Below are 115,343 nucleotides of genomic sequence, written 5' to 3' on the forward strand. Positions count from 1 at the left end.
TCGTCGCGACGAGAACACCGCCAATGCGGGCAAAGCTGCGTGCAGTCATGCCCGAAATCCTGACATACGGCCGGCGGCCGCGGCGCGGGCGGATGGTCTGCCGCCGGTCGTGCACACGCGGCGCGGCGGTGGAAGTATCGCAGAGGTGGCCACCAAGAAACCGCAGACGATCTCGTACCCGGCGCCCGGCTCCCGCCCGCACCGCCACGGCGAGCAGCCGCTCGACCCCCATGTCATCGTCCTGTTCGGCGCGACGGGGGACCTGGCCAAGCGCAAGCTGCTGCCCGGCCTGGCCTACCTGGATCAGTCCGAGCTCGCGCCCGACATCCAGATCGTGGCGACGTCGCTGGAGGACTTCACCGACGACGAGTTCCGCGACCTGGCCAAGAACGCGATCGACTCGTTCGGCATGCATAAGCTCACCTCCGAAGAGTGGGCCAGCTTCGCAAAGATCGTCAGGTACGTCCCGCAATCGGCCGGGCCCGAAGCCCTCGCGGCCGCCGTCGCCGAAGCCGAGATGAACTTGGGCCAGAACGTGCGGCGGCTGCATTACCTGTCGGTCCCGCCGAAGGCTGCCCGCGACGTCATCATCATGCTGCGCGACGCCAAGCTCGTCGAGCGGTCCCGCGTTGTCATGGAGAAGCCGTTCGGCACCGACCTGGCCAGCGCGGTGTCGCTCAACGACTTCCTGCACGAAACATTCGAGGAATCCCAGATTTTCCGGATCGACCACTTCCTGGGCAAGGAGGCGGCCCAAAACATCTTGGCGTTCCGCTTCGCCAACGGTCTGTTCGAACCGATCTGGAACCGCAACTTCATCGATCACATCCAGATCGACATTCCCGAGGCCCTCGGTCTGGACCAGCGCGCCAACTTCTACGAGGCCACCGGCGCCTACAAGGACATGGTCGTGACGCACCTTTTCCAGGTGATGGCGTTCGTCGTGATGGAACCGCCGACCGCCCTCGAGCCGTATGCCATCAGCGAGGAGAAGAACAAGGTGTTCCGCTCCATGCTGCCGGTCAAGCCGTCGAACGTGGTGCGCGGCCAGTACAACGGGTACCGCCAAGAGGCCGGGGTGGCAAAGGATTCCGACACCGAGACGTTCATCGCGCTCAAGGTCGGCATCGACAACTGGCGCTGGGCCGGCGTGCCGGTCTATCTGCGCACCGGCAAGAAGATGGCCGAGGGCATCCGCATCATCTCGATCGCGTTCAAGGAGGCGCCCCGCACCATGTTCCCGCCCGGGTCGGGGGTGGGGACCCAGGGCCCGGATCACCTCACCTTCGATCTCGCCGACAACTCGAGGGTTTCGCTGTCGTTCTACGGGAAGCGGCCGGGCCCCGGGATGAAGCTGGACAAGTTGTCCATGCAGTTTTCCTCGCAGGAGATCGAGACCGTCGTCGACGTGCTGGAGGCCTACGAGCGGCTCATCCTCGACGCGATGCGGGGCGACCACACGCTGTTCAACACCGCCGAGGGCATCGAATCGCTGTGGGAGCGTTCGCAGGAACTGCTCGACGACCCGCCGCCGGCCAAGATGTACCAGCCCGGCACCTGGGGTCCCAACGCCATCCACCAACTGATCGCGCCCAACGCGTGGCGGTTGCCGTTCGAGCGGGGATGGCGCGAGTCGAGACGCTAGCCGGCCTCTTGCCGAGCGTCCTCAAAATGCCGGCCTGAACGGCGTGTCGGCGTACAGATGAGCGCGCTCGCGGGTCTTGGGCAAGTCTTAGCGCCCGCCCGGCCTATATCGGCTGACCACGCGGTAGGTTGAACGCGATTCCGCACAACCGCGAAGGGAGACACCTTGCGCCAAACCGCGGCGATGGCCGAGGTCGACCGCGCGTGGATGGTCGACACGCTGCTCGCGCTGCTGCAGACCCCGAGCCCGTCGGGGCGAACGGACGCGGTGATGCAGCTGATCGGCGACATATTCGATGACTTCGGCGTCCCGTTCTCGCTGACCCGCCGGGGGGCGCTGACCGCCGAGCTCGCGGGGGAGTCGCCGACCACCGATCGTGCGCTGGTGGTTCACGCGGACACGATCGGGTGCATGGTGCGCAGGCTCAAGGACAACGGCCGACTCGAGGTGGTGCCGGTCGGCACCTTCTCGGCGCGGTTCGCCGCCGGCGCCCGCGTGCGGATCTTCCCCGACGACCCCGACGAATTCATCACCGGCACGGTCCTGCCACTCAAGTCCAGCGGGCACGCGTTCGGCCATGAGATCGACACCCAGCCCACCGACTGGGACAACGTCGAGGTGCGCGTCGACCGCAGGGTGTCCTCGCGGGAGGACCTGGTCCGGCTCGGCCTGCAGGTCGGCGACTTCGTCGCGTTGATCACCAGCCCCGAGCTCACCGCAGACGGCTTCATCGTTTCCCGACACCTCGACGGGAAGGCCGGCATCGCGATCGCGCTGGCGCTGGCCAAGAACTTCTGCGAGAACAAGGTGGTGCTGCCGCACCGCACCATGATCATGGTCACCATCACCGAGGAGGTCGGCCACGGCGCCAGCCACGGCCTGCCCGCGGACGCCGCCGAGCTCATCTCGGTGGACAACGCGGTGTGCGCGCCCGGCCAGCAGTCCATCGAGGACGGCGTGACGATCCCGATGGCCGACATGCACGGCCCGTTCGACTACCACCTGACCCGAAAGCTCTGCCGGCTCGCGGAGGAGCGGGGCATACCGTACGCGCGGGATGTGTTCCGCTACTACCGTTCCGACGCCGCCGCCGCGATCGAGGCGGGTGCCGGCACCCGGGCCGCCCTGGTCGGCTTCGGCCTCGACGGCAGCCACGGCTGGGAGCGCACCCACATGGACTCGCTGGAGGCGACGTATAACCTGCTGCACGCCTGGCTGCAGACGCCGCTGACGTTCGCCCAATGGGACGCCAAGCCGTCGGGCAAGCTGCGCGACTTCCCCTCGTCGAAGCAGCCGGCGCCGAGCGAGCAGTGGGTGCCCCTGTCCCGCGGGGAGCATGCCGACCCCGGCGAGCCGTCGCCCGGCTCGCCGTGGCCGCCCTCGCAAGGCCCCCAGAGCTGACGGAACACGCGGTCGAGTCGCGACCGATGGGCGCGCGGGTGTTCTGGGCGATGTTCGCGCTGCTGCTGTTGGGCATTGCCGGTGTCGCGGGCGCCGGCCCGTCGCGTGCCGAGCCGGGCGCCACGGGCGGATCCGGCGACAGGCTGGTCGGCTGGGACACCTATCGCCGATTGGACCGGTTGCCGTACCTGAGCGCCGACACGCAGACGCTGCAGGTGTCGAGCTTCGATCGCAGCGGCGGCGACTTCGACATCTCCACCGGCAACCAGAACGGCAGCGGGGGATGCCTGGCCTCGGGCGGCGCCGGCTGCGTCATCGCCGAGGATCGCGGCGCCGGCGAGGTCGACTCGATCTGGTTCACCCGCGACGGCGGCAATGTCACCCGGATGGGAACCATCCGTATCGATCTGGATGGGCAGACGGTGATCGACGCGCCGCTGCAATCGTTGGTCGACGGCGAGCTGGGTGCGCCATTCGTGTGGCCCCTGGTCGCCGACGCCGCGCAGTCACCGGCCGGCGTTTACATCAAGGTGCCGATGCCGTATCGGCAGTCGATGCGGATCAGCGTCGCGCAGAATCTGCAGTACTACCACGTCGACTATCGGCAGTTTTCCAGCGCCGACGGCGTCGCCACCTTTTCGCCCGCCGATCCCGCGCTGGACGTGATCGCCACGCTGCGCGCCGGGGGCACCGCCGATCCTAAACCGGCGCCGCCCACGGCGACGCATAACACTCGGGTGGTCGAGGTCCCCGCGGACGCCGGGTCGACGATCGCGGAATCGGCTGGGCCGGCGACGATTTCGGAGCTGCGGCTGCGGCTGCCGGAACCGGCGGATCAGCTCCTGGCCGGGTTGCGGCTGCAGATCGAGTTCGACGGCCAAACCACGGTCGACTCGCCACTGGGGGAATTCTTCGGCGCCGGGCTGGGCACCAACACCGTGAAATCGCTGATGTTCTCGGCGATTCCGCAACCCTCCGGTTCGCTGTCGTTGTCGGAATGGTGGCCGATGCCTTTCGCGCACACGGCCCGCGTCACCCTGGTCAACACGACGGCCGATCCGGTGGCGGGGATCGACAGCGACGTCGTGACCGCGCCGGATCCGCAGTGGGGGCCCGCGATCGCCGGCGACCGTGTCGGATACTTCACCGCACGCTCGCACGCCGGGCCGACAGCGCTCGGACAGGACTGGGTGTTCGCCGACGAGCCCGGCCACGGCAAGTTCGTCGGCGTCAGCCACACCATCAGGGGCTCCCGGATCAGGACGTCCTTCAGCGACGACGCCCCCTACTTTCTCGAGGGCGCCGAACGCGTGTACACCGACGGTTCCGCGTCGCCCCAGTGGTACGGCACCGGCACCGAGGACTTCTACGAGGGCGGCTGGTACTTCAAGGGCGGCACGCACTTCAGCGACCCGTTGACCGGTCAACCCGATCAGCGCACGCAGGCCGGCGGATGCGCGGACTACTGCGTCGCCACCTATCGCCTCATGCTCGCCGACGCCGTTGGCTACCACTCCGCAATCCGGTTCGGCATCGAGCACGGCAAGCGGAACCTGGTCGAACCCGATTACAGCTCAACGGCATTCCTTTACACGCAACCGAACGAGACCACCGCGCGCGGCGACGAAATCGTCCCTTCCGACCCGATGAGCCGAATCCTGCACATCTATACCGACGCCGACGCCGCCGACCAGATGCTGGTCGGCACGTACGAGGGGAGTGACGACGCCCGGCCCGTGGCCGGGTTGGTCCGTGCCACCCAGAGCGCGATCACCTTCAATGCCCAGATCCGTCCCGACAACCACGGCGTGCTGTTGCGCCGCACGTCCGACCAGGCGATTGGCTACCAATCGGCCGACGTGGCCATCGACGGGGTGCGCGCCGGCACTTGGCTGCAGCCGCGCAGCAACACCTTTCACCGCTGGCTCGACGACACGTTCCTGGTGCCCGAGTCGCTCACCGCGGGCAAGGACCGCATCGCCGTCACCCTCACGCCCTTTCCCAGCGCCCCGCCGTGGACCGCCGGCCGCTACCGCGTGGACGCACTGACGGGGTCGTAGGCGGGTATGGCTACCGTTGACGTACGCCGACGACGGAGGTGAGCACCATGAGCCGCAGCTGGGCTTCTTGGCTCGTGCTCGGTGCGATCGTCTTCGCACTCGTCGGGTCCATGCAGCCGACGGCGGTGGCCGGCGCGCAGCCGCGCCTGGCGTCGGACCCCGCGCAGCTGGCCGACGACCTTGTGGCGGACGAGCACGCATTGCACGACCCGTCGACGGGGGAGGCAGCGCTCGTGGCCGCGGCGCACCGTCAACAGGCGGCCTATCGCGCGATCGGGCGGCACCCCGAATGGAATGCGACGACACGACCGCGGATCCCGCCGGAATTGATCGATGTCTACGACCGCAACGTCGATGCCCGGCGCCAGCTCTCCGCGATGACACCGGTGCGGGACACCCTGCCCGCGTGGCGCGTGGAGCCCCCTGCCCCCGCCGACCAGTTGCTGGGTTACTACCACCAGGCGGAGTCGGAAACCGGCGTCGGCTGGAACTACTTGGCCGCCATCAACTTCATCGAGACCCGGTTCGGCAGCATCGTCGGCACAAGCACCGCCGGCGCGCAAGGACCCATGCAATTCCTGCCGCCGACGTTCGCAACCTATGGGCAGGGCGGCGACATCCAGTCGCCGCACGACAGCATCCTGGCGGCGGGCCGCTACCTCGCCGCCAACGGCTTCGCCAACGATCGCGATCACGCGATCTACCGGTACAACCACGCAAACGAATACGTGCGCGCGGTCAACCAATATGCGACGCTGCTGGCCGCCGATCCCGCCGCGTTTGCCGACTATTACCGGTGGGACCTCTATTGCTACACGACCGCCGGCGACGTGTTGCTGCCCATCGGCTACGCCGCAACGTCACCGATCCCGGTCGGGGAGTACCTGGCGAACCACCCGCAATAAGCCTCCGCTACTTCGGTGCGCCGTTGCGTTCGATCCACTGGGCGAGCGCCGCCTCGAGCGCGCCCGCGACCCCGACGCCGGCGGCGTCGGCCGCCCGTTCGAACCGCTCGACCAGCTCCGTCGGGACCGAGGCGTTCACCTTGGAGCGTGCCGGTTTCGGCTTCGGCGGCGGCGCGACGGGCGCGTGTCGCGCGGCGGTCGCTTCCATGGTTTCACGCAGGGCGGGTATCTGCTTGAGCAAGCGGTCGAGATCGTCGCGCTCGATCCGCAGCACCTCGGCCGGCCCCATCGTCGTCACGGTCGCGGAGCGCAATTTCCCACGGCGAAGCGCGGATTCGCCGATGACCTCGCCGGGCCCCAACACGGCGATGCGGTCGTCGCCGACGTACACGCCCACCTCCCCGCTGAGCAGGATGAAACAGTCGTGCGACGGGGTCTGCTCGCGAATCAGCGGCCATGGCACCGACCGAGAAGTGTGATGCGCTGCTCGGACCAGACGGTCCAGCTCATCATCGGAAAACTTGTCGAAGGCGCTGAATTCACGTAGCCGGCGGGCGTATTTGCCCGATTGCTCCGCGTCCGACTTCGGGTCTGACTTCATAGCGGGCTCCCGATGCGCGATGTGACCGTGACATCGAGGAGCCTAACGCTGGTTTCAGCAGATCAGTTTGCTTTTCGCATTTGCACCGCCCGCGTGACTAGACAGCCCGACCGGGTTCCTCGCGTTGCATCTCCACATTCGAGTCCACGTTCGAGGCGGTAACGCGCTGACCCGGCGGCTCGTGTCGGGTCAATTCGCTGGGCAGGTCACGGGCGCGCTTGTTGGCGTACATGTGCTCGTCCGCGAGGCGCAGCAGGTCCTGCTCACCCACGGCGATCCCCGCGCTGAAGCCGACCGGCGCCCCCATTTCGGACCAGCGCTGGCGGAGTCGTTCCAGGACCCGCTCGGCCTCGGCGCGGTCGGCGCCGACGAGCATGAGGAGGAACTCGTCGCCGCCGATACGGAAGACGACGTCGTCCTCGCGGACCGAGCTGCGCAGCGCATCGGCGAAGGTGACCAGTAGTTGGTCGCCGCCCTCGTGGCCGTGGCGGTCGTTGTATTGCTTGAAGTTGTCAAGGTCGATGAGCACGACGGACGACCCCCTGGCGTGCATCGACAGCCGGGGGCTGAGCGTGCTCCGGTTGAGCAGCTGGGTGAGGGCATCGGTCTGCGCGATCTCGCGGAGCATCGCGCTCTGCTGCTCTAACCGGGCGACCAGCCACGCCGGGACCTCCGCGACGAGCACCCACATGATCGCGGCCAACACCACGGTCACCGTTGCGCCGGGCAGGACCTTGGCGGTACCCAGGACGAAAGCCACCACGCCGAGGGGAAGGACCACGAGCGATCGCCAGCGCGGGCAAGTGAGGCCGATATAGGCGAACGCGATCGTGACCGTGCCGGGGAAGTCCTGGGTGGCGCGCGGTTCGATGGCCCCTGCGATGGCCGTGACGAGCAGCGCCGCGACCGGCCACCAGACGAGCAGGTCGCGCCGCTCTTGCCACCTGCGCAGCCGGCCGACCAGGACCGCGGCCCCCGCCAGCACCGCGGCCGCGCCGAGGAGCCAGTACAGCGCAGCGTCGACCCCGCCACCGCGGGCGTGCACCGCGGCCGCGGCGTACAGCACGAGCAGCACAAGGAATGCGATCACGCCGATTGCGTGCATGCGCCTCGCTGACGGCTCAGGCTCCACGCCCCACAACACGTCAATAGGATAGGGCCCTCGTCGTGCGAATTGGCCACCTTAGCGGGCCGAGTTAGCCCGCGACGGATTGCTCGAGGGTCGCCAGGGAAGCGGCGAGGTAGTCCTCCGGAAAAATGGGCATCCCACCGACTCGGTCGCGGAAATCCTGCGGCGTCGCGGTCCAGTCATAGGTGAGGGTGACGTCGGTGCCGTCGCCGTTCGGAGCGAGGTCGTAGCGCCAGAACCAACCGCCGGGACTGTGGTTGCCGTTGTCGTCGAGCACGCCCGGCATCCACCCGATCGCACGGTCCTTCTCGAAGACGTTGACCAGGTTGTATGTGACGTAGTCGCCGCCCGCCCGGGTGAGATACATGTTCATCGCGAACATCTGTCCGGCCCCGGTGATCGGCGCGGTGTCCACCGCTTCGCGTACCCAGTCGGTGGGTTCGGTGCCCCGATGGCGCGACGGGTCGGCGAGGACGGCGAAGATTGTCGCAGCGGTGGCGGGGATGGTGCGGGTGACGACGTAGCGTTCGGTGGTCGCGGTCATGAGTTGTCCTTGGGTCCGTAGGCCCGGGCGATATCGGGGGAGCCGAGCCAACCCGAGTATGTCGGTCGTGACGGCCAGCCCTCAGGCGAATCGAGCCACTCCTCCTGCCGGCCCCAGGGCAGGATGTCGATCAGGCCGAACGTGTGGCTGAGCTGCTCGGTGCCCCGCCCGTTGGTGTGCCAGGTGCGGTACACGGTGTCGCCGTCGCGCAGGAACACGTTGACCGCGAAGCCCCCATTCGGTGGTGCGTCCATGTCCGCGCCGAAGCTGCTCTCCGACGAGGAGTACCACTCCATGCGGTTGCCGACCTTCGCCTTGTAGGCGAGCGCCTCGTCGATCGGCCCGTTGGTCACGATGACGAAGCGGGCGTCGTAGTTGTCGAGAAACTCCAGCCGGGTGAACTGCGACGTGAAGCCGGTACACCCGCCGCACTGCCACTCCGCGCCGTCCGACCACATGTGGTGGTAGACGATGAGCTGCGAGCGGCCATCGAACACATCCGCCAGCCGGACCGGCCCGTCGGCGCCGATCAGCGTGTAGTCGGGCAGCTCGACCATCGGCAGACGCCGCCGCTGGGCGGCGATCGCATCCAGTTCCCGGGTGGCCGCCTTCTCGCGCTTGCGCAGTTCGTCGAGCGCGGCGCGCCAGGTTTGGTGGTCGACGACGGGTGGCAGAGCTTGTATGTGCTGCGAGGTCATGGGTCCACCTTTCGATTTCTTCCGTCTGGAAGGTCTGACTGCCGGCGCTGCCGAAATTCATCGGCGCGACCACAATGTGCTATCATGTAGCACATGAAAGCTATCGGGGTGCGTGAGCTGCGGCAGAACGCCAGTAAGTACCTCGCAGAAGTGGCGACGGGGGAGTCGATCGAGATCACCGACCGTGGCCGCCCCGTTGCGCGCCTCGTGCCGATCACGGGCGATCCCTGGCAAGACCTCATCACCACCGGTGAGGTGGTTAGAGCGGCTCGTCCCGTGAGCGTCGATGACATCGAACCCCGCGCATACCGGCACAGCGCGTCTAAGTCCCTCGAGGAATTGCGCAGCAACGAACGCTAGCCGCAGATGCGCATCTACCTGGACACCTCTGCCTTGGTCAAACTCGTTGTCGCCGAGGATGAGTCACCAGCGCTGCGGTCCTATCTCAATGAGCGACGTGAGGACGCCCTCTTCTCGGCGGCTTTGGCGCGCACCGAGCTCGTGCGCGCGGTCGCACTGAATGGACCTCGAGCCATCGCCGATGCTCGAAAGCTCTTGGCTGCCCTGGATATGGTGTTGCCGACTCGTCAAGTCCTCGACGACGCGGGCACATTGCAACCGTTTGGCCTGCGCAGCCTCGACGCCATCCATCTTGTTGCCGCGCAACGAGCTGGTGACACATTGCGGGCCGTGGTCACCTATGACGTTCGAATGCTTTCGGCGGCAGCCGACCTCGGGCTGACGACGGCATCGCCGCGCTAGGCGCCGCCGAGCGTTCAGCGTTGACGCTGAACCCCGGATTTCCGAGCGTTGATCGCGGCTATCGCATCGACGACCGCATCCGGACAATCAAGGGCAACAAAGGTTTTCGCGTCGGGCACCTCGATCAGGGTCGCATTGCCGAACAAGCCCGCCAAGCGTCGACCCAAGACCGGGGTGAAGCAGCGATCCCGTTGTCCCCATACCAGCGTGACCCGCTTGGTGAACCGGGGGAGACGGGTGGCCACGTCGGTGAGATCGAACGCGGCCACCTGACGCAGCAACGCCGCCAGGTCGCGGCAGATGCGTGAGTCCGCGAGGCAGGGTTGCAGCCAACTGGCGGTGAGGACCGCATCCGGATCGTTGATCAACAGGCCGAAGCCCAGCGGCGAGTGGCGCAGCATCCGCAGCCGCAATTGGGTGAACAGCACCCTGATCGACGTGGGCCCACGAAGCAGCCCGAACGCGATGTCGAACGGGAAGGGCGGGCACTTGTCGAAGGCGTCGCAGTTGGTGAGCACCAGCCGGCCGATCCTGTCCGGGTGGGCGTCGACCACCAGTTGGCATATTCCACCTCCGGTGTCGCTGCCGACCAGCGTCACATCCGAAAGATCGAGGGCGACCATCGCGTCATTGACCATCTCTGCGACCCCCGGCAGCGAGAGCGCCGTGCGCTCCGCGACCGGGATGGTGTGGGAACCCAGCGGCCAATTCGGGACGATGCAGCGGAAACCGCGGCGCGCCAGGCCGTCGGCGACCTCCCGCCACAGCCGCCCGTCGACCAGGATGCCGTGGACGAACAGTACCGGCGGATGCGGTGAATCCTTTGGTCCGAACTCCTGGTATTCGATGGTGGCCTGCCGGAGTGCGAGTTGTGCCATGTCGGTTATTCCTCCTTGAGCGTTCGATACCCGAATCGAAGCTCAACGGCTGCTGCCAGGGCCACCCCGCGGACTGCCAAACACTGCCAACATTCCGGTCACGGCTCCAGGTTCAGCAGCGCGGCGCCGGTCGCCGGGTCCAGGGGTGCCGACGCGTGGTCGTGCGCAATGAACCAGTCGCCGTTGACCTTCCGAAGGCACATCGTCACCCGGACCCAGAAACCGGTGGTCGTGGTTCCGTTCGTGCGCGTGCCGCTGAGCCGGTTGAGGCTGTACGCAAACGCCACGTCGTCACGCACGGTGATGGCGAGGTCGCGAACCTCGTAACCCAGCGGGTGCTGATACGCCGCGAACACGCGCTCCCAGTTCTTCCGTTTCGCTTCTGCTCCCACGTGTCGCAGGGGTGGCTCGACATCGAACGACACGACATCTGTCGCGTACATCGACATCACCGCCGCGAGATCCCCGGCGCGAATCGCGGCGACTAGCGCTTCAATCCGCTGCCGAACGTCAGCCTCGGCAGCCCCGCAAGCCATGGTCACGGTATTCACGGTAGCCGGGCGCCCCGGTGGGAGCATCGGCTGAATCGCGCATGTCGCTCTTGACCTGTGCGCCTGGGACCGGTTCGATAATGCATACGCCCCGGGGGAGGTTTGCGATGAGCCCGTTCGTCCGCTACCTGATTCCCGTCGCCATGGTGGCGCTGGCCGCCGTGCGACCCCCGGGCACTGCGCTGGCCGAGGAATGCGACCCCGGACAGTGGTGGGACCCGACCGGCAAGGTCTGCCGGCCGCTGGGCGTCGGACCGCAACCCCTGGCATGCGACCCGGGCCAGTGGTGGGACCCCACGGCAAACGTATGCCGGCCCCTCGGCGTCGGCCCGCAACCGCTGGCATGCGACGACGGCTGGTGGTGGGATCCGGGCGCCAACGTCTGCCGTCCGCCCGTCGTACCGCCGGCCGGCTAGGCGGACACGTGCCCTCCGAAAAGCCCGTTAGTAGCCGCTGGCGTTCCCTCACCGACCGGAGTACGCTCTCGGTTAATAGTGAACGGAACCGTCTACAATTGAGTAGGGAACCAAGGCCCATGTACAGCGCACCATCGCCCTTCGACGAGCCCACTACGCCGATCGATGTTCACGCCCTGCGGGCATGGTGGGCGGCACACCAACGTCATCAGAAGCGAGTAATCGAGCAGCGCAACGCCCAGCGCGTCGGGTTCAACCGTCGGCGATAGGGGAGGCCGGGCTCGTCGGTCGCGCCTCACGTCACATATCGATGCCCTGTTCCGTCTAGCGACTAAGGAAGAGACGAACGCTTTACCGGGAGGGCAGCACGATGAAACCTTTGGGCAGGCTGGCGCGGATATATCTGGTCGCGGTGACCGCGGCGGTCGGGGTGGTCACCGCCGGCATTGGAATCTGGTGCCTGATCGATCCGAATTCGTTCGCCGACGCCGTCGGATTCGAGGCGCACCGGCACTTCCTGCATGACGTGGGTGCGTTCCAGCTTGGTTTGGGCGCCACCCTGCTGCTCGCGCTGATCTGGGCTGACGCGCTGGCCACCGCGCTCGCCGGATTCCTTGTGGCGAACACCGTGCACACGGTGAACCACGTTGTGGACCTGGACGTGGGCGGCTCGCCCGCGCAAGCGTGGATTCTCGGTGTGATGTCAGTGGCACTGGCGCTGGCGTTCGCGCTGCGGTTGCGCCAACTCGGCTATGTTCTGGGCACCGTTGGCACGGCGACCAATTCGACGTTGGCGCCATTCGTGCGGCAAAAGACGATCAGCCTCACCACCTTTCGCAAGGACGGCACGCCCGGCTCCAGCCCCGTCAGCATCGCGGTGGACGGAGATCGCGCCTACTTTCGCAGTTTCGAGCGGGCGATCAAGGTGCGCCGGCTTCGACGTAACGCCAGCGTCGAATTCGGCCCGTCGACGGCATCGGGCAAACCGATCGGACCAACGCACCCCGGCACCGTGCGGCTGCTGGACGGGCAGGAGTATCGGAAGGCGGCGCGCCTGCTGCGGCAGAAGTATCCGATCCTGCACGGCGTGTTGGTGCCGTCGCTGCACCGGCTCCTGGGGTTCAAGTTCGGCCGCACGATACACGCCGAGTTGACGCCGGTGCCCGAATCTCGGCCCTGACTCCTAACTCTGCCTATGCGCATTCGCGTCTTTGTCGGGACAGCGGCGTCAGGTTCTTCCCGACTTGTCGTCACCGGCAACGTCAGCGCGCTCGGTGTCGAGGACCAACTCGACCCTAACGGTGTCACCGTGGGTCTTGCCCAAGGACTGCTGGATATCTTTGCGGACGCCGAGCCGATGCTGACCACCGTAAGGGGCCAGCGAGCCGGTGTAGGCCACGCGGTCGTCGAACCGCGCTTTCACCGGCACGCGCGCCCGCACACCGAAGACTTCGACCGTATCGAAGGGGAACGTTACGTAGGCTCCTGGGCCGCCGGGGTTTTCGATCACAGCATCGAAGACGACTGACCCGGGATCGCGATACTGCACCATTCCTTCAGGATGACGGCCAAATGACTTGGCGGCTCAAGGCGGTGCTCAAGCGGATGCGATTCATGCAATGACTATGCCGCGTATGCCATGCACTGATGCGCCATCCATAGCGATGGGCCCACGCAGCTCGTCACCGCTTCGGGTCGCCGATGGCGTCCAGCATTTCCGACACAGCGGTCGCCGCCCGCCACAGGTGGTCCTCCGGAGATTCGTCATAGCCCTTGTGGCGTCGGCGCCAGTCGCGGTCCCAGTAGCCCTCGAGAACCGACCGGAGGTGCTCCCGGGACACTGCGAACTCCTTATGCAGCTGTGTCGTCAGTTCGTCGTCGGACGGCTCGACGACGGTTAGGTGCTCAAGGCGCCGTGATCGGAGCGCCTCAATCGCGGGTTCATCAACGCCGCTTTCGGAGGACCAGAACCTCGCCACCCGTCGATGCTCATAGCTCCACACCGGCCACGCGCGGGGTCGGTAGCACCAGAGCATTGGCCGCTTACCCAGTCGTAGTTGGTGACCGATCGCTTCACCGGTGGGATGCTTGGCCAGCCAGGGGAGTTCCTCAGCGGGGAGATCGAGGACGAGCACGACCGTTCCCGCGTCCAGAGTGGCTGCCAATGAAAGCAGCTCGCCGGTCACCCACATTTCCGTCAGGGGCCATTCACGTCGGTCGACGACTTCCAGCCACTGTGAGGCGACCTCCGCCATCTCGACGAGATGCCCGATGGCCGTCGAACGTTTCATGCCGCTAGCTAAACACGTCGGTCGATCGCCGTGGCGGTCGCGCCTCGAGGCCAACATTTCATGACGGTTTCAGTTGAGCAAAGGTGCTGCAGCGTACCCGCGATGCGAGGGCCGATATCACCTGTTTGGCTTTAGTGTTGCCGCTATGGTCGGACTGGACAATTGCGTGAAGCGCTGGCGCACAGCGCTTCACGTAGCCGTGTCGGCATTGATGATCGCCATCCTCGGACTCGCCGTCAGTCCCGCAGCTCATGCGGCTGCGGCCACGGCCACATTGTCGGTGGAACATACGTGGCAGACCGGCTTCATCGCCCACTTCACCGTCACCAACCTGAGCACCGTGCCGCTGAGCGATTGGAAGATTGAATTCGACTTGCCGGCGGGAGAAGGTATCTCGCACACGTGGAATAGCACGTTCGCCCAATCTGGCACGCACTATGTTCTCGCGCCCGCGAATTGGAATCGCACCATTTCACCCGGAGGTTCAGCCACGGGTGGTTTCAGGGGCGTGCTGAGCGGTTCATACGTGCCACCGTCGAATTGTGTGCTCAACGGGCAATATCCCTGCGCCTAAGAGTCCGACGCGCACCGAGGCTCGCCAGCTCCGAAACCCGCCGACCCCTGGCCGTACGGCGACTGGACCAGGAAATGGGTCTACTCACAAATCCCCTTGCGGGGGAGTACCGGTGGCACTGTTCCATCTTTAGATCATCACGACTTGCGTCCATCGATGGTCTGACGACTCTCGACAGCAGTGCTAGCATTGACTGCAATGACAGCACAGGAGGGCTAATGGCAACGCTGACGATTCGCGATTTTGACGACGACCTCAAAGCGGCACTCCGTGTGCGCGCAGCTGAGCACGGTCGCTCCATGGAATCCGAGGTGCGAGAGATCTTGCGTACTGTTTTGGAGCGTTCGTCGGGTGGTCCGGGGATGGCTACACGGATTCGACGGCGGTTCTCTGACGTCGCCGGGGGCACAAAGCTTGAATTGCCGACCCGAACGGAGCGCCCACGAGCCGCGGAGTTTGGCGGATGATCGTCCTTGACACCAATGTCTTGTCGGAGTTGATGCGGAAGGCACCAGAACGCCGCGTCGCAAGTTGGGTTGACGCATTCCCCGCCTCGGATGTACTGGTCACCGCCGTTACGGCGGCCGAGCTCATGTACGGAGTTGCCCGGTTGCGGGACGGCCGCCGCAAGCGGGAACTGCACATCAAGGTCGAGGGAGTGCTGGCAGAGGATTTTCAGGACCAGATTCTGTCGTTTGATGCGTCGGCGGCCACGCATTACGCGTTAATCGTTGCGTCCCGCGAACGGACCGGACGCCCGATCAGTATGGCGGACGCCCAGATAGCAGCAATCTGCCGCAACTGGAGCGTTCGACTCGCGACTCGCAACGTCGATGACTTCGTCGACACCGGTATCGACACGGTGAATCCGTGGGACGCCGCCGCGAGGTAACCGCCAACATGGCTCAATGACGACGGCCCACATACGTAAATTGTTGGGGCACAGTCCGAAACGGGGTCATCTGCGCTTGTGGAAGAAGCGGCCGAGTCGCGTGCAGGTTGAGCCTTACTCAGGTGCTCTGGCTCGCCGTCGATGCCCGCGGCGTAAGTTCGTTCGGAGCCAATGACCGCGACCGGCCCGCGCCACTCAACTGGTTCGATTACAGTCCCGGCCGGACGGGAGGTCAGCCGAAACTTGATCCACCACCGGAAGACGCGAGGGGAAGTCCATGAGAACCAACGCATACCGACACACGGCAGTCGTCGGCCTGGCCACTGTCGCGCTGATCACCGTGGGCTGCAGCAATGGCAAGAGCGTCGACGCGTCGACACCGCCTCGGGTTGGGGTGAACGCCACCTCCACGCCCAAAGCCCCAGCGCAGCCCACCGAGGTGAAGCTCATCGGGGAGGCCGACGTCGAGGTGACTCTGACCGGCCCGATCGCTGCCAAGTACTCATCGGCAACCGAGGACCAGAAGAAGGCTCTCGGCAAGCCGTTAACGGGTGACCGCAACGCGGGGACACGGGAGAGCGGCCTGGTATTCCAGCAGTTCCAGGGCGGCGTGATCACAGCCCGGAACAACGAGACCGGCACGCCCGCATATATCACGCTGGGCAAAATCCGCGAGGCCTGGAATGTCCCACGCAACCCGGACGGCGTGCCCGCGATCACCGGCACTAACGGTTCGGCAGGTCCGTTGGGCTTCCCTACCAGCGACCAGAACGCCGTCGGCGATCTGCTCGTGTCGAACTTCGAGCACGGCACCATCGGGTACAACCCGAAAACCGGCCAGGTCGAGGTGACGGTAAACGGCAAGGCTGTACCGTCCGGGCTGTAGCCGGAATCAGGCGCTGGCCAACCTAGTTGGTCGTCGGTGGCGGTTGGGATTGAAACGGTTCGCACCACCACCAGTCGGCGGGCGTGGCGCGAGTCTCCTCACTAGTGGGCGAGTCGTTAGCTCTTCCAGACGACCTTGTCCGTCCCTCCGGCGTCCCGGTAGACGACACTGTCGGGGTTCGTACCGTTGCGCACGTCGAAGTAAATGCGTCCCGTAACAGGGCTGCCTAAGGGGAGTGGCCCCTCAGGAAGGCCGTCGATCTGGTTGCCCTTCATCACCGCGTACGTGGAGCTGTTCACGGCCCGAGCGTTGAAGTCGGCAATGTTCGGAATCGCGTTGCCGCTCAGACCTTTGGCGGTGACGTCGGAATACCATATGCCGTCGTTGTGGCCGCTGGGCTGCAGATTGCTCACGGTGTAGTCGATCGTGCCACCATTACTGGAAAGCTCTGCCATCTGGCCGAATCGCAGCACTTGTGGATCTGCGAATGCCGGTGTCGCCGCGAGGATTCCGGCTGCCGCCAGTACAGCTGTCGCTGCCGTCGTTTTCGATGCAATGTGTGAGAACGCCACGTCAGGCTCCCTTCATGAGGCGCTAGCTGTCGGCGAGCGGCAGCTGATTCACCTGTGAGGTGTATCCACAGCCCGGAACTTCAAACCCGAGCGGGCAGTAGCTGGTGCGCCAGCGCGACGCGCGACCCGCCGCCACCTGGACGTGCGGTTGCCCGCTGGGGGCGCTGACCCCGCCATCCACCGGAAACACGACCCCCGTGACGAAGCCGGCAGACCGGACAGATGAGGCTGGCGTGCCGTCTCACCGGTGATACAATGGCGCACATGCGATCAGTTACCGTGCGCGAGCTCCGTAACAAGGGTGGGGAAGTGCTCGACCGCGTGGAGCGCGGTGAGCGCCTTATCGTCACCCGTGACGGCCGCGCCGTCGCAGAGTTGCGCCCGGTGCCGAGCCGCAGCGCTGGACCTGCCGAACTCATCGAACGAAGGAAGCGATTGCCGCCAGTCGATCCAGATGTACTGCGTCGCGATATCGACGTCGCGCTCGATACATCGCTGTGATGACCTCAGTGGCCACGAAAGGAATCCTCGATACGTCGACGGTGATCGTGCTTGGGCGGATTGAGGATCCTGCGACGCTTCCCGACGAATCCTTGATCAGCGCCATCACCCTGGCTGAGTTATCTGTGGGGCCTCACGTCGCCCGGCGTGAAGAGGATCGTGCGGCACGACAGGCACATCTGCAGCAGGCCGAATCGGACTTCGACGTCCTGGCCTTCGATGCCGAGTCGGCGCGCGCATTTGGCGCAGTCGCCGCTGCACTGCGAGCGTCTGGCCGCAAGCCCGCCGCACGGGCCTTCGATGCCCTGATCGCTGCTAGCGCGATCGCATATGGCCTGCCGTTATATAGCTGCAAACCGGCAGACTTCGACGCAATCCCGCAACTAGAGCTACGCGCTGTCCCACATCCGGATCACGTCCAGCCCTAAGCCGGCATCCTTGCAATGCACGGAATGATCTGCAGCACAGGGGATAAGCGTGCTCGCTCGTCTGATGCAATATGCGATAATTACTTGACATAGTGTCGCTTATCGGTACTTGTCGCAGCAGGCGCTTTGAAGTGAAAGTGGCACCCGCACCTTGGCGATCTGAACACGATTCTGCCTACTCATTCCCCGACGGACTCGCGGTTGTTCATACAGCGACTGACGTACACAGTTCAATCACTCAATGAAATCAACTCGTCAGCCGAAAGCGTGGACGCCGCCACAGGCTGGCCTTGCCCCCTCAGTCGGCGAGCGACCATCCGCCCTTCTCCCCTCGTACCGCCATCATAACGTCACAGTGACGAATTGCCTTGTGGTGCAGGGCTATTGAGTCCCTACCGCAACCCGGTCCGAGGTCGGCCCAGCAGACCTCAGCGCGGCTGATCACCACTCATCGTCCACGGCGCGCTAACACGCAACGCCCGGCGGCCACGGCGGCGGCCTCCGCCTCGTCGGTGCCGGGAAGGCAGGCGTCCAACTCCAGTCAGGTCCCTCTCCTGCCCGGGCCCGACCAGACCCGCTACTACCCCACCGAATCGTCACAGTGATGAAATCCCCTGGGGCGCACGGGCGGTCAGTCACGCAGGTGCTGGGCCTCCTCGGGTGTCCAGGCGAGCGGATTGCCCGGCTGGCTGGGAAAGAGGTAGTCGATGAAGGCCGCCGCCGTGGGCTGTGGTTCGTGGTTGGCCAGCCCGGGTCGCTCGTTGGCTTCGATGAAGGCGTACTCGGTGCCGGTGACATCCGGGACGATGAGGTCTATCCCGGTCACCGGTATACCGATCGCCTCGGCCGCCGCCACCGCGACCTGACATAACTCCGGGTTCACCTGCGCGGTGACGTCGTGGATCGTGCCGCCCTGGTGCAGGTTGGCGGTGTGGCGGACGCGGAGCCGAGTTCCCTTGGGCAGCACGTCATCCAGCGCCCAGCCGGCCTCGGCGACCGTCGCCTCGGTGACGTCGTCGAGCGGGATGCGGGACTCGCCGCCGGTGGCCGCGGAACGCCGTCGACTCTCGGCCGCGATCAAGTCCCGCACGCTGTGGTCGCCCGTGCCGATGATCTCGGGCGGCAGCCGAAGCGCTGCGGCGACCACTCGGCCGTCGATGACGACCAGCCGGAGATCGTCACCGGGCACCCGCTCCTCGATCAGCACCTCGGGGTATTCAGCGCGCGCCCTTCTGAGGGCGGCGGTGAGCTCGTCGGGACCGTCGTCGACGGTGATGCCGACGGTGATCCCGTTGCCTTGCTCGCCACGCGTCGGTTTGACGACGACCTCCTCGACCTCGGTGACGAAGTCGAAGTCGGTCTTGTCGAAGGTGGCCAACCGGGCGCGGGGCACATTGATGCCGACCCCCGAGACCAGGCGTCGCGTCAAACGCTTGTCGTCGCAACGGGACATCGCGACCGCCGACGTGAACTCGGACAGCGATTCGCGGGTGATCACCGTGCGGCCACCGTGGGTAAGTCGCATCTCGCCCGTTTCGGCATCGAGGACCTCGACCCAGATGCCGCGGCGCAGCGCCTCGTCCGCGATGACCCGGGCGTAGGGGTTGAGATCCTCGACCGTCTCGGGTGGCGGGGTGAACAACGGCTCGTTGATCGCGTTCTTCCGCTTGATGGCCAGCACCGGGATGCGTTGAAAGCCGAGCTTCTCGTAAAGGGCGATCGCGCCGGCATTGTCGTGCGCCACCGACAGGTCCATGTAGGCACGGCCCCGCCTGCGGAAGTGCTCGGCCAGGGCCCGGGTCAGCGCCTCACCGATTCCGGGAAGAGCCGCCCCGGGGTCGACGGCCAGTGTCCACAGGCTGGATCCTCGCTCGGGATCCTTGAACAGCAACTCATGGTCGACACCGGTGACGGTGCCCACCACGGCACCGTCGTTGTCGCGCACCGCAAGCAGGTAGGTTACCGCCTCCTTGTGCTGGTGGTTGTCCCAAATCGTCTCGACCGGCGCGGGTACCATCCCGCAACGCACGAACACGCGGTTCATCGCATCGGCATCGTCGGGGCCGCTCAGTGTGCGCACGGTGACGCCGAGCGGCGAGGGCGTCAGGTCCTGCTGATCGGTTTCGCCGAAGCGCAGCCGGTAGGTATGGCTGGGGTCGATGAACAGCTCACTCGGGGACCCGGCGACCACCACGTGGGATTCGTGCGCGTAGATGCAGATGTCACGCCGCCCGGGCGCTTCCCGGCGCAACGCCTCGGTCAGCTTGCCGGCATCAACGAAGGTCTGGCCGAAAATAAGTCGCCCCCAACCCAATTCGAGCTCGACGTCCTCGGCCATCGCCTCCGCCAAGTGCGACGGCGACGCGTCGTGCAGGCTGAGTGTGATCGCCTCGGGGTTGTCCTCTGAGGGTTCGATGGCGGTCATGCCGCAGCTCCCGTCACACCGTGGCGTTGCAACCAGAGTTCGAGCAAAGCGATCTGCCAGAGTTCATTGCCGCGCAGCGGCGTCAGCCGGCCGTTGGGATCGGCCAGCAGCGCGTCGACCGCGTCGGTGTCGAACAGCCCGCGTTCCTTGGCCTCGGGCGAATACAGCGCATTGCGAACCAGATCGAGGTACGGGCCCTCCAAGTGAGTCAGCGCGGGCACCGGGAAATAGCCCTTGGGCCGATCGATCACCTCCGACGGGATCACCCGCCGCGCGGCCTCTTTGAGGACTCCCTTGCCGCCCTGCGCGATCTTCAGCTCCGGCGGGCAGGTGGCCGCCAGCTCGACCAGCTCGTGGTCGAGGAATGGGACCCGGCCCTCCAATCCCCAGGCCATCGTCATGTTGTCCACTCGTTTCACCGGGTCATCGACCAACATCACCGTCGTGTCGAGCCGGAGCGCCCGGTCGACACCGGTATCTGCGTTCGCCTGCGCGAAATGTTCTGTGACAAAACGCACACTGGGATCACCAGGGACAGCGTTACCCGGCCCGAGAAGCGCCGCAACCCCGGCCGCGTCGCGATCGAAGAAGGCGCTTCGATACTGCGCGACCGCGCCCTCCAGGGTGGCCGCGGCGGGTGAACACATCGGCGGGTACCAGTGATAGCCGGCGAACACCTCGTCGGCGCCCTGACCCGACTGCACGACCTTGACGTGGCGCGACACTTCCTGGCTGAGCAGGTAGAAGGCGACGCAGTCGTGGCTGACCATCGGCTCGCTCATCGCGCCGATCGCCCCGTCGAGCGCGGGCAGCATGCGGTCGGTTCCGATGCGGATCTGATGATGATCGGTGCCAAAGCGTTCGGCGATGATGTCCGACCAGCGGAACTCGTCACCGGCGACCCCGCCGGTCGATTCGAAGCCGATCGAGAAGGTGGACAGCCCATGCTGCCCGGCCTCGGCGAGCAGACCGACGATCAGGCTGGAGTCGACGCCGCCCGAGAGCAGGCAGCCGACCGGCACGTCGGCAACGAGTCGGCGCTCCACCGCGACACGCAGAGAGGACAGCACCGCGTCCTCCCAGTCGCGTGCGGACCAGTCCGACCGATCGGCTCGCCTGGTGAAGTCGGGCGTCCAGTACGTGGTCGTGGTGCGTGTGCCGTCGGGCTCGAAGGCGATGAGCGAACCGGGCGGGACCTTGCGCACACCACGCAGGATGGTCAGCGGTGCCGGCACGACGGAGTGAAACGACATGTAGTGATGCAGCGCGACGGGGTCGATCCGCGTGTCCACGCCGCCACCGGCAAGCAATGCCGGCAAAGTCGAGGCGAACCGGATCCGCTGAGCGTCTTGAGTCAGGTACAGCGGCTTGATACCGAGCCGGTCCCGACCCAGCAACACTCGACCGCTGTCGGTCTCCACGATTGCGAAGGCGAACATCCCCTTGAGGCGGCTGACGAAGTCGTCGCCCCAGCGGTGATAGGCCTTGATCAGCACCTCGGTGTCGCTGGTCGAAAAGAACCGGTAGCCGTGGTCGACGAGCTCGCGGCGCAACTCCTTGTAGTTGTAGATGCAGCCGTTCCACGCGAGCGCGAGGCGCAACTCGGAATCGACCATCGGCTGGGCGCCGTGCTCGGTCAGGTCGATGATCTTCAGACGACGGTGACCGAGGGCAACCCGGCCCTGTGACCAGGCACCCGCCCCGTCCGGCCCCCTGGCTGCCATCACAACGGCCATCGCCGATACCGCGGCCAAATCGGGCACCCGGCCGTCGAGTCGCACCTCACCGGTGGCTCCACACATCTTGTCCAGCCTACCGAGAGTCGTTCCGCCGCGCGCACGCCACCTCGCGGGCCGCCTTCGATGGGGAGCGAGATCGCCGACGACTACCCGGTGAAGGGCGTTCCGTCGAAGCGCTCACGGGTAGCGAACTCGGGGACGGACCGCCGCCGCAGCTTCGTCACTTGGCGCACCGGTTTGCCCAGCGGCACGATCGCGGCGACGGCGAACGTATCGGGCACGCCGAGAAGGTCCTTGACGCGCGGCTCCTCAGCCACGGCCATCGTCGTCAACACGCCGCCGTAGCCCTCGTTGCGCGCCGCCAGCAACACGTTCCACACGAACGGGTACACCGATGCTCCCGGTACCACGGCGATGCGATCGAGATCCTGATCGGTGGCGGCGACGACGGCGAGATCCAGGCAGACCACCAGCACCACCGGCGCCTCCCGCATCGGAGCCGACATCTGCGGCGGCGGCTCGGTCGCCTCGATCGTCGATCGGTCTAAGGCGCTCGGCTGCAACGGATTCCACGGCAACTCCCCATTGGCGAGCTGCGCGGTGTAGCGGCGGGCGGCGGCAAGCCCCAGGTCCGCCAGGGCCGACCGGGTGTCCCGATCGCGAACCACGACGACGCGCACGCCCTGCCGATTACCGCCGGTCGGTGCGAACCGGGCGCCGTCGAGGATCCGTCCGAGAACCTCGTCGGGGAGCGGGTCGCCGGTGAATTCGCGCACCGCGGGCGTGGATCGCATGACGTCGTAGAGCTCCATGAGGATCATGCTGCCCCAGCCGGGCGGCATTCACGCGGCGTCGTGAAAGATCAGGCCCAGGGTGTAGCGCTCGCCGCAGCGGACGGCGGATACCCCGTGGCGCACCGCGGCGGCCGACCATCCCCGCGTCGAGCGAACCGGGCGTTCCCTGGTCGTGAAGACGTAACCGTGTCCTCGCGGCAGCGTCGTGGCCGTGCCGCGGGACTGCGCCCGGGGTCGTTGCTCGACGAGCAGGAATTCGCCACCGGTGTGCGCCACGCCGGGCTCGTCGAGGTTGATGACGACCTGCAGCGGAAAGACCAAGTCTCCGTAGAGGTCTCGATGCAGCGCATTCCAGTCCCCGGGCCCGTACTTCAGCATCAGGGCGGTGGGTTTGGTTTGTCCGGCGCGGTGGCACATTTCCAGCCACTCGTCGAGAGTGTCGGGCCACGGCGGTTCGCGGCGCAGCTTGGTCCACCAGTCGCGGGCGATCGGCAAAAGCCGGGGGTAGAGGGCCTGTTTCAGTGCGTCGATCGGGTGTGGGTAGGGCCGTTTGAAGTAGCGGTATTCGCCCTGCCCGTAGCGGTGGTGAGCCATGTCGACGGTGGCGCGAAATAGGTTGTCGTTCGGATAGAGGTCGCGGACCGCGCGGCACTCGGTGGTAGTCAGCAGCCGTGGGAGCAGGGCACCGCCGAGATCGTTCATGTCCGCGGCGACGGCGTCCCAGTCGGCGGCATCGACGCGGCGGCACGTCGATGGCATCAAAACAACCTGCCGGCCACCGCGGGCGCCGGCTCCTCGAGGCCCAGCAGGAATCGTTTGCGCTTCAGGCCGCCAGCGTAACCGAGGGTCAGCGGCCGAGTATCGCCGCGATCCGGGCGGCGACCGCGCCGGCCACGTCGTGGGCCGGCCCGCCGTCCCCCGGCTCGTAGCGATCGGCGACCGGGTCGTACACGGCGCCGGCGATCGTCCCATGGTCGGCCGGCAGCTCGGCCAGATCCACGGGCCAGCCGATGCGTTCGAGGCCGGCGGCGAACGCTCTGCTGGTCGCCACCGGCACGACGTCGTCGGCCAGGCCGTGCAGCAGCGTGAACCCGGAGCCGACCCGTTGGCGAAGCAGCCCGTCGGTCACGAATCGACCGGAGATGGGCTCGCGGACCATGAACGCACCGGCCAGGCAAACCGTATGTGCGAGACCCACATTGAGGCGCGTCGCATCCAGCGTCAGGCCCGCGGCGGCGGCACCTCCCAACGACCACCCGACGAGCACGATGCCGCCGGTGTCGGCGGCTCGTTGCCGGACGAAGTCGACCGACCGCAACAGATCCGCCCGACCGCCGTCGCGAGCATGAGAGTTCCAGTCGGGCACGACCACGGCGACGCCGTGGCCGGCGAGCAAACCGGCAAGGGGGCGCACGACGGCGCGCGCATCGGGCTGCATGCCGTGCCACAGCAAGACCGTGAGTTGCGTCGCATCGCCGAAGACATCGGCCAACCGTCCCGGGGCGTACTCGACCGTCCTCACGGACACGAGTGTGCCCGGGCATGGCGGAATCCAATCAGCGATCGCTTCTCACATTCCTTGGAGCGCCAACGTCTTCGTGGGGGAAGTTGTTTAATCCGTACGGAGGACCCCGAATGCATACCCGAGCCTGCCGATGACTGCAGCGTGAGCGCCGATCGGCACGTCAAGCCGCCGTTCGAGGCCGTCGTGGCACGGCACGGCGCGACGGTGCTGCGCGTCGTTCGCGCGGTGGTCGGCCACAGCGACGCCGACGACGCCTGGTCGGACACGTTCCTGGCCGCCTTGAAGGCGTATCCGCGACTGCCGTCCGACGCCAACGTCGAGGCGTGGCTGGTGACGATCGCTCATCGCAAAGCCATCGACATCACCCGCACCGCGTCACGCCGGGCGATCCCGGTTGCCGATCCGCCCGACTCCCCCGCACCCGAGCACGCCGATACCCACGATCTCGACCTCGACGCCGCGGTGGGTGCGCTACCACCCAAACAGCGCCAGGCCGTCGCCTACCACTACTTGGCCGGTCTGCCCTATGCGGAGATCGCGCGGATCCTCGACAGCAGCGTGGCCGCCGCGCGGCGCGCCGCCGCCGACGGGATCGCCACACTGCGACGCACCTATCCCACGACACCCCAAGGAAACAGCGATGACCGCATCTGACCTCATCCGGCACTTCCCCGTCGACCGGGATCATCTCGAGCGGCTGCACGCCCGCCTGGAGCGGGACGCACAAGCCGGCGATCTGCTCGACATCGCCTACCGCACTGTGGATTCCGCCGTCGGCCCACTGCTTTTGGCCGCCACCCCACTCGGGTTGCTGCGGGTCGCATTCGCCAGCGAGGGCCACGACAGCGTGCTGCAGAACCTCTCCGCGCGCATCAGCCCGCGGGTACTCGAGGCACCGGCGCGGCTAGATCCGGTCGCGCGGCAACTCGAGGAATTCTTCACCGGTCACCGGCAGCGCTTCGACGTTGCGCTGGATTGGTCGCTGTCACAGGGGTTTCGGCGCACCGTGCTGGAACGCCTCAACACCGATGTCGGCTACGGCACCACCACCAGCTACGCCGCCCTGGCCCGTCTGTCCGGCTCCCCCAAGGCGGTGCGCGCCGTCGGCACCGCGTGCGCGACCAACCCGATCCCCATCGTGGTGCCGTGCCACCGGGTGGTCCGATCCGACGGAGCCGTCGGCGCTTACCGCGGCGGGCCGGCCGCCAAGCGCGTTCTGCTCGACCTCGAGCGGCCCTGACCATGGCAGGCAGATTGTCCGGCAACGCCTTCACCTCGCGGCAGGCGTTGGACCCCGGCCTGCGCAACGTGGCCCGCTTCCTGCCCCGCGGATACGCCCTGCACCGCGGTTACAAAGTCCAGCGGGCACTCATGCAGCTGATGGGAAACGCCGGCCGAATCCGCCACGTACCGGTTGTCGCGGTGAACGAGCACGTCAAGGTTCGCCTGCACCGTCCGACCGGTCTTCCCGACCGGGCGCCCGCGCTGCTGTGGATTCACGGCGGGGGCACCATCATGGGCGCCGCGGTGCAGGACGACAAGTACTGCCGAAAGCTGTCCCGCCTCACCGGTGTCGCGGTGGCGGCGGTGGAATACCGACTGGCTCCCGAGCACCCGTATCCCGCGCCGCTCGACGATTGTTACGCGGCGCTGCTGTGGCTGGCGCGCCAGCCATGGGTGGACCCCGATCGCGTCGCCGTCGGCGGGGCCAGTGCCGGTGGACATTTCGCGGCGGCGGTCGCGCAGCGGGCGCGCGATCGCGGCGACGTCAAACTCGCATACCAGATGCTGGTGTACCCGATGCTCGACGATCGCACGGGCGCCAACCCCGACGGCCAGAAGCGCATCATGTGGACCGAGACCGACAACCAGCTGGCCTGGCGGTGGTACCTCGACGGAGCCGATCCGAACGAGGCGGTGCCCGCTCGCCGTGAGGATTTGACCGGCCTGCCCCCAGCCTGGATCGGCGTCGGGACGCTCGACCTGTTCTATCCGGAGTGTGTGGAGTACGCGCGGCGCCTGCGTGCGGCGGGCGTGACCGTCCACGAGGAAATCGTTCCCGGCGCGTTTCACGCGTTCGACCAGATCGCCGACAGGGCCCCGATATCGGTCGACTTCTTCGGCAGCCAACGCGATCACCTGTGGGCCGCGCTCGTCGCACCCACCGGGGGCCGTCCGAACCCGGTCGGCGCCGATTGACTGCAAAGTGTGCAGAACGTGCAACTATATGGATATGGCCAATCAGGTGGGTCTGCGTGAGCGTCGTCGCCGCCAGACCAGCGCGGACATCCGCGACGCCGCGGTGCGACTGGCGCTGGAGCGCGGCTTCGACAAGGTGACCATCGAGGAAATCTGTACCGAGGCCGGCATCTCGACGCGCACGTTCTTCAACTACTTCCCGAATAAGGAGTCCGCGATCGCCTATGGCCCCTCGGACATACCCCCCGAGCTGGTAGCGGATTTCGTCGCGGCCGGACCCGCCCCCTACTCCGTGGTGCTGGCGGAGCTGATCACCCTGGCGGCCCATCATCTGCGCGATGTGCCCCCGCCGCGCGAACAGGCGGCCCACATGCTGGAACTGGCCAAGACCTCCCCGGCGGTGCTGGCGGCGTTCCTGGCCGACCTGGAGCGCTTCCAGCATCAGTTGACCGACATCATCGTCCGCCGCCAAGGGATGCGTCCCGACGACGAGATGGCCGCGTTGATCTCCGCGCTGGCCCTGACGGCGGTGCGATCGGGTATCGAAAAGTGGGCCAGCGGGAAACTGAAGGACACCGACGACACGCCCATGCCGTACGTGGAGCGCGCGGCCGCCCTGGTCAACAGCATCTTCACGAAGTGATCTGAAACACCGCGGCCGAATATTGCGTACTGTGCAACAAATGCACATCATGTACTATGGCCTGGTTGCGGTGCTCGGGGAGGCGTCCGCGATGCGGGGCGCGGGGCGGTACCGGGTGCGACGGCCGGTGTGCACAAGCAGTGGCGCTTGACGACCGGGTGCGCCACGCGCGGCAATCGCCGAATTTCGTTGCTGGGCCGTGTAAGTCGGACGCCCATGCTGGGACCGATCACATCACCGTTGCGCGGTAAGGGAGGGAATCACCGCAGTGCAGACGTCGAAGGTTCTGCGAAACGCGTGGTTGCCGCTGCTGATCGTGGCGGTCCTGGTGGTCGGCGGCTTTGCCGTGGTCCGGGTCAAGTCATTCTTCGGGGCGCACGACACCGGCGTGCTGACGAGCCCGCGGCTGGATGATTCCAAGCCGTTCAAGCCCAAGGTCGTCAAGTACGAGGTCTTCGGTTCGGCCAGCCACGCCAATGTGAACTACCTGGATCTCAACGCCGACCCGAAACGGCTCGACGGGACGCCGCTGCCTTGGACGCTGGTCCTCAGCACCACCGCGCCCTCGGTCTTCCCGAACCTCTCGGCGCAAAGCGACGGTGACTACCTCGGTTGCCGCATCACCATCGACGACGAAGTCAAGGACGAGAAAATTACCAACGGCGTGCATGCCCTGACTTTCTGCCTGGTGAAATCCGCATGAGCACAACGTTCGACGATGCCGGCACCGACGAACTGCCCGTCGCCAAAAACCCAGTGCGGCCATCGATCCCGCGCTTCATCCGAACGTTCGCGGTGCCCATCATCCTGGGCTGGCTCGCGATCATCGCGGTGCTCAACGTCGTGGTCCCCCAGCTGGACGAGGTCGGGAAGATGCGGTCGGTGTCGATGGCCCCCGACGATGCCCAGTCGGTGGTCGCGACGAAGCGCATGGGCGCGGTGTTCAACGAGTACAAGTCCAACAGCTCGGTGATGATCGTGTTGGAGGGCCAGAACCCCCTGGGCGCCGACGCCCACGCCTACTACGACCAGATCGTCAGCAAGCTGAACGCGGACACCAAACACGTTGAGCACGTTCAGGATATGTGGAGCGATCCGCTGACCGGGGCGGGCGCGCAGAGCAACGACGGCAAGGCCTCCTACGTCCAGGTCTACCTGGCCGGCAACCAGGGTGAGGCGCTGGCCAACGAGTCGGTGGAAGCGGTCCAGAACGTCGTCAAGAGCGTGCCGGCGCCGAAAGGGGTGAAGGCCTATGTCACGGGGCCGGCGGCGCTGTCGGCGGATCAGCACGAGGCCGGCGACCGCAGCCTGCAGCTCATCACTGCGGCCACCTTCACGGTCATCATCGGGATGCTGCTGCTGGTCTACCGCTCGGTCATCACGGTGTTGCTGACACTGCTGATGGTGGTTCTCGAGCTGTCGGCCGCCCGCGGAATGGTCGCGTTCCTGGGTTACTTCAAGATCATCGGGCTGTCGACGTTCGCCACCAACCTGTTGGTCACGTTGGCGATCGCGGCAGCCACCGACTACGCGATCTTCTTGATCGGCCGTTATCAGGAGGCCCGCTCCATCGGCGAATCCCGGGAAGACGCGTACTACACCATGTACAAGGGCACCGCGCACGTGGTGGCCGGCTCGGGCTTGACGATCGCCGGCGCGACGTTCTGCCTGCACTTCACCAACCTGCCGTATTTCCAGACGCTGGGCGTTCCGTTGGCCATCGGCATGGTGGTCGTGGTGGGAGCGGCGTTGACGCTGGGCCCCGCCGTCATCTCGGTGGCCTCGCGTTTCCGTCAGACACTGGAACCCAAACGCACGCAACGGATTCGGGGGTGGCGCAAGGTCGGCGCCGTCGTGGTGCGCTGGCCCGGGCCGGTTCTGGTCATGACGATCGGCGTGGCACTCGTCGGCTTGCTGACCCTGCCCGGTTACCGCACCAACTACAACGACCGCAACTATCTGCCCGACGATCTGCCCGCCAACGAGGGATACGCCGCCGCGGACCGGCACTTCTCGCAGGCGCGCATGAATCCCGAGGTGCTGATGATCGAGAGCGACCACGATCTGCGGAACTCCGCTGACTTCCTGGTCATCGACAAGATCGCGAAGACGGTCTTCCGCGTGCCGGGGATCGGCCGTGTGCAGGCCATCACCCGGCCGCAGGGCACGCCGATCGAGCACACCTCGATCCCGTTCCAGATCAGCATGCAGGGCGTCACCCAGCAGATGAACCAGAAGTACCAAGAGGACCAGATGGCCGACATGCTCCGCCAGGCCGACATGATGCAGACAACGATCGACAGCATGGTCAAGATGCAGAGCATCACCGTGCAGATGTCCAACGACATGCATGTGATGGTGCAGAAGATGCATGACATGACCATCGACATCAACGACTTGCGGAACAAGATGGCCGATTTCGAGGACTTCTTCCGGCCCATCCGCAGCTACTTCTACTGGGAGAAGCACTGCTACGACATCCCGGTGTGCTGGTCGCTGCGCTCGGTCTTCGACGCCCTCGACGGTATCGACACGATGACCGACGACATCCAGAGCCTGCTGCCCGTCATGGATCACCTCGACACCCTGATGCCGCAGATGGTGGCGCTGATGCCGTCGATGATCGACAACATGAAGGCCATGAAAACGACGATGCTGACCATGTATTCGACCCAGAAGGGTCTGCAGGATCAGCAGAACGAGGCGCAGAAGAACTCCAGCGCCATGGGTAAGGCATTCGACGCGTCCAAGAACGACGATTCGTTCTACCTGCCCCCGGAGACCTTCAACAACGCCGAGTTCAAGCGGGGCATGAAGAATTTCATCTCCCCCGACGGGCATGCCGTGCGCTTCATCATCAGCCATGACGGCGATCCGATGTCGCAGGAAGGCATTTCGCACATCGGCGCGATCAAGAAGGCCGCGTACGAGGCGCTCAAGGGCACGCCGCTGGAGGGCTCGAAGATCTACCTCGCGGGCACCGCGTCCATCTACAAGGACCTCAGTGACGGCAACAACTACGACCTGTTGATCGCCGGAATCGCCTCACTGTGCCTGATTTTCATCATCATGCTGATCATCACCCGGGGTGTGGTGGCGTCGGCGGTCATCGTGGGCACCGTCTTGCTCTCGCTGGGCGCGTCGTTCGGGCTCTCCGTGCTGATCTGGCAGCACCTGATCGGCATCGAGCTGCACTGGATGGTGCTCGCGATGTCGGTCATCATCCTGCTGGCCGTCGGCGCCGACTACAACCTGTTGTTGGTGGCGCGGTTCAAGGAGGAGATCCACGCCGGCCTGAACACCGGCATCATCCGGTCGATGGGCGGCACCGGCTCGGTGGTCACCTCGGCGGGACTGGTGTTCGCCTTCACGATGATGACCATGGCGGTCAGCCAGCTGACGGTCATCGGTCAGGTCGGCACCACCATCGGCCTCGGCCTGCTCTTCGACACGCTGATCGTGCGGTCACTGATGACGCCGTCCATCGCCGCGCTGCTGGGCAAGTGGTTCTGGTGGCCCCAGCGGGTCCGGCAACGCCCGGTCCCGTCGTCCTGGCCGAAACCCGAGCAGCAACAGGTCAACGCACCCGAAACGGCCGGCGCCCGACAATGATTCGCGCGAGACTGTAACTGCCGACGCGTTTCTCGAGTAGCACCGTCGATAGTTACAGTCTCGCGGAAGATGCCTACGTGACCCACTCGGGTTGTTCGGCGACGTCGACGGCGGAGAAGTCCTTGTGGCCCAGGCCGGCCGTGGTGCCGCCGTCGACGACGAACTCCGCGCCGGTCGAATAGCTGGATTCGTCACTGGCCAGGTAGACCACGAGGTTGGAGACCTCCTTGGGGTCCGCGGCGCGGCCCAACGCGGTCTGGAAGATGTCGTCGGGAACCCATTGCGTCATCGGCGTCTTGATCAGCCCCGGGTGAATCGAGTTGACCCGGATGCCGTTGAGCCCCAACTCCATTGCCGCCGACTTCGTCAGCCCACGGACGCCGAACTTGCTCGCCGTGTAGCCGTGGCAGGCCATGGTGCCCGCCATTCCCTCGATCGACGAGATGTTGATGATCGACCCCTGACCCGCGTCCTTCATGGGCTTCACCACCGCGCGGATGCCGAGAAACACCCCGGTCAGATTCACGTCGAGGATCTTTTGCCACTCGGAGATCTCGTAGTCCTCGAAGGTGCCGACGTTGAGGATGCCCGCGTTGTTCACCAGCACGTCGATGCCGCCGAACTCGCCGATGGCGGTGCTCACCGCCGCCTCCCACTGCTCGGGCTGGGTGACGTCGAGATGTACATAGCGGACGGCCTCGCCGAGTTCGGCAGCGACGGCCTTGCCCTCGTCGTCCAGGATGTCGCCGAACACCACCTTGGCCCCCTCGGCCACCATCGCGCGCACGTGCGAGGCGCCCATCCCCCGCGCACCGCCACTGACGAGTGCGACCTTTCCCGCCAACCGTTCTGCCACTCCGATTCTCCTGTCGTGTCGGTACGCGTACTGGCACCATACATATGCGGATCGATGGATGACCAGGTCCGGATGGTTGGGTGGCACGCATGGACCGGCGCGAATTCCTGAAGCGCGGCGCAGCCGCGGCGGTGCTTGCCGCCGGCGGTTCGGCCGCCGCCGCGGCGGGATGCGGCCGCCAGGGCCCGCCCGCCAAGGCCGACTACACGCTGCGCATCGGACACGGCCTGGTGGAGCTGGCGCCCGACCGGGTGGTGTCGACCACGCTCTACAACGGCGAGTTCCCCGGGCCGCTGCTGCGGTTCACGGAGGGCAAACCCGTCGTGGTCGATGTCCACAACGACACCGACACCCCCGAACAACTGCACTGGCACGGCCAGACGCTGCCCGTCGATATCGACGGCTCCGCCGAGGAAGGCACCCCCTACATCCCGGCGCACGGGATGCGCCGGCTGTCGTTCACCCCGGGACCGTCGGGGTTGCGCTTCTACCACACCCACCTCGTCGCTGGAGCCGACCTGAGCCTGGGCCAGTACAACGGCTTGGCCGGCCCGGTCTTCATCGAGCCCAGACAAAATCCCGGCTCCTACGACCAAGAAATATTCCTCACCCTCAAGGAGTTCGAGCCCGCCCTCAGCAGGGGCGGCGACATGGCCACCAATTTCCTGGCCGGCCAACCGATCCCGGAGCTGTACGACAAGGGCGAGGCGGCGATGGCCGCCTCGCTCACCTCCGGAAAACCGCACGGGTTCGAGGTCGGCTACCGGGCGTTCGCGATCAACGGGCGCATGCTGGGTCATGGCGAACCGATCAGGGTGGCGCAGGGCCAGCGGGTGCTCCTGCACGTGCTCAACGCCAGCGCCACCGAAAACCGCAGCCTCGCCCTGCCCGGGCACGCGTTCACCGTTCTCGCCCTCGACGGCAACCCGGTACCCAATCCGGTTGCGGTGCCGGTGCTGTGGCTCGGTGCCGCGGAACGGGTCTCGGCGATCGTGGAGATGAGCCACCCGGGCAAGTGGGTGCTTGGCGACTTGTCCGACGATGACCGCGGCAACGGGATGGGCACCGTCGTCGAATACGCGGGCAGCACCGGCGACCCGCAATGGGCGCCGCCGCCCCCGTTCACGTGGGACTACCGGCTCTTCACCCGACCCGGCGCGACGGTGGCCCCACCGGACAACACGATCGAGCTGCTGATCGGCAAGCGCAACGCGGACCGCGATGGCTTCAACGTGTGGACATTGAACGACACGCCGTTCGACATGCGCACCGGCACACCGCAATTCGAGCTGAAGCTGGGTGCCCGCTACCGGCTGCGGCTACGCAACGGCAGCGACGACGTCCACCCCATTCACCTGCACCGGCACACCTTCGAGGTCACCCACATCGCCGGGATGCCGAGCGCCGGGCTGCGCAAGGACGTCGCACTGGTCGGGGGCTATCAGACGATCGACATCGACTTCACCGCCGACCAGCCCGGCCTGTCGCTGCTGCACTGCCACCAACAGCTGCACATGGACTTCGGGTTCATGGCCCTGCTGAAAGCCGGTTAGCGGCAGTCAGGCCCCGGGCCGTCCGTTGTCGCCCTGCGCGGCTACGCGGTGGGCCCGGAATGACGGATGACGGCGCATCGCCTCGCTGCGCTCGCGTGCCCACCTTTGAGCTGCGATCCAAACCGGGTGTGACTGAAGGACAATCACGTTAGCCCTCCTGGCGGGCGCCATCATCGGCCACTCCTCTCACGGCGATAGCTGACGTAGCTTGCTTGCGTCTGCGCTTACGGCTGGCCGCGACCAACTGCGCCACCCCGTGCTCGATCCCGGCGGCGAGGGCGTCGATGTCGGGCGCGGTGTCGAAGTCGCCGGTGATGCCGAAGATGAACTTGTCGGCGTAGCTCAGCATCGCGATGCCGGTGCGCAGCTGAAGGGCGATGGGGGGAATCGGCAGGATCTCCAGCACCCGACGGCCCAGCAGCGTCTGCTGTTTTCGTGGCCCCGGAACGTTGGTGGCCAAGGCGACCACCGCCCGTTGGGGCAACCGCGCAAGCAATCGAATCGCCCACGCGGAGAACGCGAATGGGACGCTCCCGGCCGCCGACACCAGCGCCGACCCCCCTTCGCGCTGGCCGCTGGCCTTGGCCCGGGCAAGGCGGCTGTGCACCAACCGCAGCTGCTCGACGGGGTCGCCCTCATCGACCGGTAACAACGGCAGCATCGCCGACACCTGGTTGTCGGTCGCGTGGAACTGGTTGGTCGGACGAACCGAAACCGGAACGAGCGTCCGCAGTGAGTTGCGGCTGGGCTGTTCGCCGCGGTCGAGCAGCATCTTGCGGTAGCTGTCGGTGATGGCGGCCAGCGCGACGTCATTGAACGTCACGTCGAACGCGCGAGCCACCTGCTGCAGGTCGGCCAACCGGACCCGGGCCGCACTGAAACGTCGCATCGTCGTGACCGACCCATGCAGCGACGAATCCGGTGCGGCGCTGAACAGGTTGGCCGTCAATTCAGCCGCGCCCACCGCGACGTGTTCGGCCGCCGCCGCTGCGGCGAGCGCGCTGCGCACCCAGTTCAGCGGGTTCTGGCTCGGCCTGGGCAGGTGGAGCCCCTCCGGGGCCGGCTCCCGGGCGGCGCGAAGGTCGGTGGCGAACGTCTCCCCGCCGCCGTCGTCGTCGCCGAACCGCGCCATCATCTGCGTTGTCGCGATGCCGTCGGCGATGCAGTGGTGGATCTTGGTCAGCACGGCCCACCGGTCGTCGCTCAGCCCCTCGATGACATAGCACTCCCACAGCGGGCGCTCGCGGTCGAGGCGCCGCTCCATGATGGCCGCGATCGCCTGGAACAGTTCGGCATCGCCACCGGGTCGCGGCAGCGCCAGCCGGTGCAGGTGCCGCGAGATGTCGAAGTGTGGGTCGTCGACCCATTCGGGCGCCCCCAGGTCCAGCGGATGGGTGCGCAGCACCTGCCTGCATCGCGGGATGGTAGGCACGCGTTCGGCGAAGGCGGAAACGAACTCGTCAAAGCTGGGAGCCGGCCCCTCCATGATCGACACACCGCCGACCGCCAGGCTCACATGCGGATCGGAGTCCTCGACTTCCAGGAACGTGGCATCCAGCGCCGTCAATTGCTCCATGTGGTCCCTGCCCTTCCCGGCGGCCGGTTGTACAAGGCGGCGCCGGCGGTAACGCCCGCGCCGGCGGCCACGATCAGCACCCGCGCACCCTCCGGCAGCCTGTCGGCCTCCCGTTCGTACGCCGCCGCGAGCGCAGCGGTGTGCATGCGCTGATCGTCTGCGACGCAGACCTTTTCAACGGGCACGTCGAGCAGCCTGCTCAGCGCGGCACGAAACTCGGGGCGGGCGGGGGCGGCGACGATCAGGTCGATGTCGGCCAAGCGCACCGACTGGGCGTCCAGGCACGCGCGCACCGCCTGTGCGGCGGCCGCGGCGAACCGCTCGTCCATGGCGGCCGATTGATTGAAGCGCAGCACGTTGCGCGCGTCGGCGAAGCCCACTGTGGCGGAGAATGTCTCGGCGCCGTCCGGGCCATCGTCCGCGTTCACCCAAGACACGCGGCTCAGGCCGTAATCGTCCTCGGTCCAGCCGCACAGCAGCGCCGCCCCGGCGGGCGAAAACGGAAAGTGCTCGCTCATGCCGTGGCCGGGATCGGCGTCGCTGGCCACGATGAGCGCGCGGTGGATGCTGTGTGTCCGCAGGAATCCGTCGACGATCTGCAGCGCGGTCAGCACCCCGCACGCGCCGTTGGCGATGTCGAACGAGAACGTCCCGTGGGCGCCGGCGTGCGGATCCTCGGGGTTGGCCCCGATGTCGTCCTGAATGAGTGCGGCCAGCGCCGGCTCCCCCAGATTGCGGTCGCGGTAGATCCCCGCGTTGACCACGAGATCCAGCTCGTCGGCGTCCAATTCGGCCCGCCGCAGGCAGTCCTTGGCGGCGGTCACCGCGAGGTGCAGCGCGCTGTGCCGGTCGCGCCACCGCGCATGGGCAAGGTCGACCCGGTCAATGACTGTGCCCATAGCGGCTCACCAAATCCTCGTCCAGGGTCAACAAGACCACGCCGATCTCCAGTCCGGAGGCCAGCGCGAGCAGCGCGACCGTCTCTTTGGGCTCGATGTGTCCGGCCTCGAGTTCCTCGATCAGGGCAACCGTGTGAGTCGTCGACGCCGTGTTGCCGTACCGGTCGACGGTGATCACGGCGTCGTGCCGGGGGCTGTCGCCGAACGACTCCGACATGCGCGCCATTCCCTTGCGGATGGCCCGCGCCGACGTCTGGTGGGTGATCACATGATCGATGTCGTGAATCGAAAGGCCAACGGTGTCAAGCACCTCGCTCAACAGCAGCGGGGTGTTGGCGATCGCGGCCTTCTGGATGGCGCGCGAGTTGGTGAACATCCGCGCGCCCGGGTCATGGCCCTGCGGATAGGCCAGGCAGAGCCGGCTGTAGTCCGCGACCGTGGTGAACCCGGCGAGGGTGATCCCCGCGGACCCCGCGGGCGCCCGCTCGAGCAGCAGCGCCGCGCCGGCGTCACCGAGGGTCAGGCAGGCCAGTTCCTTGCTCATGATGTTGCGGATGTGCCGGGCGGCGTTGTGGCTCAGCTGCGAGATGTACTCCCCGCTGACGACCAGGCCCCGCTCGACGACCCCCTGCCTGATCCAGTTGTTCAAAATGGTGACCCCGGTGAGCATCCCGGCGCACGCGTTGGACACGTCGAAGGTCATCGCCTGGGGTGCCCCTATCCCCCGGGCCACGGCGCTGCTCATCGTGGGCTCGACCCACTGGGTGAGGCCGCCGCGGAATTTCGTGATGCTGCAGCTGATCACGACGTCGAGCGACGCGGGGTCCTGTTCCGCGGTGGCCAGACAGTTCAACGCGGCCGAGGTCGCGAGGCTATACGAATCCTCGTCGCCCACCGAGACCCGGCGCTCGTGGATCCCGGTCAACCGTTCCAGGTCGATGTGGGTGCGGTGCCGGGTAGTGGCCATCAATTCGTCTGTGGTGAGGTGTGTCTCGGGCAGGTGCCGACCGGCCCCGGCCAACCGGGCGACGAACGGCGCCGGAGCGCCTTCCCCGTCGGCTTCCATCACCAGCCAATGCCGAGCCATCGGCGACACCTCCGTTCGCGGCTGCTCATCGATTACGAAACTCGAGGACCTCGGTCAGCGGACGCCGAGAGGTGGCGCCGGCTCGGGGGTGCATCTCGGGCGATCCGCCGACCCGGATCAGCAGCTGCGGCCGGCCGACGTTCCCGGTCACCCGCCGCACGATGTCGCGGCTGGCATCGAGCTCGGTCATGTGGGTCAACGTGCAGGTGGCCATGCCGGCCATGGTGCACTCCAGCAGCACCGCCGACAGCGCCTCGCCGCAGCGCAGCACGTCCAGGCGTTCGTCGTCGTGCTGGGTGGACAGCACCAGGATCTTGGACTGGTCGTGGTCGACGGTGGCGTGGCGCCCCCCGCCACCGGCCGGGGGAAACGTGCGCGCGATGTCGACGCGGGCCGCGTCCGAGCTCGACACGAGCTCGTCGGCCGGCAGCCGGGTGTCCGACGCGAACGGCGATGTCCACCAACGAAGCTCGTCCTGGTAGTAGGCGTCGTAGCGCCGCATCGTCTCGGTGACGCGCGACGCCTCGGCCAGCTCCGGACGCGCGTCGTCGGCCACCACATGCAGCATCACCTCGTGCGGGGCGACCGCGCGGCGCAGCGCCGACACCAGTGCCGGCCACCCGGTGGGCGCGCTGAACGGCAGCCGGTCGGTGTGGCGGTGAAGGATGGCATCCGCCCGCCGCCGATCCGCCTCCCTGACCGCCTCGGTGGGCTGGAACTGAAGCGTCGCAAGATGATTCGGTTCGCCCGGGTCGGGAAGGCGCTTCGTGACACTGTCCCAGCCCGCGGCGGCCATGCCGACTCGGACGTGGTCGAGGACCGCGCCGCAACTCAGAATCAGTTCCCGGCGCGCATCGTCGATCGCGTACACCACCCGGTAGGGATCGGCCCACAACTGCAGCGCCACGCCGTCGGCGACAAAGCGCCACGGCTGACTGTTGTGCAGCGAAGGAGCATGACACGCCAGGGCCACCGCGTCGCGGATCACCTGGGTGTCAGGCGCCTTCGTCGTCACATCAACCACCGCTTCGAGTAGTCCGTGATTGAAACACTAGGAATTTCGGCGTGCTCGCTGACAGGGCCGTTGGTCCCCAACGAGAAGCCGTTCGACTCCACTTCGGCTCAGCCGCCCCGGCCAGTGCGATCACCCGAGCCACGCGCGGCTTCCAGCAGCAGGCGGCGCTCGGCCGCGGCAACCGTGTGCCGGGTGGCGTCGACCGCGTCCGGGTTGACCGACACCGACGTGATGCCCATCCGGACCAGGTGTTCCGCGAAGGCCGGGTTGGTCGACGGCGCCTGGCCGCACAGCGATGAGGTGACGCCGTGTTTGCGCGCTATCGCCACGATGCGGCCGATGGCATCGAGCACGGCGCCGTCGGACTCGTCGAACAGCTCGGCGCAGATGTCGGAATCGCGGTCGACGCCCAGGATCAGCTGGGTCAGGTCGTTGCTACCGATGGAAACGCCGTCGACGCCCAGCCCGATATACTCGGGAAGCCAGTACATCACCGACGGCACCTCGGCCATCACCCAGCGATGGAACCCGCGCTGGGAGCCCAGCGGGCTCGCGTCGACCAGGGACAGACACGCTTCCAGTTCCCACCGCGTCCGCACGAACGGAATCATCAGGTGCACGTTGGGATTCCGTTCGCGCACCCGGGCCAACGCCTCGAGCTCCAGACCGAACAGATGCGGGTCTTGGACGTATCGATAGCACCCCCGGTAGCCGATCATCGGGTTGTGCTCGACCGGCTCGTACTCCTCGCCACCGATCAGCCCGCGGAATTCGTTGCTTCGGAAGTCGGTGGCGCGGTAGACGACCGGCCGGCTCCCGAAGGCCGACGCGATCCGGCCGATGGACGCCACCACCGCGTCGACCAGGTCGGCCTGCTCGCCGCGCGCGATGAGGTCGCGTGGATGCCGCCCCGAAAGCGCTTGGGTGAGCAGGAATTCGGCGCGTAGCAACCCGACGCCGTCGACATCCTGCGCGGCGACCGATTCGGCCGTGTCGGGGATCGCCAGGTTGACATAGATCTTGGTGCCCGTCGTCTCGCGGCTTGCCGCCATCGCCACCGGCTGCTCGATCGTCGAGGCGTGAACCTCGGGGCGCAGGCTGCCGGCGCTGACGCTGCCCCGCTCACCGTCTACGGTGACCGTCTGGCCGTCGCGCAGAATGCGGGTCGCATCGCGGGCCCCCACCACGCACGGAACCCTGAGCTCGCGGGCCACGATGGCCGCGTGGCACGTCATGCCGCCGGTCTCGGTCACCAGCGCCGCCGCGCGCCGGATGGCCGGAAGCCAATCCGGATTGGTCATCGGGGCGACCAGGATTTCGCCGTCGACCAGCCGGTTGCCCTCGTCCGGAGTGCGCAGGACCCGCACCCGCCCGGAGGCCGACCCCGGCGCCGCGGGCAGGCCGCGGACCAGGACACCGGTTGCATCGGAGCCATCGGGTGTGCCGGTGTCCAACGTGGTGATGGGCCTGGCTTGCACCAGCCAGGTCTTGCCGTCGGCAATCGCCCATTCCACGTCCTGCGGGCAACCGTGGTGCGCCTCGACCGCGATCGCCAGTTCGGCGATGCGGCGCAACGACGTGTCGTCGAGGACGCGCGCTTCGGCCTCTGCGGGGCTCAGATCAACGACGGCGTCGTGGCCGTCGGGACCGCGCACGATCTTGAATGCCTGGTAGCCGACCTTGACGTCGAGCACTTCCAGCGTCTTCTTGTCGACGACGTAGGTGTCGGGCTGGACCTTCCCGGACACCACGACCTCACCCAGGCCTTGGGCGGCCTCGATGACGATGTGGCTCGCTTCCTTCGTGCTGGGATCGGTGGTGAACGCGACCCCCGACTGCTCGGAGGCGATCATCTGCTGCACGACCACGGCCATCGCGGGGTCGGCGCCGAATCCCCTGCTGGCCCGATAGGTGATCACGCGGGGGCTGAACAACGAAGCCCAGCACGTCTTCACCGCATCGATGAGCGCGTCCTCACCCACCACGTTCGTCACCGTCTGATTCATGCCGGCAAACGACGCGTCGCGGCCGTCCTCCCCGGTAGCCGAAGACCGCACGGCCACAACACAATCCGGCCCGAGCGCACCGTAGGAGTCGAGGAGCTGATCGCGCACGTCCTCGCTCAGACCGGCCTCCTTCACCAGCTTCCGCATCCGTTGGCAGAGCTCGGCCAGGCGAGCACTGTTGTCAACCTGGGCCAGGGCCTCGCGATGCAGCGCCGCGAGCTCCGCGTCGACGCCGCCCGCCTGCATGGAAGCCAGGTAGCTGCTGCGCATCAGGACGAATCCCGGCGGCACCGGAAGCCCCGCCGCCACCAGCTCGCCCATGTTGGCACCCTTGCCGCCGGCCTCCTCGGAATCCGCTAGGCGCAACGCCGCGATATCCGAGACGTACTGGCCGGCGAGTGTTTTGGTTGCCATTTCTACTCCTTCTGAAATCACGATCGACCGTCCCGGGCGACGTACGCTCGGTCACCGAACATTTCGTGGCGCCTCACGACGCCCGGGCCACGATCACGGGCATGCGCACCGAATGCACGACGGCGTTGCTGACCGAACCCAGCAGCACGCCGGTCAGGCCGCCGCGGCCGTGGCTGCCCACGACGACCAACTGGGCCGATTCCGACTGCTCGACCAGCTGACGCGCCGGGCGGTCGCAAACGACGGTCCGGTGCACGGTGACATCGGGGTAGCGCTCCTGCCACCCGGCCAGACGCTCGGCCAGGCTGCGCTCGGCCTCTCCGCGCACCGCCGACCAGTCCGACCCGGGGAGTTCGAAAATCTCGACGTCGCTCCACGCGTGCAGTGCGACGAGGTCGACGCCGCGGCGCGACGCTTCGTCGAAGGCGATGGCCGTCGCCTGCTCCGAGGCCGGCGACCCATCGATTCCCACCAGCACGGGCGCATGAAGCGGATAAGGCATCAACGGGTCTTCGTCGCGAACGACCGCGACGGGGCAGCTCGCGCGGCGGACCACACCGGAGCTGACCGAACCGAGCAGCACCCGGGCGACCGCTCCGCGCCCGGTGCTGCCGACGACGACCATCTCCGCCTCTTCGGACATCTCGGCCAACGTCGGTACGGGCGGTGATTGCCTTAGCTCGCGGGAGATCTCGATCCTCCGGGACGTCTTGGTGGCGTCCTCGGCGATCTTGACCGCCTCCTCCAGGACACGGCGGCCGTCGTCCTCCTGCCACGCCAGGGCCTCGGCAGACATCGGCACCTGCGGCCACATCGTCGTGGCGTTCACCATGTGAACCAAGGTCAGCGGGACATGACGCAGCGCCGCGTCGCGCGCGGCCCAGCAGACGGCGAAGTTCGACGCGGGTGATCCGTCGACCCCGACGACGATGCCGTATCGCTTCTCGGATCCAGGCATTTTCGTTCTCCCTCGGTCACAGCAAACGCTATTGCCCGGACGCCCGCCGGTCAGGAGACTTTCGTCCTCAACCGCATGGACGAGAGGCCTTCATCGGTCGCCAGCCCTTGATCGGGGCCGGCGCTGTGGCATCGTCACAGAGGTGACCGAATGGCCCGTCACCATCGACAGGCGCTACCACGACGCGGTGATCCTCGACCTGGACTGCGTGGTCATCGAGCCTGAGAAGGGCCAACTTCAGGCATTCGATTCGGCGGTCCCATTCCTGCGCCGGTTGCGCGACGGCGGTATCGCCACAGCGGTCTACTCGTCGACCCGGGATTGCGCTGAGACTCTGCGCGCCGCGGGTTTCGACGGTCTTGCCAGCATCACCGTCGACAACGGCGTGGCCATCGGGGAGCCCTCGGTGCTGACCCGGGCGACAAGCCAGCTTGGGATCAGTCCCGGCCGTTGCGTGCTCATCGCCTGCGAGCCGGCTGCCGTGCGAGCCGGTGGCGACGCGGGTTTCAGCCTGGTCATCGGTCTCGCCCGAAACGGACGCGCCGACGACCTGCTGTCCAGCGGTGCCGACACCGTCATCGCGGGCCTCGCCGAGATCTCGGTGCGCAGCGGTGACGCCGCCATGTCGACCATCGCCGACGCCTTGCAGGTCTACACCCAGCTCAAGGAACTGGTGGCGGGCCGGCGGCCGGCGGTGTTCCTCGACTTCGACGGCACGCTGTCCGACATCGTCGAGCAGCCGGAGTCGGCCACACCGGTCGAGGGCGCCGACGAGGCGCTGCGCGCGCTGGCCGCGCAGTGCCCCGTCGCGGTGATCAGTGGCCGCGACCTGTCCGATATTCGTCAGCGGGTCAAGGTGGACGGACTGTGGTACGCCGGCAGCCACGGCTTCGAACTGGTCGCGCCGGACGGCAGTCACCACGAGAACGCCGCTGCCGACGTCGTCGACACCCTGGAGCGCGCCGCCACCCGATTGGCCGAGACGCTGAGTGATGTCTCGGGAATACTCGTGGAGCACAAGCGCTTTGCGGTCGCCGTCCATTACCGCAACACCGATCCGGCGGACGTCGACCACGTCGTCGCGACCGTCCGAAACATCGGGCGCGCCCTGGGTTTGCGGGTCACCACCGGCCGGAAGGTCATCGAACTGCGCCCCGACGTGGATTGGGACAAGGGCTCAACGCTCAACTGGCTCCTCGACCAGGTCGGTGGAACCGAGCCCGCGAACTCCGGCGCGGTGTTGCCGATTTACCTCGGCGACGACATCTCCGACGAGGACGCCTTCGACGCGATCCAATTCGACGGCGTGGGAATCGTGGTGCGACATCGGGAACACGGCGATCGCCCGTCCGCTGCGCAATTCAGCCTCGAAAGCCCCGCAACGGCGTGTGTGTTCATTCGACAGCTGGCGGACGACCTGGAGAGGGCGGCGACCGCGCCGAGCGATCCCTGGGAACTCGTCTACGAGGGCTACGACCCCAACAGTGAGCGGCTACGCGAGGCGCTGTGCACCGTCGGCAACGGCTATGTCGCCACCCGCGGCTGCGCACCGGAGGCGGCGGCGTCCGAGGCGCATTACCCCGGCACCTACGCCAGTGGCGTGTACAACACGTTGTCCGATCGGGTCGCCGGCCGGACGATCGAAAACGAAAGCCTGGTCAACCTGCCCAACTGGCTGTCGCTGACGTTCCGGATAAATGGCGGGCCGTGGTTTCACGTCGACGACGTCGAATTGTTGTTCTACCGACAGACATTCGACCTGCGGCACGCGACGCTGACCCGGACACTGCGATTTCGGGACGGCGCCGGCCAAGTCACGGCGCTGACCCAGCAACGGTTCGCCTCGATGCACGAGCCGCACGTGCTCGCCCTGCAGACCACCATCGTCGCCGAAAACTGGTCCGGCACGGTCGAATTCAGGTCCCTGCTCGACGGCGGTGTGCAAAACACCATGGTCGAACGCTATCGTTCGCTGTCGAGCACGCACCTCGCGCCAGCGGCCATCGACGAGGTAACTCCCGACGCGGTGATACTGCGCACCGAAACGTCGCAGTCACGCATCGCGATCGCGGTCGGCGCGCGCAGCACCGTCTGGTGCGACGGCGCCCTGGCCGATGCCCGGTACACCATCGTGCAGGAAGACAACCGGGGCGGGCACGACATCCAGGTCGCGCTGTCCGACGGGCAGTCCGTCACGTGCGAGAAGGTGGCGATGATCTTCACCGGTCGCGACCCCGCGATATCGGAACCGGCGAGCGCCGCGCAGCGCTACCTCGACGGGGCGGGCCGATACGAGGAACTGCACGCCGAGCACGCCCGGGCGTGGGCACGGCTGTGGGAGCAGTGCCACGTCGGCCTGGCCGACAACACCGACGCGTTACGGGTTCTGCGGCTGCATTTGGTGCATGTGCTGCAGACCCTTTCGCCGCACACCGCCGAGCTCGACGCCGGGGTTCCCGCCCGCGGGCTGCATGGTGAGGCCTACCGCGGGCACGTCTTCTGGGACTCGCTCTTCGTCTCCCCCGTGCTGAGCATCCGGATGCCGAACGTTGCCCGATCGCTGCTGCTCTACCGGTATCGGCGGCTTCCCGAGGCGAGGCGCGCGGCGCGCGCGGCGGGCTACCTCGGGGCGATGTATCCGTGGCAATCGGGCAGCGACGGCTGCGAGGTCAGCCAGGAACTGCACCTCAATCCCGAGTCCGGCCGGTGGAACCCCGATGCCAGCGCGCGCGCACATCACGTCGGTCTCGCGATCGCCTACAACGCATGGCAGCACTACCAGGTGACCGGCGACCGGCAGTTCCTCGTCGACTACGGGGCCGAGATGCTGGTCGAGATCGCGCGGTTCTGGGTGGGCCTGGCCAGTTTCGACGACAGCCGCGGACGCTACATGATCCGGGGAATCATCGGGCCCGACGAGTTCCATTCGGGCTACCCGGGCAAGGAATACGACGGGATAGACAACAACGCCTACACCAATGTGATGGCGGTCTGGGTGATCCTGCGGGCGATGGACACACTGCGCCTACTGCCGCTGCGCGACCGGCTCGACCTTGTCGGGAAGGTCGATTTGACCGCGGAGGAACTCCAGCGGTGGGACCGCGTGACGCGGCGAATGTTCGTCCCCTTCCACGACGACGTGATCAGTCAGTTCGAGGGCTATTCCGAGCTGGCGGAACTGGATTGGGATCAGTATCGGCAGCGGTACGGGAACATTCAGCGGCTCGATCGCATCCTGGAAGCCGAAAACGACAGCGTGAACAACTACAAGGCGTCCAAGCAGGCCGACGTGCTGATGCTGTTCTACCTGCTGTCGTCCGAGGAATTGCTGGGGTTGTTCGGCCGGCTTGGTTACCGGTTCGCGCCCGAGCAGATCCCGAAGACCATCGATTACTACCTCGCGCGCACCTCGGACGGGTCGACCCTGAGCTCGCTGGTCCACTCCTGGGTCATCGCCCGCGCCCACCGCCACCACGCCATGAAGTACTTCGTGCAGGTGCTCGCCTCCGACATCGTCGACATCCAGGGCGGTACCACTTCGGAGGGAATACACCTGGCCGCCATGGCCGGCAGCGTGGATGTGCTGCAGCGGTGCTTCACCGGGCTCGAAACACGCGACGACCGGCTGATTCTCAACCCGCAATGGCCTAAGTCACTGGGCCCCATCGGATTCGCGTTCGTGTACCGCGGCCAGCGTGTTCACCTTCGGATCAGCGGACGAGCCGGGAGGCTGACCTCCGAGGCCGGGAACACCGGACCGGTCCTGGTCGAGTGCCGCGGTCGCGTGCAGCAGCTGCAGCCCGGGCGCACGATCGAGGTCGCGTGACCGAAGCCCGCCGGTGACCATCGCCCGAAAAAGGAAGGCCGAACGGCCCTGCCGGCGCGCGGCGACGCCCAATAGCGTGTCCGAGTGACCGCGGGTATCCCCTAGCCGCTACCGGGAGGATGCAATGAACCATCCGCAATCAGCGATCGTCGTGGGCATCGACGGCTCCGACGCCGCGATCAACGCGGCGAAGTGGGCAGTCGCCGAGGCGACGAGCCGTGACGTCCCGCTTCATCTGGTCCACGTGATCCCGGAGCGACGAGCGGAGGCGCCCGCCGACGATGACAGTCTCGATGTCGAGTACGGCGAAACGGCCCTGCGTGCCGCCGCCGCCGCACTCCACGCCATGGACGAGTCGGTCAAGATCGAAACCGACCTCGTGCACGGATCGCCGGCCGGCGGTTTGATCGGCGAATCCCGTGACGCGGCCATGGCTTGCCTGGGTTCGGTGGGGATCGGACAGGTCGCCCGCAAGGTCATCGGCTCGACCGCCGATGCCGTCGCCCGGAACGCACACTGCCCGGTTGCCGTCATTCGGACGGACCGTGAGGCCGGCGAGCCGCCCGCCGGATCGATCGCCGTCGTCGTCGACGATTCACGGGGCAACGACGCGGTTCTCGAGCAAGGCTTCCGGGAAGCGGTCCTTCGAAAGGCGCCGATCCTGGCGATGGGGGTCTGGCGATGGAGCTTGGGTGAGATTCCCTACCACAAGCTGAACCGCCGGCTGGGCCGTTGGGTCACTGCGCATCCCGAGGTACACGTGCGCCCGGTCGCCGCCAGACGTGGGGCCGCTGAATTCCTGGCCGGCACGCAGGAACCCGTGCAACTCGCGGTGGTGGCAAGCGGGGACGCCGACAAGGTCGCGCGGATGGTCGGCCCGGTCACCCCGCACTTCGGGCGGTCCGGCTGCTCGGTACTCGTGGTGCGCTAGTCGCCGCGCACGACAATCACCGGCACCCGTGCCGATTGGGCAACATGGGAGCCGACCGAACCCAACAGCATGCCGGCAAAGCCGCCGCGGCCGTGGCTACCGACCACGACCAGCTGAGCCCGCTCGGACTCCTGGATGAGCCACCGGGCGGGCTTGTCGCAGAAGATCAATCGCTGCACGCGCACATCCGGATACTGTTCTTGCCAGCCGGCGAGGCGTTCGGCGAGGATCTCCTCCCCCTTGGCCTCGCTGTCGCGCCAGTCCATCCCCAGCATCGGAAACACGCCCACATCGCTCCACGCGTGCAGCGCCATCAGCTCGACACCTCGGCGGGACGCCTCATCGAACGCCAGGGTCAACGCCTTCTCCGAGGCGGGTGACCCATCGACCCCCACCAGCACCGGCGCGTCGGGATCGGGGGCCGCATCGTGAATCACCGCGACCGGGCAGTGCGCGTGGTGAAGCAACGCGCTGGTGACCGAGCCCACCAACAGGTGGCCCAACGCCCCGAGGCCCTGGCTGCCGACCACGACCATCCAAGCGTCCTTGGAGGCCTCGATCAGTGCCGGCACAACGTTGGAATACACCATCTCCGTGTGTATTTCGGGTGGCTCGGCATCACCCAGGCTGGCGCCGAGCGCTTTGCGCGCCTGGTCGACAACCTGCTGCGCGGTTTCCTGCTGCCAACCGGGCATGCTGACATACACCTGCCCCGCCGGCCAGCCGACGACGACCGGGGCAACGGCGTGCATCAGCGTGATGGGCAGGTGGCGCATGGTGGCCTCGCGGGCCGCCCAGGCCACCGCCGCGTCAGATGCCGAGGACCCGTCGACGCAGACCAGTATTCCGTGTTTTCCTGTGCTGCTTGACATTTCGCACTCCTTTTGGTGAAACCTCACGGCCGGGCGTCGGTGCGTCGGTAAGACAATCGGGCAGATCCTCGCAGCGCCGCTACCCGCTGCATCGACTAGGTATGACGTTATGCGCGGCCCAAGCGATTCGGCAGGGCCGTTGGGCCCTGCCCCTGAGCCAATGGTCCCGCACCGCCGCGGCTTAGTGAACTGTCAGCGGAGCGGTCCAGCGAACCCGGGTACCGCCCGCCGGTTGATTGGAGATCTCGCAACGGCCGCCGACCTGTTCGGCGCGGTACAACATGTTGGCAAGGCCGCTGCGGCGCGGATTGTCGACGGGAATGCCGCATCCGTCGTCGGCGATGTCGAGCGTCAACATGTCGGCGACATCGACCTCGACGGTCACCCGTGAGGCCCCGGAGTGCCGGACGGCGTTGCTGACGGCCTCGGCGGCAACCGCTTCGGCGTGCTCGGCAAGCTCGCCGCCCACGGCGGTCGTCGGCCCGTGCATGCGCAAGGTGGTGACGATGTCACGGTTTTCGGTGAGATCGGTGAGAACCCGTTGAATCCGATTCCGGAAGCTGCCCTCGTTCTCCGCCGGGGATTTCAGCTGGAAGATGGTCGTGCGGATTTCCTCGATTATGGTTTGGAGGTCGTCCAGCGTGCGGTTGAGCCGGTCGATCACCTCCGGCGAGCGCGCCCGTGCGACCGTTCCCTGCAGATCCATGCCAGCCGCGAACAGTCTTTGGATGACGTGATCGTGCAAGTCGTGCGCGATGCGCTCACGCTCGGCCACGAGCGCCAGCTGGCGCGCGTGCTCGCGCCCGGACGCCAGCATGAGGGCTATCGCCGCGTGGGTGGCGAAATCGCTCACCAGGTCGAGGTAGCTGTCGTCGAACGGTGGCTGCGCCGCGCCGCGGGCGATGGCGATCACTCCGGCGACCTCGTCGTGGGCCCGCAGCGGCATCAGAATCGCGGAGCGTTGCCCGACATCGGTGAACGCCTGAATCGGGTGACTCAGCGCTTCGGTGATCAACGGCTTCCCGGAGCGGAAGACATCACCGCTCGTGGAGCCGTCCACCGGAATCCGTTGGCCGATGACCTCGGAAGCGTTCCGTCCCACCGCCGCGGATACGAAGAGCGTGTCGATTTCATCGATGGACAGGTCGGGATCGACCGGGACGAGCACGATGGCCTGTTCGGCTTCGGTGAGAGCGCACGCGCATTCGGCGATCAACTGCAAGGGGGGTACATCGGACTCGACGCCGGACAGCAGCGCGGTCGTGATCTCCCGACTGGCGTCCATCCACTTCACCGACGTGCGTTCGCGCTCGAATAGTTGGGCGTTGTCGATCGCGACCGCCGCCGCGAACGCCAACGCGCGGGCGGCGACCTCATCGGGTTCGGAGAACCGCCTGCCCGGCTCGTCGTGGGTCAGATACAGGTTGCCGAAGATCGTCCCGCGGATGGTGATGGGCACACCGAGGAACGCTTGCATCGCCGGATGATGCGGTGGAAATCCGACCGCGGCCGGGTGTTTGGTCAGATCGTCCAGGCGCAGCGCCGGCGTGTCGAGCAGCGACAGGCTGAGGAGCCCCTTGCCGACCGGTAGCGGCCCGATTCGTTGCGCCGTCTCCGCGTCCACTCCGTCGTGCACAAACGACATCAACATGCCGTCGGGGTCACGGATGGCCAGGGCCGCATAGGGGGCCGACGTCAATTTTCTGGCCGCGCGGACGATCCGGCGCAGCGTTGCGTTCACATCGAGATCCGAGCCGATCTCGATGATCACCTGCAGCAGCTGCTCCATTTGGTCGCGCGCCGCCAGCAACTCATCGAGTTGCTCATGCATCCTGCTGACCAACCCGCGCTGGCCTAGCCCAGCAAAAGCTGAGCCGCTTTCCTCGCTGGCCACCCGACCCGATACCTCCACGACAGTTCGGCTTACCGGCAACTCGAGTACGCGCGAAATTGCGAGTACAAAACGCAATACCAGGGTGCCTTCCGCCAGCTTAGGCGTTCAACGTGAAGCGCATAAGCGCGTTTCGTCAATACATCGAAAATACCCATTTTGCGAATGGCGGCTTCGCTGCGCATTGCCGCTAGTACACCGAAAACACCGTTGAAACCACCACGGGCGAACTTCCGCGGGCGCAGTCTCGCATCTTCACGGACTAAGCCGGACCTAAGAAAGCCCGCGCCGCGCAGCGGCGTCGCGATCAGCGCGGCGCGTGCGGGGCCGAGCGCTGGCCCAACTTCGAAGCAAACACCGCGGCTTGGGTCCGCCGCTCCATGCCGAGCTTGGCCAGCAAACGCGATACATAATTCTTGACGGTTTTCTCGGCCAGGAACATCCGGGCGGCGATCTGCCTGTTGGTCAGGCCCTCGCTGAGCAGCGCGAGCAGGGTTCGCTCCCGCTCGGTCAGGCCGGAGAGCGGGTCGTTGTGCTCGGCGGCGCCGCGGAGTTTGGCCATCAGCGCGGCGGCCGCCCGGTTATCCAGCAGCGACTTGCCCGCGCCGACGTCCTTGATCGCTTGGGCCAGCTCCATCCCCCTGATGTCCTTGACGACGTAGCCGCTGGCGCCGGCCAGGATCGCTTCGAGCATCGCCTCATCGGAGGTGAACGACGTCAGCATCAGACACCGCAGCCCCGGGATTTCCGACAGCAGGTCGCGGCACAGCTCGATCCCGTTGCCGTCCGGGAGCCGCACGTCGAGGACGGCGACGTCGGGCTTCGCCGCCGGGATCCGCACCATCGCCTCGGACACCGAGCCCGCGTCCCCGATAACTTCCAGGTCGGGGTCCGACGCGAGCAGATCGGCAAGGCCGCGCCGAACCACCTCATGGTCGTCGACCAGGAAAACCTTCACCATTGCCAGTCCTTCCTGCCGGTCGCTCGGGGCAAGGATCATCGAGGCCCGTCTCGATATCCCCGATTCTCCCAAATGCACTTTCACAAATGCTGGCGATTGACGACAAGCAGCGAGCAGTCGGCCTCCTGCAGGATTGCGCTGCCGACCGGTCCGACGAGTTCCCGCACGTGCTGACGGTTGTGTGCGCCGATCATCACGACGCCCACGGATCGGTGATTGCGGGCCAGATACTCCAGCAGGGTGCCGTGTACCACCGCCGACTCGACCCGCAGATCCGGGTAGCGACGCTTCCACCGGGCCAGCCGCCGATCCAGGTCGGCGCGCGCCGCGCGGTCGTCGTCGCCTTCTGTCGTCGCGTCGCCCCGCGCGGTCCGGCGGCAGGTGATTGCCCGAACGGTGGCGTTGCGTAGCCGGCCCTCTTCCATTGCGGCGCCCAGCAATACGCCGTTGTCCGGCGACCCGTCCACCTCGACGACGAGCGGGTGCTCCGCCCGTCCGCCTCGACCGTCGTGGCCGCGGATGATGGCGACCGGGCAGTGCGCCGAAATCGCCAGGGCTTCGGCGGTCGATCCCACCCGGCCTGGCCGGAAATGCCGGAGCCCGAATGCGCCGACACACACCAGGGCGGCCGCCGCGGACGCCCGGACCAACGACGCGATCGGCGGACCCTGGGCGATCTCCGTTTCGATCTTCACGGGCTTGCCGGTGGCTTCGATCGCCGCGACCGCGCGGCCCACCGCGGTTTCGGCGACCGAGAGCTGGTGCGCCAGGTCCCCCGGCCCCGCCTCCCGGGCATTCGGCTGCTCTATCGCGTAGAGCAGGCGCAGCGGAACGTCACGGCTCAGCGCTTCGTCGACCGCCCAGAGCGCCGCGCGTATCGCCGCCGGTGAGCCGTCGACGCCGACGACGACTGGCCGCGGCACGGGCGGCTCGGTCATCAGGCTTTCGGATTCAGTCACGGACGATCAGCACCGAGCAGTCGGGATAGCCCACGATCGGGTGGCTGTTGGGGGTGGCAAGCTCGGCGATCTGCTCGGCGTCGGCCCTGCCGACGACGGCCAGTTCGATTGCGTTGCTGTGGTTTTCGGTGGATTTCGTGCCGGTTCCCGCGGCGACGACCTGGACGGGGACGTCCGGATAGCGTCGGACCCAGCTGTTCACTCGCCGATCGATCTGCCGCACCGTGGCGTTGCGCCGCCGTCCTTCCTCCATGGCCTGGTGCACCACCTCGTCGTTGTCGGGCTCGTCGTTGAGCACGACCGTGATCACACCGGGCCTCGCCGTCGTTCCGTCGGGGTTGGTCCGGATGATCGCCACCGGGCAACGTGCGCGCGTGGCCAATGCGGCCTCGGTGGCGCCCAGCAACTTGCCGGCCGCCCACCCGCGTTGGTCGGTGCCGACACAGACCAGCGCCGCATCCCGCGATTCGTCGATCAACACCTGCTCGGGGTCGCCGGAGAGCAGAACCGTTTCGACCTCCACCGGCCTTCCCACGCCCTGCACGGCGACTTCCGCCTGGCCGAGCGCCGTTTCACCACACTCGACCTGCCAGTCCGAAATCCCCTTGCGCCCCACGACATGGACGAGGCGAACGGGGATTTGCCGGTTGACCGCCTCTTCGACCGCCCACTTGGCGGCGTTGACCGCGGCTTGCGATCCGTCGATGCCCACGACCACCGACTTCGCGTGCAGCCGATTCATGGACACTCCCTGACTCGCTGGTTGACGGTCGATCACAGCTCGCCCTGATGCCACGCTATTTCGGCCGGGCCTGTTCGCGCAGGAGTCCTTAGGCCTCAGATCGGCGTCCATTCGTCCCCGGCGGCGGGGCTGAACCAGAAAACCGCAGACTCAGCAGGATCGCGCCATGTCGGAGGGCTCCGCGGACAGGGCGAACAGCTTCTCCACGTCGGCTCGGTTGCACACCGCGGTGCCGGGTGTCATCAGCATGGCCGCGCCCGCCGCGATCCCCCACCGCACGGACTTGACCAGTGGCCAGCCGAGGCTCAGTCCCGTCGCGATGGCGCCGACCATCGCGTCACCCGCCCCGACGCCGCTGCCGAAACCCATCGGGATCGCGGGGAATCGCTGGCTCGCCTCCGGCGTCGCAAGCAGCGCGCCATGAGATCCCAGCGACACCAGCACCACCTGCGCGCGGCCGCTTTCGATGAGTCCATGTGCGGCGTCGAACTGTTCCGGCTCGGTGGTCAGCGGACGCCCGACACATTCCCGCAGTTCGCGCACGCTCGCCTTGAGCAGGTACACGCCCGAGGAAACGCATCGCAGGCCGCGACCGGAGGTGTCCAGGATCAACCGGGCGCCCAGGCCGGCGCAGACGTCGGCGACGCGCTGATAGAAGTCGGGCGGCACGCCCGGCGGCAGACTCCCGCTCGCCACGACGAATTGGGCCGACTCCGCCGAGATTCGCAGCAGGTCGAGACATCGGGTCTGTTCCGTGAACGTCAGCCGCGGCCCGGGAAGGACGAAGCGGTACTGCTGGCCGGTGCTGGTCTCGTTGACGGTGAAACTCTCGCGCGTCGGCGGATTGATAGGGACGTGTTGAAAGGGCACCTCCGCATCATTGAGAAGTGACATGACGACATCGCCGGTCGCCCCGCCGGCGGGAAACACGGCCGTCACCGATGCACCAAGGACATGCGCGACGCGTGCGACGTTGATCCCGCCACCGCCGGGGTCGTAACGCGTTGTCTCGCAACGTAATTTGTCCGTCGGCCGCACCGCGTCGACGCTTGTGGTGACGTCCAGCGCCGGGTTCATGGTCAACGTGACGATCTGCGCCGGGCGGGAAACCGGCTCGGCTGGCGTCTCCATGTGAACTCCGCTCGTCGTCGGTTACAGCCCCGTCGGATACGTTTCCGGCGTTTCGCCGGCGATCCACAGGCTCGTGGGCTCGAGCGGTTCGAGCGCCCGCGTTCTGTCGATGTGGATCATCGCGTCGAATTGGTCGGCGGGCCGGACATGGAAGTAGTGGCTTTGCCGTTCCGTGGCGGGCAGGTAGATCACGCCGATGGCGCGTCCCAATCGCACGACGCCGAGCGGCTCCGCGGCTTCCGGACTGATGCGCGGCGATACCAGGAACGCGTCCCTGCCCGTCTCGTGCAGCAGCTCCTCGATGCTGCCGTTGAGCGCCGGCCGAACGGCCTTTCGTTCAGCAACGCCGCCCCATTCGCTGGCGGCCGTGACGGTTCCGTCGTAGGTGCTCAATCCGATCAGTCGCGACTCGTCGCCGTATCGCTGACGGACGAGTTGACCGAGCGTGAGCTGCCCGTCGGCCCACACTTCGGTCGCCCGCGCGTCCCCGATGTGAGAGTTGTGGGCCCACACCACTATTCGCGCCGATCCGGCGTCACGGTGGCGATCGAGGTGTTTCAGCAGCGCCTCGAGAGTCTGCGCCATGTGTTGGTCACGCAGATTCCACGAGGTGACGCGACCGCCGAACATCGCGCGGTAGTACACCTCCGCATTGCGGACGGTTTGCGCGTTCTGCTCGGCGTAGAACAGCTCGTCCTCGGCGAGCAGCCCGTCCCGGCGCGCGTAGGCCAACGCGTTGCGCTGGATGTCGACCAGCTGCTCGATGGCCTGCCTTTCGCACGACGGGCCGGCGCCGAAGGCCGCCGCGAACCCGTACGCCTGGCCGTCATCGGCCGACGTGTGGTCGAAGCACGCGTAACGCTCCCGGGCCCGCTCCGCCGCCCTCGGGTCGATCTTGTCGAGGTAGGCGATCACCTCTTGCATCGACCGGTGCAGGCTGTACAGGTCCAGGCCGTAGAAGCCCGCCGGTTGCCGACCGTTCGACGCCCGGTTGCGCGTCCGCAGCCACTCGACGAAGTCGCGGACGACGGTGTTGCGCCACATCCAGGCCGGAAACCGTTCGAACCCGCTCAACGCCTCGTCGGCGGTCTCGTCCTCGCCCAGGCCGCGAACGTACCGATTCACCCGGTAGGCGTCCGGCCAGTCCGCCTCCGCTGCGACGGCGCAGAAGCCCTTCTCCTCGATCAGCCATTTCGTGATCTCGGCCCGGGCCGCGTAGAACTCGTGAGTGCCGTGCGAACTCTCGCCGATCAGCACGACGCGGGCGTCGCCTATCAGCTCCTCCAATGCCGCGCGCGGCGGGACACCCGCGGGGGCGTCGATCGCGACCCTGCTGACCGCCTCGGCGGGGGTCCGGGCCTCGGGCTTGGCCGCGGACGCTGTGGCGGGGCCCGTCGTCGGGGTGGCGAGCAGCTGGCGAACCTCCTCGTCGGTCACCTGGCGGAAATCCCAGAACGACTCCCCGACCGCGAGAAACGGCGTGGGCATGCTCGCGCACACGACCTCGTCGACGAGGCCGCCGAACTCCCGGCAGGTCGACTCGGGCGCCGCGGGCACCGCGATCACGATGTGGGCGGGCTGGGCCTCGGCCAGCGCCTGGACCGCGGCGAACATGCTCGCGCCGGTGGCCAGACCGTCGTCGACCAGGATCACCGTCTTGCCCGCCACATCGACGGGCGGACGTCCGTCGCGATAGGCGGCCTCCCGCCGGCCCAGCTCCCGGCCCTCGCTCTCGGCGATGTCGCGCAACTGCTGCGGCGTGATCCGCAAACCCCGCACGACGTCGTCGTTGATCACGACGCGTCCCCCGCTCGCCAACGCCCCGACGGCGAATTCCTCCTGGCCGGGGGCGCCGAGTTTGCGAACGATGAAGGCGTCCAACGGGGCATGCAGCGCGGCCGCCACCTCCCACGCGACGGGTATGCCACCGCGCGCCAGGCCCAGGACGATCACATCCGGTCGGTCGCGGTAGCCGGTGAGAAGGTCCGCCAGCACCCGGCCGGCCTCGCGGCGGTCCCGGAAGACGCGCCGCGGAGACCGGCGGGCGATATCAGCTGCTCGGGTCATCGAAGGGTCAGTTGCCGTTGGCGGACTGGACCTCGATGCGCCGCTCGACTGGCTTCGGCTCCGAAACCCCCACCGACACAGTGAGGATGCCCTTGTCGTAGGTGGCTTCGATGCTGTCTTCGTCAGCGCCGGCCGGCAGGGACACGGTGCGGGCAAACGAGCCGTAGGTGAATTCCGACCTCCCGTCGAAGTCCTTCTTCTCGCTACGCTCGGCCTTGATGGTCAGTTGACCATCGCGCACCGTAATGTCGACGTCCTTCGCGGGGTCGATGCCCGGCATCTCCGCACGTACGACGTAACGGCCATCCTTCATCTCGTCCTCGAGCCGCATCACGCGGGTGTCGAAGGCAGGGCGCAGCCCGGCCAGGGAAGGGAAGCTGCCGAACAACTCCGAAAACTCGGGGAAGAGCGACATCGGCTGGCGCCGAACCGAAACGGTGCCCATGAGTGCCTCCTGACTTCGAGACTTGAGATGCTTGCGATTCCATCGCACCAATCAGGAGCGATCGCCGAAAGGGACCGAAGTCACCCGAGCGTAGGTCGTTCGTCAGCACTCACGAGACGGCGCCGACTAAGACGGCTTATCGGCGCCGCACCCGTCGGGACGTGGCACCGATGTAGGCCATGACACGGTTGAGGACGAGACCGTATGCATCGCCGTCCTCGGCGATGCGGGAGAGTCCGCGGTCACGGAGAAAGCCGTCGAGACGCCGATCCAGCGGCCAATCCGCATAGATGTCGTCGGCATAGGCCGAATTCGTGAATTGCCACACGAGCGCGTCGATGTCCGAATCCGTCGGCAACGGTGGATCGAAAGGCGGAGAGGTCATTTCGCTCCGCATCATTTCGGGCGATGAGCGCGCGGCGATAGGGACGAAAGTCACATCTGTCATCGGCCCGGCCGTTGCAACCCGACGACCAGCAAGGAGAAATCGCTGTCCCGCAGGCGCAAAGCGCCGGCGCCGCCCAGCAACTCCCCCACGTCGGCGGTGCGGGCGGCGCCGATCATGACCAGTTGGACGGCGGAGGCATGCTCGGCGAGATGGTCGACGAAAGAACCCTCCAAGGCGACCATGTCGATCTCGGCCTCGGGGTAGTCGGCGATGCAGCGCCTCACGTGGGACTCGCCGGTTGGTGCCGCCGTCAACACCCGCAGCGGGGCGCGTCGGTGCCGCGCCTCGTGGATCGACATCTGCAGAACGTCGATGCCATCCGGCGACTCGTCCACGAGCGCGACGATCCAATCGCCGCCCGTCGCGCCCACGCCCCGACCCCCACCCCGGACGATCGCGACCGAGCAATGGCCCAGCCGCGCCAATTCCCTTGCGGTGGAACCCAACCAGGCGTCCGGGTGCTGCGCGGCTCCGGTGTCCCCGACGCAGAGCAATGACGTCGAACGTGAAGCCGCGATCAGCGCCGGCACCGGGAGCCCGTGCAGAACTTCGGTCTCGACCTTCAGCGGCTTGCCCATCGCGTCGACCGCGCTGTACGCCTCGTGGACGACCTCCTCGGCCGCCGCCAGCGCCGCTCGTGCCTCGAGCGGGCCGGCACCCCGGTCCGCCTCGGTCACGTAGAGCAGGCGCAGCGGAATGTCCGTGCCGGCCACCTCGTCTACCGCCCACCGCGCGGCGCGAATCGCCGCGTGGGATCCGTCGACACCGACCACGACCGACTTCGGTGGATACCTGTCGAACACGGTCACCTCCCGTACCGAAGGCTACGACTTACCCATGCCGCCCGGATACCGTTCCCCCGCGCAGCCGTTAACGTGCGACTTTGGTGAGGCTTTGCTAGCTGGCGAGACGGGCGGCAATGCTATTGGCTTTACACCGTGGTTGACGATCAGCGAGACGACATCCATCCGGCCGAACCGCACGCTCACGGCACATCGACACGCTTGAATTGGCTGCGCGCCGCGGTGCTGGGCGCCAACGACGGCATCGTCTCGGTGGCCGGCATCGTGCTCGGCGTCGCGGGGGCCACGACGCAGCGCGGCCCGATCTTCACCGCCGGGCTGGCCGGCCTGGTCGCCGGCGCGGTGTCGATGGCGTTGGGCGAATACATCTCCGTGTCCAGCCAACGCGACAGCGAGCAGGCCCTGCTGGCCCAGGAGCGCCACGAACTGCGCCACATGCCCGACACCGAACTGGCCGAACTCACCGCCATCTTCGAGGCCAAGGGCCTGTCGCCGGAGACCGCGGCGCAGGTGGCCGACGAGTTGACCGCGCACGATGCGTTCACCGCGCACGCCCACGCCGAGCTCAACATCAACCCCGAGGAACTGGCCAATCCGTGGCAGGCGTCGGCGGCGTCCGCGACCTCGTTCGTCGCCGGCGCGGTGCTGCCGCTGCTGGCGATTCTGCTGCCGCCGGTGGCATGGCGGGTTCCGGTGGCGTTCGTCGCCGTGCTGGTCGCCCTGGGGCTCGCGGGCGCGCTGAGCGCCCGCATCGGCGGCGGCAACGTTCACCGCGCGGTGCTGCGCATCGTCATCGGTGGTGCCGCGGGCCTGGCGTTCACCTACGGCGTCGGGCACCTGTTCGGCACCGCAATCGGCTGACGCACGGGTCTTTAGCGGCGGATCTGCAGAACTTCGTCGAGGGGTCTCCGCGGCGTCGGCTCGGGGGCCAACTCCTCCTCGGGCGCGATGCCGACCCGGATCAGGACCTGGGGTACGGCCGCGGGGCCGCTGGTGAGATCCCGAACCAATTCGCGGCTGGATTCCAGCTCGGTGACGTGCGTGACCGGGCAGGTCGCCAGCCCCGCCATCGTGCACTCGAGCAGGACCGCCGACAGCGCCTCGCCGCAATTCAGGGCATCGGCGCGAGTGTTCCTGGGTGTGGACAGCACCAGGATTTTGGCCTCGTCGTAGGCGCCGGCGGAGCTGCGCTCGTCGAGGGGATCGACGGGGAACCGGCGGTTCACGTCGACCCGGCGGTCGTCCGGCTCCGACAGGAGCGCGCTCTCGGGTATCCCCTCCGCGTGTCGCAACGGCGATGTCCACCAATCCAATTCGCGGTGGTATCGGTCGTCGTAGCGGCGCAGCGCCTCGGTGAGGCGAGAGGCTTCCGCCAACCGCGGTCGCGCATCGTCGGCCAGCACGTCGAGGGCGACGAGATCGGTGTCGAAGGAGCTGCGCAGCACCGGTTCGAACGACGACCAGTGCTTGGGCGCACGGAACGGCAGCCGGTTGGTCCGGCGACGCAATATCGCGTCGGCGCGCTCGCGCCGGGCCGGCGCCACGTAGTCGACCGAGGCGAAGTCCATCGAGGCGAGGTGGTCGAGATCGTTCGGGTTGGGAAACTGCTCGACGCTGGTCTCCCAGCCGACCGCGCCCATCGCCACCCGGAAGTGATCCAGCGCGGCGCCACAGCTCATGATCGCCTCGCGCCCCGACCTGTCCGTCGCCGTCACCTTCCTCTCCGGGTCGACGAACAGGTCCACGCCGCCCGGGCCGGCAACCCACCGCCACGGCTGACTGTTGTGCAGCGAGGGAGCGCGACATGCCAACTCGATCGCCGTCGTGATCACCTTGGGGTCCGCCACCGTTTGGGTCATCGTCTTCACCTCCCGTATGCCTACGACCCTCGCGCATGCGAGCGAGCGGCGCCAGAGTCCTAGGTCCCGAACAAGCCTCGGGGACGAAACGCGCGCGCAGTGATGACTTTCTTCTCTATTGCGGCGCGAAGCGCCCGGCAAACGATGAAGACGCCCAAGCAAAACGGCTGCACGCGATCTAGGACCCGTCATGGACATCATCCGCAAAACGCCCCACGACTGCCGCGTGCAGCCCAACCTCTCGGACTACGAGCGGGCGCGCGCACAGTTCCGCTGGTCCGATGTCCCTGCGTTGTGCGAGGGCATGGGGGCCGGTGGGTGCAACATCGCCTACGCCGCGGTCGACCGCCACGCGACGGGCCCGAACGCAAGACGCACGGCGTTGCGGTTCGTCACCGACAAGGGTTGGGACGGTGCGACCGCCACCCGGGATCTCAGCTACGCGGAGCTCGGCCGGCTCGCCAACCGATTCTCCGGGGTGCTGCGCTCGCTCGGGATCAACAAGGGCAACCGCGTGTTCACGATCATGGGCCGCATCCCCGAGCTCTACATCACCATGCTCGGTGCGTTGCGGAACGGCAGCATCGTTTCGCCGTTGTTTTCGGCGTTCGGCCCCGAACCCATCGCCACCAGGGTCAACATCGGGCAGGCCGACGTGCTGGTCACCACCCTGGCGATCCACCAGCGCAAGATCGCCAAGATTCGTGACCGGATGCCGTCGGTCCGGCACGTCTTGGTCGTCGACGAGGGCAAGGCCGACGTCCAGCTGCCCGGAACGCTGAACTTCTGGAACTGGATGAACGCGGCCAACGAGAACGCACCGATCGAGCCGACGACCGCGGATGACCCGGCGCTGCTGCACTTCACCAGCGGCACCACCGGCACCCCGAAGGGCGCCATCCACGTGCACGGCGCCGTCGCGATGCACTACGTCACCGGCCTGTACGCGCTCGACCTGCATCCCGACGACACCTATTGGTGCACGGCCGATCCCGGCTGGGTCACCGGAACCTCCTACGGCATCATCAGCCCGCTGCTGCACGGCGTCACCTCTATCGTCGACGAGGCCGAGTTCGACGCCGAGCGGTGGTACGGGATCCTGCAGGACCAGGGGGTGTCGGTGTGGTACACCGCGCCGACCGCGATCAGGATGCTGATCAAGGCGGGCGCCGAACTGCCGGCGCACTACCGCTTTCCGCGGCTTCGTTTCATCGCCAGCGTGGGTGAGCCGCTCAACCCGGAGGCGGTGTGGTGGGGAAAGCGCGTGCTGGGCTTGCCGATTCACGACAATTGGTGGCAGACCGAGACGGGCGGCATCATGATCGCGAACACCCCCGCGTTCGATATCAAGCCCGGCTCGATGGGCCGGCCGCTGCCCGGCGTGGACGCGTACATCGTGCGCCACAACGACGACGGCACGACGACGGTCGTCGACGAGCCCGGGGTGGAGGGTGAGCTCGCCCTCAAGCCGGGCTGGCCGTCGATGTTCCACGGCTACCTGGACAATGCGGAGCGATACCGGAGCTGCTTCGCCGACGGGCTCTATCTGACAGGGGATCTCGCCGAGAAGGACGCGGACGGCTACTTCTGGTTCGTCGGACGCAAGGACGACGTGATCAAGTCCGCCGGACACCTGATCGGCCCCTTCGAGGTGGAGAGCGCGCTCACCGATCATCCGGCCGTCGCCGAGGCGGCGGTCATCGGCAAGCCCGACCCGACGATGGGCGAGATGATCAAAGCCTTTGTCACACTGAAGAACGGCGTCGTCGGCGACGAGGACCTGCGCCTGGAACTGATAGGCCACGCGCGCAAGCGGCTCGGGGCCGCCGTGGCGCCCAAGGAACTCGAGTTCGTCGACACGTTGCCGCACACCAGCAGCGGCAAGATCATGCGGCGGCTGCTGAAGGCTCGCGAGCTCGGGTTGCCCGAGGGCGACACGTCCACCGTCGAGCGACAACCCGACCACCATGCCGAAGGGGTGCCGTCATGACCCGCGCCAGCGACGATGCAAAGCGAAGCGATGAGGAGGGGCGGCGCCCGGCGGCCGGCGTGAAGCTGGCGCACGAACTGTTGTCCGACATGGTTCGCGTGCGCCGCATGGAGGAGAAGTGCGCGGAACTGTACAGCGCGGCGAAGATTCGCGGATTCCTGCACCTTTACGTCGGGCAGGAGGCCGTCGCCGCGGGCTCGCTGCGCGCGCTGGCCGACGATGACGCGGTGGTGGCGACCTACCGCGAGCACGCGCACGCGCTGCTGCGCGGGATACCGATGACCTCGATCATGGCCGAGATGTTCGGCAAGCAGGAGGGCTGCTCGCGCGGGCGCGGCGGGTCGATGCACCTGTTCGACGCGGCCAAGCGCTTCTACGGCGGTAACGCGATCGTCGCCGGCGGCCTGCCGCTGGCGGTGGGCATCGCGCTGGCGGACGCCATGCTGCAGCAGAAGCGGGTGACCGCCTGCTACTTCGGCGACGGCGCGGTGGCCGAGGGCGCGTTTCACGAGTCGTTGAACATGGCCGCCCTGTGGAACCTGCCGGTGTTGTTCTGTTGCGAGAACAACCTTTACGCGATGGGCACCGCGCTGGAGCGGGCGCAGTCGCAGACCGACCTCACCGTCAAAGCGGCCGCATACCGCGTCCCGACGCTGGCCGTCGACGGGATGGACGTCGAGGCCTGCCACACCGCCGCGCAACAGGGTGTCGATCACGTCCGCGACACCGGCGGCCCGTTCTTCATCGAGTTCCGCACCTACCGGTTCCGCGCGCATTCGATGTTCGACCCGGAACTGTATCGGGACAAGGCCGAAGTGGCCCGGTGGCGCGAGCGCGACCCGATCCAGACATTCACCGCAAAATGCCTGGAGGACGGCACGCTGTCGGCGGCCGACGTGCGCGAGATCGAGGATGCGGCCGCCACCGAGATCGACGAGGCGGTGGCGTTCGCCGAGGCCGGAACATGGGAGGACGTGGCCGATCTCGAGCGCGACGTGATGACCCCGGAGGCGGCGAAATGAAGATCACCTACCGCACCGCCGTGCACGACGCGATTCGCGACGCGCTGCGCGACGACCCGCGCGTCGTGCTGATGGGTGAGGACGTCGGACGCTACGGCGGAACCTACGCCGCCTCCAAGGGCCTGCTGGACGAGTTCGGCCCGGAGCGGGTGCGCGACACCCCGCTGTCCGAACTCGGCTTCGTCGGGATCGGAATCGGCGCCGCGCTCAACGGGCTTCGACCGATCGTGGAAGTCATGACGGTGAACTTCAGCCTGCTGGCGCTCGACCAGGTCGTCAATACCGCTGCCGCGCTTCGCCATATGTCGGGTGGTCAATTCTCGGTGCCGCTCGTCGTCCGCATGGCCACCGGGGCTGGGCGGCAGTTGGCCGCCCAGCATTCGCACAGCCTCGAGCCCTGGTATGCGCACATCCCGGGCATCAAGGTGGTGGCGCCGGCCACCGTCGAAGACGCCTACGGGATGCTCGGCCCGGCGCTGGCCGACCCGGATCCGGTGGTGATCTTCGAGCACGTCCAGCTGTACAACACGTCGACCGACGCCGAGGCTCTCACCCCGACGGACATCTCGCGGGCGGCCGTGCGCCGCGGCGGCGCCGACGTCACCGTCATCGCCTACGGCGGCTCCCTCCCGAAGGCGCTGGACGCCGCCAACGAGTTGTCGCTGTCCGGAATCGACTGCGAGGTAGTCGATTTGCGGGTCTTGCGCCCACTCGACGACGACACCATCCTGGAATCCGTGCGCAAGACACATCGCGCCGTCGTCGTCGACGAGGCCTGGCACACGGGCAGTCTGGCGGCCGAGGTCATGGCGCGAGTGATGGAGGGTGCGTTCTACGACCTGGACGCGCCCGTCGCCCGGGTGTGCAGCACCGAGGTTCCCATGCCGTACGCGAAGCACCTGGAGCAGGCGGCCCTGCCCCAGACCGCCAAGATCGTCGCCGCCGTGCAAAGCCTCTTCGGTGAACCGCGATGATCGAGTTCAAGATGCCCGCCCTGGGCTCCGACATGGACGAAGGCACCCTGGACGAATGGTTGGTCAAACCCGGCGACAAGGTGACCCGCGGTCAGATCGTGGCGGTGGTCGAAACCACCAAGGCCGCAGTCGAAATCGAGTGCTGGCAGGAGGGCACGGTCAGCGAGCTCATCATCGGTGTCGGTGAAACCGTCCAGGTGGGAACGGTATTGGCGACGCTGCTGGAACCGGGCGAGCGCGCGGAAAAACCGGCCCGCAAACGGTCCCGGCCGGCGGTCGCGCCCGCGGCAAAGCCGGCGGTGGCACCCTCGACGCCCCGGGGGGCGCCCACCGCTCCCCCGAGTGTCCCGCAACATCGTCGGTGGGTGTCGCCGGCGGCGCGTCGGCTGGCCCAATCGCTGCACGTCGACATCGACGCGGTGAGCGGAACCGGCCCGCAGGGCGCGGTCACCATCAGCGACGTCGAACACGCCGCCGCCACGATCGAGCACGCGGCCGCCGCCGAAAAGCCGGCCCCGAGAGCGCAGGCCAAGGCTTCGCCGGCCGAACGCGCCACGCAGATGCGCAAGTCGATCGCCGCGGCGATGAGCCGGAGCAAGCGGGAGATTCCGCATTACTACCTCGCCGACGAGATCATCCTGGAAACCGCGCTGAGCTGGCTGACCGCGCGAAATGCGCAGCGTTCCATCGACGAACGGGTGCTGCCGGCCGTCTTGCTGCTGAAGGCCGTGGGCATGGCCGCGCAACGATTCGGCGACTTCAACGGATTCTGGCGAGACGAAGGGTTCCAGCCCGCGACCGGTGTTCACGTCGGCGTCGGGATCTCGCTGCGCGGCGGCGGTCTCGTCGCACCGGCCATCCACGACGTCCCGGACAAGAAGCTGGACGAGTTGATGGAAGACCTGACCGATCTGGTGGCGCGGGCCCGCTCCTTCTCGCTGCGCAGTTCGGAGATGTCGGACCCGACCATCACGGTGACCAACCTGGGCGACCAGGGCGTCGACCAGGTGTTCGGCGTGATCTACCCGCCGCAGGTGGCCATCGTCGGGTTCGGCAGGCCCGCCCAACGGGTGTGCGTGATCGACGGGGGGATCCGGGTCGTCACCGCCGTGCAATCGACCCTCGCCGCCGACCACCGGGCCAGCGACGGCCACCGCGGCGCGCTGTTCCTCACCGCAGTCAACGAGTTGCTCCAGCAGCCCGATCTCCTAGAGAAGTGATGCGCCATGACCACTGAAGACACCCGCGGCGCGGTCCTGTCCGTGCTGACGACCATTGCCCCCGAGGTCGAACCCGACGACATCCGCGACGACGTCCTGCTGCGGGATCAGGTCGACCTCGATTCCATGGACTGGCTGAACTTCCTGCGCGGCATCCATCGGCGGTTGCACGTCGACATTCCGGAAGCCGACTACGCCTCGCTGCGAACGCTGGCCGACGTGGTGGGCTATGTGGAAAAGAACGCGTCCAGCCCTCCAGGCTGATCGCCGACGATCCGCGACGGTAACTTTTGTCCCCGCGCGGTAGGACCTTTGGCAGGCGCGGTGCCCGGCTTTCTGCAATAGCGTGGTGCCTATGAGTTATCCGTTGCCACACGCCGAAGGGGTATCCATCCTGCCCGTGCACGAATGCTGGGATTTGCTGTCCAGCATGACGCTGGGGCGGCTGGTCACCAGCGTCGACGGCCAGCCCGAGATCTTCCCGGTGAACTACGTCGTGCAGCGCCGGACGATCCTGTTTCGCACCGCGGAGGGCACCAAGTTGATCAGCACCGCGATCAACAATCACGTGGTGTTCGAGGTCGACGACCACAACGTCGCCGAGGGCTGGAGCGTGGTCGTCAAGGGCATTGCACGCACCCTGCGCACCAACGAACAGATCGAGGACGCCGAAAGCGCCCAGGTCTTGTCCTGGACGCCGTACGAGAAGTCGCACTATGTGCGGATCCTCCCCGAGGCGGTCACCGGCCGCCGGTTCCAATTCGGCCCGCCGCCGGACAAGGACGGCCGAAGCTAGGCGGCGCCGCTGACCCGGCTCATCGCGCCCGCTTCCTGAGCAGGTACCGCATGAATTCGTCGGCGCCCCACACGATCACCGGATACGCCAACAGCAGCGCGAGGTCCGAGACGGGCAGCGGCGCGGTGCCCAGCAACGCCTGCATCGGCGGGGCGTACACGAACACGGCGGCGAGCAGTATCTCGGCCGCGATGCCGGCCAACAGGTAGCGATTGCTGAAGACGCCCACCGACCGCAACGAGGCCCGCTGGGTGCGCACCGCGAAGGCGGTGCCGATCTGCCCGGCCATCATGCCCAGGAACGTCATGGTGGTCGCCTGCCGGTAGGCGTGGTGCAGCGGGGCGCCCGCACCGACGGGGGCACCCGGATGCCAGCCCGCCTTGAGCAGCACGTAGAAGAACCCGGCCATCTGCAGCGCGGCGACGATGGCGCCGAGAAACAGCCACGCCCGCAACAGCATTGGCGCCCGGATCACGCCCTCGTTGCGCGGGCGCGGCGGGCGGACCATGATGCCCGGTTCGGCGGGTTCGCGGCTCAGCGACAGCGCCGGCAGCGTTTCGCTGCCCACGTCGAAGGCCAAGATCTGCATGATGGTCAGCGGCAGCGGCACCAATCCCCCGCCGATCGCGAACACCAGGAACGGTACCGTCTCCGGTGTGGCGTGCGCGAAGATGTAGAGGATGAACTTGCGAACGTTGTCGTAGACGCGTCGCCCCGCGTGTATCGCGGTGACGATGGTGCTGAAGTTGTCGTCGGTGAGCACCATCGTCGCGGCTTCCCGGGCGACGTCGGTGCCGGACTTCCCCATCGCCACACCGATGTCCGCGCACCGCAGCGCGGGCGCGTCGTTGACGCCGTCGCCGGTCATCGCGACCACATGCCCGTCGTCGCGCAACGCCTGCGCGATGTGCAGTTTGGCCTCCGGCGAGGCGCGGGCGAATATCACCTCGGGGTTGTCCTTGATGAGCGTGGCGAGTTGTTGCTCGGTGAGGCGCTCGAACTGGTCACCGGTCACGACGGCGGGGGTGTCCCCGGTGATTCCGACGCGCTGGGCGATGGCCCGCGCGGTGAGCGGGTGGTCGCCGGTGATCACGATGATGCGGATGCCGGCCGTGCGGCATTGCGCGACCGCGTCGGCGACGCCCTCGCGCGGCGGGTCCAGCATGGCGATCAGGCCGGCGAAGCACAGATCCCGTTCCGCGTCGGCGCGCCGCTGCGGTGCCGCGTCGTCGGGCAGGTCGCGGTAGGCGAAGCCGAGCACCCGCAGGCCTTCGGCGGCGAACCCGTTGACGGCCTCCTCGACCCCGCGACGCGCCTGGTCATCGAGGGCGACGGGCCGACCGTCGGTGCCGAGTGTGTGGCTGCACAGCGACAACACCGCTTCGGGGCCGCCCTTGGTGTGCACGACGGTGGACGCGCCGGGCGGCTGATCGATCGTGGACATCAGCTTGCGCTCGGGGTCGAAGTGAAACTGCCAGCGGCGCTGGGTCTCTCGACGCGTGTTTTCGATGTCCGCGCCCAATTTGCTTGCGGCCCTTAGGATCGCGATCTCGGTGGGGTCTCCGACCGCCTCACCCGACTCGTCCAGCTGCGCGTTGTTGCAGCGCACGGCGATGCGGCGCAGGGCCTCGACCGATGAGGGCGGGACCCCGTCCAGGGCCGCAGAGGTGCCGTCCTCGAGGTCGATTCGTCGTGCGGGCACCCACGCGGCGACGGGGATCATCCGGTTCTCGGTCAGCGTGCCCGTCTTGTCGGTGCAGATCACGTCGGTGGAGCCCAGCGTCTCCACCGCGGACAGCCGCTTGACCAGGGCGCCGCGCCCGGCCAGTTGCCGCACCGCGACCGCCAGCGCGAGCGTGATGACCGGCAGCAAACCCTCGGGCACCATCCCGGCCAGCAGGCCGGCGGCGAACACCAGCGAGTTGATCAGCGTCAGGTGCGCGGCCAGGGTGGCCGCCGGAATGAACGACAGCGCCAGCATCACCGAGACCGCTGCGATCAGCCAGGCCACCCGGCGGACCTGTCGCTCCAGCGGGCTGGGATCGGGCTTGACCCGCTCCGACAGCGCGGCGATGCGGCCGATCTCGGTGGCCATCCCGGTCGCGAACGCCACGCCGCGCGCCTCGCCGCCGGTGCAGGTGGTTCCGCTGAACACCAGCTCGTGCGCAGACAACAGCGGCACGTTGACGTCCGCGGTTGCCGCCGACCGCGAGGCCGGCACCGATTCCCCGGTCACCGCAGACATGTCGACCTCGACCGCGCCGCTGAGCAGGCGGACGTCGGCGGCGATGCGGTCGCCCTCGCGGATCACCACGATGTCGCCGGGCACCAGTTGGGTCGCGTCGACGTCGGTGATCACGCCGTCGCGTTCCACCCTGGCGCGCTGCGGCAAGTATTTCGCGAGCTCTTCGACCGCCCGCTCGGCCTGCAGCTCCTGGGCGAACGAGAAGCCCGCGTTGAGCAGGATGATCAACACCACCGCGGCGGCAACGACATTCGAGCCGACGATCAGCAACAGTCCCGCCGCCAGCCACAGCAACAAGGCCAGCGGATGGGTGAATTGGCGGGCCAACTCGGTGGGCCAGCGGCGCTTGTGCCGTCGCTGCAGGGTGTTCGGCCCGTACTGCAGCAGGCGCCGCTGCGCCTCGCGTGTCGACAGCCCCTCGGGCGTGCTCCGCAGATCCCGCAACAGCCGGTCGGCCGCCTCCTCCGGGTCCAGGGTCAGGGCCGAAGCGCTTTGGTCGCCAACACCGCTCGTGTGGCTGCGGTGCGTCCTGACCTCCCTCATCCGGGTCGGCATCGCAGCCGGCTGGCGGCGGGCGCCTGGCTCCTGATCGGACACGGGTCAACCTTCTCGCGGTCGCGGGCAACTGATGTCGACCGTATTCGCGCTGCCGACGCGCCGCGAGAGCCCTTCGTCCCTCGGGATATGGGCCTGCCGGTGAGCGGCTGCGATATTCGCGACGAATGTCCCGACAGTGTGGGACTTCAGCCCCTCCCCCTGCACACCGGTCAATGCTCAGATGTGGCTATGGGATGCGAATCTCATCGCCAATTGACGGAGGTGTGACCAATGAGCGCCACAGAACGACAGCAACTCCGGACTCGGATGTTCGCCCGCGTGCTCGGCCCGTTCCTGGTCATCGTGGTCGCCACGACGGTGGCCCGCGCATCGGACATGCGAAGGCTGCTATCGGACTTCGAGGCCAGCGCCGCGTGGCCCTGGGTGACGGGCGCGTTCCTGCTTCTGGCAGCCCTTGTCATCGTCGGGCTGCACCAGTACTGGCGGGGCGCGGCCGCGATCACCGTGTCCGTGCTGGGCTGGGTGTTCGCGCTGCGCGCGGTGTTCCTCATGGCCTTCCCGCATGCCTTCATGCGCGCCGCCGACGCCGCGATCCGGATGAGCGCCCTGTGGGTGAGCGTCGACATCCTCGTCGGATTGGTCGGGCTGTACCTCACGTACGTCGGCTGGCGGCCGGTGCCGAACGAACCTGTGCCGCAGGCGGAGTCATCGGCTCCGGACGTTCGGCGCGCTGCATGACGTCCGCAGAGGAACCGCCATGTCATCGCGCAACGCATCGTTGGGAATCGTCGTCGGCGTCGATGAATCACCGGCCACCAAAGTAGCGGTGCGGTGGGCAGCGCGCGACGCCGAGCTGCGCAAGATTCCGCTGACCCTCGTGCACGCGATCTCTCCGGAGGTTGCGAGGTGGGCGAACGCGCGGTTACCCGCGGGGCTGGAGCGCTGGCAACGTGATCGTGGACACCGGCTGGTCGACGACGCGCTCGGGGTCGTCAAAGAGGCGTCGCAGCGCGGCGGTCCCGCCGGGGTGCACACCGAAATCTTGTCCTCCGCAGCGGTTCCCACGTTGGTCGACCTGTCCAAGAACGCGCGGCTGGTCGTCCTCGGTTGCCGAGGAAGCGGCCGGTGGCCCGGCCGGCTGATCGGTTCGGTGAGTTCCGGGCTGCTCCGATACGCCCATTGTCCGGTGGCCATCGTCCACGATGACGACGCGCCGATCCCGCATTCGAGTCAGGCGCCGGTGCTGGTCGGTGTTGACGGCTCGCCGGCATCCGAGCTCGCCACCGCGCTCGCGTTCGACGAGGCTTCGCGCAGGAATGTGGGGTTGGTCGCGCTGCACGCGTGGAGCGACGCCGACGTCTCGGAGTGGCCCGGAATCGATTGGCCGGCAACGGAGTCGATGGCGGAAGAGGTGTTGGCCGAGCGTTTGGCGGGCTGGCAGGAACGGTATCCGGATGTCCGGGTTGAGCGCACCGTCGTGCGCGACCAGCCGGCGCGCCAGCTTGTCAAACGCTCGGAAGGTGCCCAGCTGATCGTGGTCGGCAGCCGCGGCCGCGGTGGATTCGCCGGGATGCTGGTGGGTTCGGTCGGCGAAACCGTCGCCGAGATGGCACGGGTGCCGGTGATCGTGGCGCGCGAGTCCGTGGGCTAGACGGGCTTTAGCCGCGGACCACGAGCACCGAGCAATTCGGGTGCCGGAACAGCGGATGCCCGGAGGGGCCGACGAGCCGCGCCAGCTGATCGGCCTCGGCGCCGCTGATGACCGCGAGCTGAACCCGCTCGTTGTTGGCCTTCAAAAAGTCGGCGATCGCGAACTTGGTCGCGATCGGGTAGACGCGCACCTCGGGATGACGGTGCCGCCAATCCTCCACCCGCCGTTCGAACCGGCCGTCCGCATATTCGGTGAGTTCCTCCGGTCGGCCGCCGAGGACGAGCATCGGCGCGTTGCGCAACTTCGCCTCCCATTCGGCGTATTCGATGATGGCGTCGTTGTCGGGTGCGTCGGTCATTCGGACCACGACCCAATTGATGGCCGGCGCCGGCAGCTCGGATCCGGTACGCACGACCGCGACGGGACAATGCGCCTTTTCGGCGAGCTCGGTTGCCGTGGAGCCCAGGAGCGCGCGAGCGTAGCGCCCGATCCCGACGGAGCCGACGCACACCATCTCGGCGTCGCGCGAGGCCTCCACCAGAACTGGTCCCGCCGGTCCGCGGGGGATCGCGGTTTCGATGTCGAAGGGCGTTCGGCTGCTCTCAACCGCCAATTGTGCTTCGTGAAGCGCTTTCTCGGCATGGGCGAGGTCGCGGGCGTAGTCGTCCGGCGACGGATGTGTCTGCTTGATCACCGAGACGAGGCGCAGCGGCACGGCGCGACTGATGGCCTCGTCGATGCCCCACAGTGCCGCCGCGATCGCCGCGTCCGAGCCGTCGATACACGCGATGATCGGTTTCATCGTCTGCGCTCCTCCCCGGAGTCGGTACCGGGATCAACCAGCGTTGGAATACTTTTCCGCGTCGTCGCGGTGTGCCCCCGGTTCCGGGTGGGCGAGCCGGTACACGTCGATCAGCCGTGCGAGGTCGCTCGGAGTCACGATGCCGACCACCCTGCCTTGGTCCATGACCAGCGCGCGGCTGCCGTGACCGGCCGTGGCCAGCCGCTCGATGAGCGCGCTGAGCGGCTCGAGCGGCGCCGCGGTCGGCACGCTGTCCAAGGGCAGGGCGATCTCGCGCACGCTGGTCGTGGCCCGTCGGGCGGGCGCGACGTCGCGCAGTTGCCTCAGCGTGACCAGCCCCATGATGGATCCATCCCGCTCGGCCACCGGGTACGCGGAGTGACGGTCGCCGAGCAGATAGCGCTCGATGAACTCCTCCACGGTAAGCCAGCCGGGCGCCGCGTGCGGGTTGGCTGTCATGGCGTCGGCAACGCGCACCCCGATCAGGGCCTGCTTGGTCGTCACTTGCAGTTCTTCCTCCCGCGCAGCGGCGAAGATGAACCAGCCGATGAACGCCAGCCAGACGCCGCTGAAAAGGCCGCCCACCAAGAACTCCGCCAATCCCAACGCGATCAGGACGATTGCGAGCACGCGCCCGGCATGCGCCGCACCGACCGCGGCGCGCACGCTATCCCCGTGCCGGCGCCACAAGTAAGCACGCACCAGCCGACCGCCATCCAACGGGGCGCCCGGCAGGAGGTTGAACAGTCCCAGCAGCAAGTTGATGGCGGCCAACCACCAGGCGACGCTGACCACGATGGCCGCGGCGCGCACGGTGACGAGCGCCAGGGCCAGCGTGGCGAATGCCCCCGACAGGACGAGACTGGTCGCCGGACCCGCGAACGCGATCCGGAACGCCGCCCTCGGTGTCTTCGCCTCCCCGTGCAGCGTCGTCACACCGCCGAACAGCCAGAGCGTCACGCTGCCCACGCTCACCCCCATGCGACGGGCGACGACCGCGTGCGCGAGTTCGTGGGCCAACAACGATGCCAACAGCACCACCGCGCCGCACGCCCCGGCCAGCCAGTAGATCGCCCGCGCATAACCCGCAACGGCACCGGGCAACGTGGTGGCCAGGCTCCAAGTGAACAACCACAGGATGACGATGACGCTCCAGTGCACCTTCACTTCGAACCCGGCAATACGCCCCAGCGGGATCGCGTCGCGCATCTCGTAACCTCCAAAAATGTTGACAGACAGGGCCTTATAGGCCTTTATAGGCCTTCGCTGAGGCTCGCTGCCGTGTTGCGGTTTCGGTTGGGGCTCGGCGTCACCGGCCGCTCGACCCGGTGCTTGATGCCCAGCAGCAAGCCGCGCGTCCCCAGCGCGATCACCGGCCTGACCAGTTCCATGAGAAACACTTCGCCCGGGTGACGCAACGCGATCCTGGCGCGGGTCAGCAGCCGGACGCGGTCCTCCCAGTGCGGCTGGAGGTGGAACGACCACACCGCATTCCAACGCTGGTCGGGGCGCGTCGCATTGAGCACGATGTACTTCTCGGGCACGACCTCGGCGACGGTCAACGTCACCCCATCCGGCAGCCCCATCCAGCCCGCGGGGGCCAGGCGCACGCCGTCTCCCACCTCGAGTCGCTGCCACTCCGGGTGGATGCGATCGGCATCGTGATGGTTCAGTCCGGCGAGGTTTTTCAGCCCCTCACAGCCGTAGAAGCCGCCCCGCTCCTGGCCCATCTGCAGCAGCCATGGCCAGACGGCGGATATCGGCGCGTCGATGTACACGGCTTCGGTTGTCTGAATGGCCGGGTCGGCCACCAAATCATCGCCGGGCAGCGGCATCCGGCATTCGGCCTTGGTCGTGCCCCAATTGCGGTAGTACCGTCGGGCGCCATACAGCATCGCCAGCAGCATCGCCGCCTGAGCTGTCCGTTTCTTCATGTTGCCCATGGCGCCAGTCTGGATGGGGCCGCGCCTCTTCGCCAGGGCCAATGGTCCTCGCGGCCGTTGGCAATGTGCCCCGCGCATACCGTTGCTTCGTTGATGAGTCTGGGCCCGATCCGCAATCCGAACGTGACAAAACAAGGGCCTGGTCTCCCGTAACGTGGCTGCGGCGGTAATGGCAGAACAAAGGAGCCGAACGGTTATGGGTGAATACCCACCATCGTTCACCGATTCTGACGTAGACGCTTTCGCCCGGGAATTCCTGCACTCGCCATACGCCGGCCCGACTTATGCCGACTGGTCGGTAGATCGACGCCTCGACACCTTCCTCAGGCGGCAGGGGTTCTCCCACGTCGCCAACAATGGCGACGCATCCAACGTCGTGCTGCATCGCAGCATGGCCTACGGGGGCATCGCGCCTCGGCGCTCCTCGCTGTAATCCCTTGTGTCACTTTGGTTTCAGTGGTCCCAAGACGGCGATTCTTGTCGGTGGGTGTTCGTAGGGTTTGGGGCATGGGTGCGCGCAGTCGTGAGGAGATCGTCGAGGTCTTCGGCGCGCTCGACACTGCCCTGGACCGCCTGGGCGAGTTGTCCTTTGAGGTGTTGACGACCCCGGAACGACTGCGAACCCTCGAACTGCTCGAATGCGCGGCGCGGCGGCTGCGCGCCCCGCAACACACCCTGATCAACCAAGTCGGCGCCCAAGCCTGCGCCGAAGAGTTGGGCGGCACCCTGCGCACCGCCCTGGCCGACCGGCTGCGCATCACCCGGGCCGAGGCCGGGCGGCGCATCGACGACGCCGACGACCTGGGTGAGCGCCGCGCGCTGACCGGGCAGCCGTTGGCGCCGCGGCTCGCCGCGACCGCCACCGCCCAACGCGCGGGCCTCATCGGCGACGGGCACGTGCGCGTGATCCGCGGTTTCTTTGCCCATCTGCCCGCCGAGGTGGATTTGTCTATCCGGGAGGCCGCCGACGCGGATTTGGCCAAGCACGCCGCCCACTACCGACCCGACGAGCTGGCCCGCTACGCCCAGCGGATCATGGACTGGCTGCACCCCGACGGCGACTTCAGCGATCAGGAAAGGGCGCGCAAGCGCGGGATCATCCTGGGCAAGCAGGAATACGACGGCATGTCGCGCATCAGCGGCATGATCACCCCCGAGCTGCGGGCCGCGATCGAGGCCATGCTGGCCAAGCTGGCCGCCCCCGGCGCCTGCAACCCCGACGACCAAACCCCGATCGTCGACCAAGCCCCGGACGAGGAGGCGGTGCGCCGCGATCACCGCACCGCAGCCCAGCGCAACCACGATGCCTTGCTGGCCGCCCTCCGCGGCCTGTTCGCCTCCGGGGAGTTGGGGCGGCACAACGGGTTGCCGGTGTCGATCATCGCGATGGCCACGCTCAAGGAGTTGGAGGCCGCCGCCGGCAAGGCGCTGACCGCCGGCGGCACCCTGGTGCCCATGTCGGATGTGATCCGCTGGGCCGGCCACGCCCACCATTACCTCGCAGTCTTCGATGGCGCCAAGCCGCTGGCGCTGTATCACCGCAGGCGGCTGGCCTCCCCCGCACAGCGCATCATGCTGTACGCCAAGGATCGCGGATGCACCAAGCCGGGTTGTGATGCCCCGGCCTATCACAGCCAAGTGCATCACGTGCGCGGCTGGACCAGCACGCGGCGCACCGACATCACCGACCTCACCCTGGCCTGCGGCCCGGACAACCGGCTCGTCGAGAAGGGCTGGACCACCCGCACCAACACAAGAGGCGAAACCGAATGGATACCGCCGCCGCATCTCGACCGAGGCCAACCCAGAACAAACAGCTTCCACCACCCCGAACGATTCCTGCGCGGCCAAGACGACGACGAACCCCATTGACGCAATAGCCAGTTATGCCGTGTCTCCCACGCTGGTCACACCCAACGCGGCTTCCAATTCGCTCAGACACTGCTCTGTCAGCGGTATCAGGGACTCGATGTCGGGCACGGCCTCGCGGCCCGCAACGTATCCGAACCCGATGCGGTCGGCGTACGAGCACGTCGTCACGTTCAGTGTCTGGCCGTCGTAGACCGCTGACACCGGGTACATCTCGTCGATATGCGCCCCGTTCCAATACATTTCGCGCTGCGGCCCGGGAACGTGCGAGATCGGCAGGTTGTACCCGGTGCGGATCTTGGGCGTGAACGGCAGCATCGGGAAAATCACCGTCGCGGCGATGCTGCCCGCGGCCGTCAGCAGCGACGCCGCCGAGCCGCGGCCCGCCACCCACTGTTTCCCCTCCGCCATCGACCGGTGGATCAGATCCAGCCGCGCGACGGGGTCGTCCAGGTTGGTGCCCAACGGACACAGCCAGAGGCCGAACCTGTTGCCGTGCTGGTCATTTGCGGTGGCGCGAGTGCGATCGCGCACCGTGATCGGACAGGCGGCCACCAATGACCGCCGGGGCAGTTCCCCACGATCCCGCAACCAACGGCGCACGACGTCGGCAATGACGCCGTTGACGACGTCGTTTCCGGTCACCCCGGCCGCGTCTTGCACGGCCCGGATGCGGTCCTTGGCCCAGCTTCCCGCGCACACGGCCCGCTCCGGCCCCAGACGACGGTTGAATCGGGTAAAAGGCGCCCCGAACGGCAGGACCGTCGTGTGCCCGACCAGGCTGTCCACCATCGTCGACAGCTCGCCCGCAATGACCCGCTCGACCAGTCCGACGCCCGACATGGTCGCGTCGGCGAGCGCGCGTATCGGTGCGAGCAGACGAGGCACGAATCCGGTCGATGTCCGCGCAGGCGTGGATCCTTCACGACGGTCCGCGTAGAAGGGTGGCATCGACCGATGGGTCGGATCGGTGCTCAGCGCGTCGGCGATCATCTGAAAACCGGCGACACCGTCGACGACGGTGTGATGCACCTTGATATAGAAGGCGAATCGGCCGTCGTCGAGGCCGTCGATCAGATACGACATCCACATCGGGCGGGACCGGTCCAGACGCGTCGCGTCCAGCTCGCCGATCAGCCGCCAGAACTCGTCGTTCCCGGATACGGTGCGGCGCTGGCAATGTCGGCCCACATCGACTGTGTCCATGTCGCGCCACACCCACATGCCGCCGGTGTCCATCCCCCGATGCGCGTAACGGCGAAGCCTCGGATCGATCGAGTCGTTGCCGGCGAGCGCTGCTCGATGCAGATTGTCGACGAAGTCGGGACCGGCATCCGCCGGCGGCGACAGGATCAGCACCGCGCCGACATGCATCGGGCTGGCCACCAGCTCCGCGGTCATCATCGCGGCGTCCAGCGGATCCATCGGAATCATGTGAAGCCTAGGCGGGTTGGTCGCGCTCCGTCGGTGGCTGCTCGAGAAGCCCCGACTGCCGCAGCGCATCCCACACGAACCGTTGCACCGGCCGCGAGCGGAAGAATCCGGTATGACCGCCGGGGTACCAAACGATCTCCGGTTTGCCCCAGTGCTCCCACAGCCGGATCACCTGCTCGCGTGGATGCACAAGTCGGTCGGCGACACCGGCGTAGATAAAGCGGCCCTGCATCGGCACCAGCGGGGTCAGCGACAGCGGTGACACCATCCGCCCGATGGGTTCGGCCAACTCCATTGTGTGACGGCGCGGATCGTCGGAACGCAGGCCGGAGTGCCGACCCAGCAGCTCGACGAGGTCGGCGACGGGCACACCGAGAATCGCACAGGCGAGCCCGGTTTCGAGGCTGGCGACCAAAGAGGCGATGTAGCCGCCGAGCGAAAGGCTGTTCAAGCCGATCAGCGACTCGGGCTCCTGCAGCCGTATCCAGGACAGCAGCCGGCGGATGTCCCACACCGCCTGCGCCGTGGCATGCACGTCGTCGAGCACATCCTCTCCCGGAAACACCGCTCCTTTGGGGAGGCCGCGCGCTCGGGGCCCGTGCATCGGGAGGACGGGCATGACGACGTTGAGACCGAGTTCGTCGTGCAGTTTCCAGGCGCGAAATATGGCGGGATCGAGAGTGGCCCGGCCCATTTCGGCTCCGTGCACACACACCAGCCAGGGACGCGGTTCGGGGTGACGCAGCAGCAGCGCGTACTCGCGGTCGTTGGCCGTGTATCCCCGCCAGCGCTCCCCGCCCGGCTCGCCCGGATGCGGGGCGTACCCGCTGTCGAAGACCATGCGATGAAAGGAGGATCTGCGTCCCTTGACCTTCCGGACCGTGGGGTCGGTGAGCGGCGGGGGTTGACCGAAAAACCCTTTCGGGTCCTCCAACCATCCTTTGTCCCCGTAGAAATCGACCGCGGCCGCCACTTCCCGGCCGATCCGTTCGAACAGCTTGGGCTGGCTGACCGGGCGGCGCGCCTTGAGGCCCACCAGCACGACCTCATCGCGAAAGGCATGCGCGGCCAAGGCGACCGTGGGTCGCGCGATCGGAAGTTCATCCGATGCCCGACCGAGGTAATCGCGCCACGACCGGGCGAAGAACAGGCCGGCATTGGTGAACGGTGAGATGGCCCCACCCAAAACACCGACACCCGGCACATTCCGAGAAGCGCCCGGCCGTTGCTCGTCATTGCCGGCTCGAGTTGCCATGGCGGCACGCTAACACCCCGTCGAGCCCGGAGGTTAGGGACTTACGACCCGACGAAAGTCACGAGGGTCATTGACCGCAAAGGCGTCAGTCGAACGCGTCGATCACCTGCCGGGCCACGCGCCGGATTTGTCGGCGCGTGTCGCGGTCGAGGGGCAGGTCGTCGAAGGCCGGGATCTCTCCCGTCGTGGTGATCACGCCGGGTTCCTCCTGCTCCCAATGGGCATTGACCTTGTCGCCCAACACCCGCGCGGGCGGGTTGTCGGAAAGCACCCGCGCATGAAACCGCTCGACGCCGTCGACGCGGGCGGCCACCGCCAGCGCGACCAGCAGCAGCGTCCCGATGCCGCGGCCCTGAAACGGGTCCGCCACGGTGAGGGCGACCTCCGCCGAACCCGGGTCGTCTTCGTCCCGGATGAAGCGGGCATCGGCGACGACCGGCCCGTCCGCGCCGTCGGTGACGACCCAGACGAAATGGTCGACGTAATCGACCTCGAACAGGTAGGCCAACCGTGCCTCGGTCGGGGCACCGCCCTGGTATCTGTGATACAGCGTCTCCCGCGAGAATGACCCGCTGCTCTTGAAGCGCTCGGCGTCGCCGGGCAGGACCGGCCGCAACAACAGCTTGGCGCCGCATTTGACCGGCACCGGGATCGGTGCGATGTATGCGGCCAGTCGCTGCCGCGCGGTCCGCACCATCCGTTCCGCGACGACCGGCACGGCGAGCATCCGCTCGAACGCGCCCTGGTATCCCACATAGCCGCACACATCGTCCTTCGCGACCACGGTCGCCGTTCGGGGTGCGTCTCGCAGCAAGGCGATTTCGCCGACGATCGTCCCCGGCGAGAGCTCGGTCGTCATCACCTCACCGTCCGCGCCGGTGTGCCTGACCTCGACGCGGCCGGACGTGATGATCGAAAAGGACACCGCGCGCTCACCCTGTCGCATCAGGACCTGGCCGGCGGCCGCGCGCAGCGGCTCCAGGGCGCCGGCCAATGCCGCCAGCTCCTGCGCCGGGATGCCGGTAAAGGCATCCAGCGCCGTCAGCTCCTCGGGGCTAACGGCGCTCACACTCGGCCTGACGGTGATCGGTTGACGCAGCTGCCATCTCACCAAGACGGTACCCGGGCAGTTTGCGCAAAGCGCGGTGACAAAGGGCCCCGTCGCGATAGGCTTTCGCCGTGTCTGACGCGGGACCAAAGCACGCTGTCAGCCGTGCTATTGGCCCCTACGGCTAAGTATGCGGCACTGGTCGAATGGGTCGGGTAAGGCTAAGGGGGAGAGATGATGAGCACAGCGACATGGCGGAATCATTGGCCACACCGCAAGCCCGCGACCACGATCTATCAGTTGACCGATCGCCTGCACGACGGCCACACCGCTCGGGTCCCGGCTCATCAGATCACGGCCACGGTCTCCACGTGGCTGGACGAGTTGGGTGCGCACAGTCCGTTGGTAGACGACCTCGAGCGGGCGGTGCGTGGCGGCGATTGGCCCACAGCGTATGCCATAAGCGAGCGCTTGTCCGTCGACATAGCGGTTGCCAACTGAGCGTCTCGAGACGGGCCGTCTGCCGATTGCGCGGATGACTTTTGTCACTATCGTCCAGGGGTGACGCCCCAGCAGTATCGAACTGCTACCGCATACACCGGCGGTATTCGACTCGGCACTAATGGATTAGCGATATGACCACAAAGCTCGCCTCGAGGGAGAGGCCGGACTTAGCCAAGATCGAGAATCGTGCGCCGTCCGTGGCGCACATGTTCCTCGATCGTGTGGCCGCCACCCCGCACGCGGAGGCCTTTCGGTACCCACAGGACCACAGCTGGGAGAGCGTGACCTGGCAGCAGGTTGGCGAGCGCGTCGAGAACATTGCCGCCGGGCTGATCTCGCTGGGAATCGCCCCGGAGGATCGGGTGGCGCTCGCGTCGTCGACCCGCTACGAGTGGGTGCTCGTCGATTTCGCCGTGATGTGCGCGGGTGCCGCCACCACCACCGTGTATCCCACGACGAATGCCGGCGACGTCGCGTACATCGTCGCTAATTCGGGCAGCCGGGTGGTGGTCGCCGAGAACCAGACCCAGCTCGACAAGCTGCTCGAGCACCGCGACGAACTGCCGGACGTGAGCAAGGTCGTGATGATGGACGGCAGCGGGGACGGTGACTGGGCGATCACCCTGAGCGAGCTCGAGCAACTGGGGAAGCAATTGCTCGCCGATTCGCCCGACGCCGTCACGGAACGTGTCGCCGCCGTCGGTCCCGGCCAGCTCGCCAGCCTCATCTATACCTCCGGCACCACCGGGCGACCCAAGGGCGTGCGCCTGACCCACGGGGCGTGGACATACACCGCCGCGGCCATCGACTCGCTCGGCATCCTCGGCCCCGACGATCTGAACTTTCTCTGGCTGCCGCTGGCGCACGCGTTCGGCAAGGTGATGCTCGCGCTGCCGCTACAGATCGGCTTCCCCACCGCGATCGACGGCCGCGTCGAACGGATCGTCGACAACCTCGCGGCCCTGCATCCCACCATCATGGGCGCGGCACCGCGGATCTTCGAGAAGGCGCATGCCCGCATCGAGGGGATGGTGGCCGAGCAGGGCCGGCTGGCCAAGAAGGTATTCGCCTGGGCTATCAGAGTCGGCCTGAAGAGGTCGCGAACCCTGCAGGCCGGCAAGAAGCCGTCTTTGGCGTCATCGCTGGCGTACCGGGTCGCCGACCGGTTGGTGTTCTCCACCATCCGGGAACGCTTCGGTGGCCGGTTGCGCTTCTTCGTGTCCGCGGCCGCCGCGCTGGACCGTGAGGTCGCGCAGTGGTTCGACGCCGTCGGCATCATCGTGCTCGAGGGCTACGGACTGACCGAGACCGCGGCCGCGTCATTCATCAACCGCCCCAACGCTTACCGGTTCGGAACCGTCGGCTGGCCATTCCCGGCCACCGACGTCAAGATCGCCGACGACGGCGAAATCCTGCTCAGGGGGCCCGGATTGATGACCTCCTACCACGACCTGCCGGACGCCACCAACGAGGCACTCGACGCGGACGGTTGGTTCCACACGGGCGACATCGGGGAGATCGACGCCGACGGCTTCCTGCGGATCACCGACCGCAAGAAGGACATGTTCAAGACCTCGCAGGGCAAGTACGTGGCGCCGTCGGCTATCGACGCGAGGTTCAAGGGCCTGTGCCCGTATGTGAGCGAGCTTCTCGTCTACGGCGAGGCCAAGCCGTATTGCGTGGCGCTGGTCAGCCTCGACGGCGAAGCCATTACCGAGTGGGCCGACAAGAACGGCCTGGCGGGCAGGTCCTTCGCCGAGATAGCGCACGACGAGAAAACCGAAAAACTGATCGCCGGGTACATCGACGCGCTGAACCAGGAGCTCAATCGCTGGGAGCAGGTCAAGAGATTCGCGATCCTCGACCGCGAGCTGTCGGTGGAGGCCGGGGACCTGACGCCCAGCCTGAAGCTGCGCCGCAAGGCCGTCATCGAGAAGTTTTCCGACCGCCTGTCGGCGCTCTACGAGTCCGTCAGCTCGCCGGCGTGATGAGCCCGTAATGCCCGTCGTAGCGGTGATATAACACGCACCCACGGTTTCGGGCAGCGTCGACGAAGAACAGGAACGGCAATCCGAGCAGCTCGATCCGCTCGATTGCCTGCTCGACCGTGAGCCGCGGAGCCGGCTGCGGGCTGACGCTCAGCGACAACTCGGACGGCGCCAGCTGGCCGGCGGATTCCGGATTGACCTGTGCCAGGCGGTATTCCGTGGACCGTCCGCGGTACAGCACGCTGTCCTGCTTCGTGTGCTCCTCCGTGAAGAGGTGGAAGTCGTAGTCGAGCAGTTCCATCTCGAGCGCGGCTTCTTCGACCGTGCAGGTGTTCAGGCCGTACGACTTGTGGCGCACGATCCGGCGTTCGCTTTCGGGCCTGGGGAAATACCCCGGCCGATGATTCCGTTCGTGCCGCTTGGCGTCCCGATGTTCGGCGCCGCGTTCCAGCCGACGGCGCAACCGCGCCTGCAGCAGATCGATCGCCTCGCGCGCGGTGGTCGCTTCGACTTGGGCACGCGCCAGCCGGCCGTTGACGTCGAGGTTCGCCTGGGCGATCACCCGCCGTTGCACGGCCGGGTCGCCGTGCTCGCTCAATTTGACGTGCGCGCGCAACACCCGTTGGTGGGTGAAGCGAGCGAGCTCGCCGATCTTGGCCCTCGCGTAGTCCTCGATGCCGGGCAGGCGGCCGTGCGTCGTCACCTCGACTTCGAGGGCGGCTGGGAAATCTTGGGGCTGTTTCATGTCAGTGGTGCAGACCGGTGATCGGCTCGTGGGTGCTGGCATGCCAGCCGCGCCTTCGCCCGGGTGCGCTCCTCGTGCTCATCGATCAGCACGTCGATCCGACACGCCTTCGTGCCGGCGTCGTTGCCCGCCATCTGACTCTCCTTGCCTAGTCGTCGTCGACGATGTGAACCGCTGCCTCTTCGGCGGACGCCGCTCCCCCGCTGACCCCGACATCCTCGGCCACCAGCTCCGCTTCGGTGTCTTCGCCAAAACCCCTGTCGGGAGCGACAAGCCGGCCGGCCCGCGCCCGCCCCACCTCGCGTCGCCGCGGGAACTCGAATTCACGCTCGGCCTCGTCGGACCGTTGCCGTTCGTCCGGGTCGAACGGGTTGCCGATGCGCGACAGCGGGTCCTGCTCCTCTTCCGCGAGGTGCTGGTCGAGGGTTTCCCGCGGCCCGAACGCGCCGCGGCCGTAGAGCCGGTCGGGCGGCGAATATCCCTCGTCGAGAACGTCATCGACGCCGCGATCGATCAGCGTGTCCTGTGGCTGTAGCTGGTTGTCGTCGTCCGCGCTGTACTCGCCTGGCGCGGGCCCCAGACCGAAGTTTCGATTGCTCATGGCTGCCTAATTGCTCCCGTGGGAGATGGCCGCCTGCACGGCACCGAACCGATGCCGCGCACGCTCGTCGGCGTCGGACTGCTCTGCGGCCGTGACGACGACGGCGTCCGGGCCGGGAAAAACGATCGCCTCGTGGTCCGTGGCGAGCCATCGCACCACATACGGTGGTGCGCCCTCGGGTGAGTGAACCTCGGTGATCAGCCCCCGCTGGTCCGGCTGATCGGTCGTGGTGCCCTTGATCACCAGCCAGTCGCCGACCTTTGCCCTCACGTGCCTCTCCTTTCGCCTTTTCCGGTCCCATCGTGCGCGTCGCGGGGTGCCGCCGGCAGGAGTACCACGTCACCGAGTTGAATGGCCAAAGGTCCCTTGCCGTCTCGGCCGACGCCTCGACCGGCGCCCAGGTGAGCCCAATTCTTGGGACTTCCGTCCCTATCGCGGGGCAGCGTTCGAACGGTGGGATGAACCCAAACCGCGCGCATGATGGGGGATCGAAATGAGCATCGCATTGTCGGCACGCCTGGCGACCGGCTTCGAGGATGCCGTCTCGCGCACCCGAGAAGCCCTTCTGGAAGAGGGTTTTGGCGTGCTCACCGAGGTCGACATGACCGCAACGCTGAAAGCCAAGCTCGGCGTCGACATCGAGGACTACCTGATCCTCGGTGCCTGTAACCCGGAGTTGGCCTACCGCGCGATCAACGTGGATCGGGAGATCGGGCTGCTCCTGCCCTGCAACGTCCTGCTGCGCGCCGACCCCGATGACGACGGCACGGTGATTGTCGAGGCGATGGACCCGGGCCTGCTGATCGAGGTGACCGGGGAGCCCGTCCTGAGGGGCATCGCCGAGGAAGTCACCGCGAAGCTGGGCGCGGCGATCGCGTCGCTGGTCCCCAGCTACGGTTGATTTCGGCCGCCGCCATACGCACCACTTCGGGCACCGCGTCCGCGACCTCACGGGTCAAACCGACGCCGTGCCCGGTGGCCGCCACCTCGACGGTGAACACCACCAGCTCGTCGGGCACTCGGCCGAGCACCCGGCCCAGCTCGTGGGTGCGGCCGATGTCGATGCCGTGCGAGCTCAACCCGTCGGGTGGCTCGAAGGCGTCGCCCGCGGCGCTGCGGCGAATGCGGCCCGGCACCGACGGGGTCGCGATCGCGGCGTCGATCACCACGGCGAGCCTGGCGCCCGACCACGCCTCGAGCAGGGCCATCGGCTCCGGGATGCCCGTCACCACGCGAACCCCCGGCAACGCCAGCCCGTCCAGCGCGGTGGCGGCGGCGATGCCCACGCCGTCGTCGCTTCGGTAGCTGTTGCCGAGGCCGACGACGACGATCTCCCCCGTCACCGCCGCTGCACCGTCACGGTCAAGAAGTGCGCCGAGCATGAGATGCACGGGTCGTAGCTGCGAATCACCTTCTCGCACAGCGAGGTCAGCGCGGCGTCGTCCAGCGACAGGTTGTCCGCGACGACGCGGGCCAGGTCCGCCTCGATGGCCGCCTGATTCTGGGAGGTGGGCGGGATGATCGTCGCCGCCGACACCAGCCCGTCGGCGCCGATCTCATATCGGTGATACAGCAGGCCGCGGGGTGCCTCGCTGACACCGTGTCCCACGCCGGCGCGGGGGGCGACGTCGACGAACGGCCGCGACGGACGCTCGTACTCGTCGATGATCCGCAGCGACTCTTCGATCGCGTAGACCACCTCGACGGCCCGGACGACGATGCTGCGGAACGGGTTTCGGCATTCCGAGGACAGCCCCGCGGTGGCCGCGGCCTCGGCGGCGACGGGCGACAGGGCCGACGAGTTCAGCGAGAACCGGGCCAGCGGGCCGGTCAGGTGGCGGCGGCCGTCGAGCGTCGCATGCAGCGCGGTGGAATGCGGCACCTGCGACTCGGAGACGTGGCTGGTGAAATCGGCGACCGGAAACACCGGGCCCGCGCTGCGCGCGATGGTGCCGTTCTCGATCGGGTACCGGCCGGGCGCCGTGAGCGCCAGGAACTCGTGCTCGAGTTCGAGGTCGGGGAAGTCGAACCCGGACACCCATTCGACCGTGGCCACAGCGTCGTCCAGCGCCCGGCGCAATTGCTCGGCTATCGGCTTGAAGTCGGGTCTGGTTGGCACGGAATAGAATCCGCCCAGCCGCACGTTGACGGGATGTATCGCCCGCCCGCCGACGAACTCCATCAACCGGTTGCCGGCCTTCTTGAGCGCCAGCCCGCGCTCCACCACCGCGGCGTGATCGCGCGCCATCGCCACGATGTCGGGGTAGCCGAGGAAGTCCGGCGCGTGCAGCAGATAGATGTGCAGGGCGTGACTGTTGATCCATTCACCGCAATACAGCAGCCGCCGCAGCGCAATAAGACCCTCGTCGACGTCCACGCCGCAGGCCTCTTCGATCGCGTTGCAGGCGCTGACCTGATAGGCGACCGGACAGATTCCACAGACCCGCGCGGTGAGGTCCGGCGGCTCAGTGTAGGCGCGCCCGCGCAGGAAGGCCTCGAAAAACCGTGGCGGCTCGTAGATGTTGAGCCGGACGCTGTCCAGCGCTTGGTCCTTCAGCGTGATGTGCAGCGCGCCTTCGCCTTCCACCCGGGTGAGTGTGCCGACACTCAGGGTGCGGGTCTCCGGGTTCACTGCTTGCTCCGCTCGTCGGTGAAGGGGGCGACGTTGAACGTCGAGAACACCCGGTCCACGTCACCGTCGGACATGCCGTCGCGGCGCAGCAGCGGAATCAGCGTCGCGGTCCTGGGCACCGCGGACGGGCCGAAGCAGCCGTAACAGCCGCGGCGATGCCGCGGACACAACGCGCCGCAGCCGGCGTGGGTGACCGGACCCAGACACGGGGTGCCGTCGGCGACCAGCACGCACGTCACGCCGCGAAGCTTGCATTCGGTGCACACCGTCTTGGCCGGCAGCCGCGGCTTGCGCCCGATGAGCAGCGCGGCGAGGGTGTCCAGCAGCTGCCCCCGGTCGATCGGGCAGCCCTGCAACTGGTAGTCGACCTTGACGTGCGCCGACGCCGGCGTGGAGGTGGCCAGCGTGTCGATGTACTCGGGATTGGCGTAGACGAGGCAGGTGAACTCGGCGATGTCGGCGAAGTTGCGCAGCGCCTGCACTCCGCCGGCCGTCGCGCACGCGCCGATGGTGACGAGTATTTTCGATTGCTCCCGGATCTCGCGGATCCGTTGCTCGTCGTGTCGGGTGGTGACCGAGCCCTCGACCAGCGACACGTCGTAGGGTCCGCCGACCATCGCGCTGGAAGCCTCGGCGAAGGTGGCGATTTCGACCTGGCCGGCGAGGGTGAGCAGCTCGTCCTCGCAGTCCAGCAGCGTCAGCTGGCAACCGTCACAGGAGGCGAACTTCCACACGGCCAGGGTGGGTCGATTCATCTAGAGCTCCCTCACGCGCAGCAGCGGGCCCGCTATGTCGTAGGTGACGACGGGCCCGTCGCGGCACAGCAGTAGCGGCCCCAGCTGGCAGTGACCGCACCAACCGACCCCGCACTGCATGTTGCGTTCCAGCGACACGCGAATGTCCTGCGCGGCAATGCCTTTCGCCAACAGTGCCTCGGCCCCGAAGCGCAGCATCGGCTCCGGCCCGCACAGGAACGCGGTGGTGCGGTCGACATCCAGCTCCAGTCGGCCCAGCGGCGCGGTGACCAACCCGACCTCGCCGCCCCAGCCGGGCGTCGGCGCGTCGACGATCAGATGCAATTCGATCTGCGGCTCTTGGGCCCACTGTTGGAGTTGGGCGGCGAACACGAAGTCGGTCCGTGACCGCGCCCCCACGATGAGCGTCACCTTGCCGTAGCGCTCCCGCCGCGCCAGCGCGCCCAGCACCGCCGGCCGCAACGGGCACAGGCCCACGCCGCCGGCCACCATCACCAGATCCCTGCCGGCCGCCTCGTCCAGTCCCCACGTCGTTCCGAACGGACCTCGCACCCCGACAATGCTTCCCGGGTTGGAGTCGTGCAATGCCCGGCTGACCGCGCCGACCGCGCGAATGGTGTGCGTGATCGACCCGTCGGTGACGGTGGGATCCCCGCTGATCGAGATCGCCGCCTCGCCCACCCCGAACGCGTACAGCATCATGAACTCGCCGGGTTGCGGGGTCCGCAGCGCCTCGCCGACCGGCGCCAGGGTGAGCGTGGCCGAGTCGGGGCTCTCCACCACGCGGGTGCGCACCCGATACGGCACGGGCGCCATGGCCGACGGCGTCGCGGCAGGACCGATCGCCGCCTCAGTCATCGTCGGCCATCTTGTTCATCTCTGCGGTGATGTCAATACCGGTGGGGCACCACGCAATACAGCGCCCGCAGCCGACGCAGCCCGACATGCCGAACTGGTCGTGCCAGGTGCCCAGCTTGTGGGTAATCCAGTGCCGGTAGCGCGACGCGCCGGACTGGCGGACGCTGCCGCCGCCGTGGATGTAGGTGAAGTCGAACTCGAAGCACGACGCCCAGCTCCGCCAGCGCTCGGCGTGCTCACCGGTGAGGTCGCTGACGTCCTCGGTGCTGGTGCAAAAGCAGGTCGGGCACACCATGGTGCAGTTGCCGCAAGTCAGGCAGCGACTGGCCACCTCGTCCCACTGCGGGGACTCGCGGTGGCGAATGAGCAGGTCCCGCAGGTCCGCGTCCGGCATCTGGCGACCCATCCGGTGCGCCGCGGCCTCGACATCGGCTCGCGCGCAACCGATCTCGCTGGCATCGGCGGGCCGATGCGGCACCGCCGCGAGCACGTCGGCGCCCTCCGGAGTGCCGACATCGACAAGGTACGACGGCGCGTCCCCGTCGAGCCGCTCCGTGAGGGCGAGGTCGTAGCCCGGTCCGGCCGCCGGGCCGGTGCCCATCGACGTGCAGAAGCACAGCCCGCCCGGTTCCGTGCAGTTCACCGCAATGATGAACGCGCGCCGCCGGCGCGCGACAAAGGAGCCGTCCGGGTAATCGGGACGGCCGAGCACGCCGTCGAGGGTGGCGATCGCCGCGAGGTCGCACCCGCGCACGCCGAGGAACGCGTACCGGGGGGCCTCCTCCTCGGGCGCGGCGCCGGTCCCGTCGCGGGTGCCGGCCCACAGCCGCTGCCGCGGCGGGTGGAGGAATTGTTTCCACGATCCGGGCCCCGCCGAATGCCCGAAGACCGCGTCGTCGTCGCGGCGGCGCACCCGATAATGCCCCGGTGCCACGTCGACGCCCCAACCACGGGGCAGGTCGTCCGCCGAGTCGAGTTCGGCCAGCACGATTGCGTTGTCCCGCAAGGTCGGACCGACCACGCGGTAGCCTCGCTCGATCAGCACTTCGACAAGTCGGTGCAGCGCTGCCGTATCCAAAAAGACCACATCGGACTCGTCGCCGTATCCGCTCATCGCCACCATCATCCGCCCCACCGAGGCCCGCTGTATAGGGGCGGCGGCCCCCACCAGCCGGGTCTACTCGCTGTCGGCCATCCAATCGACGATGTCGGAGAGCTCGCGCCGCGGTGTCGACGGCAGCGGGTCCGCATTGATCGGCGCCCAGCCCACCCGGAGCAGCATCTGGGGATAGTGGCCGTTGCCGAAGATCTCGGAGCGCACCGCCTCTCGCGTCTCGGCCACCTCGAGCGGTTCGGTGACCGGGCAGCTGGCCAACCCCGTCGACGTCGCGGTCAGCAGCACCAGGCTGGTGGCCTCCCCGGCGCGCAGCCGGGCCAGCCGATCGTCGCTGCGGGTTCCGAGCGCAAGGACCACGGCGTTGTCGTCGGCGGCCGATGATCCCGACGGCATCGAAAGCACCGGGCCGGAAAACAGCCGTCCCGGAATCTTCGCGGTCGGGTCGGCCACCGGGGTGTTGCGGGCCGGAACACCGGCCACCGAGGCGTAGCGCCCGCTCCACGCCGAGAGCTCGGCGAGATAATCCTGGGTCATGTGATCCACGACGGACTGCGCCACGATCTCGTGCAGCTTGTCGGTGTCCTCGACCTGGCACAGCGTCACCCCGTTGCGGGCGGCCCGCGCGGCCATCAGTGCGATGTCACCCACCGGCACCGGCCAGGAACTGTAGTGGCGACGGTCGGTTCGGCGCCGTGGTATCGCCGCGGCGAGCGCGATGTCGACGGGATCGGGTGTGGAGCGGGACAATTCGATCGCGGCGAGGTGTTCGGGGTCTGCCGGATTCGGCAGGCGGGCCACCTTCGCCTGCCACCCGACGGCCGCGGCCGCAACGACGAGGTGGTTCAGCGCGGCACCACAACTCAGGATCAGATCCCGGCCGTCGGGATCGGTGTTGGGCAGTTGCCGGCTCGCGTCGGCGTAAAGATGCAGGCTCTCCTCCCCCACCAGCCACCGCCATGGTTGCGTGTTGTGGACGGAGGGAGCTCGAGACGCCAGCGCCAGCACCGTCTGGATCGTGCCCGCATCGGGAAAGCGCGCATTCATGGCAGTGGTTCCTTCCGTATCGCGTCCTGGTGTCCACGATCGGCCGATCACGGGGACCGCGCGAGGGCATCACGTCCCCACTCCGGAGGGACTTTGTGCCACGGGCGGGGTGCCGGCAAACGGTTCAGGTTGCCGGGTGGTGTGTCTGGGCGGATTCGCTATCGTCCGCCGCTAGAACGAAATAGCTCTCTTCTTCCTGGACGAAGTGCAGCCGCAGGAGCGCGTAGAGACCGTAGAGGCAGGCGAGCAAGTCGTCGACCTGGTCGGGCTGGATCGCCCCGGCGGCCTGCGCGAGGGCCAGATGCGTGCCGATGCGATCGGAAAGACGCTGAATCTCGGCGTGCGTCCGGCTCATCGTCGCGGTGGCCTCGCTGCCGAGCGGGCGGGCCAGCGCCGGGTAGAGCAGGCTCTCCTCGGCCTGTTCATGGGGCAGGATCCGGTCGACCAGCAGGGCATGCGCGGCGGTCAGCGATTCCAATCCCGCGGTGCCCGGGCCGGCGGCGAGCCGATCCGCGCTGTCGCGCAGCAGCCCGAGGGTGTCGCGCAGCTCCTCGTGTTCGGCGGCGAAGCGGTGCAGCATCCGTTCGGTGTCGGCGGCCAACGGCGCCTCGGTCGTCGGGTTGCCCCGCAATGCCCGCAACGCATTGAGGATCACCGCGACGTCGATGCCCTCCTGCAGCAGCGCGCCCGGGGCCGGCGGCAACCACCCCAGCGTGGCGATCACCATGGCCATCAGGGACAGGGCCATGCCGATGACCGCGCTCTGCACGGCGATGCGCCGAGACCAGCGGGCGACGTCCATCGCGTCGGCGAGCCGGTCGATGCGATCGGTGGTCAGCACGACGTCGGCGGCCTCGGACGATGCGGTGGCGCCGCGGGCGCCCATCGCCACACCGACCGTGGCCGCGGCCAACGCCGGAGCGTCGTTGACGCCGTCGCCCACCATCACCGTCACCGCGCGTTCGCTTTCGGCGCGCACCGCGGCGAACTTGTCGGCCGGCGTCTGCTCGGCGTACACCTCGTCCAGCCCCAGGATCGTGGCGATCTCGCGAGTCGGCTCGGGTCGATCCCCGGTGAGCATGATCAACCGATTCAGCCCGGCCTCGCGCAACCGCCGCACGGTGCGGGGTGCCTGGCGGCGCAACGGGTCTCGCAGCAACACCGCGCCCGCGGGTTCGCCGTCGACGCAGACCCAGGCGATGGCCGCGCTGTCGAGGCGGGCGCGATTGAGCACCGTTCGCATCCACGCGTTGCTCTCCGCGTCCGGCGGCAGTTTGCCCACCGTGATCCGGCGGCCGTCGACGGTCGCGGCGACGCCACGGCCCGGCTGTTCTTCGACGTCGGTGGGCAGCGACAGCTCCTGGCCGCGGCGCAGCGCCTCGGTCACGATGGCCTCGGCCAGCACGTGCGGCGAAAGCTGGTCCGCCGAAGCGGCCAGCCGCAGTATCGAACTCGCGTCGCCGCCCGCGGCGGCGATCACGTCGACGACCACCGGCCGTCCCATCGTCATGGTTCCGGTCTTGTCCATCACCAAAGTCGTTGCGTGGCCGAGGTTTTCCAACGCGCCACCACCGCGGATCACCACGCCCGCGCGCGATGCCCTGGACAGGCCCGAGACGATCGCCACCGGCGCGGCCAGCAGCAGCGGGCATGGTGTCGCCACAACCAGTACCGCGACGGCTCGGACCGCCGATCCGCTGGCCAACCACGCGGTGGCGGCGAGCAGCAGCGCCAGCGGCAGAAACCAGGCCGCGTAACGGTCGGCCAACCGCACGATCGGCGCGTTTTCCGCGCCGGCCTGCTGGGCCAATTGCACGATGCCCGCATACGTGCTCTGGTCCGCGGTCGCGGTGGCGCGCAGTTCAAAAGCGCTGCCGGCGTTGACCACACCGCTTCGGATCGGTTCGCCGACGCCGCGTTCGACCTGCAGCGGCTCCCCGGTGAGCGCGGACTCGTCCAGCACCGCCACGACGTCGGTGACCCGCCCGTCCACCGGCACCACCTCACCGGGGCCGACCACCAGCAGGTCGCCGACGGCCACATCGGCCAGCGGAATCACGCTGACCTGCGCACCGACCCGTCGCCGCGCGAACCGTGGCGCGCGCTCGAGCAGGGCCCGCAGGTCGCGGGACGCGCGGCGCTCGGCCGCCGCGTCCAGCGCACGGCCACCCGCCAGCATCACTGCGATCAGCGCGCCGGCCAGGTGCTCACCGACCAGCAGGGTGCCGATCAGCGACAGGACCGCGATGAGGTCGACACCGCCGCGCCGCCTGCGCAACGCCGAAACGACCCACACCGACGCCGGCGCGATCGCGAGGGCCGTGCCGGCGATCCAGCAGCCGTCGGCAACGTCGCGCCGACCGCCCAGCCACGCGATCCCGCCGGCCGCCAGGGCGCCCAGCGTGCCCACCAGCAAGGCCGGTTCGACCAGCGGCCGCGCCCGCGTGATCCAGCGCCCGGCGGTACCGCCCACCATGAAAAGCCCCTTCGGCCACGCCCGTTTCGGTCGATCAGCCGCCACGCTACCCGGGCCGGTCGGTGGCGGCGGGTTTGTCTGCCGTCGCGGCGGTCGCGGCGGTCCGGCCCCGTGCCGCCAGCGCGCCGGCGATCGAGGTGGAGGCGATCGTCAGCAGGGCGCCGAACATCAGCGCCGACGCTTCGCCCGCGGCGAGCAGGTGTTCCTCGGTCCCGATGGTGGCCGCGGCCACCGGCACGCCGAGCTGGGCGGCCGACAGCACCGCGAACGTGAGCGGCTGACCGAGCAGCCTGCCCGCGCAATGCGCCAGGACCGCCCCCACCCCCAGACCCACCCCGAGCAGGATGAGCTTCGGGTGCGAGCCGAGCTCGCGCACCTGCAGCGAAGCGCCCAGCCACACGAAGAACAGCGGGCTGAAGAAGCCCTCGGTCATGCCGAAAAGCTGACGCGCCAGCCGTCGCGGTGCGCCGACCGCCGCGATCACCAGGCCCACCGCGAAGCCGGCCAACATGATCGACACGTGCGAGTTGACGGCCAGCGCCGCCAGCGCGAACAGGACGAGCAGGTTGGTGCGCAATTCCAGCGCGAGCCGGTGTTTCTCGGAATAGCGGTGCAGGCGCTTGCGCCACCCCTTGCGGTCGGCGGCGCGCAGGAGGACAAAGAACAGCATCGCGGCGCCCGCGATCACCAGCGCCGTCAACGCCGCCGTCGGTGTCCGGCGGAAGTCGATCACCAACGGCAGCAACACGATACATGCGGCGTCCGCGATGGCGATCTGCGTGGTCACCGACAGCACGTGCGGCCCGCGCAACTTCAGTGCACCGATCACCGGTAACGCCAGCGCCGCCGACGACGACGCCATCAGAACCGCATACAGTGCCGCGTGCCCCGTGCCGAACTCCGCCGCCAGCGCGATACCGAGGGCTACCGCGACGACACCGGCGAGCAGCGCCCGGGTAAGCGCCAGCGGCACCGCGGAGCGCATCTCGCGGCCCCGCATCGGAACGTGGGTGCCCACCACGAACATCACCAGCGCGAAGCCGATATTCGCGAACAGCTGAAGCGTCGGATTGGCGGGATTGACCACGCCGAAACCGGTCCTGCCCAGGATCAGGCCGGCGACGAGCTCACCGATGACGACCGGAATTCGCAAGCGCGGCAACGACGCCAGCAGCGGGCCGGCAAAACCCACCGCGGTCAGCATCGCCAGCGTGCCGAAGCCGAACCCCTGCATGCCCGGACAGTACCCGGTGTCGGGTCAGCCCACGACGTCGAACACCGCCGCCGCGGAGGTGATGGCCTTGTCGCCGTTTCCCTCGTCGTGCAGCAGCATGCGCACACCGACGCGCCCGGGCGCACCGGCGTGGGCGGTGCCCTGCACCCGGAAGGGGCCCACCTTGCCGCGCGACATGAACATCACGTGCCAGCTGATGACCTGCACCTTCCGCGTTCCGGCGATGTCTGCGGCGAGGTCGGTCGCCGCGGTCTCGAGGACGACGTGCTGGGGCCCGATGTGCAGGGCCGCATCGGGTGACGCGAGTTCGGCGCTCAGCGCCGGCAGCACCCAGTGGCCGTCGTCGCGCTTGGCGGCGCCGAATGCCTGCCACAGCGGCGGGAGGTCGGGCGAGTCCTCGATGACCAGCTCGGTGCCCGAGACGTCCATCTTGTCCAGGCCTTCCGGCGGGGTGCCGATGATCGCGCCCTGCCCCTCGTTGAAGGCGATCACCCGCTCGGGGTTGTCGGCGTCGACGATCTTGCACCGCCCGTAGCCCATGGTGCGGCCCTGGTGCACGATGCCGGACCCGACGATCTCGATCCTGGTGACGTCGTAGCCGGGGTCGACGATCTGGACCGACGCGATGACGGGGTTGGGCACCGCGACCATGTCGGTCTGACAGCCCTCGGGTGACGAAATGGCAAGCGGCGCAACCATGATGCCGCCGGCCTCGTTGCGCATGTCGCGGCGGATCGTGACGGTGTCGTCGGTCTCGCCCAGGTTCATCGACGAGTGGTTGCGGCCGATGTAGCGGTAGCTGAGCAGGCCGGTCCAGCGGCGGTACAGCTCGTCGCGGTACGCGTCGGCGTCGTTCATCAACTCTCGGATGTCGCGAAGATGGTCGTTCAAGGTCGTTCGCCTTCCGCGGCCTTGTTCCGCCGCACCTGTTTGAAGGGCACGCCGCGGTCGGCGGCGTACTCGCGCGGAAAGTTCAGGACCCGCTCGCCGATCACGTTGCGCGCCATTTCGGTGGTGCCGCCGCCGATGCTGGCGATCTGGCGGCCCAGGTAGCGCGTGCCGATGTCGAGCAGCTGCGCGTCATCCTCGACCACGGCCGACGAGCCCGCGATCGCGTAGGCGGTGTCGGTCTCGACATTGTGGGCCTCGGCCATGTACAGCCGGATGATCGATCCCGCGGCGGGGGGCAGGGATCCATTCGCCACGGCGTGGTACACATGCTCGCTGAGTTGCCCCTGCACCGCCCGGTGGACCAGGGCCCGGCCGACCATCTCCCGGACCCGTTCGTTGTCTGCTTGGTTGGTCCTGTCGACCAGGTTCATCAGGTCGATCGAAACGTCTTCGGCCGCAGCGATTCCCGGTCCGCTGGTGTACTCCGAACCGTCGCCCATGGTGCGGCGCTCGTGGTAGAGCTGCCGCGAGGCCACCTCCCAGCCCTTGCCCGGTTCCCCGACGACGGCGTCGTCGCCGACGTCGACGTCGTCGAGAAACTCCTCGCAGAATTCGACCGATCCGTTCACCTGCCGGATGCGGTTGATGGTTATCCCGGGATGCCGAAGCGGGACGAGGAACATCGTCAGCCCGTCGTGTTTGGGCGCCTCCCAGTCGGTCCGGGCCAGGCACAGGCCGTAGTCGGCGGCGAACGCCCAGGTGCTCCACGTCTTGGCGCCGTTGATGACCCATCGCCCGTTCCGGCGCTCGGCGCGGGTGATGACGCTGGCCAGGTCCGAGCCGCCGCTGGGTTCCGACAGCAGCTGCACGAGGACCTCGTCGCCACGCAGCGCCGCTCGGATGTGGGTGCGTTTCTGTTCCTCGCTGCCCATGTCGAGGATCGTCGCGCAGCAGATGGCGAACGACGGCACGTTGAGCAGGATCGGGGTCTCATACGCCGCCGACTCGGCGTCGAACGCCTTCTTGTACTCGTAGCCCAGTCCGAGCCCGCCGTACTCGCGGGGAAAGCAGATTCCGGCGAATCCGCCGTCGTACAAGGTCTTTTGCAGCTCACGGGCGCGCTGCCAGGACGACTCTGCGTCGCGCTCGAGCAGCGCCGCCTTGACCGGGTCGAGTCGCGGCATGTTTTCGGCCAGCCAGGCCCTGGCCCGGCTCCGGAATTCTTTGACGGACTCGGCGATCACCGGCGGCGCCGATTTCGTCCCCGCGTCATCGCCGACGGCCTCCTGCTGGGTGGTTCGCTCGTGCTGAGCGACTGTACAGCACCTCGTGAAGTGCTGTACAGGGCGGCTGTCAGGACTTGTTCAGCTCCACGGCGGCACGAATGAGCGCCGTGAACGCCTTATCGTCGATCTCGTCGCCCTCGCGGAAGTCGATGGCACGTCGGGTGTTGCCGCCGAGGCTGGAGTTGAAGAGGCCGGAGGGATCGTCCAGCGAGGCGCCCTTGGCGAAGGTGACCTTCACGACGTCCTTGTAGGTCTCGCCGGTGCAGATCATCCCGTCGTCATACCAGGTAGGCACGCCCCTCCACTTCCACTCCTCGACCACGTCGGGATCGGCCTGCTTGATCAATTTCCTGATGCGGGCGAGTGTTTCGCCGCGCCAGTCACCCAGCTCCTTGATTCGGGCATCGATCAGTTGCGAGGGCGTTTCCGCCATGTTCTCGTGCCTTTCGGTTGCTTCTGGTTGGCTCCAGGAATTCTCTACCACGTCCGCCCAGCGACCCTCGGCGGCCATCGCCCTCGCCGCCATGTCGATCTCGTGTGAAGTGGGTGGGCCGCGGCGTACCGTAACTTGGTCCGCGCACCGTCAGCTAGGAGCGGTCTTGATATGGGACGAATGTATCGGGTAGCGCATGTCGGCACCGGTTACACCGGATCCATTGCCCTTCGGCATATCCTGCGGTCGCCGAGTTTGGAGTTGGTCGGCCACCTGGTGCACAGCGCCGACAAGGTAGGCCGCGACTCCGGCGAGCTGGCCGACGAGTCTGCCGTCGGGGTGATGGCCACTGACAGCGTCGAGGATTTCCTTGCGGTTGACGCCGACTGCGTCACGTACTTCGCGGCAGTATCCGGACGCGATGCCAACGAAGTCGTTGACCAATTGTGCGCGATCCTGGCGAGCGGAAAGAACGTCGTCACACCGTCATATCACCCGCTGTTTCATCCTCCATCGCTCGATGTCGCATCACGGGAAAAGCTGGACGCCGCATGCCGCCGAGGCAACAGCTCATTGTTCGCCACGGGCATTGCGCCGGGTTTCACCACCGACATCCTTGCCGTGCATGCGGCGAGCATGAGTGAGCTGCCCACACGGGTATCTATCGAAGAACGCATCCCGTGCGGTGCCTATAGAGTGCCGGGCTTCTTCGCGATGCTGGGGTTCGGTCGAACTCCCGAGCAAGACGCCCAGACGTATCCGCCCGGGGCAATGATTGGCACCGTCACTCCGCCGCTTCGACTCCTCGCCCAAGGGCTGGGCTTGACTCTTGACGCAGTCCATGAGCATCGAGACGTTGCGCTCGCCGATCGTCACTACAGCTTTGACGCAGGGGAAATTCCCGCCGGCACGATCGCCAGCGTACGAATGCGATTCGAAGGCGTGGTCGACGGCCAAGCGCGCCTGCACTTTTCATCGATCTGGTCGATGCCTGACGAAGCGTTGGAAGACTGGCCGCCCGCTATTGCTGCGGGCAGCGACACGCGGCGGCTCACCCGGATCACGGTCGACGGCAATCCACCCGTTCAGGTCGACTTCGCCCTCAACGGCGGCGAGCTACCCGGTTCGGCCGCGACAGCCGCCCGCGTGGTTAACGCGATCCCCACAGTCTGTGCCGCCAACCAGGGAATTTTGAGCGCACTCGACCTTGTCGTCGCTGCCCACGCTGCCCCGACCGAGGCTTAGCCGTGGGCCGCCGCTTCCCCGGCGACATACCGGGTCTCGAGTTCCTCGAATGCGGCGTCGATGTCGTCGGGGTCGAAAATCACAGTGCTGCGAACCAAGTCATCGCCGCTGATTTCCGTGAGCGTCAAGTGTTCGGCGGTAACGGGTAGGCTGGCATCCTCGATGTCGCGGTACGTGTCACGGGTCAGCGCGAGGCGAGATCCTCTGACGGCGACGGGCTCTGATTCCAATTTCATTCCCCTTGTCGCCTCGAACAGCGCGCGGACGAATTCCGGGCGGGCAATTCCCTCGTCACGCAGGATTCTTCGGCGATCGTCATAGCCCCCGTCGGCCGTAGCGAGAGCCAGAAGGCCGTCCACATCACGGCGATTCAGCGCGTCGACTACACGCGCACGAGCCCGAGTCGCGGCGTTCTCGAGGTGCGGTGCCGGCCGATCGAGCTCGTCGAATCGTGCCAGTGCCGCAGCGAGGTCTGCCTCGTCGAAGGTCTCAATCCGATCGATCAAATCGCCTTCGACAGTTAGGAGTCCGATTTCCCGCCACTCAGCGACAACACCGTCATTCGACGTCCCCTTGGTCGCGTGCGTGACGACCGCTCCGAGGTCGCTCAGACGATGCACAACCTCGAGGCGATTCTTGACGTCCGGCGCGACGTCCCACGTGGCGCCAATGTATGCGCTCATGTCGCCGGGCGCGAAACCTACCGCGGGCCGGTGATCGATGCTGACCCAGTCCGGCGTCGTCGGGAACATCTCGCGGCGGTTGAATGCCGTGCAAGCGTCCGCGATTACTCGCCACGTATGTGAGTGCGGCGCCGCTTCACCCGCGAGGTATCGGGCATCGAGTTCCTCGAAGGCAGCATCGATGTCATCGAGGTCGAATACAACCACCGCCGCGCACCTGCTGTTGGCGTCGGTCTCGAGGATATGGAGGACTTCGACTTCGAACGCGTCGTCGCGGCCCGAGTAGCGGCCGCGGCTCAACGAAAGGCGTTCGCCGCGGGTCGCAATCACTTCCCACGTCATGTTCGTGAACCCGAGGGCGGCGACCGCCCGCAGGTCTTCCATGTAGGCATCTCCGCCACGTCGGATGCCGACGTTCACCGTTCGTCGACGATCATCGAACATGAAATCGTCGACCAGTGATTCCGCCATGGCTTCCCAATCGCGGGCCAGGAAGCCCGCGGCCAAACGCTCGCCCACCCGGACATTCGCGTTTTCCAACCGTGGCACCTGTGGCTGCAGTTCGTCAAACCTGGCGAGCGCTGCCTCGATATCCGTGTCGTCGAACACCTCACAGCGATTGATCAGGTCGCCGTCGAACGTCATAAGGTGGATCTCCCGCCATTCGGCGTCGAATCCTTCTTGCGAGGTCCCGTATCCCGCGATAATGACGACCGCTCCAAGAGCGCTGAGTCGAGGCGCTGTCTCGATGAAGACCTTGGCATCAGGGGCAACGTCCCACGCCGCGTGGATGTAACTGATCATGTCGCCGGGTGCGAAACCTATCCCCCGGCGGTGGTCGATGCTTATCCAGTCCGGCGTCGTCGCGCTTACCACGTGCCGGTTGAATGCGGTATAGGTTTGCGCCAGGAGTGACCATATGCGCGCGTGGGCTGCCGCTTCTCCGGCGAGATACCGAGATTCGAGCTCCTCGAAAGCAGCGTCGATGTCGTCGAGGTCGAATCCGATCCGCGCGACCATCCGGTCGTCGGCGTCGATCTCGACGACGCAGAGCAGTTCGGCGGCGAACTCAAGGTTGCGATTTGAGGTGCGGATACGGGTGAGGGCCAGGCGGCTCCCGCGGGTCGCGACGACGGCCGACGTCGTGTCCTGCGAAAACTCGGCGATCGTTCGCAGGTCCGCGATATAGGCATTCCGACCGTGCCGGATTCCGGCGTTCACCGTCTTTCGGCGGTCCTCGATGTAAATGTCATTGGCTATAAGCTCCGCGGTTGCGTCCCAGTCACTGGTCGCGATGCAGCCCCAAAATTGTTGGTCCACTTGGCTTGCCGGGTTTTCCAGCCTTGGGGTTTGTGTCTGCAGCTCGTCAAAGCGGGCAAGGGCGGCGTCAAGGTCTGCCTCGTCGAAGAGCTCGCAACGGCTGATCCGATCGCCGTCGACCATCAACATGCAGACCTCACGCGACTCCGCTTGAGCGCCTTCCTGCCACGTCATATACGGCGCCTGGCTGATGACTGCGCCCAAATGGCTCAGCCGATGCACAGCCTCGACGTCGATTCGAGCTTCCGACGTGAGATCCCACCAGGCACGGATGTTCGCGGTAAACGCACCATCTTCAAGCGTGGCAAAACGCCGATGGTCAATGCTCGTCCAGTCGGGTGTCGTCGCGGGTAGTTCGCGTCGGTTGAGCGACGAGTAGGCCCGCACGATGACCGACCAAGTATGCGCGTGGGCGGCAGCTTCGCCGGCGAGGTATCGGGCGTTCAGTTCTGCGAAAGCACCGTCGATGTTGTCAAGGTCGAATGCGATGCGTGCAAGAATCCTTTGCTCCGAGTCGATCTCGATGATATCGAGCATGTGCAAGTGGAAGGCCTCAGGCCGTCGGTCGCTGCCTGTGAAGCGGGTACGGAGGAGAGCGAGCCGCTGACCGCGGGTTGCTACGACGACAGACTTTATGTTTTCGGTTCCTACGTCCGCGATCGCTCGCATGACCGCAATCTCGGCATCCCGGCCATGGCGGGTTCCGGCGTTCACGACCCGTCGGCGATCGTCGATGCAAACCTCGTCAGCCAGCATCTGTGCCATCGCGTCCCAGTCGCGGGAGGCGAAACATGCGTCGAAGCGGTCGTTCACCTGGCTCGCAATATTTCCGAGCCGAGATGCTAGAGTCTGCAATTCCTCAAATGTCGCGAGTGCGGCATCGAGGTCCGCCTCATTGAACAGTTCGCAACGATTGATTAGGTCGCCGTCACTTGCAACGAGGTTGATCATCCGCCACTCGACATCCAAGCCCTCCCGCGACTTGCCATATGCCGTATGCGTGACGACCGCTACAGAGTCGCTCAGCCGATGCACCGCCTCGATGTACATGCGGAGGTCCGGGGTGAGGTCCCACGACGCGCGGAGATATGCCGTGAGATCGGCAACGTCGATCGTCGTACGCAGCCTGTGGTCGACGATGACGTAGTCGTCGGGTGCCGTCACGAGCTGATCGTGACGGTTGAGTGCTTCGTACCCAGCCGTAACGAGTGACCACATATGCGCGTGGGCGGCTGCTTCGCCCGCGAGGTACCGAGCGTCGAGTTCCTCAAAGGCGGCGTCGATGTCGTCGGAGTCGAACACGACGACCGTCGTGATCCGTCCGTCAGCGTCGACCTCGACCATATTGAGCAACTCGGTTTGGAGCGCCGGGGAGTGAACCCGATTGAGGGTGAGGCGATCCCCGCGGGTCGCAACCGCGATCGACGTTACGTTGTCGGCGGTCCCGACCTCGGCGACGACCTTCATGTCGGCGACGATGACATTTCGGCCTTGTCTAGTCCCGGCGGTCACCACCCGGCGGCGATCCTCGGAAACAATGTCCTCGACGCACGTCTCCGCCATGCCCGCCCAATCGCGGCGCGCGAAGCACCTCCAGAAGCGCTCGTATGCCCGACTTGCCGCATTTTCCAATCGCGGTGCCCGCCGATCGAGCTCGTCGAACTTCGCAAGCGCGGCGTCGAGGTCTGCCTCATCGAAGATCTCGCTGCGGTTGAACAGGTTGCCTTCGATTGTCATCAAGTGGATTTCGCTGCCCTCCGCCTCGAAGCCCTCCTGCGAGGTGCCGCGCCACGCATGAGTCACCACCGCCCCGAGGTCACTCAACTGATGCACCGCCTCGATGCGGAAACTAAGGTTCGGAATCTGAGTGAAGGCGGCGCCGGTGTAGGCCTTGATATCGCCGGACGGGAATGTCGTCACTCGGCGGTGGTCGATGCTCACATGGTCGGCGGTCGTGGCTGGGATCTCTTGCCGGTTGAGCGCCACGTAGACGCCCGCGACGAGCAACCACGCGTGCGCGTGGGCGGCTGCTTCGCCTGCGAGGTATCGAGCGTCGAGCTCCTCAAATGCCGCGTCGATGTCGTCGATGTCGAACACGACGCGTCCCACGATCCGTCCGCCAGCGTCGATCTCGACGACGGCGAGCACCTCAGCGAGAAACCTCTCTGACTCTTGATCGCGGCGGTCCGACAAACGGACGCGACTGAGGACTACGCGCCCGCCCCGGGTCGCGATGACGTCTGAGATCACGTTTGTGATCCCGACCCCGGCGAGTGCCGAAAGTTCGGCGATCAGGGCATCTCGGCCTTGTCGGAGGCCGGCATTCACGACCCGACGACGATCGTTCGCGCGGACCTCGTCGGCCACTATCTCCGCTATCGCATCCCAGTTGCGGGCGGCAAAATCCCTCCAGAACTTCTCGTCCGCTCGGCTTGCCGCGTTCTCCAGCCGTCGTTTCTGAGAAGTGAGTTCGTCGAAGCGCGCAAGTGCGGCGTCGAGGTCTGCCTCGTCGAAAAACTCGCAGCGGTTGATCAGATTGCCATCGACTGTCCCCACGGCGATTAACCGCCACTCGGCGTCGAAGCCATCTTGTGACGTCCCGGTTCCCACGTGAGTGAATACCGCCCCGACGTCGGTCAGCCGCTGCACAGACTCGATGTAGGCCCTGCTGTTAGGCGAGTCATCCCATATGGCGTGGACGTATTCGACCAGATCTCCGGGCGCGAACGCGCTCGCTCCTCGCCGATGGTCGATATTCACGAGATCCGCCGTGGTCGGCGGCAGCTCACGCCGGTTAACCGCCGCATATCCCCCAGCGACAGCCGACCACGTCTGCGAGTAAGCAGCGGCTTCGCCGACGAGGTATCGCGCTTCGAGTTCCTCGAACGCGGCGTCGATGTCTTCGATATCGAACGTGACTGCGGCGGCAAGCCGGTTGTCGGCATTGGTCGCGATGACGTGAATGAGATCAAGGCCGAACTCTTCGGGTTCTCCATCGCTGCGCCTAAACCGGGCGCGATTGAGGACAAGGCAATCGCCACGGGTAGCAATAACGTTCGACGTCTGTGTGACGCCGAGATCGGCTGCTGCCCGGTAGTTTCGGATGAAGAGATCGCGGCCGATTTGGAGGTCAGCAGTTATCCCGCGACGACGATCGTCGCTGCTGATGTCGTCGGCTATTAGCTCCGCCATGGCGTCCCAGTCGCGGGCGGCGAATCGCTCGAGAAAGCGATCGGTCGCTTGGCTTGCCGCGTTTTTCAACCGCGGTGCCCGCCGGTCGAGCTCGTCAAATTTCTCAAGCGCGGTGTCAAGGTCTGCCGCGTCGAATAGCTCGCCACGATTAATCGCGTCGCCGTCGACCGTCAACATGTCGATCACGCGCCACTCGGCAACGAAACCCTGTTGTGAAGTGCTATGCGCCGCCATAGTGACGACCGTCCCGAGGTCGCTTAGCCGGTGCACAGCCTCGGCATAGACCCTGATGTCAGGCCCGTCGCCCAACGTGGCGTGAAGGAATGCGGCCCCTTCACCCGGCGCGAACGCTATCGCTCGCCGGTGATCCACGTTCACCCAGTCCGGCGTGAACTTGGGGAATTCATGCTTGTTCACTGCGGCGAAGGCACCCTCGATGACTGACCACGTGTGCGCATGCGGCGCCGCTTCGCCTGCAAGATATCGGGCGTCGAGCTCCGCAAACGCGGCGTCGAGATCTTCGGGATCGAACAGGACGGCCGATGTGATTCGTTCATCGGCGTACTCGACGACCTGCAGGACATCAGCTTGAACAGCGTCGGTTTCGCGGCCCGAGGCGTACCAGCGCGTGAGAACGAGGTGGTGGCCCCGGGTCGCAATGATGGTCACCGCGACATTCGTCGACAACCCGAGGTCGGCGACGACCCGCAGGTCTTCGATCGCGGCTTCTTGACCTTGTCTAACTCCGGCGTTCACTACCCGTCGACGATCGTCGCAGTAATAATCCTCGGCGAATAGGTCTTTCAAGGCGTCCCAGTCGCGTGCCGCGTAGTACGCGGCGATGCGGTCTACGAGTTCGCTTGCCGCGCTTTCCAATTGCCGTGCCCGCAGCCGAAGTTGTTCGAACCTCTCGATCGCGGCGTCGAGGTCTTCCTCGTCGAAAAACTCGCCCCTGCTTGCCATGTCGCCGTCGAACATCAGAAGATGGATCTCGCGCCACTCGGCATCGAATCCCTCCTGCGAGGTGCCATGGACGGCAACGGTGACGACAGCTCCGAAGTTCTTCAGGCGATGCACGGCCTCGACATAGACGCTGAGGTCCGGCGTGAGGTCCCACGCGGCACGGGCATACGGGACCAGATCGCCGGGCGCCATCGACCTACCCCGCCGGTGGTCGACGTTCAGGCAGTCCGGCGTGATCGGCGGTACCTCGTGCCGGTTGATTGCGGCTATACCGTTCGTGACCATCGTCCACGAATGGGAGTGGGCGGCCGCTTCGCCCGCGAGATATCGGGCGTCGAGTTCTGCGAACGCGGCGTCGAGATCTTCGGGATCGAACCAAATTGCCGATGTGACTCGTCCGTCGGCGTGCTCGATGACCTGAAGGGCCTCGACTTGAATCGCCTCGGTTTCGCGGCCTGACGTGGACGAGCGCGTGAGAACGAGGTGGTCGCCTCGGGTCGCGATGACTCTCAATGTCACGTTCGTCGAAAAGCCGACATCGGCAGCAAGCCGCAGGTCTTCGATCGCGGCGTCTCGACCTTCTCGGAGTCCGGCGTTCACTACTCGGCGACGGTCGTCGTGGTAATAGTCCTCGGCGAATAACTGCGCCAAGGCGTCCCAGTCGCGGGCCGAGAAGTATGCGACGAAACGATCTATCAGTTCGCTTGCCGCGCTTTCCAGTTGGGCTGCCGGCCGGTTGAGCTCGTTGAATCTCGCAAGCGCGACCTCGAGGTTCGTCTCGTCGAATACTTCTGTGCGGTTGACCATTTCACCTTCGACGATCAGAACGGCGACGCCCCGCCACTCGGCGTCGAAACCCTCTCGCGAGGTCTCATTCGCCGCGTACGTGATGACCGCTCCGCGGTTGTTCAGTCGATGGACCGACTCGACATATGTATGGGTGACTTGGTCGGCTTCCCGATCGGCGCGAAGGTATGCGATCAGCTCATCGGGCCCGAACGCTGTCTCACCTCGATGATCGATGTTCACCCAGTCCTGTGTGATCGGCGGTGGCTCAAGCCGGTTGACTGCACCGTACGCCCGCGTGATCACCGACCAAGTCTCCGCATAGGCGGCCGCTTCGCCCGCGACGTACCGAGCGTCGAGCTCGGCGACGGCTGCGTCGAAATCGTCGGCGTCGAACGCCACGAACGCCGCGACGCGTTCATCGGCGGTGATCTGCGCGACACCGAATATGTCACTGATGAACGCTTCGGATCCCTGACTATCGGAGAAGCCAAAGCGCATTAGGGCGAGACGCTCGCCGCGGGTCGCAATGACGGTCGAGGACACTGTGGTGCTCCAGAGGTCCGCGATCGCCCGCAGATCATCGATTGTGGCATCGCGGCCGTGTTGCATACTCGCCCCCACTACCCGACGACGGTCGTCATTCGAGAAGTCGTCGGTCAAAAGCTCCGCAATCGCGTCCCAATCGCATGCCGCGAATTGTGCGAGGAACCGGTCGGCCACCTGGCTTGCCGCGTTTTCCAGCCGCGGTGCCGGCTGGCTGAGCTCATCGAACCTCGCGAGCGCGGCGTCGAGGTCTGCCTCATCGAAGATCTCGCAGTGGTTGATCAGATCGCCCTCGATGGTCACGAGGTTGATGTCCTGCCACTCGGCGTCGAAGCCCTCTTGCGCAGTCCCATGCATCATATGAGTGACAACAGCTCCGATGTTGCTGAGCTGATGCACCGCCGCAATGTAGATCTTGGTGTCAGGCGAGTCTTCCCACGCCGCTTGGATATACGCGATCGTGTCGCCGGGCGCGAAAGCTGCTCCGCGACGGCGGTCGATGTTCACCCAATCCGGCGTGGTCGCGGGGGGCTCGCGTCTGTTGAACGCGTCATAGGCACGTCCGACGACCGACCACGTGTGCGCGTGGGCGGCCGCTTCGCCGGCGAGGTATCGGGCGTCGAGCTCCTCGAAGGCTACGTCGATGTCTTCGAGATCGAACGTCACGCTTGCATTGATCCGGTCATCGGCATCGGTCTCGATGATGTTGAGCACCTCGGCATGGAATGCTTCGGGCTCCTGGGCGTGTCCTGCGCGGAGACGCATGAGCGCAAGGTGGTCTCCGCGGGTCGCGATGACGGTGGCTGTGAGATCTCTGACACCGAGGTCGATGTTCACTCGCAGGTCGGCGATTGCAGCATCCCGGCCCTGTCGGAATCCGATATTCACGGTCCGACGGCGGTCCTCACTAACGATGTCGTCGGCCAGTATCTGGGCGATTCTGTCCCAGTCGCGGCTGGTAAAGCATGCTCGCATGAGCTCGTACGCTTGGCTTGCCTTGTTTGCCAGGCGGCGAACGGTTGGTTGCTCTGCCTCGAATCTGGCGTGCGTCGTCTCGAGTTCAGCCATCGCGGGGCCCATGTCATCGGTATCGAAGATGATCTGCCGCGCGATTCGCCCGTCTTCGTCCAGGGCATATAGAGCGAGCATTTCGTCGCGCGGTGCTCCTGGGCTCACATCGGCAGTGCTGATTTCAAGTCGGGCGAGGGCCAGGCGCTCGCCTCGGACGGCGATAACCGGGTTCCGAATTCGCAGTGCGCCATTCTTGGCTAGGCGCCTCGCTTCGCTAGACGAATAGTCGTCCCGGGTGAAGCCGCCGGTGATCTTGCGCCGACTCTCGATGAAACCCTCGGGTGCAAACAACTGCTCGAATTCGTCCCATGTCTGGCGATCGATCGCAGCCTCCCCACGCCGGATCACCCGCGCACATTCGTTTTCCAATTGCGGCTCTGGCGGCTGCTCCTCCTCCAACCGGGCCTGTGATGCGTCGAGTTCGGCAATGGCGCTGTCCATGTCGTCTATGTCGAAGAAGATCTGTAGCGCGACCCGGCCTTCGGTGTCGATGCCATGTAATTGCAGCATCTCCTCGCGCGGCGCCCCAGGGCTGGCATCGTCGGTGCCGAGCTCGATTCGAGTGAGAGCCAGGCGCTCGCCGCGAATCGCAATAACTGCGTTTCGTTGCCACGCCCAACGTTCGCGGAGATGTCTTGCAACCCGTGGCCAGTCGGCCGGTGAAACATCCTCCTGCGCGAATCCGACAATCATGCGGCGACTTTCGACGGAAACATTGGACGCGAACATATCGTTGATCTCGCCCCAGGCCTCGCGGTCGAAGGCAGCCTCCATCTGGCGGAGTACTCGGACGCACGCGTTGTCGAGCTCCTCAGTCGGCGACGCAGCGGGAGTCGGAACGGGCCGGGGTTCGCGCTCGTCGAGCAGCTGGCGCGCCTTTTCCGCAAGTGCCGCGGCGCCTTTTTGCTCGTAGAGGTCGGCCGCCCGCTCCGCGGCGGCTCGCGACCCTGCGGTGTCGCCGGCGGCATCCAACACCGTCGCCAGTGCCAGACACGCGTCACCGTGATGGACCAGCGCGTCGGTGCGCTCGGCCAGGGTCACCGCGGCTTCGGCGATCCGCCGGGCCTCCTTGTGATCGTTGCGGCGCGCCAGCAGCTGGGCCCGAAGCATGCGCCAAGCAATCGAAGGAGCCAGGGCGTGCCCCGCGAGTCGCTCACTCTCCGCACACAATTCGTCAGCCTCAGCATCCCGCCCGAGCGCAAGGCACACGCGTCCCAGCAACGCGGCCGTCTCCGCGGTGTCGGCATCGATACCCATGCGACGAAAACCGTTGTACGCCTTACGCAAATGCGGCTCGGCAGCGCCGGGATCGTCGACAACCAACTCGACTATGCCGGCGAACTGTTCGACCTCGAGCATTGCGTGGCGCAAGCCGAGCTCGGTGACCGTGCGACGTGCCGAGTCGATCATCCGCCGCGCCGCCTCCGCGCGGCCCCGGAAAGCCTCCAACACGGCCTGGCACCGCGTCGACGTGGCCTCCACCGCCGGCGAGTCCGTCGTGATCCGCAGCAGCCGCACCACGTCAAGGCACCGGCCGCCCGCGCGCGGAACAGGATTCGGCCCCCACAGCGCCGCAAGTGGCGCGCTCGCCAAAACCGCGTTCACCCGCCGGTGCTCACGCGCGCGCCGAGCGGCCGTCAAGGCGTCGTCCAGCGCGGTCTCGCAGTCGGCGACTCGTCCGAGGCGCCCCAGGCACTGGGCCCGCACGGTGTGGGCCTTCGCCTCGCCCGCGGCGTCATCTAATTCGGCCAGCTTGCTGGCCGCCGCGCCTACGGCCGCCTCGATCTCGTCCAAGCGCTCTGGGTGCGTCAGCATCGAGAGCTCGCCGTCGAAGCACGTCGCCCATGCCGCGAGACGAGCCGAATCATGCGCCGCCTCTTGCAGTTGCGAAACCGCGCCCGCCGCCGATGCCACGTCGCCCGCGGCCAGCAGCGCTTCGCAACGGGCGACCAGTAGCTCAACGATCTGGTCGTCGCGGTCGGGCAGTTCGTCGTCGAGTTCCTCGAGCGCATGCAGGGCTCGGTCGTAGAGATCGGCAGCACCTTCGTACGCGAGTCGCGCCATCGCCTGGTCCGCGGCGCGCCGGCAGTATTCAACGGCCTTGGCCGCGTTGCCCGCCCACGCACACTCGAAATAGTGGTGCGCCAGCTCCGCCAGCCGCTCGTCGTCGGCGCCAGGCTGGGTCTCCAGCGTGGCGGCAATGCGCTGGTGCAACCGCATGCGGCGCACCGACGGCAGCTCGGTCAGCAGAGACTGCCGGATTAGTGCGTGGTTGAACCGGTAGTACCCGCCGGGCTCCTCGATGATGATGCCGGCCTTGCACGCTTCGTCGAACGCGTCGACCAGGTCTTCCTCCACCACACGCTCGACGAGTTCGATCGAGAACCGGCTGCCGACCACCGCGGCGGCGGCAAGGGCCTTGTTGGTTGCGCTCGGAAGCCGAGAAAGCCTGCGGCTCACGGCTTCTCTCACGCCCTGTGGCAGGGTGCTCGGATTCCATACACCGCCGCTTTCGTCGACATGACGGAGGGCCTCGATGAGGAAGAACGGGTTGCCGCCCGTCACCGAGGCCAGTGCGCGCGCGAGTTCTTCGTCGTCGTAGCCGGCCTCGGCCACGTACGCGGTCACGGCGTCTTCGTCGAGTCCGCTGAGTTGCAGACGAGTGCCGGAGTCGGCACTGCGATGAAGGTCGGCGAGCATCGCCGCCAGTGGATGCGAGCGGTCGAGGTCGGTGCTGCGGTACGTGCCGACGATCTGCACGCGGCCGTTCTCGCCGAAGCGCAACAGATGCCGCAACAACAGCAGTGTGGGCTTGGCCGCCCAGTGCAGGTCGTCGAGTATCAGCACGATGGGCGCGCTCGCCGAGGCGACTTCGAGCAGCGCGACGACGGCGTCGAACAGCGCGTAGCGTTCGGTGTCCGGGTCGGCATGGGGCGGCGCTGCCACATCGGGCACGACATCGGTCAGCCCGGGAATCAGCGGAAGCAACGCTTCGACGCCGCGCAGCCTCCGCAGTCGGTCGGTACCGAGGCAGGGCACGAGCGCACGTAGCGCTTCCGCAAACGGCTGGTACGGCGCACCGAGGTCCTCGTCGCAACGGCCGTACAACACGACGCCACCCTGCTCGTAGGCCTGCCGCGACCATTCCCCGGCCAGGCGCGTCTTGCCGACACCCGGTTCACCTGCGATCAGCACCGCACGCACGCCTCCGTCGAGTGCGCTATTCCATGCGGATAGGAGTCGCCCCAGCTCGTCGCCTCGTCCGACGAACGGGCCAGGGCCGGTGAATACCGACGGAAGGGCAGGACGCTGCAGAGGCATGTCGACCGTTTCGACCTCTGGAACGGCGTCACCGTTTTCCGAACGGAGCTCGAAAACGTGCTCTGGGCGCGCTAGGTTCTTGAGCTGGCGCGTCCCGAGGTCGACGAGGACGACATCATCGGACAGTGAGTCGATGGCGAGCTCAGCGGTCACACCCGAGCACAGGATCTGGCCCCCCGTGGCCAGCGACCGCAGGCGCGCGGCACGGTTGACCGCCCGGCCGAAGTAATCGCCGTCGCGAAGCTCGACCTCGCCGGTGTGCAGCGCGATGCGAATGCGCAAGGGCTCGGCCAGCGCCCACGGCTCCCGAGTGATCGCGTCCTGCAGCTCGATGGCCGCAGCGGCAGCCACCGACGGCCGCTCGAAGACCGAGAACGTCGCATCACCCTCGCCGCGCGTCTTGATCAGTTTTCCTCCACGTGCCGTGACGACCTGCTCGACGAGTTCGTCATGGCGGGCGAGAGCCACAGCCATGGCCTTGTAGTCGGCTTCCCAGGCGGCCGTCGACCCCTCGATGTCGGTGAGCAAGAACGTCACGGAGCGCGTCACCGCCGACATCTGTTGTGCCACAGGGGCGTCCAGCGATGCGTCTTGCGAGACAATCGCTGCCTCCAGCCGCCGAAGGTTAGGCCCGGGGTCGACACCCAGCTCGTTGGCCAGCATCGACCGCGCCCGTTGATAAGCGCTCAGGGCGTCACCCTGCCTGCCGGCGCGATAGAGCGCGAGCATCAACTGACCCCAACGCCTTTCGCGCAGCGGCGCCTCGGCCACAGCGGCCTCCAACTCGCCGATGATCTCCGTGGCGCGACCCGCCGCGAGCAGCGCATCGGCCCGATCCTCCACCAGCGCGGCGTGCCCTTCGATCCAGCGTGTCTTCTCGGATGTCCCCCGCTGGGTGTCGGGCAGTTCCGGTACGCCGCGCCAGAGCGTCAGCGCCTCTTCGAAGTGGGCCACCGCTTGGCTGGTGTCGCCGGCGGCCGCGGCGTCACGCGCCTTCTTGGCGGCCGCTTTGTAGCGCGACGCATCAATCTCGGTCGTGTTAGCGGTCCAGCCAGATCCCTGCGTCAACACGAAACCGTCGCCCAAGGCGCGTCGAAGCGCGGAAATGTGGGTCTGCAGGGCCTTGTCGGCAGTTCGCGGCGGGTCGTTTCCCCAGATCAGCTCCACGAGCGCATCGGCGGACACCACCGCACCACCGTGCAACCCGAGCATCGTGAGGATGGCGCGCGGCTTCGCGCCCGGAATCACGACGGGCGTCCCGTCCTGTCGGACCTGGAGAGGTCCCAATACCCCCAGCTCCACCGACAAAAGCGTAGCCACGTAAATCATCGTCGGTGGGCGGTTTCAACACGCGGTCAAGATCGAGTAAAGGCGCAATCCCGGGCCGACGATTGCCACGGTTGTTGCGACGGTCCTGCCGGCATCCGGATCACGTAACGGCGAGGGGCCCAAACCGCCACGTAATATCCCACCGGTGGCTGGATCGCCCGATGACCGCTACCGCGACATGGATGACGGCCAGCCGGCTCCGCTACGTCCCTGCGACATCGCAGCAATCGACAAGGAAACCCTGGCCTATGCACTCGACGGCGCCGAGGGGGTCGCCGGCGGACACAGGGCTGGCACTGGAATACCTGGTCAGAGTGAATTTCCGGTCGGGTGGGACGAAGACAAAGTTCGCGAGGCGATCGAATCGGTGTTGTGGGGTGATGACCCCAACCGCAACATCACGCCAAGCAAGAACGGTGTCGTCTTCCGCGGTCTGCACGACGGCGTGATCCTGGCAGTTCCCGTCCATAACCTTGGTCGCGAATGGGTAGTCGCGACTGCCTATCCATACAGCGGAAGCGGTGTGAATCGCAATGATCGCCGAGGCAGACCCATTCCTGTTCCGTTGAAGCTCGAAGATCTCACTCGTACACTCGATTCGTGGCGGTGACTTTGCAGGCAGCCGAAGACCTCAGCGGGGTCCTTCGAAAGGCCTTGCCTGTCGCGAATCCGATGGTGGATCACTACATCAGCCAGAATGTGTGGGACCAGGCGATCTTGGAGTCGCTTGCAACTTTCGTAGCTGAAAAGGTCGCACTCCCCACCGATGTCCGTCAGATGGTTGAAGAGTTCATCAACAGAGAAGGCATGAGCCCGAATTTCTACAGGTTTGCCGCGTACAATCTCGAACGCATTCCCGTCTAACCTGTGCTAAGACCAAGGCAAACCCTGCGAGCTGAATACTACCCGCCAGCCCACCCCCGAACAGGCCACGCCAAAACCCTGGACGCCGCGGAACCAGCCGAAAACAACCAGCCGCCAAGCTGATTGGCGCTGCATGACTCAACTACGGGTCAACTCTTAGCGGTCGATCCAGCCCATCTGCGCTGCCGCGTGGTGGCCCCCGACGGCGGGGGTGATCCGGTCCAGCCTGGCCAGTTGATCGGGAGTCAGCTCCAGGGTGTCGGCGCCGACGTTTTCCTCGAGGCGGGCGACGCGTTTGGTTCCGGGGATGGGAACGATGTCGGGGCCTCTGGCCAGCAGCCAGGCCAGCGCGACCTGGGCCGGGGTGGCGCCGACGTCGGCGCTGATGTCCCGCAGCTCGTCGGCGCTCTCGAGGTTGTGCTGGAAGTTCTCGTCGAAGAAACGGGGGTTGGTCTTGCGGTAGTCGCCGTCGGGCAGCTCCTCGGTGGAGCGGATCGCGCCGGTGAGGAAGCCGCGGCCCAGCGGCGAGTAGGCGACGAACCCGATGCCCAGTTCGCGCAGCACGTCGAGCACTGCCTCTTCGGGGTCGCGGGTCCATAGCGAGTATTCGGATTGCACCGCGGTGATGGGATGCACCGCGTGGGCGCGGCGGATGGTGTTCACACCGACTTCGGAAAGCCCGATGTGCCGGACCTTTCCGACGGCCACCAGCTCGGCCAGCGCCCCGACCGTGTCTTCGATCGGCGTGCCGCGATCGAGGCGGTGTTGGTAGTACAGGTCGATGTGGTCGGTCCCCAGCCGCCGCAGGGAACCGTCCACGGCGATGCGGATATTGGCGGGGCTGCTGTCCAGCCCGTCGCGGCCCGTGTGGGAGATCAGGCCGAACTTGGTGGCCAGCACGACCCGGTCCCGCCGGCCGCGTAGCGCGCGTGCGACGAGTTCTTCGTTGACGTACGGGCCGTAGACCTCGGCGGTGTCGATCAGCGTGACCCCGAGGTCGATGGCGCGATGAATCGTGCGGATGGACTCGGCATCGTCGCTGCCCGCGCCGGCGTAGGCCACGGACATGCCCATCGCGCCGAGTCCGAGGCGTCCGACCTGTAGAGCGGCGAGGTGGGCCTGTTTCATGGCGCGTCTCCTATGTTTAGTGTCTGACCGACCCGGGGACCAATGACCCTGGCGCGGTGCGCCGGTGTGTTCCAGGGTTGACTTAGACAGGAACCGGAGGTTGACCATGCCCGACACGTTGGTGGACACCAACGTACTCAAGGCCGCGGTGGAGTTGGCGTGCCGGGCCCCGTCGTTGCACAACAGCCAGCCCTGGCGGTGGGTCGCCGAACGCTCCAGGCTGCACCTGTACCTCGACCACGCCCGGATTCTCTATTCCACCGACAAGTCGGGGCGGGAGGCCCTCATCAGCTGCGGCGCCGCGCTCGATCACCTCCGGGTCGCGATGGCGGCGGCCGGGTGGGCTGCCGGCACGGACAGGTTTCCCGACCCGAATGACCGCGATCATCTCGCCTCACTGGGCTTCAGCCCGATGAGCGTGGTTACCGAGGACGACCGTCGCCGCGCCGACGCGATCCTGCAGCGCCACACGGATCGGCTTCCCTTCCTCGCACCGAGCAATTGGGAGTCGTTGGAGCCTGTGCTGCGCAACGCCGTCGACGCGGTCGACGCAGGGACCGTTCACCTCGACGTGCTAGCCGACGAGCTGCGCCCCGAACTGGCCAGGGCGTCACAGCTTACCGAATCGCTGCGCGAGTACGATTCCTCTTATCATACCGAATTGGACTGGTGGACAAATCATTTCGAATCTGTCGAGGGAATCCCGGGTAGCTCGCTGCCGTCGGCGGCCGAAAGCGGTGAGGTCGACGTCGCACGTCGATTCCCGGCCGGCCCACACGACCTGCGGCGTGCCTACATCGGGCAAGACGAGTCCAAAGTGCTCGTTCTGTCGACCGACGAGGACACCCGCGACGCGGCCCTGCGCTGTGGCGAAGCGTTGTCCGCGGTGTTGTTGGAGTGCACGGTGGCCGGGTTGGCGACATGCCCGCTGACCCATCTCACGGAGCTATGGTCCAGCCGCAACCTGATCGGCTCCCTGACCGGGCGGGAAGCCATGCAGCAAGTGCTGATCCGGGTCGGCGACGCCCCCGCGCTCGGCGAGGCGCCGCACATGACGCCGCGGCGGCCAGTTCACGAGGTTCTGACGTTTTCCGACGCTTGAGCTTCCCCGCGATCTGATGGACCACGCAACCAGCACGCGCCCGGCCCGCAATCTGGCGGTGGATTTCTACCGGGTCTCCGGCGTCGTCCTGATTGTGTTCGGGCACTGGCTGGCCGGGTCGGTGACCTATCACGACGGACAGTTCGGACGGCAGAACCCGCTCGTCGACCTGCCGTGGACGCAGTGGCTGACCTGGCCTTTCCAGGCGGTCCCGACGTTCTTCCTGGCGGCCGGCTACGCCGGTGCGGTGTCGTGGACGCATCGGCACGACACCGACGGCCTGCCCCGCCCGGTCTGGCTGCGGCATCGGCTCGCCCGCGTTCTGGGCCCGACGGCGGTGTACGCCGCGCTCGTGTCGGCGGTGGTGGTCGCGGCGCACGCAAACCACGTCGCCGCTTCCGTCCTGGAATACGCGGGCTGGGCGGTGGCCATGCATTTGTGGTTTCTGGCCGTGTACCTGGTCGTGGTTTCGCTGACGCCGATTGCCATTGCCGCGCAACGTCGTTGGGGACTCATGGCGCCGGCGGCGCTCGCCGTCGCGGTCATGGCGGTGGACGCCATCTCGATCGGCGCTCATGTGCCGTACCTGGGCTGGCTGAACTATCTGCTGGCCTGGGGAACGTTCTACCAGCTCGGGATCACTTGGCGCGCCGGGCAATTGACCGCCCGCAGGGCCGCGCTGCTCGCGGCCGGGTCGGCCGTCGCGCTGGCGCTGCTGATTTCGCTGAAGCTGTACCCGGTGAGCATGATCGGCGTCCCCGGGCAGACCGTCGACAACACGACGCCGCCCACGGTGGCGCTGCTGGCATTCGGCGGTGCACAGACCGGCATAGCGATGGCGCTTGCGCCCGCGCTCAACCGCGCCCTGCGCGCCGGCCCGGTGCGGCGGGTGCTGTCGATCGCCAACAACAACGTGATGGCGCTCTACCTGTGGCACATGATCCCCGTGGTGATCGTGGCGGTCGTGGGCTATCCGGCCGGGCTGCTGCCGCAGCCCACCGAAGGCACGGCGGCCTGGTGGCTGGCGCGGCTGGAATGGGTGGCCATCCTCAGCCTCGTGACGGCGGTCGAGCTGGTGCTGCTGTGGTGGGGCCGCCGCCTGCTCGCCGCCCCGCTTCCGACGTTCGGGACACCGCTTCCCAGTCGGTGGGGCGAGCCCGATCGGTGGGGCGAGCCGCTCATGCTGGCCGGTGCCGCCATGGCCGCCGCTGGCCTGCACTTTTTCTCCTACGCGGGCTTTGCGCCGGACGGGCATCTGCCCTGGCTGACCGCCCTGCTCTTCGCGGCCGGGGTGGGCCTGGTGGCGCTTCGTCCCAGCAACGTCGGCTGACCCTTCGCCGAGTCCTTGCGCAGCGACTTACGACCATTCCATGAGAGGCCGTAATGCCCTGGTCGCGGGCGGTACTTGGGAGGAAGATCGGTCACTAGGTTCGGGGTCACTCAAGCGCCCGGGCCAACACCTCGCTAAGGGAGTACACCGATGTCAAACGCCCTAACGGTCCACAACAACAACCACGCCCCTCAGCAGCTGCGGGATGCCGAGCTGTTGAAGAAGTCGGGTGTGCACAAGCTCGTCGTCGCGGACCACGACGGCAACTGCTTGGCGTTCGTATTGGCCTGGGACAGCTTCGAGTACGACGCTGAGACCGACACATACGTGTGCATCGCCGACAGCGATGGCGGAGAACTCATGACCGTGTACACCGCGGGCGAAATCAAGTCGGCACCCGGTTCCAACATGTACGTCGTAACCGCACCGGACGCTCCCGCGGCCGATCGCCGCCGAACGGCGAGCTGAGCGGAACCAAGCAAGCGCGGGCCGACGGCAGGGCCCGCATTCGCCGCCCCACCAACCGGGGTTGTGGCGCCCGACATGTTCGCGGCTATGATAGACCGTTCGTACGGTTAGTGATGCCGGAGGGTTGCCATGCCCAGATCGCCGGGACGACGCAGTGAGATCCTCGACGCGTTCGTCCGCTATGTCGCCGAACGTGGTTACGAGAGAACAAATCTCGGCGACATCGCCGACGAGCTCGGCATGTCCAAGGGCACCATCGTCCATCACTTCGGAACCAAAGCGCAGATGCTGCAGGAGCTCGAAGAGACCCACCTGACCCGCCAGCTCGACGTGCTGGGGATGGTGTGGGATCGCCTGGAAGCGCCGCACGAACGCATCGCCGCGATCATTTACGCGGCCGCGCTGCTGCAGGTGATCGCCCCCGACGCGGCGGTGGCGAGCCAGCGCGAGGTGGTTCAGCTGTCGGACGACCCGACGATGCAGCAGGTGCGAAAGCTGCGCCACCAGCTGCAAACTCTCGCGGTCGACGAGATCCGCAACGGCATGGAAAGCGGTGTGTTCCGCAGCGTGGACGCCGAACTCGCGGCCCTGCAACTGTGGGGGTCGCTGGAGTGGATGTGGGTGTGGTTCGGCCGCGCCGTTTCCCGGACACCCGAACAGGTGGGGGCCGCGTTCGTCGACGTGTTCCTCGGCGGACTGCTGCTCGACCGCCTGGGGCTCAGCAAGTGGGCCGACCCTTCGACCGACCTCATCGCGGTGGTGCGCGAATGCCTTGCCGCGGCGACGGGAGCGCCGGACTGACCGCTCAGGCCGACCGCGCAGCGACGGAATGCCTTGCGCGCGGTGGTAATTTGGCCACGGTCGATTCGCCGGCGCGGGCGATGTCGTCCGGCCATTCGCCCAAAGCCGCGCGGCGTTCGAGTGCCACCCGCTCATCGTTATTGACTGACCGTACGGTCTGATGCCATAGTTGCTCCGTGGCGCAAGCGAGGGCGACATGGAACCGGGCGGCGGTAACCGACGACGTGCGCAGGGACCGAGCTGATTCGCCGCGCAGCGCGTCATCCCCCGAGGCGATGCGTCGCGACCCGCGGTCGTTCGCGCCGAATTCGAAAGCTCTTCTGGCAAACCACTTTTCGCAGGTGCGCCGATGACTACCTCCAGCGTGATGGGCGGCAAGGTGCTCGAGAGGATCCGGCCGGGCACCGAAGTCGCCGGCGGGTTCTTCCGAATGTGCGTGCTGACCGGCAAAGCGCTGCGGCAGCCATTCGAATGGCGTGAGTTCATCTGGGTCGGCTGGTTCCTCATGCGGGTGTCGCTGCTGCCGACCATCGCGGTGTCCATCCCGGAAACCGTGCTGCTCATCTTCACGCTCAACCTGCTGCTGGCCGAGATCGGCGCGGCCGACGTCTCCGGCGCCGGCGCCGCGATCGGCGCGGTCACCCAGCTCGGCCCGATCGTGACGGTCCTGGTGGTCGCCGGCGCCGGGGGCACCGCCATCTGCGCCGACCTCGGCGCCCGCACCATCCGCGAGGAGATCGATGCGCTCGAGGTGCTCGGCATCGACCCGATCCACCGGCTGGTGGTGCCGCGCGTCGTCGCCTCCACGGTCGTCGCGGTGCTGCTCAACGGGCTGGTGATCGCCGTCGGACTGGGCGGCGGCTACCTGTTCAGCGTGTACCTGCAGAACGTCTCGAGCGGCGCCTACCTCTCGACGTTGACGGCGCTCACCGGCCTGCCCGAGGTGGTGATCGCGTTCATCAAGGCGGCGACGTTCGGGCTGATCGCCGGCCTGGTCGGCTGTTATCGAGGGCTGATCGTCCGCGGCGGGTCCAAGGGCCTGGGCACCGCCGTCAACGAGACGGTGGTGCTGTGCTTCATCGCCCTGTTCGCGGTCAACGCGGCGCTGACCACCATCGGCGTCCGGTTCGGGACGGGGCGCTGACATGACCGCGACCACGGCGGCCGCCGCACCGCACATCCGCTTCCCGCGGGCAAACCTCAGCCGGTACGCGGATGCCCCGGTCAAGCTACTGGTCGAGATCGGGCAGATGGTCTGGTTCGCCCTGACCACCGTCGCGCAGATCCCCTTCGCCCTGCGCCGCTACCGCAAAGAGGTGCTGCGGATGGTTGCCCAGATGGGGATGGGCACCGGCGCGATGGCCGTGGTCGGTGGCACCGCCGCCATCGTCGGATTCATCACCCTGTCCGCGGGCTCTCTGGTCGCCATCCAGGGCTACGCGACGCTGGGCAACATCGGCGTCGAGGCGTTCACCGGATTTCTGGCCGCACTGGTCAACGTACGGTTCGTGGCGCCGGTGGCCGCCGGTCAGGCGCTGGCCGCCACGGTCGGCGCCGGCGCCACCGCCGAACTGGGCGCCATGCGCATCAGCGAGGAGATCGACGCCCTGGAGGTGATGAGCATCCGGTCGGTCGCCTTCCTGGCGTCCACCCGGGTGGTGGCGGGCCTGGTCGTCATCATCCCGCTCTACGGGTTGGCCATCACCCTGGCCTTCCTGTCCCAGCAGGTCACCACGGTGTTGTTCTACGGGCAGTCCATCGGCACGTACAACCACTACTTCCACACGTTCCTGCGCCTCAACGACGTGGGCTGGTCCTTCGCGGAGGTGATCCTGGTTGCGGTGGTCGTGATG

103 protein-coding genes (2 of these 103 cut by a window edge) are annotated in these 115,343 nt (G+C 67.1%); 46 read left to right on the forward strand and 57 right to left on the reverse strand.

The window, feature by feature from the left end:
* Window positions 1-49 carry the start of a cutinase family protein gene (locus tag OQ968_RS09485; RefSeq protein WP_324677012.1) on the reverse strand. Its footprint begins 611 nt before the window's first position, so 49 of the gene's 660 nt are visible here — the first part of the coding sequence; it begins with the start codon at window positions 47-49; its stop codon lies off the left edge, out of view.
* 96 nt (window positions 50-145) lie between these two features.
* Between OQ968_RS09485 and zwf the strand changes: the two genes are divergently transcribed.
* The 4 genes from zwf (at window position 146) to OQ968_RS09505 (ending at window position 6,011) form a co-directional block, all read left to right on the forward strand.
* Window positions 146-1,645 carry a glucose-6-phosphate dehydrogenase gene (gene zwf / locus OQ968_RS09490; RefSeq protein WP_324677014.1) on the forward strand — a complete coding sequence of 500 codons (1,500 nt, stop codon included), beginning with the start codon at window positions 146-148 and terminating at the stop codon, window positions 1,643-1,645.
* Between the two features lie 165 nt (window positions 1,646-1,810).
* Window positions 1,811-3,046 carry an osmoprotectant NAGGN system M42 family peptidase gene (locus OQ968_RS09495; protein ID WP_324677016.1) on the forward strand — a complete coding sequence of 412 codons (1,236 nt, stop codon included), beginning with the start codon at window positions 1,811-1,813 and terminating at the stop codon, window positions 3,044-3,046.
* A 50-nt stretch (window positions 3,047-3,096) separates the two neighbouring features.
* Complete coding sequence (locus OQ968_RS09500; protein ID WP_324677399.1) at window positions 3,097-5,106, forward strand: glycoside hydrolase family 172 protein; 2,010 nt, start codon at window positions 3,097-3,099, stop codon at window positions 5,104-5,106.
* A 110-nt stretch (window positions 5,107-5,216) separates the two neighbouring features.
* Window positions 5,217-6,011 carry a transglycosylase SLT domain-containing protein gene (locus OQ968_RS09505; RefSeq protein WP_420715880.1) on the forward strand — a complete coding sequence of 265 codons (795 nt, stop codon included), beginning with the start codon at window positions 5,217-5,219 and terminating at the stop codon, window positions 6,009-6,011.
* 7 nt (window positions 6,012-6,018) lie between these two features.
* Here OQ968_RS09505 and OQ968_RS09510 read toward each other — a convergent pair whose 3' ends face one another.
* The 4 genes from OQ968_RS09510 to OQ968_RS09525 all read right to left on the reverse strand — a co-directional run bounded on the left by OQ968_RS09510 (window position 6,019) and on the right by OQ968_RS09525 (window position 8,983).
* Entirely contained in the window at window positions 6,019-6,612 is a 594-nt protein-coding gene (locus OQ968_RS09510; protein ID WP_324677019.1) for a cyclic nucleotide-binding domain-containing protein, read from the reverse strand.
* 97 nt (window positions 6,613-6,709) lie between these two features.
* Window positions 6,710-7,702: a GGDEF domain-containing protein gene (locus tag OQ968_RS09515; protein ID WP_324677021.1), complete on the reverse strand. Its 993-nt coding sequence runs from the start codon at window positions 7,700-7,702 to the stop codon at window positions 6,710-6,712.
* A 106-nt stretch (window positions 7,703-7,808) separates the two neighbouring features.
* Window positions 7,809-8,285 carry an SRPBCC family protein gene (locus tag OQ968_RS09520; RefSeq protein ID WP_324677024.1) on the reverse strand — a complete coding sequence of 159 codons (477 nt, stop codon included), beginning with the start codon at window positions 8,283-8,285 and terminating at the stop codon, window positions 7,809-7,811.
* The gene (locus OQ968_RS09525; RefSeq protein ID WP_324677026.1) at window positions 8,282-8,983 is read right to left on the reverse strand and encodes a DUF899 domain-containing protein; all 702 of its coding nucleotides are present in this window, start codon (window positions 8,981-8,983) and stop codon (window positions 8,282-8,284) included. The genes OQ968_RS09520 and OQ968_RS09525 overlap by 4 nt, the downstream gene beginning before the upstream one ends.
* A 93-nt stretch (window positions 8,984-9,076) precedes the next feature.
* Here OQ968_RS09525 and OQ968_RS09530 point away from each other — a divergent pair, with 93 nt between their 5' ends.
* Together OQ968_RS09530 and OQ968_RS09535 are read left to right on the forward strand one after the other, a co-directional pair.
* Complete coding sequence (locus OQ968_RS09530; RefSeq protein ID WP_324677028.1) at window positions 9,077-9,343, forward strand: type II toxin-antitoxin system prevent-host-death family antitoxin; 267 nt, start codon at window positions 9,077-9,079, stop codon at window positions 9,341-9,343.
* 6 nt (window positions 9,344-9,349) lie between these two features.
* A complete protein-coding gene (locus tag OQ968_RS09535; RefSeq protein ID WP_324677030.1) occupies window positions 9,350-9,745 on the forward strand; it encodes a type II toxin-antitoxin system VapC family toxin in 396 nt (131 codons plus the stop codon).
* Between the two features lie 14 nt (window positions 9,746-9,759).
* On the opposite strand, the gene OQ968_RS09540 is transcribed toward OQ968_RS09535, so the two are convergent.
* Both OQ968_RS09540 and OQ968_RS09545 read right to left on the reverse strand, forming a co-directional pair.
* A complete protein-coding gene (locus tag OQ968_RS09540) occupies window positions 9,760-10,623 on the reverse strand; it encodes an alpha/beta hydrolase (protein ID WP_324677032.1) in 864 nt (287 codons plus the stop codon).
* A 98-nt stretch (window positions 10,624-10,721) separates the two neighbouring features.
* A complete protein-coding gene (locus tag OQ968_RS09545; RefSeq protein WP_324677401.1) occupies window positions 10,722-11,159 on the reverse strand; it encodes a YybH family protein in 438 nt (145 codons plus the stop codon).
* A gap of 122 nt (window positions 11,160-11,281) precedes the next feature.
* Here OQ968_RS09545 and OQ968_RS09550 point away from each other — a divergent pair, with 122 nt between their 5' ends.
* Both OQ968_RS09550 and OQ968_RS09555 read left to right on the forward strand, forming a co-directional pair.
* A complete protein-coding gene (locus OQ968_RS09550) occupies window positions 11,282-11,590 on the forward strand; it encodes a hypothetical protein (RefSeq protein WP_324677034.1) in 309 nt (102 codons plus the stop codon).
* 370 nt (window positions 11,591-11,960) lie between these two features.
* On the forward strand, window positions 11,961-12,770 hold the full coding sequence (locus OQ968_RS09555; protein WP_324677036.1) for a PPOX class F420-dependent oxidoreductase: 810 nt from the start codon (window positions 11,961-11,963) through the stop codon (window positions 12,768-12,770).
* A 48-nt stretch (window positions 12,771-12,818) separates the two neighbouring features.
* On the opposite strand, the gene OQ968_RS09560 is transcribed toward OQ968_RS09555, so the two are convergent.
* Window positions 12,819-13,142, reverse strand: a complete 324-nt coding sequence (locus OQ968_RS09560; RefSeq protein ID WP_324677038.1) for a DUF1905 domain-containing protein — start codon at window positions 13,140-13,142, stop codon at window positions 12,819-12,821.
* 130 nt (window positions 13,143-13,272) lie between these two features.
* Window positions 13,273-13,881 (reverse strand): DUF7711 family protein, encoded by a 609-nt coding sequence (locus OQ968_RS09565; protein WP_324677040.1) that lies wholly within the window; start codon window positions 13,879-13,881, stop codon window positions 13,273-13,275.
* A gap of 145 nt (window positions 13,882-14,026) precedes the next feature.
* Here OQ968_RS09565 and OQ968_RS09570 point away from each other — a divergent pair, with 145 nt between their 5' ends.
* The 4 genes from OQ968_RS09570 to OQ968_RS09580 all read left to right on the forward strand — a co-directional run bounded on the left by OQ968_RS09570 (window position 14,027) and on the right by OQ968_RS09580 (window position 16,233).
* Window positions 14,027-14,455 carry a cellulose-binding domain-containing protein gene (locus OQ968_RS09570; protein ID WP_324677042.1) on the forward strand — a complete coding sequence of 143 codons (429 nt, stop codon included), beginning with the start codon at window positions 14,027-14,029 and terminating at the stop codon, window positions 14,453-14,455.
* A gap of 218 nt (window positions 14,456-14,673) precedes the next feature.
* A complete protein-coding gene (locus tag OQ968_RS24890; protein ID WP_420715868.1) occupies window positions 14,674-14,922 on the forward strand; it encodes a FitA-like ribbon-helix-helix domain-containing protein in 249 nt (82 codons plus the stop codon).
* Window positions 14,919-15,347 (forward strand): type II toxin-antitoxin system VapC family toxin, encoded by a 429-nt coding sequence (locus OQ968_RS09575; RefSeq protein WP_324677044.1) that lies wholly within the window; start codon window positions 14,919-14,921, stop codon window positions 15,345-15,347. The genes OQ968_RS24890 and OQ968_RS09575 overlap by 4 nt, the downstream gene beginning before the upstream one ends.
* A gap of 277 nt (window positions 15,348-15,624) precedes the next feature.
* Window positions 15,625-16,233: a hypothetical protein gene (locus OQ968_RS09580; RefSeq protein ID WP_324677046.1), complete on the forward strand. Its 609-nt coding sequence runs from the start codon at window positions 15,625-15,627 to the stop codon at window positions 16,231-16,233.
* 116 nt (window positions 16,234-16,349) lie between these two features.
* On the opposite strand, the gene OQ968_RS09585 is transcribed toward OQ968_RS09580, so the two are convergent.
* Window positions 16,350-16,805 (reverse strand): MPT63 family protein, encoded by a 456-nt coding sequence (locus OQ968_RS09585; protein WP_324677048.1) that lies wholly within the window; start codon window positions 16,803-16,805, stop codon window positions 16,350-16,352.
* A 264-nt stretch (window positions 16,806-17,069) separates the two neighbouring features.
* On the opposite strand from OQ968_RS09585, the gene OQ968_RS09590 reads away from it, so the two are divergent.
* Window positions 17,070-17,306 carry a type II toxin-antitoxin system prevent-host-death family antitoxin gene (locus OQ968_RS09590; RefSeq protein WP_324677050.1) on the forward strand — a complete coding sequence of 79 codons (237 nt, stop codon included), beginning with the start codon at window positions 17,070-17,072 and terminating at the stop codon, window positions 17,304-17,306.
* Window positions 17,306-17,734, forward strand: coding sequence for a type II toxin-antitoxin system VapC family toxin (locus OQ968_RS09595; RefSeq protein ID WP_324677052.1), 429 nt, complete (start codon window positions 17,306-17,308; stop codon window positions 17,732-17,734). Before OQ968_RS09590 ends, OQ968_RS09595 begins: the two co-directional genes overlap by 1 nt.
* 631 nt (window positions 17,735-18,365) lie before the next feature.
* Here the strand turns inward: OQ968_RS09595 and ngg are convergent.
* The 5 genes from ngg to OQ968_RS09620 form a co-directional block, all read right to left on the reverse strand.
* Window positions 18,366-20,159 (reverse strand): N-acetylglutaminylglutamine synthetase, encoded by a 1,794-nt coding sequence (gene ngg, locus OQ968_RS09600; RefSeq protein ID WP_324677054.1) that lies wholly within the window; start codon window positions 20,157-20,159, stop codon window positions 18,366-18,368.
* Window positions 20,156-21,961, reverse strand: coding sequence for an N-acetylglutaminylglutamine amidotransferase (locus OQ968_RS09605; RefSeq protein ID WP_324677056.1), 1,806 nt, complete (start codon window positions 21,959-21,961; stop codon window positions 20,156-20,158). The genes ngg and OQ968_RS09605 overlap by 4 nt, the downstream gene beginning before the upstream one ends.
* Before the next feature lie 83 nt (window positions 21,962-22,044).
* Window positions 22,045-22,710 (reverse strand): nitroreductase family protein, encoded by a 666-nt coding sequence (locus tag OQ968_RS09610; RefSeq protein ID WP_324677058.1) that lies wholly within the window; start codon window positions 22,708-22,710, stop codon window positions 22,045-22,047.
* Between the two features lie 30 nt (window positions 22,711-22,740).
* On the reverse strand, window positions 22,741-23,451 hold the full coding sequence (locus OQ968_RS09615) for a 2OG-Fe(II) oxygenase (protein ID WP_324677060.1): 711 nt from the start codon (window positions 23,449-23,451) through the stop codon (window positions 22,741-22,743).
* 88 nt (window positions 23,452-23,539) lie between these two features.
* The gene (locus OQ968_RS09620; protein ID WP_324677062.1) at window positions 23,540-24,214 is read right to left on the reverse strand and encodes an alpha/beta hydrolase family protein; all 675 of its coding nucleotides are present in this window, start codon (window positions 24,212-24,214) and stop codon (window positions 23,540-23,542) included.
* A gap of 144 nt (window positions 24,215-24,358) precedes the next feature.
* On the opposite strand from OQ968_RS09620, the gene OQ968_RS09625 reads away from it, so the two are divergent.
* The 6 genes from OQ968_RS09625 to OQ968_RS09650 all read left to right on the forward strand — a co-directional run bounded on the left by OQ968_RS09625 (window position 24,359) and on the right by OQ968_RS09650 (window position 30,671).
* The gene (locus OQ968_RS09625) at window positions 24,359-24,871 is read left to right on the forward strand and encodes an RNA polymerase sigma factor (protein ID WP_324677063.1); all 513 of its coding nucleotides are present in this window, start codon (window positions 24,359-24,361) and stop codon (window positions 24,869-24,871) included.
* Window positions 24,858-25,457 carry a methylated-DNA--[protein]-cysteine S-methyltransferase gene (locus tag OQ968_RS09630; protein ID WP_324677065.1) on the forward strand — a complete coding sequence of 200 codons (600 nt, stop codon included), beginning with the start codon at window positions 24,858-24,860 and terminating at the stop codon, window positions 25,455-25,457. The genes OQ968_RS09625 and OQ968_RS09630 overlap by 14 nt, the downstream gene beginning before the upstream one ends.
* 2 nt (window positions 25,458-25,459) lie before the next feature.
* Window positions 25,460-26,416, forward strand: a complete 957-nt coding sequence (locus OQ968_RS09635) for an alpha/beta hydrolase (protein WP_324677067.1) — start codon at window positions 25,460-25,462, stop codon at window positions 26,414-26,416.
* A gap of 34 nt (window positions 26,417-26,450) precedes the next feature.
* Window positions 26,451-27,059 (forward strand): TetR family transcriptional regulator, encoded by a 609-nt coding sequence (locus OQ968_RS09640; protein ID WP_324677069.1) that lies wholly within the window; start codon window positions 26,451-26,453, stop codon window positions 27,057-27,059.
* A 286-nt stretch (window positions 27,060-27,345) separates the two neighbouring features.
* Window positions 27,346-27,762 carry an MmpS family transport accessory protein gene (locus OQ968_RS09645; protein ID WP_420715881.1) on the forward strand — a complete coding sequence of 139 codons (417 nt, stop codon included), beginning with the start codon at window positions 27,346-27,348 and terminating at the stop codon, window positions 27,760-27,762.
* A complete protein-coding gene (locus tag OQ968_RS09650; RefSeq protein ID WP_324677073.1) occupies window positions 27,759-30,671 on the forward strand; it encodes an MMPL family transporter in 2,913 nt (970 codons plus the stop codon). The genes OQ968_RS09645 and OQ968_RS09650 overlap by 4 nt, the downstream gene beginning before the upstream one ends.
* A 73-nt stretch (window positions 30,672-30,744) precedes the next feature.
* Here the strand turns inward: OQ968_RS09650 and OQ968_RS09655 are convergent, their stop codons facing one another.
* Window positions 30,745-31,527 (reverse strand): SDR family oxidoreductase, encoded by a 783-nt coding sequence (locus OQ968_RS09655; RefSeq protein WP_324677075.1) that lies wholly within the window; start codon window positions 31,525-31,527, stop codon window positions 30,745-30,747.
* 89 nt (window positions 31,528-31,616) lie between these two features.
* On the opposite strand from OQ968_RS09655, the gene OQ968_RS09660 reads away from it, so the two are divergent.
* A complete protein-coding gene (locus OQ968_RS09660; protein ID WP_324677077.1) occupies window positions 31,617-33,080 on the forward strand; it encodes a multicopper oxidase family protein in 1,464 nt (487 codons plus the stop codon).
* 148 nt (window positions 33,081-33,228) lie between these two features.
* Here OQ968_RS09660 and OQ968_RS09665 read toward each other — a convergent pair whose 3' ends face one another.
* The 6 genes from OQ968_RS09665 to OQ968_RS09690 all read right to left on the reverse strand — a co-directional run bounded on the left by OQ968_RS09665 (window position 33,229) and on the right by OQ968_RS09690 (window position 41,035).
* Entirely contained in the window at window positions 33,229-34,656 is a 1,428-nt protein-coding gene (locus OQ968_RS09665; protein ID WP_324677079.1) for a wax ester/triacylglycerol synthase family O-acyltransferase, read from the reverse strand.
* Complete coding sequence (locus tag OQ968_RS09670) at window positions 34,644-35,555, reverse strand: 3-oxoacyl-ACP synthase (protein WP_324677081.1); 912 nt, start codon at window positions 35,553-35,555, stop codon at window positions 34,644-34,646. The genes OQ968_RS09665 and OQ968_RS09670 overlap by 13 nt, the downstream gene beginning before the upstream one ends.
* A complete protein-coding gene (locus OQ968_RS09675) occupies window positions 35,539-36,642 on the reverse strand; it encodes a 3-oxoacyl-ACP synthase III family protein (RefSeq protein WP_324677083.1) in 1,104 nt (367 codons plus the stop codon). Before OQ968_RS09675 ends, OQ968_RS09670 begins: the two co-directional genes overlap by 17 nt.
* 25 nt (window positions 36,643-36,667) lie before the next feature.
* Entirely contained in the window at window positions 36,668-37,657 is a 990-nt protein-coding gene (locus OQ968_RS09680) for an Acg family FMN-binding oxidoreductase (RefSeq protein ID WP_324677085.1), read from the reverse strand.
* Between the two features lie 107 nt (window positions 37,658-37,764).
* Window positions 37,765-40,077, reverse strand: coding sequence for a phosphoenolpyruvate synthase (gene ppsA / locus OQ968_RS09685; RefSeq protein WP_324677087.1), 2,313 nt, complete (start codon window positions 40,075-40,077; stop codon window positions 37,765-37,767).
* A 73-nt stretch (window positions 40,078-40,150) separates the two neighbouring features.
* Window positions 40,151-41,035, reverse strand: a complete 885-nt coding sequence (locus OQ968_RS09690; protein WP_324677089.1) for a universal stress protein — start codon at window positions 41,033-41,035, stop codon at window positions 40,151-40,153.
* Between the two features lie 142 nt (window positions 41,036-41,177).
* Between OQ968_RS09690 and otsB the strand changes: the two genes are divergently transcribed.
* The gene (gene otsB / locus OQ968_RS09695) at window positions 41,178-44,861 is read left to right on the forward strand and encodes a trehalose-phosphatase (protein ID WP_324677091.1); all 3,684 of its coding nucleotides are present in this window, start codon (window positions 41,178-41,180) and stop codon (window positions 44,859-44,861) included.
* Window positions 44,862-45,012: 151 nt separating this feature from the next.
* A complete protein-coding gene (locus OQ968_RS09700) occupies window positions 45,013-45,792 on the forward strand; it encodes a universal stress protein (protein ID WP_324677093.1) in 780 nt (259 codons plus the stop codon).
* Here OQ968_RS09700 and OQ968_RS09705 read toward each other — a convergent pair.
* The 10 genes from OQ968_RS09705 to OQ968_RS09750 form a co-directional block, all read right to left on the reverse strand.
* On the reverse strand, window positions 45,789-46,664 hold the full coding sequence (locus OQ968_RS09705; RefSeq protein ID WP_324677095.1) for a universal stress protein: 876 nt from the start codon (window positions 46,662-46,664) through the stop codon (window positions 45,789-45,791). The two genes, OQ968_RS09700 and OQ968_RS09705, sit on opposite strands and share 4 nt — an antisense overlap.
* A 181-nt stretch (window positions 46,665-46,845) precedes the next feature.
* Window positions 46,846-48,495 carry a GAF domain-containing sensor histidine kinase gene (locus tag OQ968_RS09710; RefSeq protein ID WP_324677097.1) on the reverse strand — a complete coding sequence of 550 codons (1,650 nt, stop codon included), beginning with the start codon at window positions 48,493-48,495 and terminating at the stop codon, window positions 46,846-46,848.
* 367 nt (window positions 48,496-48,862) lie between these two features.
* Entirely contained in the window at window positions 48,863-49,516 is a 654-nt protein-coding gene (locus OQ968_RS09715) for a response regulator transcription factor (protein ID WP_324677099.1), read from the reverse strand.
* Between the two features lie 80 nt (window positions 49,517-49,596).
* Window positions 49,597-50,475: a universal stress protein gene (locus tag OQ968_RS09720; RefSeq protein ID WP_420715869.1), complete on the reverse strand. Its 879-nt coding sequence runs from the start codon at window positions 50,473-50,475 to the stop codon at window positions 49,597-49,599.
* Window positions 50,468-51,217 (reverse strand): universal stress protein, encoded by a 750-nt coding sequence (locus OQ968_RS09725; protein ID WP_324677100.1) that lies wholly within the window; start codon window positions 51,215-51,217, stop codon window positions 50,468-50,470. Before OQ968_RS09725 ends, OQ968_RS09720 begins: the two co-directional genes overlap by 8 nt.
* Before the next feature lie 150 nt (window positions 51,218-51,367).
* A complete protein-coding gene (locus OQ968_RS09730; protein ID WP_324677102.1) occupies window positions 51,368-52,348 on the reverse strand; it encodes a 1-phosphofructokinase family hexose kinase in 981 nt (326 codons plus the stop codon).
* Between the two features lie 21 nt (window positions 52,349-52,369).
* On the reverse strand, window positions 52,370-54,415 hold the full coding sequence (locus tag OQ968_RS09735) for an erythromycin esterase family protein (RefSeq protein WP_324677104.1): 2,046 nt from the start codon (window positions 54,413-54,415) through the stop codon (window positions 52,370-52,372).
* A gap of 7 nt (window positions 54,416-54,422) precedes the next feature.
* A complete protein-coding gene (locus OQ968_RS09740; RefSeq protein WP_324677107.1) occupies window positions 54,423-54,860 on the reverse strand; it encodes an HSP20 family small heat-shock protein in 438 nt (145 codons plus the stop codon).
* Between the two features lie 136 nt (window positions 54,861-54,996).
* Window positions 54,997-55,308 carry a hypothetical protein gene (locus tag OQ968_RS09745; protein WP_420715870.1) on the reverse strand — a complete coding sequence of 104 codons (312 nt, stop codon included), beginning with the start codon at window positions 55,306-55,308 and terminating at the stop codon, window positions 54,997-54,999.
* A complete protein-coding gene (locus tag OQ968_RS09750) occupies window positions 55,305-56,117 on the reverse strand; it encodes a universal stress protein (protein ID WP_324677109.1) in 813 nt (270 codons plus the stop codon). Before OQ968_RS09750 ends, OQ968_RS09745 begins: the two co-directional genes overlap by 4 nt.
* Window positions 56,118-56,246: 129 nt before the next feature.
* Here OQ968_RS09750 and OQ968_RS09755 point away from each other — a divergent pair, with 129 nt between their 5' ends.
* Complete coding sequence (locus OQ968_RS09755) at window positions 56,247-56,972, forward strand: VIT family protein (protein ID WP_324677110.1); 726 nt, start codon at window positions 56,247-56,249, stop codon at window positions 56,970-56,972.
* Between the two features lie 11 nt (window positions 56,973-56,983).
* On the opposite strand, the gene OQ968_RS09760 is transcribed toward OQ968_RS09755, so the two are convergent.
* Window positions 56,984-57,970, reverse strand: a complete 987-nt coding sequence (locus OQ968_RS09760) for an Acg family FMN-binding oxidoreductase (RefSeq protein ID WP_324677112.1) — start codon at window positions 57,968-57,970, stop codon at window positions 56,984-56,986.
* 190 nt (window positions 57,971-58,160) lie between these two features.
* Here OQ968_RS09760 and acsA point away from each other — a divergent pair, with 190 nt between their 5' ends.
* The 6 genes from acsA to OQ968_RS09790 all read left to right on the forward strand — a co-directional run bounded on the left by acsA (window position 58,161) and on the right by OQ968_RS09790 (window position 63,972).
* A complete protein-coding gene (gene acsA, locus OQ968_RS09765) occupies window positions 58,161-59,960 on the forward strand; it encodes an acetate--CoA ligase (RefSeq protein ID WP_324677114.1) in 1,800 nt (599 codons plus the stop codon).
* Complete coding sequence (gene pdhA / locus OQ968_RS09770) at window positions 59,957-60,982, forward strand: pyruvate dehydrogenase (acetyl-transferring) E1 component subunit alpha (RefSeq protein ID WP_420715871.1); 1,026 nt, start codon at window positions 59,957-59,959, stop codon at window positions 60,980-60,982. The genes acsA and pdhA overlap by 4 nt, the downstream gene beginning before the upstream one ends.
* Complete coding sequence (locus tag OQ968_RS09775; protein WP_324677116.1) at window positions 60,979-61,956, forward strand: alpha-ketoacid dehydrogenase subunit beta; 978 nt, start codon at window positions 60,979-60,981, stop codon at window positions 61,954-61,956. Before pdhA ends, OQ968_RS09775 begins: the two co-directional genes overlap by 4 nt.
* Window positions 61,953-63,176 (forward strand): dihydrolipoamide acetyltransferase family protein, encoded by a 1,224-nt coding sequence (locus OQ968_RS09780; RefSeq protein ID WP_324677118.1) that lies wholly within the window; start codon window positions 61,953-61,955, stop codon window positions 63,174-63,176. Before OQ968_RS09775 ends, OQ968_RS09780 begins: the two co-directional genes overlap by 4 nt.
* A gap of 6 nt (window positions 63,177-63,182) precedes the next feature.
* Complete coding sequence (locus tag OQ968_RS09785) at window positions 63,183-63,440, forward strand: acyl carrier protein (protein WP_324677120.1); 258 nt, start codon at window positions 63,183-63,185, stop codon at window positions 63,438-63,440.
* A gap of 91 nt (window positions 63,441-63,531) precedes the next feature.
* Window positions 63,532-63,972, forward strand: a complete 441-nt coding sequence (locus OQ968_RS09790) for a pyridoxamine 5'-phosphate oxidase family protein (RefSeq protein ID WP_324677122.1) — start codon at window positions 63,532-63,534, stop codon at window positions 63,970-63,972.
* 19 nt (window positions 63,973-63,991) lie between these two features.
* Here OQ968_RS09790 and OQ968_RS09795 read toward each other — a convergent pair whose 3' ends face one another.
* Entirely contained in the window at window positions 63,992-66,760 is a 2,769-nt protein-coding gene (locus tag OQ968_RS09795; protein ID WP_420715882.1) for a cation-translocating P-type ATPase, read from the reverse strand.
* A 321-nt stretch (window positions 66,761-67,081) separates the two neighbouring features.
* On the opposite strand from OQ968_RS09795, the gene OQ968_RS09800 reads away from it, so the two are divergent.
* Window positions 67,082-67,513 carry a hypothetical protein gene (locus OQ968_RS09800; RefSeq protein WP_324677408.1) on the forward strand — a complete coding sequence of 144 codons (432 nt, stop codon included), beginning with the start codon at window positions 67,082-67,084 and terminating at the stop codon, window positions 67,511-67,513.
* A 19-nt stretch (window positions 67,514-67,532) separates the two neighbouring features.
* Window positions 67,533-68,426, forward strand: a complete 894-nt coding sequence (locus OQ968_RS09805; RefSeq protein WP_324677127.1) for a universal stress protein — start codon at window positions 67,533-67,535, stop codon at window positions 68,424-68,426.
* Between the two features lie 7 nt (window positions 68,427-68,433).
* Here OQ968_RS09805 and OQ968_RS09810 read toward each other — a convergent pair whose 3' ends face one another.
* The 3 genes from OQ968_RS09810 to OQ968_RS09820 are packed head-to-tail and all read right to left on the reverse strand — an operon-like array spanning window position 68,434 to window position 71,171.
* Entirely contained in the window at window positions 68,434-69,228 is a 795-nt protein-coding gene (locus tag OQ968_RS09810) for a universal stress protein (protein WP_324677129.1), read from the reverse strand.
* A gap of 33 nt (window positions 69,229-69,261) precedes the next feature.
* Complete coding sequence (locus OQ968_RS09815) at window positions 69,262-70,437, reverse strand: site-2 protease family protein (RefSeq protein WP_324677131.1); 1,176 nt, start codon at window positions 70,435-70,437, stop codon at window positions 69,262-69,264.
* Window positions 70,438-70,481: 44 nt separating this feature from the next.
* On the reverse strand, window positions 70,482-71,171 hold the full coding sequence (locus OQ968_RS09820; protein WP_324677133.1) for an SRPBCC family protein: 690 nt from the start codon (window positions 71,169-71,171) through the stop codon (window positions 70,482-70,484).
* Window positions 71,172-71,367: 196 nt separating this feature from the next.
* Between OQ968_RS09820 and OQ968_RS09825 the strand changes: the two genes are divergently transcribed.
* Complete coding sequence (locus tag OQ968_RS09825) at window positions 71,368-71,604, forward strand: hypothetical protein (RefSeq protein WP_324677134.1); 237 nt, start codon at window positions 71,368-71,370, stop codon at window positions 71,602-71,604.
* A gap of 74 nt (window positions 71,605-71,678) precedes the next feature.
* Window positions 71,679-73,043, forward strand: a complete 1,365-nt coding sequence (locus OQ968_RS09830) for an HNH endonuclease signature motif containing protein (RefSeq protein ID WP_324677136.1) — start codon at window positions 71,679-71,681, stop codon at window positions 73,041-73,043.
* Between the two features lie 12 nt (window positions 73,044-73,055).
* On the opposite strand, the gene OQ968_RS09835 is transcribed toward OQ968_RS09830, so the two are convergent.
* The 3 genes from OQ968_RS09835 to OQ968_RS09845 all read right to left on the reverse strand — a co-directional run bounded on the left by OQ968_RS09835 (window position 73,056) and on the right by OQ968_RS09845 (window position 76,798).
* Complete coding sequence (locus tag OQ968_RS09835) at window positions 73,056-74,474, reverse strand: wax ester/triacylglycerol synthase family O-acyltransferase (RefSeq protein WP_324677138.1); 1,419 nt, start codon at window positions 74,472-74,474, stop codon at window positions 73,056-73,058.
* 7 nt (window positions 74,475-74,481) lie between these two features.
* Window positions 74,482-75,729: an alpha/beta hydrolase family protein gene (locus OQ968_RS09840; protein WP_420715872.1), complete on the reverse strand. Its 1,248-nt coding sequence runs from the start codon at window positions 75,727-75,729 to the stop codon at window positions 74,482-74,484.
* 85 nt (window positions 75,730-75,814) lie between these two features.
* Window positions 75,815-76,798, reverse strand: coding sequence for a GNAT family N-acetyltransferase (locus OQ968_RS09845; protein ID WP_324677140.1), 984 nt, complete (start codon window positions 76,796-76,798; stop codon window positions 75,815-75,817).
* Window positions 76,799-77,014: 216 nt separating this feature from the next.
* Between OQ968_RS09845 and OQ968_RS09850 the strand changes: the two genes are divergently transcribed.
* Window positions 77,015-77,278 (forward strand): hypothetical protein, encoded by a 264-nt coding sequence (locus OQ968_RS09850; RefSeq protein ID WP_324677142.1) that lies wholly within the window; start codon window positions 77,015-77,017, stop codon window positions 77,276-77,278.
* Between the two features lie 134 nt (window positions 77,279-77,412).
* The gene (locus tag OQ968_RS09855) at window positions 77,413-79,269 is read left to right on the forward strand and encodes a long-chain fatty acid--CoA ligase (RefSeq protein ID WP_324677143.1); all 1,857 of its coding nucleotides are present in this window, start codon (window positions 77,413-77,415) and stop codon (window positions 79,267-79,269) included.
* Here OQ968_RS09855 and OQ968_RS09860 read toward each other — a convergent pair.
* Genes OQ968_RS09860 through OQ968_RS09875 form a run of 4 tightly spaced genes read right to left on the reverse strand, consistent with a single transcriptional unit; the run spans window position 79,253 to window position 80,885 of the window.
* A complete protein-coding gene (locus tag OQ968_RS09860; protein ID WP_324677145.1) occupies window positions 79,253-80,014 on the reverse strand; it encodes an HPF/RaiA family ribosome-associated protein in 762 nt (253 codons plus the stop codon). The genes OQ968_RS09855 and OQ968_RS09860 overlap by 17 nt on opposite strands.
* Window positions 80,011-80,148, reverse strand: coding sequence for a hypothetical protein (locus OQ968_RS09865; protein WP_324677147.1), 138 nt, complete (start codon window positions 80,146-80,148; stop codon window positions 80,011-80,013). Before OQ968_RS09865 ends, OQ968_RS09860 begins: the two co-directional genes overlap by 4 nt.
* A 14-nt stretch (window positions 80,149-80,162) precedes the next feature.
* Complete coding sequence (locus tag OQ968_RS09870) at window positions 80,163-80,615, reverse strand: DUF5709 domain-containing protein (RefSeq protein ID WP_324677149.1); 453 nt, start codon at window positions 80,613-80,615, stop codon at window positions 80,163-80,165.
* 6 nt (window positions 80,616-80,621) lie between these two features.
* Window positions 80,622-80,885, reverse strand: a complete 264-nt coding sequence (locus OQ968_RS09875; protein ID WP_324677151.1) for a DUF1918 domain-containing protein — start codon at window positions 80,883-80,885, stop codon at window positions 80,622-80,624.
* A 223-nt stretch (window positions 80,886-81,108) separates the two neighbouring features.
* On the opposite strand from OQ968_RS09875, the gene OQ968_RS09880 reads away from it, so the two are divergent.
* Window positions 81,109-81,516: a DUF302 domain-containing protein gene (locus OQ968_RS09880; protein ID WP_324677153.1), complete on the forward strand. Its 408-nt coding sequence runs from the start codon at window positions 81,109-81,111 to the stop codon at window positions 81,514-81,516.
* Here OQ968_RS09880 and OQ968_RS09885 read toward each other — a convergent pair.
* From OQ968_RS09885 to OQ968_RS09935, 11 genes are all read right to left on the reverse strand, one after another.
* Window positions 81,464-81,958 carry a hydrogenase maturation protease gene (locus OQ968_RS09885; RefSeq protein WP_324677155.1) on the reverse strand — a complete coding sequence of 165 codons (495 nt, stop codon included), beginning with the start codon at window positions 81,956-81,958 and terminating at the stop codon, window positions 81,464-81,466. The two genes, OQ968_RS09880 and OQ968_RS09885, sit on opposite strands and share 53 nt — an antisense overlap.
* Window positions 81,955-83,247, reverse strand: a complete 1,293-nt coding sequence (locus OQ968_RS09890) for a Ni/Fe hydrogenase subunit alpha (protein ID WP_324677157.1) — start codon at window positions 83,245-83,247, stop codon at window positions 81,955-81,957. Before OQ968_RS09890 ends, OQ968_RS09885 begins: the two co-directional genes overlap by 4 nt.
* Complete coding sequence (locus tag OQ968_RS09895) at window positions 83,244-84,002, reverse strand: oxidoreductase (protein WP_324677159.1); 759 nt, start codon at window positions 84,000-84,002, stop codon at window positions 83,244-83,246. Before OQ968_RS09895 ends, OQ968_RS09890 begins: the two co-directional genes overlap by 4 nt.
* Entirely contained in the window at window positions 84,003-84,860 is an 858-nt protein-coding gene (locus tag OQ968_RS09900) for an FAD/NAD(P)-binding protein (protein WP_324677161.1), read from the reverse strand.
* The gene (locus tag OQ968_RS09905) at window positions 84,853-85,974 is read right to left on the reverse strand and encodes a 4Fe-4S dicluster domain-containing protein (RefSeq protein WP_324677163.1); all 1,122 of its coding nucleotides are present in this window, start codon (window positions 85,972-85,974) and stop codon (window positions 84,853-84,855) included. The genes OQ968_RS09900 and OQ968_RS09905 overlap by 8 nt, the downstream gene beginning before the upstream one ends.
* Window positions 85,975-86,037: 63 nt before the next feature.
* Window positions 86,038-87,021 carry an Acg family FMN-binding oxidoreductase gene (locus OQ968_RS09910; protein ID WP_324677165.1) on the reverse strand — a complete coding sequence of 328 codons (984 nt, stop codon included), beginning with the start codon at window positions 87,019-87,021 and terminating at the stop codon, window positions 86,038-86,040.
* A 124-nt stretch (window positions 87,022-87,145) separates the two neighbouring features.
* The gene (locus tag OQ968_RS09915; RefSeq protein WP_324677167.1) at window positions 87,146-89,497 is read right to left on the reverse strand and encodes a heavy metal translocating P-type ATPase; all 2,352 of its coding nucleotides are present in this window, start codon (window positions 89,495-89,497) and stop codon (window positions 87,146-87,148) included.
* Between the two features lie 46 nt (window positions 89,498-89,543).
* Window positions 89,544-90,731, reverse strand: a complete 1,188-nt coding sequence (locus OQ968_RS09920; RefSeq protein WP_324677169.1) for a cation:proton antiporter — start codon at window positions 90,729-90,731, stop codon at window positions 89,544-89,546.
* 24 nt (window positions 90,732-90,755) lie between these two features.
* Window positions 90,756-91,622: a hypothetical protein gene (locus OQ968_RS09925; protein WP_324677170.1), complete on the reverse strand. Its 867-nt coding sequence runs from the start codon at window positions 91,620-91,622 to the stop codon at window positions 90,756-90,758.
* Window positions 91,619-92,866, reverse strand: coding sequence for an acyl-CoA dehydrogenase family protein (locus tag OQ968_RS09930; RefSeq protein WP_324677172.1), 1,248 nt, complete (start codon window positions 92,864-92,866; stop codon window positions 91,619-91,621). Before OQ968_RS09930 ends, OQ968_RS09925 begins: the two co-directional genes overlap by 4 nt.
* A gap of 109 nt (window positions 92,867-92,975) precedes the next feature.
* Window positions 92,976-93,341, reverse strand: coding sequence for a DUF1801 domain-containing protein (locus OQ968_RS09935; RefSeq protein WP_324677412.1), 366 nt, complete (start codon window positions 93,339-93,341; stop codon window positions 92,976-92,978).
* A gap of 180 nt (window positions 93,342-93,521) precedes the next feature.
* Here OQ968_RS09935 and OQ968_RS09940 point away from each other — a divergent pair, with 180 nt between their 5' ends.
* Window positions 93,522-94,586, forward strand: coding sequence for a hypothetical protein (locus tag OQ968_RS09940; RefSeq protein ID WP_324677174.1), 1,065 nt, complete (start codon window positions 93,522-93,524; stop codon window positions 94,584-94,586).
* On the opposite strand, the gene OQ968_RS09945 is transcribed toward OQ968_RS09940, so the two are convergent.
* On the reverse strand, window positions 94,583-107,770 hold the full coding sequence (locus tag OQ968_RS09945; protein ID WP_324677176.1) for a nuclear transport factor 2 family protein: 13,188 nt from the start codon (window positions 107,768-107,770) through the stop codon (window positions 94,583-94,585). The genes OQ968_RS09940 and OQ968_RS09945 overlap by 4 nt on opposite strands.
* Window positions 107,771-107,942: 172 nt before the next feature.
* Between OQ968_RS09945 and OQ968_RS09950 the strand changes: the two genes are divergently transcribed.
* Together OQ968_RS09950 and OQ968_RS09955 are read left to right on the forward strand one after the other, a co-directional pair.
* A complete protein-coding gene (locus tag OQ968_RS09950) occupies window positions 107,943-108,407 on the forward strand; it encodes a hypothetical protein (protein WP_324677178.1) in 465 nt (154 codons plus the stop codon).
* A complete protein-coding gene (locus OQ968_RS09955; RefSeq protein ID WP_324677180.1) occupies window positions 108,398-108,661 on the forward strand; it encodes a hypothetical protein in 264 nt (87 codons plus the stop codon). Before OQ968_RS09950 ends, OQ968_RS09955 begins: the two co-directional genes overlap by 10 nt.
* Window positions 108,662-108,817: 156 nt before the next feature.
* Here the strand turns inward: OQ968_RS09955 and OQ968_RS09960 are convergent, their stop codons facing one another.
* The gene (locus OQ968_RS09960) at window positions 108,818-109,789 is read right to left on the reverse strand and encodes an aldo/keto reductase (RefSeq protein WP_324677182.1); all 972 of its coding nucleotides are present in this window, start codon (window positions 109,787-109,789) and stop codon (window positions 108,818-108,820) included.
* 106 nt (window positions 109,790-109,895) lie between these two features.
* Between OQ968_RS09960 and OQ968_RS09965 the strand changes: the two genes are divergently transcribed.
* The 6 genes from OQ968_RS09965 to OQ968_RS09990 all read left to right on the forward strand — a co-directional run.
* Window positions 109,896-110,891, forward strand: a complete 996-nt coding sequence (locus OQ968_RS09965; RefSeq protein ID WP_324677183.1) for an Acg family FMN-binding oxidoreductase — start codon at window positions 109,896-109,898, stop codon at window positions 110,889-110,891.
* Between the two features lie 16 nt (window positions 110,892-110,907).
* Window positions 110,908-112,221, forward strand: a complete 1,314-nt coding sequence (locus tag OQ968_RS09970) for an acyltransferase (protein ID WP_324677185.1) — start codon at window positions 110,908-110,910, stop codon at window positions 112,219-112,221.
* Between the two features lie 150 nt (window positions 112,222-112,371).
* Window positions 112,372-112,689, forward strand: a complete 318-nt coding sequence (locus OQ968_RS09975; protein ID WP_324677187.1) for a hypothetical protein — start codon at window positions 112,372-112,374, stop codon at window positions 112,687-112,689.
* 129 nt (window positions 112,690-112,818) lie between these two features.
* Complete coding sequence (locus OQ968_RS09980; protein ID WP_324677189.1) at window positions 112,819-113,490, forward strand: TetR/AcrR family transcriptional regulator; 672 nt, start codon at window positions 112,819-112,821, stop codon at window positions 113,488-113,490.
* A gap of 349 nt (window positions 113,491-113,839) precedes the next feature.
* Window positions 113,840-114,634 (forward strand): ABC transporter permease, encoded by a 795-nt coding sequence (locus OQ968_RS09985; protein WP_324677191.1) that lies wholly within the window; start codon window positions 113,840-113,842, stop codon window positions 114,632-114,634.
* A gap of 1 nt (window position 114,635) precedes the next feature.
* Window positions 114,636-115,343: the 5' portion of an ABC transporter permease gene (locus tag OQ968_RS09990; protein ID WP_324677193.1), read on the forward strand. 165 nt of this gene lie beyond the right edge of the window; 708 of the gene's 873 nt are visible here — the first part of the coding sequence; the start codon lies at window positions 114,636-114,638; its stop codon lies off the right edge, out of view.

Origin of the sequence: Mycobacterium sp. 663a-19, from assembly GCF_035616495.1 — a bacterium.
Classification (GTDB): domain Bacteria; phylum Actinomycetota; class Actinomycetes; order Mycobacteriales; family Mycobacteriaceae; genus Mycobacterium.

Bases quoted from the DNA above. Each gene is read 5' to 3' on its own strand.
- OQ968_RS09500 (WP_324677399.1), top strand. From the start codon at position 3,097: ATGTTCGCGCTGCTGCTGTTGGGCATTGCCGGTGTCGCGGGCGCCGGC.
- OQ968_RS09505 (WP_420715880.1), top strand. From the start codon at position 5,217: ATGCAGCCGACGGCGGTGGCCGGCGCGCAGCCGCGCCTGGCGTCGGAC.
- OQ968_RS09510 (WP_324677019.1), bottom strand. From the start codon at position 6,612: ATGAAGTCAGACCCGAAGTCGGACGCGGAGCAATCGGGCAAATACGCC.
- OQ968_RS09520 (WP_324677024.1), bottom strand. From the start codon at position 8,285: ATGACCGCGACCACCGAACGCTACGTCGTCACCCGCACCATCCCCGCC.
- OQ968_RS09525 (WP_324677026.1), bottom strand. From the start codon at position 8,983: ATGACCTCGCAGCACATACAAGCTCTGCCACCCGTCGTCGACCACCAA.
- OQ968_RS09530 (WP_324677028.1), top strand. From the start codon at position 9,077: ATGAAAGCTATCGGGGTGCGTGAGCTGCGGCAGAACGCCAGTAAGTAC.
- OQ968_RS09535 (WP_324677030.1), top strand. From the start codon at position 9,350: ATGCGCATCTACCTGGACACCTCTGCCTTGGTCAAACTCGTTGTCGCC.
- OQ968_RS09540 (WP_324677032.1), bottom strand. From the start codon at position 10,623: ATGGCACAACTCGCACTCCGGCAGGCCACCATCGAATACCAGGAGTTC.
- OQ968_RS09545 (WP_324677401.1), bottom strand. From the start codon at position 11,159: ATGGCTTGCGGGGCTGCCGAGGCTGACGTTCGGCAGCGGATTGAAGCG.
- OQ968_RS09550 (WP_324677034.1), top strand. From the start codon at position 11,282: ATGAGCCCGTTCGTCCGCTACCTGATTCCCGTCGCCATGGTGGCGCTG.
- OQ968_RS09555 (WP_324677036.1), top strand. From the start codon at position 11,961: ATGAAACCTTTGGGCAGGCTGGCGCGGATATATCTGGTCGCGGTGACC.
- OQ968_RS09560 (WP_324677038.1), bottom strand. From the start codon at position 13,142: ATGGTGCAGTATCGCGATCCCGGGTCAGTCGTCTTCGATGCTGTGATC.
- OQ968_RS09565 (WP_324677040.1), bottom strand. From the start codon at position 13,881: ATGAAACGTTCGACGGCCATCGGGCATCTCGTCGAGATGGCGGAGGTC.
- OQ968_RS09570 (WP_324677042.1), top strand. From the start codon at position 14,027: ATGGTCGGACTGGACAATTGCGTGAAGCGCTGGCGCACAGCGCTTCAC.
- OQ968_RS24890 (WP_420715868.1), top strand. From the start codon at position 14,674: ATGGCAACGCTGACGATTCGCGATTTTGACGACGACCTCAAAGCGGCA.
- OQ968_RS09575 (WP_324677044.1), top strand. From the start codon at position 14,919: ATGATCGTCCTTGACACCAATGTCTTGTCGGAGTTGATGCGGAAGGCA.
- OQ968_RS09580 (WP_324677046.1), top strand. From the start codon at position 15,625: ATGAGAACCAACGCATACCGACACACGGCAGTCGTCGGCCTGGCCACT.
- OQ968_RS09590 (WP_324677050.1), top strand. From the start codon at position 17,070: ATGCGATCAGTTACCGTGCGCGAGCTCCGTAACAAGGGTGGGGAAGTG.
- OQ968_RS09595 (WP_324677052.1), top strand. From the start codon at position 17,306: ATGACCTCAGTGGCCACGAAAGGAATCCTCGATACGTCGACGGTGATC.
- ngg (WP_324677054.1), bottom strand. From the start codon at position 20,159: ATGACCGCCATCGAACCCTCAGAGGACAACCCCGAGGCGATCACACTC.
- OQ968_RS09605 (WP_324677056.1), bottom strand. From the start codon at position 21,961: ATGTGTGGAGCCACCGGTGAGGTGCGACTCGACGGCCGGGTGCCCGAT.
- OQ968_RS09610 (WP_324677058.1), bottom strand. From the start codon at position 22,710: ATGGAGCTCTACGACGTCATGCGATCCACGCCCGCGGTGCGCGAATTC.
- OQ968_RS09615 (WP_324677060.1), bottom strand. From the start codon at position 23,451: ATGCCATCGACGTGCCGCCGCGTCGATGCCGCCGACTGGGACGCCGTC.
- OQ968_RS09630 (WP_324677065.1), top strand. From the start codon at position 24,858: ATGACCGCATCTGACCTCATCCGGCACTTCCCCGTCGACCGGGATCAT.
- OQ968_RS09635 (WP_324677067.1), top strand. From the start codon at position 25,460: ATGGCAGGCAGATTGTCCGGCAACGCCTTCACCTCGCGGCAGGCGTTG.
- OQ968_RS09640 (WP_324677069.1), top strand. From the start codon at position 26,451: ATGGCCAATCAGGTGGGTCTGCGTGAGCGTCGTCGCCGCCAGACCAGC.
- OQ968_RS09650 (WP_324677073.1), top strand. From the start codon at position 27,759: ATGAGCACAACGTTCGACGATGCCGGCACCGACGAACTGCCCGTCGCC.
- OQ968_RS09660 (WP_324677077.1), top strand. From the start codon at position 31,617: ATGGACCGGCGCGAATTCCTGAAGCGCGGCGCAGCCGCGGCGGTGCTT.
- OQ968_RS09665 (WP_324677079.1), bottom strand. From the start codon at position 34,656: ATGGAGCAATTGACGGCGCTGGATGCCACGTTCCTGGAAGTCGAGGAC.
- OQ968_RS09670 (WP_324677081.1), bottom strand. From the start codon at position 35,555: ATGGGCACAGTCATTGACCGGGTCGACCTTGCCCATGCGCGGTGGCGC.
- OQ968_RS09675 (WP_324677083.1), bottom strand. From the start codon at position 36,642: ATGGCTCGGCATTGGCTGGTGATGGAAGCCGACGGGGAAGGCGCTCCG.
- ppsA (WP_324677087.1), bottom strand. From the start codon at position 40,077: ATGGCAACCAAAACACTCGCCGGCCAGTACGTCTCGGATATCGCGGCG.
- OQ968_RS09690 (WP_324677089.1), bottom strand. From the start codon at position 41,035: ATGCCTGGATCCGAGAAGCGATACGGCATCGTCGTCGGGGTCGACGGA.
- OQ968_RS09705 (WP_324677095.1), bottom strand. From the start codon at position 46,664: ATGTCAAGCAGCACAGGAAAACACGGAATACTGGTCTGCGTCGACGGG.
- OQ968_RS09710 (WP_324677097.1), bottom strand. From the start codon at position 48,495: ATGCATGAGCAACTCGATGAGTTGCTGGCGGCGCGCGACCAAATGGAG.
- OQ968_RS09715 (WP_324677099.1), bottom strand. From the start codon at position 49,516: ATGGTGAAGGTTTTCCTGGTCGACGACCATGAGGTGGTTCGGCGCGGC.
- OQ968_RS09725 (WP_324677100.1), bottom strand. From the start codon at position 51,217: ATGAATCGGCTGCACGCGAAGTCGGTGGTCGTGGGCATCGACGGATCG.
- OQ968_RS09730 (WP_324677102.1), bottom strand. From the start codon at position 52,348: ATGGAGACGCCAGCCGAGCCGGTTTCCCGCCCGGCGCAGATCGTCACG.
- OQ968_RS09735 (WP_324677104.1), bottom strand. From the start codon at position 54,415: ATGACCCGAGCAGCTGATATCGCCCGCCGGTCTCCGCGGCGCGTCTTC.
- OQ968_RS09740 (WP_324677107.1), bottom strand. From the start codon at position 54,860: ATGGGCACCGTTTCGGTTCGGCGCCAGCCGATGTCGCTCTTCCCCGAG.
- OQ968_RS09745 (WP_420715870.1), bottom strand. From the start codon at position 55,308: ATGACAGATGTGACTTTCGTCCCTATCGCCGCGCGCTCATCGCCCGAA.
- OQ968_RS09760 (WP_324677112.1), bottom strand. From the start codon at position 57,970: ATGACCCAAACGGTGGCGGACCCCAAGGTGATCACGACGGCGATCGAG.
- acsA (WP_324677114.1), top strand. From the start codon at position 58,161: ATGGACATCATCCGCAAAACGCCCCACGACTGCCGCGTGCAGCCCAAC.
- pdhA (WP_420715871.1), top strand. From the start codon at position 59,957: ATGACCCGCGCCAGCGACGATGCAAAGCGAAGCGATGAGGAGGGGCGG.
- OQ968_RS09775 (WP_324677116.1), top strand. From the start codon at position 60,979: ATGAAGATCACCTACCGCACCGCCGTGCACGACGCGATTCGCGACGCG.
- OQ968_RS09780 (WP_324677118.1), top strand. From the start codon at position 61,953: ATGATCGAGTTCAAGATGCCCGCCCTGGGCTCCGACATGGACGAAGGC.
- OQ968_RS09785 (WP_324677120.1), top strand. From the start codon at position 63,183: ATGACCACTGAAGACACCCGCGGCGCGGTCCTGTCCGTGCTGACGACC.
- OQ968_RS09790 (WP_324677122.1), top strand. From the start codon at position 63,532: ATGAGTTATCCGTTGCCACACGCCGAAGGGGTATCCATCCTGCCCGTG.
- OQ968_RS09795 (WP_420715882.1), bottom strand. From the start codon at position 66,760: ATGAGGGAGGTCAGGACGCACCGCAGCCACACGAGCGGTGTTGGCGAC.
- OQ968_RS09800 (WP_324677408.1), top strand. From the start codon at position 67,082: ATGTTCGCCCGCGTGCTCGGCCCGTTCCTGGTCATCGTGGTCGCCACG.
- OQ968_RS09805 (WP_324677127.1), top strand. From the start codon at position 67,533: ATGTCATCGCGCAACGCATCGTTGGGAATCGTCGTCGGCGTCGATGAA.
- OQ968_RS09810 (WP_324677129.1), bottom strand. From the start codon at position 69,228: ATGAAACCGATCATCGCGTGTATCGACGGCTCGGACGCGGCGATCGCG.
- OQ968_RS09815 (WP_324677131.1), bottom strand. From the start codon at position 70,437: ATGCGCGACGCGATCCCGCTGGGGCGTATTGCCGGGTTCGAAGTGAAG.
- OQ968_RS09820 (WP_324677133.1), bottom strand. From the start codon at position 71,171: ATGGGCAACATGAAGAAACGGACAGCTCAGGCGGCGATGCTGCTGGCG.
- OQ968_RS09825 (WP_324677134.1), top strand. From the start codon at position 71,368: ATGGGTGAATACCCACCATCGTTCACCGATTCTGACGTAGACGCTTTC.
- OQ968_RS09830 (WP_324677136.1), top strand. From the start codon at position 71,679: ATGGGTGCGCGCAGTCGTGAGGAGATCGTCGAGGTCTTCGGCGCGCTC.
- OQ968_RS09835 (WP_324677138.1), bottom strand. From the start codon at position 74,474: ATGATTCCGATGGATCCGCTGGACGCCGCGATGATGACCGCGGAGCTG.
- OQ968_RS09840 (WP_420715872.1), bottom strand. From the start codon at position 75,729: ATGGCAACTCGAGCCGGCAATGACGAGCAACGGCCGGGCGCTTCTCGG.
- OQ968_RS09850 (WP_324677142.1), top strand. From the start codon at position 77,015: ATGAGCACAGCGACATGGCGGAATCATTGGCCACACCGCAAGCCCGCG.
- OQ968_RS09855 (WP_324677143.1), top strand. From the start codon at position 77,413: ATGACCACAAAGCTCGCCTCGAGGGAGAGGCCGGACTTAGCCAAGATC.
- OQ968_RS09860 (WP_324677145.1), bottom strand. From the start codon at position 80,014: ATGAAACAGCCCCAAGATTTCCCAGCCGCCCTCGAAGTCGAGGTGACG.
- OQ968_RS09865 (WP_324677147.1), bottom strand. From the start codon at position 80,148: ATGGCGGGCAACGACGCCGGCACGAAGGCGTGTCGGATCGACGTGCTG.
- OQ968_RS09870 (WP_324677149.1), bottom strand. From the start codon at position 80,615: ATGAGCAATCGAAACTTCGGTCTGGGGCCCGCGCCAGGCGAGTACAGC.
- OQ968_RS09880 (WP_324677153.1), top strand. From the start codon at position 81,109: ATGAGCATCGCATTGTCGGCACGCCTGGCGACCGGCTTCGAGGATGCC.
- OQ968_RS09895 (WP_324677159.1), bottom strand. From the start codon at position 84,002: ATGAATCGACCCACCCTGGCCGTGTGGAAGTTCGCCTCCTGTGACGGT.
- OQ968_RS09900 (WP_324677161.1), bottom strand. From the start codon at position 84,860: ATGACTGAGGCGGCGATCGGTCCTGCCGCGACGCCGTCGGCCATGGCG.
- OQ968_RS09905 (WP_324677163.1), bottom strand. From the start codon at position 85,974: ATGAGCGGATACGGCGACGAGTCCGATGTGGTCTTTTTGGATACGGCA.
- OQ968_RS09910 (WP_324677165.1), bottom strand. From the start codon at position 87,021: ATGAATGCGCGCTTTCCCGATGCGGGCACGATCCAGACGGTGCTGGCG.
- OQ968_RS09915 (WP_324677167.1), bottom strand. From the start codon at position 89,497: ATGGTGGGCGGTACCGCCGGGCGCTGGATCACGCGGGCGCGGCCGCTG.
- OQ968_RS09920 (WP_324677169.1), bottom strand. From the start codon at position 90,731: ATGCAGGGGTTCGGCTTCGGCACGCTGGCGATGCTGACCGCGGTGGGT.
- OQ968_RS09935 (WP_324677412.1), bottom strand. From the start codon at position 93,341: ATGGCGGAAACGCCCTCGCAACTGATCGATGCCCGAATCAAGGAGCTG.
- OQ968_RS09940 (WP_324677174.1), top strand. From the start codon at position 93,522: ATGTATCGGGTAGCGCATGTCGGCACCGGTTACACCGGATCCATTGCC.
- OQ968_RS09960 (WP_324677182.1), bottom strand. From the start codon at position 109,789: ATGAAACAGGCCCACCTCGCCGCTCTACAGGTCGGACGCCTCGGACTC.
- OQ968_RS09965 (WP_324677183.1), top strand. From the start codon at position 109,896: ATGCCCGACACGTTGGTGGACACCAACGTACTCAAGGCCGCGGTGGAG.
- OQ968_RS09970 (WP_324677185.1), top strand. From the start codon at position 110,908: ATGGACCACGCAACCAGCACGCGCCCGGCCCGCAATCTGGCGGTGGAT.
- OQ968_RS09975 (WP_324677187.1), top strand. From the start codon at position 112,372: ATGTCAAACGCCCTAACGGTCCACAACAACAACCACGCCCCTCAGCAG.
- OQ968_RS09980 (WP_324677189.1), top strand. From the start codon at position 112,819: ATGCCCAGATCGCCGGGACGACGCAGTGAGATCCTCGACGCGTTCGTC.
- OQ968_RS09985 (WP_324677191.1), top strand. From the start codon at position 113,840: ATGACTACCTCCAGCGTGATGGGCGGCAAGGTGCTCGAGAGGATCCGG.